At 39.9% G+C, this 115343-nt stretch carries 115 protein-coding genes and 2 tRNA genes (2 of these 117 cut by a window edge); 66 read left to right on the forward strand and 51 right to left on the reverse strand.

Annotation, left to right across the window (positions count from 1 at the left end):
- Positions 1–544, reverse strand: the 5' portion of a protein-coding gene (locus ACPPVU_RS00835; RefSeq protein WP_426669791.1) for a class I SAM-dependent methyltransferase. It extends 269 nt beyond the left edge of the window; 544 of the gene's 813 nt are visible here — the first part of the coding sequence; the start codon lies at positions 542–544; its stop codon lies off the left edge, out of view.
- Between the two features lie 215 nt (positions 545–759).
- Between ACPPVU_RS00835 and ACPPVU_RS00840 the strand changes: the two genes are divergently transcribed.
- On the forward strand, positions 760–999 hold the full coding sequence (locus tag ACPPVU_RS00840; protein ID WP_426669792.1) for a hypothetical protein: 240 nt from the start codon (positions 760–762) through the stop codon (positions 997–999).
- A gap of 110 nt (positions 1000–1109) precedes the next feature.
- Here the strand turns inward: ACPPVU_RS00840 and ACPPVU_RS00845 are convergent, their stop codons facing one another.
- Both ACPPVU_RS00845 and ACPPVU_RS00850 read right to left on the reverse strand, forming a co-directional pair.
- On the reverse strand, positions 1110–1604 hold the full coding sequence (locus ACPPVU_RS00845; RefSeq protein WP_426669793.1) for a hypothetical protein: 495 nt from the start codon (positions 1602–1604) through the stop codon (positions 1110–1112).
- An 81-nt stretch (positions 1605–1685) separates the two neighbouring features.
- Entirely contained in the window at positions 1686–2882 is a 1197-nt protein-coding gene (locus ACPPVU_RS00850) for an aminotransferase class V-fold PLP-dependent enzyme (protein WP_426669794.1), read from the reverse strand.
- 95 nt (positions 2883–2977) lie between these two features.
- On the opposite strand from ACPPVU_RS00850, the gene ACPPVU_RS00855 reads away from it, so the two are divergent.
- On the forward strand, positions 2978–4429 hold the full coding sequence (locus ACPPVU_RS00855; RefSeq protein ID WP_426669795.1) for a PLP-dependent aminotransferase family protein: 1452 nt from the start codon (positions 2978–2980) through the stop codon (positions 4427–4429).
- 4 nt (positions 4430–4433) lie between these two features.
- On the opposite strand, the gene ACPPVU_RS00860 is transcribed toward ACPPVU_RS00855, so the two are convergent.
- From ACPPVU_RS00860 to ACPPVU_RS00890, 7 genes are all read right to left on the reverse strand, one after another.
- Positions 4434–4670 (reverse strand): hypothetical protein, encoded by a 237-nt coding sequence (locus ACPPVU_RS00860; RefSeq protein ID WP_426669796.1) that lies wholly within the window; start codon positions 4668–4670, stop codon positions 4434–4436.
- A 167-nt stretch (positions 4671–4837) separates the two neighbouring features.
- Positions 4838–5479, reverse strand: a complete 642-nt coding sequence (locus ACPPVU_RS00865; protein ID WP_426669797.1) for a dihydrofolate reductase family protein — start codon at positions 5477–5479, stop codon at positions 4838–4840.
- A gap of 89 nt (positions 5480–5568) precedes the next feature.
- Positions 5569–6417: a 3-keto-disaccharide hydrolase gene (locus ACPPVU_RS00870; RefSeq protein ID WP_426669798.1), complete on the reverse strand. Its 849-nt coding sequence runs from the start codon at positions 6415–6417 to the stop codon at positions 5569–5571.
- Between the two features lie 29 nt (positions 6418–6446).
- Complete coding sequence (locus ACPPVU_RS00875; protein WP_426669799.1) at positions 6447–7001, reverse strand: hypothetical protein; 555 nt, start codon at positions 6999–7001, stop codon at positions 6447–6449.
- Positions 7002–7169: 168 nt separating this feature from the next.
- On the reverse strand, positions 7170–7370 hold the full coding sequence (locus ACPPVU_RS00880; protein WP_426669800.1) for a hypothetical protein: 201 nt from the start codon (positions 7368–7370) through the stop codon (positions 7170–7172).
- A 131-nt stretch (positions 7371–7501) separates the two neighbouring features.
- Complete coding sequence (locus ACPPVU_RS00885; RefSeq protein WP_426669801.1) at positions 7502–7690, reverse strand: hypothetical protein; 189 nt, start codon at positions 7688–7690, stop codon at positions 7502–7504.
- Between the two features lie 245 nt (positions 7691–7935).
- The gene (locus tag ACPPVU_RS00890; protein WP_426669802.1) at positions 7936–8826 is read right to left on the reverse strand and encodes a LamG domain-containing protein; all 891 of its coding nucleotides are present in this window, start codon (positions 8824–8826) and stop codon (positions 7936–7938) included.
- Between the two features lie 472 nt (positions 8827–9298).
- Between ACPPVU_RS00890 and ACPPVU_RS00895 the strand changes: the two genes are divergently transcribed.
- Both ACPPVU_RS00895 and ACPPVU_RS00900 read left to right on the forward strand, forming a co-directional pair.
- On the forward strand, positions 9299–10654 hold the full coding sequence (locus ACPPVU_RS00895; RefSeq protein WP_426669803.1) for an MBOAT family O-acyltransferase: 1356 nt from the start codon (positions 9299–9301) through the stop codon (positions 10652–10654).
- A 4-nt stretch (positions 10655–10658) separates the two neighbouring features.
- On the forward strand, positions 10659–11744 hold the full coding sequence (locus ACPPVU_RS00900; RefSeq protein ID WP_426669804.1) for a hypothetical protein: 1086 nt from the start codon (positions 10659–10661) through the stop codon (positions 11742–11744).
- A 344-nt stretch (positions 11745–12088) separates the two neighbouring features.
- On the opposite strand, the gene ACPPVU_RS00905 is transcribed toward ACPPVU_RS00900, so the two are convergent.
- The 3 genes from ACPPVU_RS00905 to ACPPVU_RS00915 form a co-directional block, all read right to left on the reverse strand.
- Positions 12089–12670: a TetR/AcrR family transcriptional regulator gene (locus ACPPVU_RS00905; RefSeq protein ID WP_426669805.1), complete on the reverse strand. Its 582-nt coding sequence runs from the start codon at positions 12668–12670 to the stop codon at positions 12089–12091.
- A 184-nt stretch (positions 12671–12854) separates the two neighbouring features.
- Positions 12855–13601: an SDR family NAD(P)-dependent oxidoreductase gene (locus ACPPVU_RS00910; RefSeq protein WP_426669806.1), complete on the reverse strand. Its 747-nt coding sequence runs from the start codon at positions 13599–13601 to the stop codon at positions 12855–12857.
- 195 nt (positions 13602–13796) lie between these two features.
- Positions 13797–13870, reverse strand: a tRNA-Pro gene (locus ACPPVU_RS00915).
- Between the two features lie 211 nt (positions 13871–14081).
- On the opposite strand from ACPPVU_RS00915, the gene ACPPVU_RS00920 reads away from it, so the two are divergent.
- On the forward strand, positions 14082–15227 hold the full coding sequence (locus ACPPVU_RS00920; RefSeq protein WP_426669807.1) for a DUF4249 domain-containing protein: 1146 nt from the start codon (positions 14082–14084) through the stop codon (positions 15225–15227).
- 47 nt (positions 15228–15274) lie between these two features.
- Positions 15275–16372, forward strand: a complete 1098-nt coding sequence (locus tag ACPPVU_RS00925; protein WP_426669808.1) for an endo-1,4-beta-xylanase — start codon at positions 15275–15277, stop codon at positions 16370–16372.
- Here ACPPVU_RS00925 and ACPPVU_RS00930 read toward each other — a convergent pair.
- On the reverse strand, positions 16369–17628 hold the full coding sequence (locus ACPPVU_RS00930) for an MFS transporter (RefSeq protein WP_426669809.1): 1260 nt from the start codon (positions 17626–17628) through the stop codon (positions 16369–16371). The genes ACPPVU_RS00925 and ACPPVU_RS00930 overlap by 4 nt on opposite strands.
- A 33-nt stretch (positions 17629–17661) precedes the next feature.
- Positions 17662–18099: a MarR family winged helix-turn-helix transcriptional regulator gene (locus ACPPVU_RS00935; protein WP_426669810.1), complete on the reverse strand. Its 438-nt coding sequence runs from the start codon at positions 18097–18099 to the stop codon at positions 17662–17664.
- Between the two features lie 148 nt (positions 18100–18247).
- Here ACPPVU_RS00935 and ACPPVU_RS00940 point away from each other — a divergent pair, with 148 nt between their 5' ends.
- From ACPPVU_RS00940 to ACPPVU_RS00955, 4 genes are all read left to right on the forward strand, one after another.
- On the forward strand, positions 18248–21574 hold the full coding sequence (locus ACPPVU_RS00940; RefSeq protein WP_426669811.1) for a DUF4175 family protein: 3327 nt from the start codon (positions 18248–18250) through the stop codon (positions 21572–21574).
- Between the two features lies 1 nt (position 21575).
- The gene (locus ACPPVU_RS00945) at positions 21576–21998 is read left to right on the forward strand and encodes an ATP-binding protein (RefSeq protein ID WP_426669812.1); all 423 of its coding nucleotides are present in this window, start codon (positions 21576–21578) and stop codon (positions 21996–21998) included.
- Positions 21998–22426 (forward strand): rRNA maturation RNase YbeY, encoded by a 429-nt coding sequence (gene ybeY, locus ACPPVU_RS00950; protein ID WP_426669813.1) that lies wholly within the window; start codon positions 21998–22000, stop codon positions 22424–22426. The genes ACPPVU_RS00945 and ybeY overlap by 1 nt, the downstream gene beginning before the upstream one ends.
- An 83-nt stretch (positions 22427–22509) precedes the next feature.
- Positions 22510–23019 carry a glutathione peroxidase gene (locus tag ACPPVU_RS00955; RefSeq protein ID WP_426669814.1) on the forward strand — a complete coding sequence of 170 codons (510 nt, stop codon included), beginning with the start codon at positions 22510–22512 and terminating at the stop codon, positions 23017–23019.
- A gap of 60 nt (positions 23020–23079) precedes the next feature.
- On the opposite strand, the gene ACPPVU_RS00960 is transcribed toward ACPPVU_RS00955, so the two are convergent.
- From ACPPVU_RS00960 to ACPPVU_RS00975, 4 genes are all read right to left on the reverse strand, one after another.
- The gene (locus ACPPVU_RS00960; RefSeq protein WP_426669815.1) at positions 23080–23844 is read right to left on the reverse strand and encodes an MlaD family protein; all 765 of its coding nucleotides are present in this window, start codon (positions 23842–23844) and stop codon (positions 23080–23082) included.
- Positions 23845–23852: 8 nt separating this feature from the next.
- A complete protein-coding gene (locus tag ACPPVU_RS00965; protein ID WP_426669816.1) occupies positions 23853–24626 on the reverse strand; it encodes an ABC transporter ATP-binding protein in 774 nt (257 codons plus the stop codon).
- A gap of 1 nt (position 24627) precedes the next feature.
- A complete protein-coding gene (locus tag ACPPVU_RS00970) occupies positions 24628–25404 on the reverse strand; it encodes an MlaE family ABC transporter permease (RefSeq protein WP_426669817.1) in 777 nt (258 codons plus the stop codon).
- Between the two features lie 87 nt (positions 25405–25491).
- Entirely contained in the window at positions 25492–26202 is a 711-nt protein-coding gene (locus ACPPVU_RS00975; RefSeq protein WP_426669818.1) for a pirin family protein, read from the reverse strand.
- An 87-nt stretch (positions 26203–26289) separates the two neighbouring features.
- Between ACPPVU_RS00975 and ACPPVU_RS00980 the strand changes: the two genes are divergently transcribed.
- The 5 genes from ACPPVU_RS00980 to ACPPVU_RS01000 all read left to right on the forward strand — a co-directional run bounded on the left by ACPPVU_RS00980 (position 26290) and on the right by ACPPVU_RS01000 (position 32787).
- A complete protein-coding gene (locus ACPPVU_RS00980) occupies positions 26290–26946 on the forward strand; it encodes an oxidoreductase (protein ID WP_426669819.1) in 657 nt (218 codons plus the stop codon).
- Positions 26943–28811 (forward strand): ABC-F family ATP-binding cassette domain-containing protein, encoded by a 1869-nt coding sequence (locus ACPPVU_RS00985; protein ID WP_426669820.1) that lies wholly within the window; start codon positions 26943–26945, stop codon positions 28809–28811. Before ACPPVU_RS00980 ends, ACPPVU_RS00985 begins: the two co-directional genes overlap by 4 nt.
- 1 nt (position 28812) lies before the next feature.
- A complete protein-coding gene (locus ACPPVU_RS00990; protein ID WP_426669821.1) occupies positions 28813–29061 on the forward strand; it encodes a CBU_0592 family membrane protein in 249 nt (82 codons plus the stop codon).
- A 92-nt stretch (positions 29062–29153) separates the two neighbouring features.
- Entirely contained in the window at positions 29154–31016 is a 1863-nt protein-coding gene (gene mnmG, locus ACPPVU_RS00995) for a tRNA uridine-5-carboxymethylaminomethyl(34) synthesis enzyme MnmG (protein WP_426672235.1), read from the forward strand.
- A 109-nt stretch (positions 31017–31125) separates the two neighbouring features.
- Positions 31126–32787, forward strand: coding sequence for an Ig-like domain-containing protein (locus ACPPVU_RS01000; RefSeq protein ID WP_426669822.1), 1662 nt, complete (start codon positions 31126–31128; stop codon positions 32785–32787).
- On the opposite strand, the gene ACPPVU_RS01005 is transcribed toward ACPPVU_RS01000, so the two are convergent.
- The 3 genes from ACPPVU_RS01005 to ACPPVU_RS01015 are packed head-to-tail and all read right to left on the reverse strand — an operon-like array spanning position 32777 to position 33877.
- The gene (locus tag ACPPVU_RS01005) at positions 32777–33289 is read right to left on the reverse strand and encodes a gamma carbonic anhydrase family protein (protein WP_426669823.1); all 513 of its coding nucleotides are present in this window, start codon (positions 33287–33289) and stop codon (positions 32777–32779) included. The genes ACPPVU_RS01000 and ACPPVU_RS01005 overlap by 11 nt on opposite strands.
- A gap of 4 nt (positions 33290–33293) precedes the next feature.
- Complete coding sequence (locus tag ACPPVU_RS01010) at positions 33294–33671, reverse strand: type II toxin-antitoxin system VapC family toxin (RefSeq protein ID WP_426669824.1); 378 nt, start codon at positions 33669–33671, stop codon at positions 33294–33296.
- The gene (locus tag ACPPVU_RS01015) at positions 33653–33877 is read right to left on the reverse strand and encodes a hypothetical protein (protein WP_426669825.1); all 225 of its coding nucleotides are present in this window, start codon (positions 33875–33877) and stop codon (positions 33653–33655) included. The genes ACPPVU_RS01010 and ACPPVU_RS01015 overlap by 19 nt, the downstream gene beginning before the upstream one ends.
- A 61-nt stretch (positions 33878–33938) precedes the next feature.
- Between ACPPVU_RS01015 and ACPPVU_RS01020 the strand changes: the two genes are divergently transcribed.
- A tRNA-Gly gene (locus tag ACPPVU_RS01020) sits at positions 33939–34011 on the forward strand.
- Positions 34012–34585: 574 nt separating this feature from the next.
- Here ACPPVU_RS01020 and nadB read toward each other — a convergent pair.
- Positions 34586–36178 (reverse strand): L-aspartate oxidase, encoded by a 1593-nt coding sequence (gene nadB / locus ACPPVU_RS01025; protein WP_426669826.1) that lies wholly within the window; start codon positions 36176–36178, stop codon positions 34586–34588.
- Between the two features lie 407 nt (positions 36179–36585).
- On the opposite strand from nadB, the gene nadA reads away from it, so the two are divergent.
- A complete protein-coding gene (gene nadA / locus ACPPVU_RS01030) occupies positions 36586–37578 on the forward strand; it encodes a quinolinate synthase NadA (RefSeq protein ID WP_426669827.1) in 993 nt (330 codons plus the stop codon).
- Positions 37579–37658: 80 nt separating this feature from the next.
- Here the strand turns inward: nadA and ACPPVU_RS01035 are convergent, their stop codons facing one another.
- The gene (locus ACPPVU_RS01035) at positions 37659–39281 is read right to left on the reverse strand and encodes a hypothetical protein (RefSeq protein WP_426669828.1); all 1623 of its coding nucleotides are present in this window, start codon (positions 39279–39281) and stop codon (positions 37659–37661) included.
- A gap of 200 nt (positions 39282–39481) precedes the next feature.
- Here ACPPVU_RS01035 and thiL point away from each other — a divergent pair, with 200 nt between their 5' ends.
- Positions 39482–40528, forward strand: a complete 1047-nt coding sequence (gene thiL / locus ACPPVU_RS01040) for a thiamine-phosphate kinase (RefSeq protein WP_426669829.1) — start codon at positions 39482–39484, stop codon at positions 40526–40528.
- Between the two features lie 100 nt (positions 40529–40628).
- Complete coding sequence (locus ACPPVU_RS01045) at positions 40629–41480, forward strand: hypothetical protein (RefSeq protein ID WP_426669830.1); 852 nt, start codon at positions 40629–40631, stop codon at positions 41478–41480.
- A gap of 94 nt (positions 41481–41574) precedes the next feature.
- On the opposite strand, the gene rmuC is transcribed toward ACPPVU_RS01045, so the two are convergent.
- The 6 genes from rmuC to ACPPVU_RS01075 form a co-directional block, all read right to left on the reverse strand.
- Entirely contained in the window at positions 41575–42951 is a 1377-nt protein-coding gene (gene rmuC / locus ACPPVU_RS01050; RefSeq protein ID WP_426669831.1) for a DNA recombination protein RmuC, read from the reverse strand.
- Positions 42952–43017: 66 nt separating this feature from the next.
- Positions 43018–43410: a type II toxin-antitoxin system VapC family toxin gene (locus ACPPVU_RS01055; protein ID WP_426669832.1), complete on the reverse strand. Its 393-nt coding sequence runs from the start codon at positions 43408–43410 to the stop codon at positions 43018–43020.
- Positions 43397–43624, reverse strand: a complete 228-nt coding sequence (locus ACPPVU_RS01060; protein ID WP_426669833.1) for a hypothetical protein — start codon at positions 43622–43624, stop codon at positions 43397–43399. Before ACPPVU_RS01060 ends, ACPPVU_RS01055 begins: the two co-directional genes overlap by 14 nt.
- Before the next feature lie 107 nt (positions 43625–43731).
- Complete coding sequence (locus ACPPVU_RS01065) at positions 43732–44184, reverse strand: gliding motility lipoprotein GldH (RefSeq protein WP_426669834.1); 453 nt, start codon at positions 44182–44184, stop codon at positions 43732–43734.
- A 10-nt stretch (positions 44185–44194) separates the two neighbouring features.
- Positions 44195–45490: a PSP1 domain-containing protein gene (locus ACPPVU_RS01070; protein WP_426669835.1), complete on the reverse strand. Its 1296-nt coding sequence runs from the start codon at positions 45488–45490 to the stop codon at positions 44195–44197.
- 3 nt (positions 45491–45493) lie between these two features.
- On the reverse strand, positions 45494–46639 hold the full coding sequence (locus ACPPVU_RS01075) for an ATP-binding protein (RefSeq protein WP_426669836.1): 1146 nt from the start codon (positions 46637–46639) through the stop codon (positions 45494–45496).
- Between the two features lie 165 nt (positions 46640–46804).
- Here ACPPVU_RS01075 and ruvX point away from each other — a divergent pair, with 165 nt between their 5' ends.
- From ruvX to ACPPVU_RS01140, 13 genes are all read left to right on the forward strand, one after another.
- Entirely contained in the window at positions 46805–47218 is a 414-nt protein-coding gene (gene ruvX, locus ACPPVU_RS01080) for a Holliday junction resolvase RuvX (RefSeq protein ID WP_426669837.1), read from the forward strand.
- Between the two features lie 73 nt (positions 47219–47291).
- Entirely contained in the window at positions 47292–47714 is a 423-nt protein-coding gene (locus tag ACPPVU_RS01085) for a GxxExxY protein (RefSeq protein WP_426669838.1), read from the forward strand.
- Between the two features lie 91 nt (positions 47715–47805).
- Entirely contained in the window at positions 47806–48444 is a 639-nt protein-coding gene (locus ACPPVU_RS01090; protein WP_426669839.1) for an O-methyltransferase, read from the forward strand.
- A gap of 2 nt (positions 48445–48446) precedes the next feature.
- Positions 48447–48977, forward strand: a complete 531-nt coding sequence (locus tag ACPPVU_RS01095; protein WP_426669840.1) for a glucosaminidase domain-containing protein — start codon at positions 48447–48449, stop codon at positions 48975–48977.
- Positions 48978–49039: 62 nt separating this feature from the next.
- Positions 49040–49879 carry a glucosaminidase domain-containing protein gene (locus ACPPVU_RS01100; RefSeq protein WP_426669841.1) on the forward strand — a complete coding sequence of 280 codons (840 nt, stop codon included), beginning with the start codon at positions 49040–49042 and terminating at the stop codon, positions 49877–49879.
- Between the two features lie 96 nt (positions 49880–49975).
- Positions 49976–50719 carry a hypothetical protein gene (locus ACPPVU_RS01105; RefSeq protein ID WP_426669842.1) on the forward strand — a complete coding sequence of 248 codons (744 nt, stop codon included), beginning with the start codon at positions 49976–49978 and terminating at the stop codon, positions 50717–50719.
- A 68-nt stretch (positions 50720–50787) separates the two neighbouring features.
- Positions 50788–51792: a DUF3078 domain-containing protein gene (locus ACPPVU_RS01110; RefSeq protein WP_426669843.1), complete on the forward strand. Its 1005-nt coding sequence runs from the start codon at positions 50788–50790 to the stop codon at positions 51790–51792.
- A 253-nt stretch (positions 51793–52045) separates the two neighbouring features.
- A complete protein-coding gene (ffh, locus tag ACPPVU_RS01115; RefSeq protein ID WP_426669844.1) occupies positions 52046–53371 on the forward strand; it encodes a signal recognition particle protein in 1326 nt (441 codons plus the stop codon).
- Positions 53372–53461: 90 nt separating this feature from the next.
- The gene (locus ACPPVU_RS01120) at positions 53462–54136 is read left to right on the forward strand and encodes an energy transducer TonB (protein WP_426669845.1); all 675 of its coding nucleotides are present in this window, start codon (positions 53462–53464) and stop codon (positions 54134–54136) included.
- Positions 54137–54140: 4 nt separating this feature from the next.
- A complete protein-coding gene (locus tag ACPPVU_RS01125) occupies positions 54141–55730 on the forward strand; it encodes a M1 family metallopeptidase (RefSeq protein WP_426669846.1) in 1590 nt (529 codons plus the stop codon).
- Positions 55731–55903: 173 nt separating this feature from the next.
- Complete coding sequence (locus ACPPVU_RS01130) at positions 55904–56287, forward strand: hypothetical protein (protein ID WP_426669847.1); 384 nt, start codon at positions 55904–55906, stop codon at positions 56285–56287.
- Between the two features lie 141 nt (positions 56288–56428).
- Complete coding sequence (locus tag ACPPVU_RS01135) at positions 56429–56770, forward strand: DHCW motif cupin fold protein (protein ID WP_426669848.1); 342 nt, start codon at positions 56429–56431, stop codon at positions 56768–56770.
- Positions 56771–56862: 92 nt separating this feature from the next.
- Positions 56863–59151: an ABC transporter permease gene (locus tag ACPPVU_RS01140; protein ID WP_426672236.1), complete on the forward strand. Its 2289-nt coding sequence runs from the start codon at positions 56863–56865 to the stop codon at positions 59149–59151.
- Positions 59152–59213: 62 nt separating this feature from the next.
- On the opposite strand, the gene ACPPVU_RS01145 is transcribed toward ACPPVU_RS01140, so the two are convergent.
- Together ACPPVU_RS01145 and ACPPVU_RS01150 are read right to left on the reverse strand one after the other, a co-directional pair.
- Positions 59214–59945, reverse strand: a complete 732-nt coding sequence (locus ACPPVU_RS01145) for a hypothetical protein (RefSeq protein WP_426669849.1) — start codon at positions 59943–59945, stop codon at positions 59214–59216.
- Between the two features lie 81 nt (positions 59946–60026).
- Positions 60027–60608 carry a Crp/Fnr family transcriptional regulator gene (locus ACPPVU_RS01150; RefSeq protein ID WP_426669850.1) on the reverse strand — a complete coding sequence of 194 codons (582 nt, stop codon included), beginning with the start codon at positions 60606–60608 and terminating at the stop codon, positions 60027–60029.
- Between the two features lie 179 nt (positions 60609–60787).
- On the opposite strand from ACPPVU_RS01150, the gene ACPPVU_RS01155 reads away from it, so the two are divergent.
- The 7 genes from ACPPVU_RS01155 (at position 60788) to ACPPVU_RS01185 (ending at position 68032) form a co-directional block, all read left to right on the forward strand.
- On the forward strand, positions 60788–62332 hold the full coding sequence (locus ACPPVU_RS01155) for a YifB family Mg chelatase-like AAA ATPase (protein ID WP_426669851.1): 1545 nt from the start codon (positions 60788–60790) through the stop codon (positions 62330–62332).
- Positions 62333–62430: 98 nt separating this feature from the next.
- Positions 62431–63138 (forward strand): hypothetical protein, encoded by a 708-nt coding sequence (locus ACPPVU_RS01160; protein WP_426669852.1) that lies wholly within the window; start codon positions 62431–62433, stop codon positions 63136–63138.
- 239 nt (positions 63139–63377) lie between these two features.
- The gene (locus ACPPVU_RS01165) at positions 63378–63788 is read left to right on the forward strand and encodes a peroxiredoxin family protein (protein WP_426669853.1); all 411 of its coding nucleotides are present in this window, start codon (positions 63378–63380) and stop codon (positions 63786–63788) included.
- Between the two features lie 294 nt (positions 63789–64082).
- Positions 64083–64805 (forward strand): SDR family oxidoreductase, encoded by a 723-nt coding sequence (locus tag ACPPVU_RS01170; RefSeq protein ID WP_426669854.1) that lies wholly within the window; start codon positions 64083–64085, stop codon positions 64803–64805.
- 129 nt (positions 64806–64934) lie between these two features.
- Positions 64935–65921 (forward strand): 3-keto-disaccharide hydrolase, encoded by a 987-nt coding sequence (locus ACPPVU_RS01175; protein ID WP_426669855.1) that lies wholly within the window; start codon positions 64935–64937, stop codon positions 65919–65921.
- A 143-nt stretch (positions 65922–66064) separates the two neighbouring features.
- Positions 66065–66301 carry a hypothetical protein gene (locus ACPPVU_RS01180; RefSeq protein WP_426669856.1) on the forward strand — a complete coding sequence of 79 codons (237 nt, stop codon included), beginning with the start codon at positions 66065–66067 and terminating at the stop codon, positions 66299–66301.
- A gap of 138 nt (positions 66302–66439) precedes the next feature.
- Positions 66440–68032, forward strand: coding sequence for an NAD(P)/FAD-dependent oxidoreductase (locus ACPPVU_RS01185; protein WP_426669857.1), 1593 nt, complete (start codon positions 66440–66442; stop codon positions 68030–68032).
- Between the two features lie 55 nt (positions 68033–68087).
- On the opposite strand, the gene ACPPVU_RS01190 is transcribed toward ACPPVU_RS01185, so the two are convergent.
- Complete coding sequence (locus tag ACPPVU_RS01190) at positions 68088–69593, reverse strand: hypothetical protein (RefSeq protein WP_426669858.1); 1506 nt, start codon at positions 69591–69593, stop codon at positions 68088–68090.
- Positions 69594–70007: 414 nt separating this feature from the next.
- On the opposite strand from ACPPVU_RS01190, the gene ACPPVU_RS01195 reads away from it, so the two are divergent.
- Positions 70008–70391, forward strand: coding sequence for a response regulator (locus ACPPVU_RS01195; protein ID WP_426669859.1), 384 nt, complete (start codon positions 70008–70010; stop codon positions 70389–70391).
- 78 nt (positions 70392–70469) lie between these two features.
- Here ACPPVU_RS01195 and ACPPVU_RS01200 read toward each other — a convergent pair whose 3' ends face one another.
- Positions 70470–73379 carry an outer membrane beta-barrel protein gene (locus ACPPVU_RS01200; protein WP_426669860.1) on the reverse strand — a complete coding sequence of 970 codons (2910 nt, stop codon included), beginning with the start codon at positions 73377–73379 and terminating at the stop codon, positions 70470–70472.
- 170 nt (positions 73380–73549) lie between these two features.
- Complete coding sequence (locus ACPPVU_RS01205; protein ID WP_426669861.1) at positions 73550–74356, reverse strand: collagen-like triple helix repeat-containing protein; 807 nt, start codon at positions 74354–74356, stop codon at positions 73550–73552.
- Positions 74357–74568: 212 nt separating this feature from the next.
- Here ACPPVU_RS01205 and ACPPVU_RS01210 point away from each other — a divergent pair, with 212 nt between their 5' ends.
- A complete protein-coding gene (locus tag ACPPVU_RS01210; protein WP_426669862.1) occupies positions 74569–74841 on the forward strand; it encodes a hypothetical protein in 273 nt (90 codons plus the stop codon).
- Between the two features lie 15 nt (positions 74842–74856).
- Here ACPPVU_RS01210 and ACPPVU_RS01215 read toward each other — a convergent pair whose 3' ends face one another.
- On the reverse strand, positions 74857–75984 hold the full coding sequence (locus ACPPVU_RS01215; RefSeq protein WP_426669863.1) for an aspartyl protease family protein: 1128 nt from the start codon (positions 75982–75984) through the stop codon (positions 74857–74859).
- Between the two features lie 179 nt (positions 75985–76163).
- Here ACPPVU_RS01215 and ACPPVU_RS01220 point away from each other — a divergent pair, with 179 nt between their 5' ends.
- Positions 76164–77489: a D-alanyl-D-alanine carboxypeptidase/D-alanyl-D-alanine-endopeptidase gene (locus ACPPVU_RS01220; protein ID WP_426669864.1), complete on the forward strand. Its 1326-nt coding sequence runs from the start codon at positions 76164–76166 to the stop codon at positions 77487–77489.
- Here ACPPVU_RS01220 and ACPPVU_RS01225 read toward each other — a convergent pair.
- The 5 genes from ACPPVU_RS01225 to ACPPVU_RS01245 all read right to left on the reverse strand — a co-directional run bounded on the left by ACPPVU_RS01225 (position 77483) and on the right by ACPPVU_RS01245 (position 83470).
- Positions 77483–78472: a YihY/virulence factor BrkB family protein gene (locus tag ACPPVU_RS01225; RefSeq protein WP_426669865.1), complete on the reverse strand. Its 990-nt coding sequence runs from the start codon at positions 78470–78472 to the stop codon at positions 77483–77485. The genes ACPPVU_RS01220 and ACPPVU_RS01225 overlap by 7 nt on opposite strands.
- 352 nt (positions 78473–78824) lie before the next feature.
- Entirely contained in the window at positions 78825–80375 is a 1551-nt protein-coding gene (locus tag ACPPVU_RS01230; protein WP_426669866.1) for a DHA2 family efflux MFS transporter permease subunit, read from the reverse strand.
- Between the two features lie 4 nt (positions 80376–80379).
- Positions 80380–81429: an HlyD family secretion protein gene (locus ACPPVU_RS01235; RefSeq protein ID WP_426669867.1), complete on the reverse strand. Its 1050-nt coding sequence runs from the start codon at positions 81427–81429 to the stop codon at positions 80380–80382.
- A gap of 21 nt (positions 81430–81450) precedes the next feature.
- Positions 81451–82776 (reverse strand): TolC family protein, encoded by a 1326-nt coding sequence (locus ACPPVU_RS01240; RefSeq protein WP_426669868.1) that lies wholly within the window; start codon positions 82774–82776, stop codon positions 81451–81453.
- A 49-nt stretch (positions 82777–82825) separates the two neighbouring features.
- Complete coding sequence (locus tag ACPPVU_RS01245; protein WP_426669869.1) at positions 82826–83470, reverse strand: TetR/AcrR family transcriptional regulator; 645 nt, start codon at positions 83468–83470, stop codon at positions 82826–82828.
- Positions 83471–83651: 181 nt separating this feature from the next.
- Between ACPPVU_RS01245 and ACPPVU_RS01250 the strand changes: the two genes are divergently transcribed.
- The 3 genes from ACPPVU_RS01250 (at position 83652) to ACPPVU_RS01260 (ending at position 88319) form a co-directional block, all read left to right on the forward strand.
- Entirely contained in the window at positions 83652–86114 is a 2463-nt protein-coding gene (locus ACPPVU_RS01250) for a PIG-L family deacetylase (RefSeq protein WP_426669870.1), read from the forward strand.
- Between the two features lie 195 nt (positions 86115–86309).
- On the forward strand, positions 86310–86507 hold the full coding sequence (locus ACPPVU_RS01255; RefSeq protein ID WP_426669871.1) for a hypothetical protein: 198 nt from the start codon (positions 86310–86312) through the stop codon (positions 86505–86507).
- 108 nt (positions 86508–86615) lie between these two features.
- Positions 86616–88319 carry a sodium:solute symporter gene (locus ACPPVU_RS01260; RefSeq protein ID WP_426669872.1) on the forward strand — a complete coding sequence of 568 codons (1704 nt, stop codon included), beginning with the start codon at positions 86616–86618 and terminating at the stop codon, positions 88317–88319.
- Between the two features lie 266 nt (positions 88320–88585).
- On the opposite strand, the gene ACPPVU_RS01265 is transcribed toward ACPPVU_RS01260, so the two are convergent.
- A complete protein-coding gene (locus ACPPVU_RS01265; protein WP_426669873.1) occupies positions 88586–89428 on the reverse strand; it encodes a DUF2911 domain-containing protein in 843 nt (280 codons plus the stop codon).
- A 96-nt stretch (positions 89429–89524) separates the two neighbouring features.
- Between ACPPVU_RS01265 and ACPPVU_RS01270 the strand changes: the two genes are divergently transcribed.
- The 3 genes from ACPPVU_RS01270 to ACPPVU_RS01280 all read left to right on the forward strand — a co-directional run bounded on the left by ACPPVU_RS01270 (position 89525) and on the right by ACPPVU_RS01280 (position 91409).
- Positions 89525–89911, forward strand: coding sequence for an HYC_CC_PP family protein (locus ACPPVU_RS01270; RefSeq protein ID WP_426669874.1), 387 nt, complete (start codon positions 89525–89527; stop codon positions 89909–89911).
- A 189-nt stretch (positions 89912–90100) separates the two neighbouring features.
- A complete protein-coding gene (locus ACPPVU_RS01275; protein WP_426669875.1) occupies positions 90101–90595 on the forward strand; it encodes a heavy-metal-associated domain-containing protein in 495 nt (164 codons plus the stop codon).
- 10 nt (positions 90596–90605) lie between these two features.
- Positions 90606–91409, forward strand: a complete 804-nt coding sequence (locus tag ACPPVU_RS01280) for a hypothetical protein (protein ID WP_426669876.1) — start codon at positions 90606–90608, stop codon at positions 91407–91409.
- Between the two features lie 41 nt (positions 91410–91450).
- On the opposite strand, the gene ACPPVU_RS01285 is transcribed toward ACPPVU_RS01280, so the two are convergent.
- Together ACPPVU_RS01285 and ACPPVU_RS01290 are read right to left on the reverse strand one after the other, a co-directional pair.
- Entirely contained in the window at positions 91451–92512 is a 1062-nt protein-coding gene (locus tag ACPPVU_RS01285; RefSeq protein WP_426669877.1) for a Gfo/Idh/MocA family oxidoreductase, read from the reverse strand.
- Positions 92513–92561: 49 nt separating this feature from the next.
- Entirely contained in the window at positions 92562–93320 is a 759-nt protein-coding gene (locus tag ACPPVU_RS01290) for a hypothetical protein (protein WP_426669878.1), read from the reverse strand.
- Positions 93321–93351: 31 nt separating this feature from the next.
- Here ACPPVU_RS01290 and ACPPVU_RS01295 point away from each other — a divergent pair, with 31 nt between their 5' ends.
- Positions 93352–94335, forward strand: coding sequence for an aldo/keto reductase (locus tag ACPPVU_RS01295; protein ID WP_426669879.1), 984 nt, complete (start codon positions 93352–93354; stop codon positions 94333–94335).
- 63 nt (positions 94336–94398) lie between these two features.
- On the opposite strand, the gene ACPPVU_RS01300 is transcribed toward ACPPVU_RS01295, so the two are convergent.
- Positions 94399–94941, reverse strand: coding sequence for a hypothetical protein (locus tag ACPPVU_RS01300; protein ID WP_426669880.1), 543 nt, complete (start codon positions 94939–94941; stop codon positions 94399–94401).
- A 174-nt stretch (positions 94942–95115) separates the two neighbouring features.
- The gene (locus ACPPVU_RS01305; protein ID WP_426669881.1) at positions 95116–96774 is read right to left on the reverse strand and encodes a glutamine--tRNA ligase/YqeY domain fusion protein; all 1659 of its coding nucleotides are present in this window, start codon (positions 96772–96774) and stop codon (positions 95116–95118) included.
- A gap of 296 nt (positions 96775–97070) precedes the next feature.
- Here ACPPVU_RS01305 and ACPPVU_RS01310 point away from each other — a divergent pair, with 296 nt between their 5' ends.
- The 11 genes from ACPPVU_RS01310 (at position 97071) to ACPPVU_RS01360 (ending at position 104278) form a co-directional block, all read left to right on the forward strand.
- Positions 97071–97490, forward strand: coding sequence for a cobalamin B12-binding domain-containing protein (locus ACPPVU_RS01310; RefSeq protein WP_426669882.1), 420 nt, complete (start codon positions 97071–97073; stop codon positions 97488–97490).
- A gap of 12 nt (positions 97491–97502) precedes the next feature.
- Positions 97503–98282 (forward strand): enoyl-CoA hydratase/isomerase family protein, encoded by a 780-nt coding sequence (locus ACPPVU_RS01315; protein ID WP_426669883.1) that lies wholly within the window; start codon positions 97503–97505, stop codon positions 98280–98282.
- A gap of 170 nt (positions 98283–98452) precedes the next feature.
- Entirely contained in the window at positions 98453–99055 is a 603-nt protein-coding gene (locus ACPPVU_RS01320; RefSeq protein WP_426669884.1) for an outer membrane beta-barrel protein, read from the forward strand.
- Between the two features lie 174 nt (positions 99056–99229).
- Positions 99230–100639: a sigma-54-dependent transcriptional regulator gene (locus tag ACPPVU_RS01325; RefSeq protein ID WP_426669885.1), complete on the forward strand. Its 1410-nt coding sequence runs from the start codon at positions 99230–99232 to the stop codon at positions 100637–100639.
- Between the two features lie 5 nt (positions 100640–100644).
- Entirely contained in the window at positions 100645–100857 is a 213-nt protein-coding gene (locus ACPPVU_RS01330; protein ID WP_426669886.1) for a hypothetical protein, read from the forward strand.
- Positions 100858–100944: 87 nt separating this feature from the next.
- Positions 100945–101988: an AI-2E family transporter gene (locus ACPPVU_RS01335; RefSeq protein ID WP_426669887.1), complete on the forward strand. Its 1044-nt coding sequence runs from the start codon at positions 100945–100947 to the stop codon at positions 101986–101988.
- A gap of 154 nt (positions 101989–102142) precedes the next feature.
- Positions 102143–102409 (forward strand): YtxH domain-containing protein, encoded by a 267-nt coding sequence (locus ACPPVU_RS01340; protein WP_426669888.1) that lies wholly within the window; start codon positions 102143–102145, stop codon positions 102407–102409.
- Positions 102410–102456: 47 nt separating this feature from the next.
- Positions 102457–102795: a phage holin family protein gene (locus tag ACPPVU_RS01345; protein ID WP_426669889.1), complete on the forward strand. Its 339-nt coding sequence runs from the start codon at positions 102457–102459 to the stop codon at positions 102793–102795.
- 1 nt (position 102796) lies between these two features.
- Positions 102797–103207: a hypothetical protein gene (locus tag ACPPVU_RS01350; protein WP_426669890.1), complete on the forward strand. Its 411-nt coding sequence runs from the start codon at positions 102797–102799 to the stop codon at positions 103205–103207.
- Between the two features lie 84 nt (positions 103208–103291).
- On the forward strand, positions 103292–103939 hold the full coding sequence (trmB, locus tag ACPPVU_RS01355) for a tRNA (guanosine(46)-N7)-methyltransferase TrmB (RefSeq protein ID WP_426669891.1): 648 nt from the start codon (positions 103292–103294) through the stop codon (positions 103937–103939).
- 6 nt (positions 103940–103945) lie between these two features.
- Positions 103946–104278, forward strand: coding sequence for an MGMT family protein (locus ACPPVU_RS01360; protein ID WP_426669892.1), 333 nt, complete (start codon positions 103946–103948; stop codon positions 104276–104278).
- A gap of 46 nt (positions 104279–104324) precedes the next feature.
- On the opposite strand, the gene ACPPVU_RS01365 is transcribed toward ACPPVU_RS01360, so the two are convergent.
- The 3 genes from ACPPVU_RS01365 to ACPPVU_RS01375 form a co-directional block, all read right to left on the reverse strand.
- A complete protein-coding gene (locus ACPPVU_RS01365; RefSeq protein WP_426669893.1) occupies positions 104325–105518 on the reverse strand; it encodes a DUF1624 domain-containing protein in 1194 nt (397 codons plus the stop codon).
- 61 nt (positions 105519–105579) lie between these two features.
- Positions 105580–105951, reverse strand: a complete 372-nt coding sequence (locus ACPPVU_RS01370; RefSeq protein WP_426669894.1) for a VOC family protein — start codon at positions 105949–105951, stop codon at positions 105580–105582.
- Positions 105948–106325 (reverse strand): VOC family protein, encoded by a 378-nt coding sequence (locus tag ACPPVU_RS01375; RefSeq protein WP_426669895.1) that lies wholly within the window; start codon positions 106323–106325, stop codon positions 105948–105950. Before ACPPVU_RS01375 ends, ACPPVU_RS01370 begins: the two co-directional genes overlap by 4 nt.
- Positions 106326–106494: 169 nt before the next feature.
- On the opposite strand from ACPPVU_RS01375, the gene ACPPVU_RS01380 reads away from it, so the two are divergent.
- Both ACPPVU_RS01380 and ACPPVU_RS01385 read left to right on the forward strand, forming a co-directional pair.
- A complete protein-coding gene (locus ACPPVU_RS01380; RefSeq protein WP_426669896.1) occupies positions 106495–106839 on the forward strand; it encodes a carboxymuconolactone decarboxylase family protein in 345 nt (114 codons plus the stop codon).
- Between the two features lie 60 nt (positions 106840–106899).
- Positions 106900–107457, forward strand: a complete 558-nt coding sequence (locus ACPPVU_RS01385) for a DNA-3-methyladenine glycosylase I (protein ID WP_426669897.1) — start codon at positions 106900–106902, stop codon at positions 107455–107457.
- 22 nt (positions 107458–107479) lie between these two features.
- On the opposite strand, the gene ACPPVU_RS01390 is transcribed toward ACPPVU_RS01385, so the two are convergent.
- A complete protein-coding gene (locus tag ACPPVU_RS01390; RefSeq protein WP_426669898.1) occupies positions 107480–108514 on the reverse strand; it encodes an MAC/perforin domain-containing protein in 1035 nt (344 codons plus the stop codon).
- Positions 108515–108718: 204 nt separating this feature from the next.
- On the opposite strand from ACPPVU_RS01390, the gene polA reads away from it, so the two are divergent.
- The 4 genes from polA to ACPPVU_RS01410 all read left to right on the forward strand — a co-directional run bounded on the left by polA (position 108719) and on the right by ACPPVU_RS01410 (position 114670).
- Positions 108719–111529 (forward strand): DNA polymerase I, encoded by a 2811-nt coding sequence (gene polA, locus ACPPVU_RS01395; protein WP_426669899.1) that lies wholly within the window; start codon positions 108719–108721, stop codon positions 111527–111529.
- A 239-nt stretch (positions 111530–111768) separates the two neighbouring features.
- Positions 111769–113193 (forward strand): glycogen synthase, encoded by a 1425-nt coding sequence (locus ACPPVU_RS01400; protein ID WP_426669900.1) that lies wholly within the window; start codon positions 111769–111771, stop codon positions 113191–113193.
- Positions 113190–114452 (forward strand): glucose-1-phosphate adenylyltransferase, encoded by a 1263-nt coding sequence (locus ACPPVU_RS01405; RefSeq protein WP_426669901.1) that lies wholly within the window; start codon positions 113190–113192, stop codon positions 114450–114452. Before ACPPVU_RS01400 ends, ACPPVU_RS01405 begins: the two co-directional genes overlap by 4 nt.
- A gap of 65 nt (positions 114453–114517) precedes the next feature.
- Entirely contained in the window at positions 114518–114670 is a 153-nt protein-coding gene (locus ACPPVU_RS01410; RefSeq protein ID WP_426669902.1) for a hypothetical protein, read from the forward strand.
- A gap of 71 nt (positions 114671–114741) precedes the next feature.
- Here ACPPVU_RS01410 and ACPPVU_RS01415 read toward each other — a convergent pair whose 3' ends face one another.
- On the reverse strand, positions 114742–115343 hold the 3' portion of the coding sequence (locus ACPPVU_RS01415) for a metal-dependent hydrolase (RefSeq protein WP_426669903.1). The gene runs 76 nt beyond the window's last position; 602 of the gene's 678 nt are visible here — the last part of the coding sequence; the start codon falls outside the window, past its right edge — the gene reads right to left on this strand; its stop codon occupies positions 114742–114744.

Raw genomic sequence — 115343 nt, forward strand, 5'->3', positions numbered from 1 at the left:
GATGAAGGGAAAATGGCACAAAAAAGCGGGTGGTATCTTCATCTTCAAAATGAGGCACTACAAGATCATTTACCAATAGCCTAAATAAAGGCATACTCAGCGTATTGTCCCAGGTAAAGAACATAAATTTGCCACCAGGTGTTAATACTCTGTATATTTCCTCAAAGCCTTTCTTTTTATCCGGTAAAAACATCATCCCAAATTGGCAGATCACCAGGTCAAATGAATTATCAGGAAATGAAAGATTTTGAGCATCTTCAGTCTGAAAATCTATCTGTTTATTGTCCAGTTCGCGTTTGGCAACATTCAGCATATCATTGCTTATATCCGTTGCCGTAAACTTTATATCTGCAGGAAGAGTTTTGCGTATATGCCGTGTTACTCTACCAGTTCCGCAAGCTATCTCCAATACTGACTTTACATTGGCTGTATCAATTTTAGATGACAAATACCTGGCATAAGGTTCAAACAGAATAGGGCCAAGGTAAAAATCGTAGTTTTCAGCGTCTTCGCCGGTAAATTTGAAAGCTTCTTTCTTTTCCATAGGATAATTGCTGAGAATAAAATTAGCTGAATTTTATTTATTCTGAGCTGGTTGAAAAACAATATTTACTTAACTTGCAATATGAAAAAGCAGCCCTAAAGCAGGCTATTCATATTGTCTGTTATTAACTTTTGAATTAAAATTTTTCTTATTTCTCAAAAATACAAATTTTTCTCATCTTCGTATATCGTGATATATATACTATTGATTTAACTATGAATACCGCCCCGAGAAAATTTGTGATCGATTATGATGGCACCTCTTACCAGGTAGAGCGTTCCATGTCAGATGAAAATATTTATAAACTCAACAGTCCGCATGGAACCTACCTTATCTCCAGGGATTTTTATGGTTATTGGATAGAACTAACAAGAAGATCAGGATCTGCAGACCTTCCTATTACCCTCATTGGTGAGCAAATAGAAGATCATTGCAGCAAAGTTGATTCTATTTAAATACTAGTGTCAAGTCAATAGTCTTTAGTCGTAAGTCTCAAGTCAATTTTGTGCTTTTAACTCCAGACTTTCGACTCAGGGCTAAACGTCAATTCATAATTGACACGATGCTAATTAGATTTTACCCTAACGTATTTTTCGATATTAATACGGTTTACACCCAGGCTGTCAATTTTTTCGATGCCTTGTTGAGTCAGGGTGTCATTTTTTATGGTGATGGTAAAATCGAATTTATTGTTTTCCCATTGACGGTCATTACAGAACTCCAGGTACTCAGTGTACTTATCTCCTACCAAAGTATACTTGCCGCCACCTGAACTAAAATTCGGTTTTGCGCCTTTTCCTTTGGTCAAATCGTGTATCAAGAAACAAAAATGGTCGCCATTAATGATCTTTATCGCTTTTTGATCTTTTGTATAATCCGTTACCACAGTATTTTTCTTCTCGGTCAGCGTTCCCGAAATAAGTTGCCATGTTCCTTCGATCGGCGGTTTGTCTTCTTTTGTTTCTGTTTTGGTTGTTGCGTTGTTTCCACATGAGGTTAATAATGCAGCGGCTACAATAAATGGAGTTACAATTTTCATCAGGTTTGTGTGCAGGTTCATTTGATTTAGTGTATTGGTTCTCAAATATAATTGAATTCTTTTCTCTTTAAAACAAAATTAAACAGTGCACTATATCACGATCTACCTTATTATTGTTATCAATACATCACACATCGCTTTTATCTCTTCCTCTGTATTATAATAATGTATGGATGCCCTTACAACACTACTAAGATGATTTTTATTCATGTAGAAAAGCGTTGATATGGCCTTGCCAATAGATACATTAATTTGCTTTGCCGCTAACTCACTTTTTACTAATACACTATCTATCCCATTTATAGAAAAGGTTACAATACCACATTTCTGATCACCCTGATCATGAACAGTTACTCCGTCTATGTCTTTAAGTTGTTTACGCATGGTATCAGCTAAGTTTTGTATGCGTTGCCACATCCTGTCTACTCCGATATTTAGTGCGTATTCAATAGCTTTCCCTAAACCAAGCGTAAGCGCGCGGTTCTTTTCATAAACTTCAAATCGCCGCGCATCGTCCCTTATTTTGAAATCGTTTTCGCTAACCCACTCTGCTGTATGGCTATCCATTAATATCAATTTCAGTTTGTGCTGCACTTCTTTTCTTACATACAGAAAACCTGTCCCTCTTGGCGCACGCAGGTATTTTCGTCCGGTTACTGCCAGTATATCACAATCGATCTCCTTTACGTCTATCGGCACCTGACCCGCACTCTGGCAGGCATCCAACAGGTATAAGATACCGTGCTTACGTGCTATTTTTCCTATTTCAATAACGGGTATCATACTGCCGGAAGTCGAAGGAATATGTGTGATGGCGATCAATTTGGTTTGAGGCGAAATAGCGTTTTCCAATACAGATAATGAGAAGTTGCCTTGCTCATCATTCGGTATTACCTTAATTTCTATACCATAGGATTTTTTAGCATTCAGAAATCCCATTACGTTAGTTACATACTCCATTTCAGAAGTGATAATTACATCCCCTTTCTCAAAAGCAATTCCATTAAATGCCAGTCCCCAGGCAGTGCTTGCGTTTTCTACAATAGCTACCTCATCCTTATCCGCATTGATCAGTTTAGCAATGAGGGCATAGGTATTTTCCAATTCTTCCCTGTATTTATATTCAGTTTCATATCCGCCATAAACGGCTTCCTCCTTTAAATAATTAACAACCGTTTCAACCACCACATCCGGGGGCAACGCAGCACCGGCGTTATTAAAGTGCTTGACAATGGAAGTTCCTTTGGTTTCGTTTCGTATTTGTTGTATTTCTTGTTCGCTTAATGTGATTGTTTTCATTGTGGATCTACTTGATATTATCTATTACAAATTAAAAGCGTTTGCAAATAACAAAACAGATTCAGTTTTATTAATTTTGACCATAACAGATTCTCATGGAAAGACCTCAAACTGTTGATAATGATTTTCTTTACGCGCAGATTGCATCGCGCATTGAAGAACAGATCAAACAAAATCTATTAAGATCAGGTGATAAACTGCCTTCGGTAAGGGCGTTAAGCCAGGAACAAGGTATCAGCATAAACACAGCCTACAAAGCTTATGTGGAACTGGAAAATATGGGGCTGATTGAGGCAAGGCCGAAATCGGGTTATTACGTAAAGTTTTCGTCAGCCCGGTTTGCCAAAGCACCGGAAACTAAGCCTCCGTTAAAAAATATTGAGCAAACCAGTGTTGGACAGATGATAGCTATGGTCTATCAAAATATGTCAGAAGATAGTGTGTTAAGTTTATCGCGCTCGGCCCCGCCATTAAGTTTGATACCGATGGCTAAGCTTAGTAAATCAATGGTGGCTGCGATGCGTAACAGCCCGTCGGCCAATGTTAATTATGAAAATCTGCAGGGTAACGTTTCCTTACGAAAGCAGATCGCTAAAAATGCTTTCAACTGGGGAGGCCGCATTACCGAAAACGATGTAGTAACCACCCAGGGTTGTATGGAAGCCCTGATATTTTGCTTGCGTGCCCTAACCAAACCCGGCGATACAGTTGCTATAGAAAGTCCAACCTATTTCGGGATATTTAATGTTATGCTGAGCCTCGACTTAAAGGTATTAGAAATCCCCGTTGACCCGGATACAGGAATTGATATTGACTACCTGGCACAGGCAATAGACAAAGTAGATATAAAAGCCTGTTTGTTTGTACCCAATTTTAGCAATCCAATTGGCTGCTGTATGCCAGATGAGCGAAAGCAGCAATTGGTTACTCTTTTAACCGATAAAAAGATCCCATTGATTGAGGATGATATTTATGGCGAAATCTATTTTGGTAAAAGCCGGCCACGCACCTGCAAAAGCTTTGATACGGAAGGCTGGGTAATGCTATGCTCATCGGTTTCAAAATCGCTAGCCCCGGGTTATCGCGTGGGTTGGTGTATACCAGGCAGATTCAAAGATCAGATCATTAATATCAAAATGATGCATACCATTAGTTCGGCCACTCCTACCCAGGCCGCCATTGCTCATTTTTTCGAAACCGGGCGTTATGATCTGCACATGCGAAATCTTCGCAGAACTTTATATACGCAATGTCTCAGGTATACCCAGGCTATAGCTACCCATTTTCCTGAGAATACCAAAATAAGCAGGCCACAGGGTGGTTATGCTTTATGGATCGAGCTGGATAAAAGCGTTAATGCTTTTGAGCTTTACCAAGCAGCAATGACACGCCATATCAGCATTGCACCAGGGCAAATTTTTAGTACGGATGCCCGGTTCACTAATTTTATACGCATTAGTTTTGGTATACCCTACGACAATATGGTAGAGCAAAGCTTTAAGATTTTGGGCGAATTGATCAAAACCCTGGATAACATCAAAGCCTAAAGCCTTATTCTTTTTTCTTGACGCCTCCCTTAGGGGCAATATCTCTGCCTAAATCCAATGTGAAAGAAGCTTCGGATGCATCTGATGCCTGTTGCAATAGATCAATCGGCGCAGAACTGTCCGGAGAATTCGGATCGAATTGTTCGTCCAAACCGTTTGAGTGGATATCCTGCTGGCTTACTTGATCTTCTGCTCCTGAATCGTCAGAATCATCAACTGGAATTTTATCCGGAGTAATCATGGTCTTATTATTTTAATGTATTATAAAATTACAACAGTTAAAGGAGTTTGTTTCCTTTTTTAGAAATTAATTAGAGCGGCATAATTCGCTTTACCAGCTTCGGACAAATAAAAAAAATAGTTTTACTAACAACAAATATTAAAAATGATAAGCCTCAATAATTCTTTTTATTTTTCAGTAGACCGGTATACATGGGCCACTGCCCCACCTTTAAATGCCACTGTATCTATCAATTGAAGATAAAGTGGTTTTTCCAATGCGGAAAACAAAGGTAAACCGGTACCCAAAGCTACAGGGTGAACCAAAAGCCTGTATTCATCAATAAGGCCTGTTTTGACAAGGCTTTGAGCGAAACTTGCCCCGCCATGCGCTATAATATCCTTACCCGGCTGTTGTTTAAGGCGGATGATCTCATCTCTCAGATCACCAGTTAAAATTGGGGTTTTTGCCCATTCTGCTAAAACAGCGTCTGCTGCCGGCGCTTGTTTATTGCCTTGCAAAAGTTTGGCATCTCTTAGTGCCATTGTGGTTAAAGCCTCGTCTCCGGGTTTGATCCCTTTTTTAGAAAAAGCAATTTTGGGGATCTCGTTCATCGGTGCCGCAAAGGGCTCAGTAGTATATGGCCAGTAAGCCATCATATCGTGGAATGTACGACTGCCCATAATGTGCACACCTGCTTGCCATATGGTATCCGAAGTCCACTTAGCACTTTCGTCGTCCATGCTTTTCAGCAGCCAGTCGATCTCTCCATTGGGACCACCTACAAATCCATCAACAGATACCGACATTTTCAATATCAGCTTTCTCATAACACTTATTTTATCACAAAGTTATATCCTGAAAATTTAACCAGGAAGATGCAAATGCGACAATAATGGCGGGAGTTTATGACGATATACTATTGTTTGATCAATTCCGCCGGTAAATGGTCGATCGGTTGTATTTTTATCTGTTTGTAAAAAACCTCAGCTCCCTCGGATTGTACCTGGATCTTTCCCTTGGTAAGAGGCAATTCCTTGCCGTTATCCAACTGTCTGTTGTGATACAGCACCATCATTACTTTGCCGTTCACCACGTGAATACTAGTATCGCCGTGGCAATACAGGTCTACTGTATTCCATTGGCCGGTTGGGTTTTCACCATCCCCCTGTTTAATGCAATGACGGCTTTGTGGACTATCCTGGCTAAATACCATCAGTGTTCCCTGCGGACTGTATATATATTCAGTCCCTGATTTTTTAATTGCCGGCATATCAGCAATTCCACCTGCTACTCCCCAGTAATCGCCGCAATTGCCTTCTTCTATCTGAAATTCCTGCGACCGCATCCAGGCGCCATAGTCTGCACCGTATTTACCAACGGAATGGTATAACAAACCGCTGTCTTTCTTTTTGCCCTTCTTTTGCCCCCATGAAAGTGCGCCCCATTTAAACTGTAATTGCAGGTGATAATTTTCGTATTCGGCTTTGGTAGATATAGCCCCCCAATTCTCGCCCGAAATACGGATGATGTTTTCACCATTATCCTTCACGATAGTAAAAACGTGGCGGGGATCATTATTCAAACCGATAGGTGTGCTGCTTATTGGTTTCCCGGTGTCATCCAGATCGGGGCCGATATAGGTATCCCAACCGGTGAGGTCTTTCCCGTTAAATAGTTGTTTCCAATGATCTTTTTTTAAGAAGGTTGTAAAGCCAAATAAAATGGCACAAAGGATCGGCAGTAATAATAGTTTGGCAGGCTTCATAATTGTAGAGGTTTAAACGAAGATAGGAATTAATCAGGTTGTTCAATTGCGATCAATAAATTATAAAACGCTTTATACAAACTTTTCAATACTAATAGATCCTCTACGTTTTCATCTACATAAAGTTCCAGAAAATGTTGTTGTGCGCCATCATCGTTGTGCGTATGTATTCCGCAGTGAAAACTATCCAATGCAATGAAAATGTTCCTCACAGTATCACTTGCAAATATTCTGCGAACCTTATTTTCATCATTGGTTTTGATGACGAGGTGCTTATCTAACTCCTCATAACCTGTTTCAACATCCTGCATACCAAAAAATTTGCCAACCTCATCAATAAAACCTTCATTGTGAATAGCAAATTTGAAATTACTATTCACCAATACAGGAGATCTCAGCATAGCGTATTGTGATCCGCCTTCAAACCCACCACCCAGGTCAATATCTACTATAAATTCGATGTCTTTATTCCCTTGTTTAATCAATACCTCGTAATGCTCGATCTCATCTATGTTCAGGTCCTGTTCGATCTGGCTCCATACGTCCTGTTCGGTATTGCCTTTGATGATTTTTGTCGTTTCCATATCAGATTGATTGTTAATGAATAACAAAGGAAACACATTTGAGTTTGCAAAGAGATTTTAAGCTTATTCTATATGAAATAGCTTTTTAAAGCCGGCTCCAGAAACAATTTCAGTAAATAGTTTACTCCTGAATTATAGAAACAAGAATGTGATAATGGATACTTTAGCCTATGCGACATTTGTGCCAGAACGTCTCAGTCTTATTTCATGAAGAATATTATTAAGCTTTTGGTGCATGGAAGTTATTTGAGCAAGTAGTGACAGTCTTGAGTCGAGCGGGTTATCAAGATTGTTGCTCTCCGATATCAAAATATTAATCTCTAATTTGATGTCGGTTGATTCCTTGTAAAGGTCTATTAGTGATTTCATAGCTTCATTACTTAAATCTATTGAAAAATATAAATATAAAGCAAGAAAGTTTACAGACAGATAGGATAAGGGGGTTACTATTTTGACTTAATTTTATTTAGCACTGAAAAGAAAAAAGAAATGCCGCCTGGTTAAGCGGCTTGTCTCTCTCTTAATTCACGCTGTAACATAGCTAATTCTTCACGTAAGTTTGTCACCTTGGATAATACGTTTAAGCGGGCATCTAAACTTTCGTCATAACGGTAATTGTCTAACAGCAGGGTCTTTATATCCTCCTGAATTTTTGTAGCTTTTTTCCTTAGCACTGATATCGATTTCATAATATGTAAATAAATTATATATCTGTTAAACGGCTGATAACAAAAAAAGGTTTATCTTATAACGTTAAATTATTGAAATAAATTTGTTACATTGGTTTATTTAGTGTAATGTATAAGTCATAATTTGTTGCGTTAGGAGAGTCTAAAGCAAACAAATCAAAAAAAGGCAGGCCGGATTCGTTTACCGAAAAACGCACTGAACTGCCTTAATTAATCCCTTTATACAGGGATTAAGATTTTATTTTCTAATGATTTAATAAGTAATTTATTTCGTTATTAGTTAATGATCGGTCATATACCCTTACCTCGTCAACAGATCCTTTTAAATAGTTTTGTGGGAAAGTAGCATCCTGGGCTCCGATATACATCTGGCCACCTATGAACCCATCTGAAAAAGTCGATGGTTGTGTTACGGCTAACCTTCCATTTACATATATGCTTAAGTTAGAATTGCTATAGTTCACTACAAGATCAGTCCATGAATTCGTGGGCGCACAAGTTGGTCCGGTGGTTGCAAAAACACTTTCTCCGGTAAGTGTACCTACTCCAGAGACATAAAATGACCAAATGGCCATGACCTTCTTTGCTGAATCAATTGTCAAAGCAATGGACGGTGAGCCGAGACCAAAATGACCGATTTGTAATAAAGTTGCGGGGGTATTTGTTTTGAACCTCATATAAATGCTGAATTTATTAATGTGTTCCTGTCCAGGCTGACTTGAGTCTATCGTTGTACCATAAGACATCGGATCATTAGGTACCTGGATGAAGTTTGATATACCGTTGAGTTTATAAGCAGAATTTGGGTGCCAGTATTTATCATAGGTTAAAGTTGGTAAGCCGATCAGATTGTTTCCGGCATCGGTAAAATCCCTCAAAATTCCATTATTATTATTACCACTTTCATCGTTTGCATTACCTAAAAAAGGGTAATAGCCTACAAGTCCATTTTTTATGGTCTTCACTGCATTGCCGGATCCAAAACAATTTGCATTTGCAGTAAAATTGAGGCTGTTTGTTTTAAGATCGGGACTGGTGCCTGATGTGGCTGCCGGGGCGGGACTGCTTTCTTTTTGACAAGAGTTTAGTAAAAGCGCAAACGCGATTGCACCAATAAGAAAAGTAAAATTTTTCATGGCTTTTGATTTTAGAGAAAAGGTTAAATTTTAAATAGATGAGCTATAAAAATATAAACTATAACAGCCTTTAAGCCACAGTGTTTTAACGGTATTTAACGGGGTGTTTTAACGGGTTTTGTAGGCGAGGGAATTGATTGAACTGTTCTTGAAGTCGCCTTCACAATATTAATATTATAGTGGAATTATAAATAAGAAAGCCGGAAATATTTCCTTGGCTTTCTTATTCAATGTCGGGATGACGGGACGATTATCCGGCTATTTAAATCTATAATTTTCAGTATGTTATATCGAAAATAAACAAGGACGGGCACCGAATAGGGCACATATAATGTGCTTTCATTTGGTGGCTTTTGCGGTCTGCTTATTCGAAAAATATTATTACATTCTATGTTAAATAAGGCAACTCTTAATACTTTTCGACGTAATATCATCGATGCTATTCAACTCGCTGCAATTCCTTATCTTTTTCATGGTAGTAACGCTTATGTACTACCGGCTATCCAGCCAGAAAGCCAGAACATTTCTCCTTTTGATAGCCAGCTGTTATTTCTACATGTCATTTGTTCCCAAGTATATCCTTATTTTGGGAGGAACAATCGTGATCGATTATTTTGCAGGTTTGCAGATAGCACGCAACAAAGGCCATCTGCGTAAAACATGGCTCATCATAAGTTTAGCAGCTAATATCGGCATCCTGGCTTATTTCAAGTATTTCAATTTTATACTGGGCAATCTGGAGCCTTTCCTACAGATGGTCTTCCCCCGGAAACATGTGCCCATATTTGATATTCTTCTCCCTATCGGTCTGTCCTTTCATACTTTTCAGGCCATGAGCTATACCATTGAAGTGTACCGGGGAAAACAAGCTCCGGAACGCGATTTTTTTACTTATGCATTGTATGTGATGTTTTATCCACAGCTGGTGGCCGGCCCAATAGAGCGGCCCCAGAATATGCTTCCCCAGCTCCGTACCCGCCAGGAATACAAGTGGGACAATGTAAAGGAAGGGCTTACCAGGATGCTGTGGGGATTGTTTAAAAAAGTGGTCATTGCTGATCGTATTGCTGCTGTGGTGGACTATTCTTTTGATCATATCAATACACAGTCTTCTCTGCACTTGCTGCTGGGGGCCGCTTTATATTCTTTTCAGATATATTGCGATTTTTCAGGTTATTCTGATATCGGCATAGGCGCTGCTAAAGTAATGGGAATTGGCCTAATGGAGAATTTTAATGAGCCTTATCGGGCGCATACAATGCCCCAGTTCTGGAGCCGGTGGCACATTTCATTGTCCACCTGGTTTAGGGATTACGTCTATATTCCGTTGGGCGGCAATCGTTTGGGTAACAGGCGGAGAAAACTGAATATAATGATCGTTTTTTTGTTGAGTGGCCTGTGGCATGGCGCTAACTGGACATTTGTTGTTTGGGGTGGCTTGCATGGCATTCTGACCGCTTTTTCCCCGGGCAGCAGAAAGAGCAAGGATACAGCCCTTTCTGCAGGAAAGATCGCTTTTATAAGTATTAATTTTCTATTGGTGACTTTGCTGTGGATTTTCTTCCGCGCCCCTAACCTGCACGATGCATTACATTATCTGTATGGCATTTTTAGTTTCCGACACGGATTATCCAAAACCGGTGTCAATAATATGGAACTGGCATTGTCAATGATCCTGATTGGTATTATGCTTGTAAGGGAGTATAAATACAGAGGGCATTATATAAAAGACAACCGCCTTTTTGCCTGTTATACAGGTGTAATCGTTATTGCGTGTTACTTTCTGGGCGTATTTAATGAAAACCAATTTATCTACTTCCAATTTTAGTGTTATGAAAAGGGTATTCTCCTGGCTATTTATCATCATCGGGATGGCTGTTCTTGTAATGTCAACTTCCAGGGGCATGATGAAATATGTTTCCGATAAACGATACGGCTGGACTGGTGCTTTTGGGATACACCGGGCTGATGGGGGCGACCTGGTCAATATGGCATTTCTTGATAAGGAACCGAAGTTCCTGCAGCATACCAATTTTGTTTTTAAACGGTCGCCGGATACCGTCAACAGGAATATAAATCTGTATGTATGGGCCGATAGTTATGTGATACATATTCCTGATTATTCATATGCACATGTAAATAAGTTTCAGCTTGGCAGAAGGGATTTTACAGATTTACACTATAAACTCGATCCAAATAAAAAGAACATCCTTATTATTGAAAACGGAGAGCGGTTTGTACGCATTTATTTCAAATACCTGGTGATTTTTGATCATGTTCAGAAGGATAAAAGCGCCCTCTCCTTTTTGTATTCCTATAGCAACTCCCCTGCACATTATGCTTCCCTGGGCCTGGGTGGTGTTCATGTAACGGATCTGTTTAACCCGGATATCAATCAAAACATTGAATACAACCTGTTCAATTACAATTGTATTAACTGGATACGGGAATTAAAAGCTGAAATGAATTACCAGTATTTCAATCGGGTTTCCGGCGATGTTGCCTTGTCGGAGAATGGAAAACATCTCTTTTTAAGACAAACCATTGCTGCTCATGACATATTGAGTTGTTACGAGGCTATGAAGTCTACAGAAATAAACACGCTTTGTAGTAATATAGATACCATTTATAAACACTATAAAAAGGAGGGCTTTGACGAGGTCTATTTCTCCATCATTCCTAATCCTGCTACTATTTTACAACCAGTCTATTATAATGGATTGATTCCTGTACTGGAAAAAAGAGCGGACTCGATGGGCGTTCCTTTTATTGATATATTTAAGGCTTTCTCTCATTATCCGAACCCATCTGAATTATATACAAATGGAGATACCCACTGGAATAATAAGGGTTGGGAAATATGGCTGGATGCTGTTAACACGGAATTAAACAAACAGAGCGGCCAGTTAAAAAAATAAAAGAAGCTGTGTCAGCTTGTATACGGGCAGCATTAATTAAGCATAAAAAAACACGTGTTTGGACCAGATTTTGTTTTGCACCCGGTAAGCTAAAATTGAATGAATAAGTGCTTTTTATGAGCTCTCCACTACCTGTTAAACAACTTGTATTCCTTATCAATAACAATCCAAACTTCTTAAATGAGGGATTAAAATCGCTGCTAAAGGTGGTCTTAATATCTCTTTACAAAGCAGTATTACCTGTTACAGGGCCGTTCATTGTTATAATTGTAAATGCTTGTTTAAGGTATACTAGCAAATCAGCGTATGCATAAACCTTTTTGCGGTCATTCAGCTTTGTCAAACTATTTTAATACCGATAAAGTCTGTTCTGCCAGGCGCCTGCATGCGGCTTCATCCATTCCCACTTTTGCAGATACAACCATTCCGGAAATAGCATTTATTAAATAGTCAGTAGTAGTTTCAACATTCAATTTTTTGAATGTTGGTTTACTTTTCTTTCCCATCTTGACGAAATGAAGCAAGGCATTCCTACAATCTTCATAACTGTCTTTTACTATTTGAAGGGCATCACCGTCTTCTGGACCGAACTCAATGATTGAATTCACCATAAAGCAGCCGCTGGGTAATCCAGGGTGATAGCAACCTGTGACAGAAATATCAAAAATTCGTTCAATACCTTCAACACCGTCCTTGCTTTCCAAGGTTATCTTCTCAAGCGAATCAGCGGTAAGCTTCCGATATCGGTTAAGTGCTTTGAGTAAAAGGCCCCGCTTGTCTCCAAATGTGGCATACAAGCTAGATCTGCTAATACCCAAAAACTTCACAATTTCTTCTGGTGATGTTGTACGATAACCTTGAAGCTGAAACAGTTCAATGGCTTTGTCGAGTGTTTCCTCCTCAATGAAATTCTTAATACGCCCCATATATATTTTTAAATATTATGTGTTCTTTGCAGAACAGATTAACACGTAAAATAGCAAAATAATTACAGCTCAATTATTATGAAAAAAGCGAGGTTGATTTCCTCGCCTTTAATTCAGCACATTTTGGACTGGATAATATTTGCAGGGTTTGAACCCAGCTATTGATGATCGTCGCTGAAAGTTTTTATGCTGTGATACCACCATCAACTTTAAAGCTGGTACCAGTGATATAAGCAGATTCTGGTCCTGCCAGGAAATTCACCATAGCTGCTATTTCTTCTGGCTTGCCTAAACGCCTGAGAGGTATTACATTCATATATGCTTCGCGTGTAGCCGGATCAGCCGGCATCATATCAGTATCAATTGCACCCGGCTCTACTGTATTTGCCGTAATGTTTCTCGGCGCAAGATCCCATGCCAACCCGCGGGTATAAGCCGAGATAGCAGCTTTAGTAGCAATATAGTCCGTCATTTGAGGGCCGCCGATCCGACTGCCACCTACCGAGCCAATATTGATGATGCGTCCACCATCGGGCATATATTTTTGCGCCGTTCTTACCGCCTCTGCGACGGAACGGATGTTCACGTCTATCTGGCGGTCATAATCCGCACTTCGGTCGGCTGCAGTATGTAAAGGTCCGGCTACGGATACAGCCGCGTTGTTGACCAATATATCGATCTTCCCGAATATTGTTGCAGCTTGATCTATTGCCTTTTCAACTGATCCCCGGACTCCGCCATCAGCCTTAATTCCCAGGGCCGTTCCTCCGGCTTGCTCAATTTGTGAAACTAAAGCTTGCGCCTTTTCATCTGAATTTACATAAGTGAACGCAACTGTAGCACCTTCAGATGCAAAACGGTTAACAATTGCTCGTCCCATGCCGCGTGTACCACCGGTTACAAAAGCGATTTTATCTTTTAATGTTATCATTTTAATTTATTGGAATTTTTATTCCCAAAAGTAGACGCTTTGTTTTCATTTTGGAACTTTTATTCCGTTTTTTTATCTATAGGAATGTCATATTTTGGAAAATTGTTTAACGCTTTCACGCAAAAATGTTTGACCTATGTTTGACCCAATAAAAAAGGACTTATGATTTTAATTCATAAGTCCTTGATTTTAAAGTCGGGATGAGAAGATTCGAACTTCCGACCTCCAGCACCCCATGCTGGCGCGATACCGGGCTACGCTACATCCCGAAAAAACCCTTGTGGGCAACAAATATAGGTAAGTTGACATTAAGTGAAAAGCTAATTTATCACAATAAGATTTGCCCCGATTGTATTTTGAAAATAACTTCTGCATTAATTACACTGATAAATCCGAAAAATAAATTTTTAGTTATAGGTATGTAATTTAAAAACACAAAGTTATATTTGGATACTGCCCTTAAACCAAGTACCTATTCCGATGAGAGAATTTCGTGTTTTTTTTTATGTATTAATATTGACTTTGTTTTGCTGCCGGAAACCTTATAATCCTCCTGCAACATCTACCTCAGCAAGTTACCTTGTGGTAGATGGCGTAATTAATTTAGCGGTGGATTCAACCGTTATAAAAATAAGCCGGACTGTTAAACTTACTGATAAAACAGCCACCAACCCGGTATTAAATGCTACTGTAACCATTGAGGGTGAACAAAATGGCTCCGTACCTTTATTTGATATCAATGGCAATGGTCATTATTTTAATTATGATATAGGCGTCTCACCTACCCAACGATACAGGTTAAGGATTATTGATGGTTCTAAGCAATACCTGTCAGATTTTGTCGAAGTAAAACAAACCCCGCCTATTGATAGCATTGGTTATAACATACAAAATGGCATCATCAATTTATATGTAAATGCACATGATGCGACAAACAAGACCCGTTTTTATCTTTGGAATTATGATGAAAACTGGGCGTTTCATTCAAAATACGGATCAGATTTTGTTTTGGAACCCAGTACTAATACAATAATATCCAGACCTGCCAGCCAACAGATATTTAACTGCTTTGCAAGTGACGTATCATCGCATATCGTTTTAAATTCAACAGAAAAATTGAGTAAGGATATAGTTTACCAGGGGCCAATAACCCAAATTCCTTTAACATCAGAAAAAGTAGAAAAAAGGTATTCTATGTTGTTAAGGCAATATGCACTAACACAAGATGCTTTTAATTTTTTTCAAAACATTCAAAAAAACACCGAGCAGCTTGGTAGCATTTTTGATGCCCAGCCTTCACAGATCAGCGGAAATATACATAACGTTAATAACCCCAGCGAACCTGTTGTTGGTTATGTGGTTGCTACAAATGTTCAATCAAAAAGAATTTACATCTCCCATGATGATCTTCCCGGCAACGTATTGCCAATTTATCCATATGATTGTAAAGAGGATACTGCAAAACTCTCAGACGTTCAAAATATCCTGATTAACCCACCTATTGATTTTATTCCTACCCAGGGCCTTTATTCCGGAGGGTCATTAATAGGCTATTTATATAGTAACATACAGTGTACTGATTGTACCATCAGAGGAACCCGGCAGGCGCCATATTGGTGGCAATGAGTAATCCCTAAAAATTCAATTTAAGCATAAGACACTTTTTATAACTGATGATCATTCCCTTAAGAAATTGCTGTTGTTTTGTGCTATTAATAAACGTGCTGTTATTTGCAGGAGCTTGTAAAAAGAAATCCAATCCTGCCCCAACCGCTGATCCAACACTACAATCAACCGCACCCTTCCTTATGGGTTCTGCTGTTGGATCTGATGCCATAAAAGGCAGTTATAATTACCAGGGGACGCTAATAAATGAATACAACAGCGTTACTTCTGATTATCAATTAAAGTTTGACTGGGTAGAACCGCAACAGGGGGTGTTTAATTATGCTGACGGGGATTATATCGTTGCTTTTGCAACGCAACACCACATGCGGGTGCATGCACATAATTTTATATGGCACCAGGCACTGCCAAACTGGGTAATCAATTTCCAGGGGGATTCGCTTGCCTGGGAAAATCTTTTTAAAACACACATTGAAAGCGAGGCGACACATTATAAAGGACAGGTAGCGTCATGGGATGTAGTGAACGAAGCCATCAGGGATGATGATGGGACTTTGCGTAACAAAGATGTAAATCCGGGTGATGGCAGTATCTGGCGGCAGCACCTGGGAGCTGACTATATTGCCCGTGCCTTTCAATATGCACATGAAGCTGACCCTAATGCTCTTTTATTTTATAATGATTATGGCCAGGAATGGGGCGGCGTAAAGCTCGACTCGATCATAGCGCTTGTAACCAGTTTGAAAAATCGTGGAATTCCTATATCCGGCGTTGGAATGCAGATGCATATTGACATTAATGCCAGTAATGCCGGCATTACAGCGGCTTTAAAAAGACTTGCCGCAACCGGGTTAAAAGTTCATATTTCTGAACTGGATATTTCAGTAAACCCTAACAATGATCCAAACATTGTTTTTACCAGCGATCTGCAAACTACACAAGCAGCCAAATACCGGTTTATTGCGGAAACCTATCGGGCCACGGTCCCCGCTGCACAGCAATATGGAATAACTACCTGGGAGTTTTGTGATGCAGACAGTTGGATACCTGCCTTTTTTCACCGGAAAGACTGGCCATTGCTGTTTGATAGCGATTATAAAAAGAAAGCCGCTTATTTTGGTTTGCTAAAAGGATTAAAAGATTAAACAACCTGCACATTTTGCTCACCAAGCGCAGGTACCGGCTGTTGTTTTTTCAATGCCTGCTTGCGTAAATAACGAAAATGAAGCAAACCTATAAGTAAAGCAAATATTCCCTCGGCCAGCATCGTATCAGGTGTGCCTATCCATTTTGATAGGGAACCGATCAGGAGTCCGCCAAGCGGTTGCATCCCGAAAAAGGCCATCGCATAAAAGCTGATCACTCTACCTCGCATATTGGGTTCAACGGTGGTTTGGATCAACGTGTTGCTCACCGTGACTTGTGACATCATACCAAACCCTGCAACCGTAGCAAATACCAGTGCCAGCGGATAATTGCCCTCGTGCGAAAACAGCACAAGCCCAGCTCCGAATATCAGTGTATTAATAGCCAGTATCTTTTTCAAATTACTTCCGGGTTTTAATGAGGCTAAAAATATAGCGCCACTAAATGCACCCAAACCGATCACGCTGTCAATAATACCAAAAGTGGATGCCGTTCCTTTAAAAATGTCCTTTGCATACACTGGCAACAGTGTACTAAAAGGCAGTACAAATAAACTGATCAAACCCAGCATCACAATCACAAAGGCGAGTGATGGGGTCTTTTTCAAATAACTTAAACCTTCGCGCATTTCGCCAAAGGCATTTTTTGTATGCACCTGTTTTATATATGCAGGGAGCCGCATCAATAATAAGGAACCGATCACCGCGAGAAAGCTTAGGGCGTTCAACAAAAAGCAAGTGCCGTCGCCAAATTTCTCCAGTACAAATCCGGCTATTGCAGGGCCAATCAATCTTGACAAATTCACCATGGATGAGTTGAGGGCTAGTGCATTAGGCAAATCTTTTTTGTCTTCAATCATCTCATAAACCAGTGATTGCCTTGCGGGCACATCAAAAGCATTGATTAAACCGAGCATTACACTTAGCGACAGTATCTCCCACACCGCGTAATGTCCCGCCAATATCAGTATAGCCAAAATTGAAGCCTGAACCATGGAGGCGATTTGCGTACCCAACAAAACCCTGAAACGGTTATACCTGTCGGATACCACACCACCGAGCAATGAAAACAAAAATGATGGGAACTGGCTGGCAAACAATGTCAAACCCAGCATAAAAGTGGAATGGGTAAGGTCGTATATCACCCAGCTTACCGCGGTCTTTTGCATCCACGTCCCGACCAAAGAAATTGATTGCCCTGTAAAATATAGCCGGTAGTTACGGCCTCTAAATGCACTGAATGTTGTAATTTTCATCTATAGTCTTTCACACAGTTAATATTAAACCAATTACTCAAAGTCAACCAGCCTGGTCAATGGCGCTATTAATTTTCTGAGTAATGCTTCTTCATCATCATTAAAATTTTCCTTAATCGCATTAGCCAGCCACTCATCACGCTCGCTCCTTACCTGCAGCAATATGCGCTCTCCTTCTTCGGTTAACGAAATGATCACCTTGCGTTTGTCTGTTTCAGATGCGGTTCTGGTAATAAATCCCAGCTCAAGCAAATGATTCAGTACTTGCGACATCGATTGATTGGTAATTTTTTCCATAGATGCCAGCTCGCTTGGCAGCAATTGTTTATGCTGATAAAGTGCTGATATAGTTGAACGTTCTGTAAGCGAAAGCATTTGCCCTGTAACAGAAGTTTTGCGTAATTTTTTTGTTAAGCGGGCTACTACTGTACGCAGATTGGATGCGAGTTGGAGGTCATTATTCTGAGTCATGGCAAAAGTAGTTAGTTAAACTTATAAGTTTACCTTACAAATATAAGCCAATTCTCCTGACGGCTCAAGGCTCAATTATCATTTAAAAGTTATAATTTTGATAGTTAGGCTACGTTAACTTTATTATTACTGTTTTTCATTGGTGAATATGCGAGCGTCAGAAAATTACGAGTTGTTAATCGGCAAGATCGATACTTTCATCCGCAAGTATTATTTCAACAATTTATTAAGGGGACTGATCTTCCTGGGAGCTGGGATTTTTTCTGCCTATGTGATTATTACGGTAAGCGAATATTACGGCAACTTTAATACAGCATTCCGCACCTTTCTTTTTTACTTTTTTATATTTCTTAATCTCGGGTTGATCCTTTGGCTGATCATTCCTTCGCTTTTAGCCTGGCTCAGATTAGGCAAGACAATTACGCACGACCAGGCTGCCGAGATCATCGGCAAGCATTTTACCGATGTGAGCGATAAGCTGCTCAATACTCTTCAGCTTAAAAAACTGGCGGATTCTAACCAGCAGCAAAGGGAACTGATAGAAGCCAGCATCGACCAAAAAATTGAAACATTAAAACCGGTTAGCTTTCCTTCAGCCATTAATATCCGTGAAAACAGAAAATATTTAAAGTGGATCGTATTCCCGGTAGCGTTGATCTGCATTATTGCACTTGCCGCGCCATCTATTTTAACCGAAAGTACCAAAAGGCTTATCAGACATAACGAATACTTTGCACCGGTAGCCCCCTTCAAATTTGTGGTGCTCAATCAGTCGCTTTCAGTAGTTCAAGGTGATGATTTGAAATTAGATCTGAAATTAGAAGGTGACAAATTACCCTCGGATGTGTATATCGAAACGGCTAATAACACCTTTAAATTGGATAAAGAAAACATCAGTCGTTTTCATTACCTGTTTAGCAACCTGCAAAAGAATACGGTTTTCCGGGTAAGCGGCAATGGCTTTACATCTGTACCTTATGAGATAAAAGTTAATCTTAAGCCATCACTGCTGCATTTTGATGTGGAGTTGAACTACCCTGCTTATCTGCATAAAAAAAATGAGCAATTGCTTAATGCGGGTGATCTTACGATTCCGGCCGGTACATCAGTTAAATGGGAACTGCATACTCAAAACGCGACCGGAATTGTATTCGATATGAATAACAAACGGTACGATGCTGTTCAATCTGCCCAGGATATTTTTGAGCATACCGAAAGGATCTATAAAAACTCTGAATATAAAATCAGTCCGCAAAATGCATCGGTTAGCCGTGGCGACTCAGCATCGTATCACATTAATGTGGTAGCCGATGAACCACCTGCCATCACAGTTGAAGAAAAATCAGACTCGGTAAGCAGTAAGGCCCTTTATTTTAACGGCAAAATACAGGACGACCATGGATTTTCGTCACTTACATTCAATTATAAAACAGGCGCTCCCGGTAATAAAGGAACAGAACATACCATAACTAAGACTGTGAAGGCCGATCTGAGTAAACCACAGGCGGATTTTTTCTATTTCTGGGATATGAAACAACTGGGTGTAAAACCGGGTGACCAGGTCTCTTATTATTTTGAAGTTGCAGATAATGACGAAGTATCAGGCCCTAAGAAAGTCCGCTCGCCCGTGCATATTTTAAATGTTCCCAACCAAAAGGAGCTGAACGATCAATTGAACAATGGCACCCAGGTGGTTAAACAAAAAATGCAGGATGCTATTAAGCTGGCAGGCCAGGTTGAAAAGGATGCACAAAAGCTAAATCAGCTTCTGCTGAATAAAAACTCATTATCATTTGATGAAAAAAAGCAGATAGACGACTTGTTGCAAAAGAAAAAAGACCTGGACGACCTGATGAAGGATATACAAACCGAGAATAAAAAGAACATGTATAACCGCCAGGAAAATGAACAACAGAACAAAGACCTGATCGAGAAGCAAAAGGAGATCGAAAACCTGTTCAATAATGTGCTGGATCAGAAAACACAGGATCTGTTAAAGAAGTTGCAGGCTTTAATGGACCAGGAGCAAAAAGATGCTACGCGTGACGAACTGTCAAAAATGCAGGTAGATAATAAGTCCCTTAAAAAAGAACTCGACCGTATACTGGAATTGTATAAAAAACTGGAATTTGACCAGAAATTGAATCAAAATATCAATGAGTTAAATCAACTGGCAGATAAGCAGCAAAAATTATCTGAGCAGACCAAGCAACAAAATTCGGACCCGCAGGCTCTGCAACAAGAGCAGCAAAAGTTGCAGCAGAATTTCCAGGATGTAAAGCAATCACTGGATAACCTGCAAAAAATAAATGATAGCGCCGAGCATAAAAATGATTTTGAAAATCCGAAAAGCGACGAGCAAAAGGTAGACCAGCAAATGAGCCAGAGCGCAGAGAACCTGCAAAAGAATAACAAACAAAAAGCAGCACAATCTCAGCAGGAAGCCGCAAAGCAAATGCAGCAAATGGCCAGCAAAATGGAGCAGAAGAACGAAGAAGGGGAAGATGCACAAAACAATGTTGATGCACAACAGCTGCGCGAATTATTAAAAAATTTAATTAATAGCTCCTTCGACCAGGAAAAAGTGATGGAAACATTAAAAAATACTAACCCAACTGACCCAAATTATGGTATATTAGCACAAAAACAAAAAGACATAAAAGACAATTTAAAAACAGCAGAAGACAGCCTTTATGCGCTAAGTAAGCGGGTTCCTCAAATACAATCAACTGTAAATCAGGAGATCAGCAGCATAAATAGCCATATCGATGAGTCGTTGGGAAATCTGGGAGAACGCCGTACAGCAGAAGCTTCAAGAAATCAGCAATATGCAATGACATCGATGAACAACCTGGCACTGATGCTGAACGAAGCACTTGAACAATTACAAAACTCGATGAAGAATGGTAAAAGCGGGAAAGGAAAATCAAAACAACCCTCTTTATCGCAACTAAATAAGATGCAGCAGCAGCTGAACCAGAATATGCAGGGGATGCGTGACCAATTGCAAAAGCAAGGAAATATGTCACAAAGCCAGCGTAGCGGGATGAGTGAACAATTGGCAAAAATGGCCCGCCAACAGCAAATTATAAGGCAAGCACTACAGGAAATTAACAAAGAAGAGAATAAAAATGGTGCCGGTGGCTTGGGGAATTTGGATAAAATTTCAAAAGAAATGGAACAAACTGAAAACGATATCGTAAACAGGCGCATAACTGACGAGGTGCTAAAGAGGCAACAACAAATTCAAACCCGACTGCTAGAGGCAGAAAAAGCAGAGCAACAACGGGATCAGGACCAGCAACGCGAAAGCAATGTTGGAAAGGATATGCCTCCGGGATACATAAAAGCGTTACAGGACTACCAGAAAACAAAAGAAAAACAAACCGAACAGATTAAGACTGTATCTCCGGCACTTAATTTGTATTACAAACAAAAAATTAAATCTTACTTTGATCAACTTAATGCTAAATAGTATGCCAGAAGCGAATGTACAAACCAGCGAGCTTTATACTTTACAGCTTCCCTCAAAACCGGAAAGCATAACGCAACTGGAAACTTTAATAGAACAAATAGCTGACAAACACCAGGTAAGCGAAGATACCTTTGCCAATATGATGACTTGTCTGAATGAGATTGCTATAAACGCTATTGTACATGGTAATAAATTGGACGAAAGCAAAAAAGTTATTGTAAACGCCGATGTGGATGCAAAACGCGTAGTATGGACCATTACCGATGAGGGTGAGGGTTTTGATTATGATCATTTGCCAGATCCAACTGCCGAGGAAAACCTTGAAAATTTAACAGGGAGAGGCGTTTTTATAGTAAAACAGCTTGCTGACCAATGCATATTCAACACAAAAGGAAATGAAGTTGAACTTCATTTTAAAATATAATGCCTTCAATAAACTTTTTTGAAGAAGATATCAGCTTTAAATTAAAGAAGAAAACCGGGGTAAAACATTGGATAAAGGCCACTGTTGAAACTGAAGGTTATAAGCTTAAAGAACTCAATTACATTTTCTGTTCTGACCAGTATTTGCTGCAGATAAACCAGCAATATCTTGATCATGATACCTATACAGATATTATCACCTTTGACAATTCAGAAAAAAAAGGAATTATTGAAGGTGATATTTTTATTTCTATAGATCGCATTCGTGAAAATGCCCTGAAATTTAACTCTGGTGAGGCAAACGAGTTACATCGTGTGGTCATTCATGGTGCACTGCATTTATTAGGATATCAAGACAAAACGGCAGAAAAAAAGAAAATTATGACAGGTAAAGAAGATCATTATCTGAGTGTCAGAAATTTTACATAAAGCAGATGGTGTTTTTAGGTTAATTACGCTTTTATACTTTAATTTTACGTTGCCACTTTAAAGCGAAACTAAATTTAAAAACTATGAAAATATTAGCAATTTTTTTCACACTGTTATTTGTTGCCCCAGCCTCGGTTTATGATTTTAAACTAAAAACCATTGATGGCGACCCTTTCTCTTTGGCCAAATACAAAGGCAAAAAAGTACTGATCGTAAACACCGCCTCAAAATGCGGGTTCACCCCTCAGTATGCTGAATTGCAAAAATTGGCAGACACTTACAAAGACAAACTCGTAATTGTAGGCTTCCCTGCTAACAACTTTGGCCAGCAGGAACCCGGTACTGCAACAGAGATTAAATCATTTTGCCAGAAAAACTATGGCGTTACTTTTCCTTTAAGTGAAAAAATAAGCGTTAAAGGTGATGACATTGATCCGTTGTTTAAATATTTAACAACAACACCAAACCCTGATTTTACCGGCGATATTCAGTGGAATTTTGAGAAATTCCTTATTGATGAGAATGGAAAATTGATCCACCGTTTCAGATCAAAGGTTACCCCAATGTCTGAAGAATTGACTAAGTATTTATAATTCTTAAGAAACTTCTAACTAAAAAGGCTCACCATTAACCGGTGAGCCTTTTTAGTTCATTTATTGTTTGGCGGCCTTATCCTGCGCTTTCTTGGTAGAATCCTGTTTAAGTTTTTTTAGCGAGTCATCTTTTACCTTTTGTTTTTTCTTGAAAAACCCTTTCAGCAGAAAATTATGCTGGGCAGCTGTCAGGTCTTCATTTAATGTATTGGAGGTTTTGTGTACATTGGCCATGGTTGTTTGCGCCTGTTTAACGGTACTTTCCATATTTCTGGCCATTTTATCGTTGTTTAGTAACCTGCCTATACTACCCTGCCCGCTGTTTACTTTATTTACGATATCCGCAAGCCCCTCCACCAGGTCCCCGGCATTATCAGCCATTTTAGTGAATTTATTCATAATCTTATCTACATCCAGAGGGTTAATTGTTGCTAACTGCCCGCCATCATCAACCTGTTCATTACTTGTGACGCCTCCCGGAGCAATTACAACTAACTTATCGCCCATCAAACCGTCACTCCCAATAGTAAGCTTTGCATCCTTTTTAATGAATTTTCTTACATCTGAATTCAGTGTAAGTACCACATTTACAGAACTATCTGTTTTTATCTGTATATCCTGAACGACACCAACATTTATGCCTGCAAAACGTGCATTATTGCCTACCTGTAAACCGCTCACGTTTTTAAACATCCCATGCACGTTAAATGTAGAGCTGAAAAGGTTCTTTTTATTGCCTATAAAAAATATCGCCAGCACCAGTACGGCCAATCCCGCCAAAGCAAATACACCGATCTTTATTTTTTGTCTCGAAGTGGTTTTCATATCAGTTGTTAATTAAAAAATGATCTCACAAATTGTTCTTTTGAGCTTTTAAGCTTTTCATACGAGCCTTCGGCTATATATTCGCCGTCGTTCATTACCACTATCCTGTCGGCTGTAATGCTTGCACATTCCATATCGTGAGTAATGATGATAGAGGTGGTTTTATATTTTTTTTGCATCTCCAGGATCAGTTCGCTTATTTCCCTGGATGTAACCGGATCGAGCCCGGTGGTAGGCTCATCATAAAGCATGATCTCGGGCTTAACAATTAGCGTGCGGGCCAAACCAACCCGTTTACGCATACCACCCGACAAGTCAGACGGCATTTTATCGATTGCATCAGATAGGCCCACATTATCCAATACTTCCTCAACCCGCTGATCTATTTCACTTTGATCTTTTAATTTTAATACACGGGTTAACGGAAATTCAAGATTTTCACGCACAGTCATGGAGTCATACAATGCACCGCTCTGGAACAGGAAACCTATTTTAGTGCGGAGTTCCTTTAGCTCCTTCTCTTTCAATTCAGCAACCTCTTCACCAAAAACAGATACTTCGCCACCATCAGGCAGCAGCATGCCTACTATACATTGTATGGTAACAGATTTACCTGTACCGGATTTACCCAGTATAACCACGTTTTCGCCGCGTTTTACATCAAGGTTTATATTTTTCAAAACCTCTTTTGAACCGAATGACTTTTTGAGACCTTTAATGTGAATCACAGTTTCAACAGCCTGCTTACTTTTTTTCTCAATAATTTTTTCTTGCGTTTCCATATTAATGATAAAAAAGTAAACTGCTGATTTGCACCACAATAGCATCAACAACAAAGATCCAAAGTGAGGCTGTGACCACTGCCGAATTAGCCGCAAGACCTACGCTTTCCGTTCCCCGGTTTGAATTGTAGCCCTTATAGCATCCCACAAAGCCAATGATGAACCCAAAAAATATCGTTTTAATAAAGGCGGGCAAAAAATCGGTGAAGTCCAGGGAAGCTATACATTTATTAAAGTAAAGCAATGCGCTTACGTTGCTGGAGATATTTATGGCAAGAAACCCTCCTATGAGTCCTAACACATCGCCCAGGAGTGTTAAAATGGGCACCATGAAGGTTGTAGCCAGTATACGGGTAACTACAAGATACTGAACAGGATTAGCGCCGGAAACCTCCATGGCATCAATTTGTTCGGTCACTTTCATGCTGCCCAGCTCTGCACCTATGCCCGAGCCTATCTTACCGGCACATATGATAGCGGTAATTACCGGGCCAATTTCACGAACAATAGAAACTGCCAATGTTTTTGGCAGCATGCTTAGTGCTCCAAAATCAACAAGGGTTGGCCTTAGCTGTAATGCTAAAACCAACCCCATTATAAATGCTGTAGTGCCAACAAGCATAAAAGACTTATAGCCTATCTCGTAGCATTGACGTACAAACTCTGACCACTCAAAGCCGCCTCTGAATGCATTTCTGAAAAATCCTCTTAGAAATAGTACCTGGTCGCCGCTTCCTTCAAACCATTTTTTCCAAACGGGTATTGCCTCTTCTGCCATTGGTTATAATTGATTGCCTGTTATAAACAACTAATATTCAAATTGTTTTACCAGCTCAAAAACCCTTGGCCCAGGGAAATGCCCTGTTTATCGCATTGGTACTTCCATTATCAATATACGTGACTGATCTAGGGTTTCAATGGTGAATGAACTCATATCTTCAACACCCAAAGCGTCCCTTTTGTTTAGAACTGTTTCATCCACAGCTATTTTACCTTCCATCAGGAAGGTGTATGCGCCATTACCTGGTATCTTTACGTCATACTTTACCTGTTGACCGGCTTCAAAATCTCCCATAGAAAATATAGCATCCTGGTTGATCCATATCGCATCGCCATCTTTATATGGTGAAACCAATGTGACGAACTGGTTAGGTATTAATTTATCTGTAAAGCTTTTCTGATCATATCTTGGTTCGATGTTCATTTCTTTTGGAAATAACCATATCTGCAAAGTATTGGCGTCTTCAGTTTTAGAGTGATTATATTCTGAATGCTGGATACCTGTTCCGGCCGACATTACCTGTACCTCGCCGGCTGTAATCACACCGATGTTTCCCATGCTGTCGCGATGCTCTAATGCACCTGAAATAGGGATGGTAATAATTTCCATATTGTCATGCGGGTGGGTACCAAAGCCTGTTCCGCCGGCAATAATATCATCGTTTAATACGCGCAACGCACCAAAATGTACTTTTGCAGGATTGTAATAAGGGCCAAAGCTAAATGAGAAATTTGCTTTTAACCATCCTATGTCATTGTGTCCCCGTTCGTTAGCGGGATGTATTGTTTTCTTCATGATATAATCTCTAATTGTATGTTTAAACATACAATTTTTATTCCACAATTTAATTATGCGTATTTTTGCGGAAAAATATACCTTATAATGTCAAAGAAGGTGATCATAGCGGGTGCAAGCGGACTAATTGGCAGTAAATTGCTGAATATCCTGCTGAGTAAAGCTGACTATGATGAGGTTTTGATATTAGTAAGGAAAAAACTGCCTATTGAACATAAGAAACTGGTTCAATTAGTAATTGATTTTGATAAGCTGGATGATCATGCTGCGGCTATAACCGGTCACGCTGTTTTTTGCTGTTTGGGATCTACCCAAAAGAAAACACCTGACCTGGCTGTTTATCGTGAGATAGATCATGATTATCCTGTTAAGCTGGCGCAATTAGCGAAGCAAAACGGCGTTAATCAGTATCACCTGATTTCTGCGATTGGAGCCAATAGTAAATCCTCAAATTTCTATACAAAAATGAAAGGCGAAACCGAGGATGACTTGCAAAAGGTCGGTCTAAAATGTCTTCATATCTATCAGCCATCTTTGTTGACTGGCGACAGGAAAGAATCAAGACCAATGGAGCGAGTATTCACAGTTATAATGAAAGTGATCGATCCACTGTTAATTGGAGGACTTAAGAAATACAGGAGCATACCTGCACAAACCGTTGCTTTGGCAATGTTTAATGAATCTTTAAAAAACGATGAGGGTGTATTTATCCATGCCTCTGATAAAATAAAACTACTAGCGTGAGCACTTATATCTCGGCCGAAAATTTAGGTCATTCATTTCATGATCATTGGTTATTTAAAAATTTAACCATTGGCATTAATCGCGGGCGCAGGGTTGCGCTGGTTGGCATCAATGGCGCGGGTAAATCTACTTTATTAAAATTATTGGCTGGGAAATTCCTGCCTGTTGAAGGTAAAGTGGTGCAAAGCCGCGACCTGCGAATGGGTTATCTGGAACAAGATCCATCTTTTGACAAGGCTTATACCATCAGCGATTATATCTTTCATTCGGATAATAAGCAGCAGCAGCTGATCAGGCAGTATGAAGAATTACTGGAAAATGATCCTGAAAATACTAAAGCGATCGATAAAGTAACCGAAGAAATTAGTGATAGTGATGCCTGGGAATATGAATATAAGATAAAAACCATCTTAGGCAGGTTAGATATTCATCATTTGAACCAAAAGATAGATACATTATCAGGTGGACAAAAGAAGCGTTTGGCTTTGGCCCGTTTACTTATTGAAGATCCGGATGTATACCTATTGGATGAGCCTACCAACCATTTGGATATCGATACTATTGAATGGTTAGAGAAATTATTGACCGAAGGCGCCAAAACTATCCTGATGATTACGCACGACAGGTATTTCCTGGATAATGTTTGTAACGAGATATTGGAGATAGATAATGGTAAGATTATCCCCTATTTTGGTAATTATGGCTATTATCTGGAGAAAAAGGCCGAAAGAGAGAGCACATTAGAGCTACAATTCCAAAAAAATAGCAATCTACTGAAAAAGGAGCTGGAGTGGATGCGCAGGCAACCACAAGCACGTGGCACCAAATCAAAGGCGAGAATAGATGCTTATTATGACCTGGAAGAGAAGACCAAGAATGGCGGTCCTAAAGGAAAAGTAGAACTGAGCGTAAAAACAGCACGCCAGGGGAACAAGATAATGGAGCTGCATCACCTAAATAAGGGCTTCAATGGCCAACGATTGGTAGAAGATTTCAATTATGTATTCAAAAAGGGTGATCGTATTGGTCTTGCGGGAAAGAATGGAAGTGGCAAATCAACGTTGCTTAATATGATCACAGGCGGTTTAAACCCCGATAAAGGACAGGTTGAAACGGGTGAAACTACTGTAATGGGCTATTTTCATCAATCGGGTATAGTATTTAAAGAGGATGATAGAGTAATAGATGTAGTGAAAAACGTTGCTGAGTTTATTACAATGGCTGATGGGAAAACTATTTCGGCCTCTGCCCTGCTTACTTTGTTCTTATTCCCACCTAAAAAACAATATGGATTTATAGCTAATTTAAGTGGTGGCGAGAAAAAAAGGCTTCAATTAATGAGCCTTTTGATGAAGAACCCTAACTTCCTGATCCTGGATGAGCCCACGAATGATCTGGATATTGATACCTTAAACGTACTGGAAGAGTTTTTAACCAACTATACAGGTGTATTAATGTTAGTATCGCATGATCGTTATTTACTGGATAAACTAACCGATCAACTATTCATCATGGAGGGCGAAGGCCATGTGAAGATATTTAATGGCAACTATTCATCTTATCGTTATGAGCAGGAAATAGCTAAACAACAAGCTAAGAATGCACCAGTAGTAGAAAAGATCGAGCAAAAGCCCCAACCTAAGAAGAGCAAACTTAGCTTTAAGGAGATAAAGGAGCTGGAAAACCTGGATAAAGAGATAGCCCAAATAGAAAAGAAGATCGCTTCTTTGACCCAAGAGCTTAATTCAGGAGTTCGTGATCATTCTCAATTAATAGATTTAGCACGACAAATTGCAGGCTTAAACGATGAATTGGACACAAAAAGCATTCGCTGGATTGAATTAACAGAACTAAACGAGGCATAATATGAAACTTTCAGACATCATAGCATCCACTGGGGTTATCATATTATTGATTGCATTCCTACTCAATCTATATAAAAGGTTACCTGCTGATACCAAAACCTATAGTTTATTGAACTTTATAGGTGCGGGTATGTGTGGATTTGCTTCTTATATGATCAAATTCTATCCTTTTATCATACTGGAAGGCATTTGGGCATTTGTAGCGTTAGTATCATTATTTAAAGTTCCACGTGGAACATCTGATAAATGAGTGTAATTTTGAACGTTCCACGTGGAACATTGGAGTTGAGCTTGAGATATTTTAAGAAGAATTGAATGTTCCACGTGGAACATGGAGGTAAAATGTTTAAGAAATATAATGTAATTGTAGTAGGTGCCGGCCATGCCGGTTGTGAGGCAGCGGCGGCAGCGGCTAACCTTGGCTCCTCTGTTCTATTGATCACCATGAACATGGGGACTATAGCACAAATGAGCTGTAATCCTGCTATGGGCGGTGTGGCTAAAGGACAAATCGTGCGTGAAATAGATGCCATGGGTGGCTATTCAGGTATAATAGCAGATAAAACCACGATACAATTCCGCATGCTGAACCTATCCAAAGGTCCGGCAATGTGGAGCCCGCGTGCACAAAACGACCGTATGCGCTTTGCAGAAGAATGGCGTTTAGCTTTAGAAAGAACCCCTAATGTGGACTTTTGGCAGGATACGGTTACTTCATTAATAGTAAAGAACAACACTATTAAAGGAGTTCGTACGTCTCTCGGCGTAGAAATAGAATGCGATGCTGTAGTACTAACAAATGGCACTTTCCTTAATGGCGTAATACATATTGGTGAGAAGAAATTTGGTGGTGGCCGTACAGGTGAGAAAGCTGCTACAGGATTGACTGAGCAATTAGTGGAACTTGGCTTTGATTCGGGTAGAATGAAAACAGGTACTCCTCCCCGTGTTGATGGTCGCTCATTAAACTATAGTGTGATGGAAGAGCAATGGGGTGATGAAAATCCTGGTCGTTTTTCCTTTACTGATGTGGAGCGTTCAACCGATCAACGATGCTGTTGGATCACTTATACCAATACACAGGTGCATGAAACCTTGAAAGAAGGCTTTGAAAAATCACCAATGTTTACTGGTCGTATTAAAGGTTTAGGGCCAAGATATTGTCCATCTATAGAAGATAAGATCAATCGCTTTGCTGAACGTGAACGTCATCAAATCTTTGTTGAACCAGAGGGATGGAATACTGTTGAGATTTATGTAAACGGATTCTCTACCTCATTACCGGAAGATGTACAGTATAAAGCACTGACCCAAATCCCCGGCTTTGAAAATGCTAAAATGTTCAGACCCGGGTATGCAATAGAATATGACTACTTCCCGCCTATTCAGCTTGGCCTTACTTTAGAAACTAAGCTAGTAAGTAACCTATTCTTTGCAGGACAGATTAATGGTACCACCGGATACGAAGAAGCCGCATCACAAGGATTTATTGCAGGTATCAATGCTCACCAAAAGATCAATGATTTGCACGAACTGATTATGAAGCGTTCTGAATCTTATATTGGTGTATTGATAGATGACCTGGTAACTAAGGGAACTGAAGAGCCTTATCGTATGTTTACCTCACGTGCTGAACATCGCTTGTTGCTACGCCAGGATAACGCCGACATTCGTCTTACTCCGATCGGATACGAACTTGGTTTGATCAATGACGGGCGAATGGATAAGGTAAATCAAAAGGTTAAAAACTCCGATGATATCGTGGCTCATACTAAAAACGTTTCGATAGAAGCTTCGGGTATCAATCCACTTTTGGAAGAATTAGGTACCTCACCCCTTTCTCAAAATGTAAAGCTCTTCAATTTATTGAGCCGACCTCAGGTCGCATTTTCAGATTTGAGAAAGGCCAATTCTGCCCTCGATGAATTGCTCAATAATTATGATAAAGAAACAATTGAACAGGCTGAAATAAAAATCAAATATGAGAGTTATTTTGAGAAGGAATTAGAAATTGTAGAAAAGATGCGGAAGATGGAAGATAAAGAGATCAATCCGGAATTCAATTATCAAGGCTTGGTATCGTTGTCAAAAGAAGCGCGCGAAAAATTGATGAAAATAAAACCACGTACTTTAGGCCAGGCATCCAGAATTTCGGGGGTGTCACCGTCGGATATTTCGGTTTTGATGGTTCACATTTCAAGGTAGATATAAATTATTGATTATCAACACGTTAAAAATATCGCTTTAAATTAATTATTTTTAATTCTGAATGGTAATCTTCATAAAACTATAAAAATCGATTATAAGGCTTAAAATGAGGCAAAATAAAAGGATTGCTTTTTTACGGAGAAAAATACTGCCATTTTTTACCGCATTACTATTATTTGGCTGCGCAAGCATGCAAAAACCCCAGGGCGGACCAAGAGATCGTACCCCACCAAAATTATTGAAGGCAACTCCGCCAAACATGACAAGGAATTTTAAAGAGAAACAAATCAAACTCGAGTTTGATGAATACTTCACTTTAAAAAATCAATCTCAGGAAATTAGTATAAGTCCGGCGATGGATAAGCTCCCGACTTATAAGGTCAAGAAAAAAGTTCTGATTGTAGATTTCAAAGATACACTGCAAAAAAATACGACCTACGTTATCAACTTCGGTAAATCGATAGCCGATGTGAATGAAGGAAACATTGTACCAAATTTCACTTACGTTTTTTCAACCGGCAGTCACATCGATTCACTAAGCGTATCGGGTAATGTCCAAAATTTGATGACACAGGAAAAGGAAACTAAAGATGTAACCGTAATGCTTTTCCCCGTTAAAAGGGACACACTGTTCGGAAAGAAGAAACCAACCATTTACGCGAGTATAGATTCGGCCGGAAATTTTTCACTTAACAATCTACATGAAGGCGATTATTACATCTACGCGTTAAAGGAAGTTGCGGCCAACAGGATATATGATAATGACAACGAACTGATCGCTTTTCAAACAAAACCAGTACACTTGAAAAAAGATACGGCCAATATTCATTTGTTCCTATTTAAACAGGAGCCCGACAAGTTCAGAATGACAGACCATCGTTTTGATGTAGACGGAAAAATTTTATTCACTTTCAACAAAAGTCTTGACAACCCATCTGTAAAAATATTACAGCCTGCCACATTAGACCGACAAAAAATTGTTGACTTTAATAAGACCAGGGATACGGCCATGGTTTATATGCGCAGTCTCGACTTTGATTCGCTCCGGGTATCATTTCTACAAAACAATAAACCGCTTGATACAGTAACTATCAGAAAAGGCCGAAAAGAGACCTATGACCATACGATCAATTTGCAATACAATACAAGTGCTGACGGCAGGCTTAAACCAGGCAGCAATCTTGTAGTTACTTCTAATTTACCGATCGAAAACATTGACAAGTCAATAGTAACGCTTAATGAGGATTCAATTAATATATCCAACTTTACGCTAACCAAGGATACGACCACCTTGAAGAGACTGACATTTGTATATAACTGGAAAGCGAACAGCCGTTATCAGCTGATATTTAATGAGGGCTCACTGACGGACATCTATGGTGATAAAAACAAAAAATCATTAAAAATATTCCAACTGGATAAAGCTGATAATTATGGTGAACTTACTCTTAAAGTGACCATTCCTGATACGAGTAAAGGTTACATTGTTGAACTATTAAGCGGTACAGGTCCAGGTACGGATAAGACAGTTATACACCGGGACCCTATAACTAAAAGTATGAATGTGGTGTATAAAAACTATCCTATAGGCAAATACACAATACGTGTAATTTACGATGACAACAAAAACGGCAAATGGGATAGCGGTAATGTAAAAAAACGCATACAGCCTGAGAATGTATGGCTATACAGCAAAGAGATAACCCTAAGATCAAACTGGGAAGCGGAAGAACCTATTGATATACCCAAAGAACCGACTACTCATTAAACCAGCCGGCGTACATAATGTAATTGTGCGGTAGCTGACGCAGCATGTCCTTTTGTTCCTGGCTCAAAGGTTTTATCTTTTTGGCCGGGGTGCCCGCATATAGATACCCGGACTCGCAGATTGTCTTCTCTAATACAACAGAGCCGGCGCCTATGATCACAAACTCCTCTACAACGGCATGATCCATTACAATGGCTCCCATGCCTACCAGTACGTTATCCTTTAGCGTACAACCATGTACAAGGGCATTGTGACCGATTGATACATTATTACCTATCTCCGTAGCAGCACGCAGGTAAGTGGCATGTATCACCGCACCATCCTGTATATTGGTATTATTACCTATACGGATATAGTGCACATCTCCCCTGATAACGGCGTTGAACCAAACCGAGCAGTTATCGCCCATGGTTACATCACCTACAATAGTTGCATTTTCTGCAATAAAACAATCTGCACCCCAAGCGGGTACTTTGTCTTTTACAGGCAGAATTAAAGCCATAATATTAAATTTTGTAAGGATTAATAATATCCAGGTTCTTCAATTTAAAGTCAGAAACATTTCTTGTTACCAGCTTTAAATCATAATGTATCGCCGTAGCAGCTATCAGTGCATCAGGGAGCTTAATACTGTATTGTAATCTCAAATCTATTGTAGCCAAAGCTACCCCCTCATCAATAGGATAAATAGTTGCTATATCAATAAATCGTTTGAGTTTATCGTATTCTTCAGGAGTAATATGTTTGCTTCCGAATATCTCTATCTGTGTGATGATAGATATTACAGGTTTTATCGCACTTAAAAATTTGCGCCCTGCTTCTGGTAGTGAACCGTTGAAAAAATCAATAATAACATTTGAGTCAATCAGATGTTCCTGTCCCATTCTGCGCGTGATTTTTCTATTTCCTTATGCAATTCAGAACTGGTCTTGTCAGATAATATCCCCCAAAATTCAGACATAGTTTTAGGCGGCTTTTCATTAAGTTCGTCTAAAGCAAGATATGTAATCTCAATTTTTTTTCCTACATATTCAGCAGGTATATCCAACTCGATATGTGTATCCCGGGGAGTTAAAATTGTGCGTACCATCTATCAAATTTACAGAAATATTTATTTACAAAGAAAAGTACTACTTTAGCGCTGTACATTAGCGGAAATAGCTCAGCTGGTAGAGCATCAGTTTCCCAAACTGAAGGCCGCGGGTTCGAATCCCGTTTTCCGCTCTTTTTATTACAGCCACCATCCCATTTCCAGATGCACTTTCTTCCGATCTTTATAGAAAAGATTTAAGGAAATCTTCACAGCTTTTACTTTCCATTCTAAAGCTATATCCCCTTGTTTAACATCTTCTTCTTTTTTTGCTTCGCCGAAAAGCTTTGTTAGGTACTTTTTAATCTCCTCAAAAGTAATTTCTGATCCACTATCTTCTGATGAAAAATCTATTGTCTCAAACGATTTGATACCACCATGTTGTTTATGGTTCCAGCAAATCGTTTTAAAATATAAAGTCAGACCATTTAGTATAAATCGTTCACCCCAATGATAAATTATCCGGTCAGCCCGATACTCTTTATATATAACTTATCAGCTTCAATGTCTGAACCCCATTTGATAAAAACTTGTTCATCAAATAATATTCCATCCATGATTTCCTTTGTTCCATTAGTCGAACCCGTTTCTGAGTCCGGCTTCTTTTTAAAAATTGAAAAAAATGTCATTAATATCTATTCAAAAACTAAAGCGTTCATAAGACGCTGTAACAAGTACAAACGTGAACAATATTCACCATTTCTTATATTAAAACACCGTATCATGCACATTTTCTGCATGTACCTTATAATCAGTAGTATAATGCAAACCCCTGCTCTCCTTTCTTAACATGGCTGATTTTACCACAATATAAGATACCTGTATCAGATTACGCAACTCGCATAATTTAACAGATAATTTGGTACGCTTGTAAAATTCTTCTGTTTCTTCATATAATAGATGCAAACGACGCATTGCCCGGTCAAGCCTGAAATCAGATCTAACGATACCTACATAATCGCTCATCAGCTTTTGCATCTCGCGTACGTTGTGCGTAACCAGGATATCTTCGTTTGATAATTTTACGCCATGTTCGTTCCAATCGGGTATATTCTCAGGAATAACATTCTTATTAAACTTATCAACAGCATCCTGGTAAATACGGTGTGCAAATACTAAAGCCTCAAGTAATGAGTTGGATGCCAAACGATTAGCCCCATGTAAGCCTGTTGATGAACATTCACCGCAGGCATATAAACGCATAATAGAAGATCTGCCTGAATGATCAACCTGTACACCACCGCACATATAATGGCATGCAGGAGCAACAGGTATCATATCCTTGGTCATATCAATACCTATCTCTAAACACTTGGCATAAATATTAGGGAAATGCGCCAATATATCTTTTTTACTGCGGTGACGAATATCCAGGTAAACATAATCCTCACCTGATTTTTTTATCTCGGCATCAATAGCGCGCGCCACTATATCTCTTGGTGCTAAGGATTTACGTTCGTCGTATTCCTGCATAAACTCTTCACCATTTGTACGCCTCAATATCCCGCCAAAACCGCGCACTGCTTCTGAAATTAAAAATGATGGATATTCACCCGGATTATATAATGCCGTAGGATGGAACTGGATAAATTCCATATTTCTTACTTTTCCTTTAGCGCGGTAAACCATGGCCACACCATCACCGGTAGCTATAGTGGGATTAGTTGTTATAGAATAAATATGCCCCGCACCACCAGATGCCATTATAGTTACCTTAGAAAGTATCTTTTCCACATGGCCGTTTAATGTATTCAACACATAAACTCCATAGCAGGTATTATCATTACTTGATTTATCCACAAATTCTCCCATATGGTGCTGGGTTATCAGATCCACAGCAAAATAATGGGTTAAAATAGTGATATTAGGGTTCAAGTGAATCTGGTCTAATAAAGACCTTTCAATCTCCCAGCCTGTAATATCCTTATAATGCAGTACCCTGAATTCGGAATGCCCGCCTTCTTTTGCCAGGTCATACATACCTTCGTTGGTCTTATCAAAGTTGGTTCCGTAATCAATAATTTCACGAACTCTCTCCGGTCCTTCCTTAATTACGATTTCAACAACTTCTCTATCACACAATTCGTCACCGGCTACCAACGTATCTTCGATATGTTTTTCAAAAGAATCTTCCTTTTTATCCACAACCACGGCTACGCCGCCCTGTGCATACTTAGTGTTTGATTCGTCTTCATTTGATTTTGTAACTATCAGAACCTTACCATGCTTTGCGGCCTTAAGTGCAAAACTCAATCCGGCTATCCCCGAACCTATCACCAAAAAATCAGCTGTTCTCGTCATATAGATGTATTATATTGTGTAAAAGTAGTACTTGTGTTAGAAAGACCTTAAAACGTGTTAATTTTGTGTAGGTAAAAAACTAATAAGTAAATTATAGGTGGATAACCTGCATTTTAGTCTCATTTATAAATAATCTTTACAGTAATTTTGAGATCAATTATCAGGTTAATTAACATTTTATAAGGCAAGAAAATATTAACAAAAAAGGTTTAAAATAAATATTGGCTTATATCAGCCATCTTTAAATCAAACTAATACGCTACAAAGTTGTGTCTTTTTATGTTAATAAAAATGTAAAACTTGTTTTTTATACCACCTGCAATAATACTTTTAAACAAAACTAACACACCAATAACAATAGGTTCTTTTTATATATAAAACTAATTGTTATTAATTGAATTGTTGAAATGGATACCTTAGAGGAAATAAATGTGAAGGGATTTGTGGAGGAAGAAATAGATCCGACACTCGACCTTTTTGAAGAAATTGAAAAATTAAAGAAGGAAAAAAATGCCGTCATTTTGGCCCATTATTACCAGGAACCCGATATACAGGATATTGCTGATTACATTGGCGACAGCCTGGGATTATCCCAGCAAGCCGCCAAAACTGATGCGGATATCATCGTATTTGCCGGTGTCCATTTTATGGCCGAGACTGCAAAGATCCTTTCTCCAAACAAGAAGGTCCTTTTACCCGACTTGAAAGCAGGCTGCTCACTGGCCGACAGCTGCCCACCACATTTGTTCAGGAAGTTTAAAGAAGCTTATCCTGACCACCTGGTTATCACCTATGTGAATTGTACGGCAGAATTGAAAGCAATGAGCGATATCGTTTGCACATCAAGCAATGCGGTGGGGATAGTGGAAAGTTTGCCGAAAGATCAGAAGATCATTTTCGGACCGGATAAAAATCTGGGGGCTTATGTGGCAAAAAAAACAGGGAGAGATTTGGTTTTATGGAATGGTGCCTGTATGGTACACGAAATATTCTCGAGAGAGAAAATTACCAAACTGAAAGAACGCTATCCGAAAGCTAAACTACTGGCACACCCTGAATGTGAAGATGTCATTTTGAAAATGGCTGATTATATTGGTTCAACAACAGGTTTGTTGAAATATGCAACTAAAAGTCCTGAACAGGAATTTATAGTGGCGACAGAGTCGGGTATTATTCATCAAATGCAGAAAGAGAACCCCGATAAAAAATTTTTCCCGGCTCCGCCGAATAATACTTGCGCTTGTAATGATTGTCCGCATATGAAAAGGAACACGCTGGAGAAGCTTTATTTGTGCATGAAAAATGAAATGCCAGAAATAACTGTTCCGGAGCATATTATAAAACTGGCGGTAAAACCGATTGAGAGGATGCTGGAAATATCAGCAAGATTGGGTTTGTGATTACACTGATTAAGAAAAATAGATTACACCGATTAGTTTAAATATTAACCGGTGTAATCATAAATAAGTCTGTGAAATCCCTATTGGGCTTTAGCTAACCACAATGATGCATTTAAATGGAATGCAGGATGTGATGTAAATCCTGATGGTGAGTCTCCAGACCAGCCATTGATCAGGTTATCATTTGTGTCGCCTGTGCCATCATCGGCAGGTGAGCTATCGCCAATAAATACAATCCGCCCCGATCCATAGCTTGCTAATAAGGCCATTACACCTGTATTACCGCCATTTGTACTGCTGCTTCTCCAGAACAAACCCTGTACGGTTGAGTTATTTGCAGGATATAATGTAGCAGTGGTTCCGTCATAAAATGAAAGTTTTGAAGCTGTACCTTCAGCACCATGTAATACTTTCTGGGCATCAGTATTGGTGCCGGCGTAAACATTACTTGTTGGCTGTTCATTAATGTCTATATAATCGATATTAAAACCAAACGGCTTGTTATTATTGATACCATTATTAGTCATAAGGTCGTTCCATACTCTCGGAGAATCATAACCATCGCCGTCTCTGTCTGATGGATTATAACCATTGGAATCGGTACCTCCTGTTGTAGCAGCGGTATGATCGGCAACCATCATCAATCCACCTCCATTAGAAACAAAGTTCATGATAGCCGTTTTTTCTGACGCTGTAAATAACCTGTTCGGCTCGATCACTACATAAACATCATAATTGCTCAGGTCCTGTGGGTTTGAACTATTGCCATAAGTGATTGCTGTTCCTTCCGGCAAAGTTTCAACCAGTTCGCCTAATTTTACCAGGGAAACTGCCCATGCAGATGAAGCGCCTTTCCAATAGGTTTCGGATGTAGTTGATGTAATGCCGGTATAGGATGGAGTTGGTGTACGCTGTGCCTTATCTTCAACAGTTGTACCACCAGTATAAATAGGCACACTTTCCGTACCATCCGCATCTATTTGCCAATCGGCGCTGCCCGCATTTTCATATTTAGTGGCGTCGAAAAGGAATTTTTTCCCGGTTAATACTGTGCCGCCACCACCTCCGCCACCACCGGTATTGTCATTTATAGTAATATCATCAATGTTTATACGGTTAGTTGAGCCCGTGAGCTTCCTTATTTCCAAACGGGCAGTGCCGGTAATATTTAAAGTGAATGTTTGGGTTTGAAGGGTGGATGTGGTAGTTATATTGGCGCCGCTTTGTGTCCAGGTGCTGCCGCCATTTGTTGAATACCATAAACCCCACTGGCTTGCTGCATCAGAACCATAAGTACCATATTTAACAGTAACCGTGCTTATACCGGTGGTAACATCAAACAACATGGTTATTTTGCCGGTATTGCGCATACGAGCCGACCATGTGCCGTCTTTCAGGTCACCGCTCAAATTACCAATCAGTGCATCATACATGTTCCACTGGTTACCTTGTAAAGTAACGTTGTCGCCACTGCTTGATCCGGTTGGTGATACATCGTAAGCTGTTTTTGGACTTGTGGTCCCTACTTCAAAATCTTCTGCTTCAGAAACGGAAGAAAGATTAAGGTTGCTTACCATTTTGTTAGCCGAAGGAATGGCAGAAACCTGTGGATTAAGATTGCTGTTTTTACTGCATGAAACCAGCAAAGCTGTGATTATGGCGCAGGCCATAAGCGGTTTTAGATGAGTTTTGATATTTTTCATAAAATATGGTTTAAGTACTAAAAATCAATATAATAATTAATTATATTGTTTATTAATCATTATTATACTATTAATAAATCGTAATATAAACTAAAGATTAAATTTAATATATAATAACAAGGCGTAAAATAAAACCCTGGTAACAGTTATTTGAAAATAAGCTTTCGTATTTTTGCAAACTAAGTTTTAAATAGCAGGAAATGTTTGAGAACCAGGAAAGGACTAATATTGAACAGTTGGGTGAATTTGGTTTAATAGATCATCTGACCAAACAGATCAAAATAAAAAATGCAAGCACATTAAAAGGTATTGGCGATGATGCCGCGGTGATCGATTTTGCCGGAAAAAAGGCATTGATATCAACAGATATGCTACTGGAAGGCATACATTTTGACCTCGCTTATACTCCGCTTAAGCATTTAGGATATAAAGCAGTGCAGGTGAACCTGAGTGATATTTGTGCGATGAATGGCACAGCAACTCAAGTGACTGTATCGATAGGCATATCCAGTAAATTTCCACTCGAAGCTGTTGAGGAATTTTATGAAGGTATTTACCTGGCCTGCGAAAAATTTAATGTGGATCTGGTTGGTGGTGATACAACTTCATCTCGCCAGGGACTGGTGATTAGTGTTACATCAATAGGTTATGCGGATGAAAAAGACATTACTTACCGCAATACAGCCAACGAAGGCGATCTGATATGTGTATCCGGCGACCTGGGTGGTGCATATGTGGGTTTACAATTATTAGAGCGTGAGAAGCAGATATATATAGAGAATCCGAGCATTCAGCCCGATCTGGAGGGGAAAGATTATATCATAGAACGCCAGCTTAAGCCGGAAGCGAGGAAAGATATTGTTGAATTACTGAAAGATATCGACATAAAGCCAACGGCGATGATAGATATTTCGGATGGTTTGGCTTCTGAAATATTGCACATATGCAAACAAAGCAATAAGGGTTGTAATTTGTATGAGGATAAAATACCGCTTGATCCGATGACCTATGAAACGGCAAGGGAGTTTAACCTGGACCCAACTGTTTGTGCGCTGAGTGGTGGCGAAGACTACGAACTACTGTTCACTATTAAGCAGACAGATTACGAAAAAATAAAATTGCAGATGGATATTTCTATCATCGGGCATATAACGGATGCTTCTGCAGGATGCAACCTGATCACAAAATCTGGAGTTGTACATGCCTTGAAGGCACAGGGATGGAATGCTTTTCCCCCAACCCCCTAAAGGGGGCTTTCTTTACTCATATGATAGAATACTTTTATAAGATTATGTAACTTATAGTTTATTGGCAAGTCAAATAGCTCATATATAATAAAGTCGTCCTATGAAAAAGATATGTTTTTTGGCACTGATGTGCTTTTCATTAACACAGGTAAAGGCACAAAAAGGTGTCGTATTAAAAGTAAAATATCTGCCTAACCACGATTACAAAATATCAGTTAATAGTGATGTAAAATTCAATGTTAATCTGACCGGTGATCAGGAATTATTAGATAAACTCAATTCGCAGGGTATAACAAACCCGGTTGATGCTATCCTGTCGGTAAGTTTGAACGGAGATACAAAGACAGGTGCTATGAGCGCTGATAAAACCTTTCCTTTAAACATGGATTATAAGATCAGCAATATTTCAGTTACTGCTAATGGAAAGCAAATGCCTATTCCGCCAAAGGTTACTGAAAAGGATCTTAAGATGGTAGGACATATAAGCGAGGATTGGAAATTAAAAATAGATTCGGCTGACGGAAAAGTGGTTGTTGATAGCACCGAAAAGAAAATGCAGCAGATGATGGACTTGTTTCAAAAGCAAATACAATTTCCTGATAAGGCATTAAAACCAGGTGATACATTTACCCAGGGTTCCCCAATGGATATACCCATGACGCAAGGTCAACCTATACATATTGATGCCGGTATAACTTATAAACTGGTTAGCATTTCGGGTGGGAAAGCCTACTTTGATATGATACCTAATTTCGGTATGAATTTTCAAATCAAAGCGGTATCCATTAATGTTTCGGGAACCGGAACAGGTAAGATGGTTTATGATATAAAGAATAATTTTCCAATATCAAAAGAAGGTACTATTAACATGAAAATTAAGGTAACTTCTGATAAGCTGAATGTGGATGGTACTGCTGTTATTAATACAAAATATAGCTGCACTATAAATTAATTATAGATTCTGCCATAGCAACTAAAAGGGGTATTCTCAATATTGAGAATACCCCTTTTAGTTTTAATAGAAAAGACAGCCTTTTTTAAGAATATTATTCTTCTTCAATAAATTTCTGATCGATCTGCTTGGTTGCTTTAGCGCCAAGTTTACGTAAGACTTCAACTCTACCAATCATATTGCCGCTGCCTGTAGACAGTTTACCGAAAGCATCATTATAGGCATCTTTTGAGCGGTCAATATTGTCACCTATTTTCTTAAGGTCAGCTATGAATCCGACGAATTTATCATACAAAGTGCCGGCTTTAGTAGCAATATCTATAGCGTTACGGCTTTGTTGTTCCTGTTTCCATATGGACGCTACTGTTTTTAAAGTGGCCAGCAATGTAGAAGGGGTTACCAGCACCACCTTTTTATTCCAGGCAAATTCAAATAATTCCAGATCCGTTTGTATTGCTATCACGAATGAGGATTCGATGGGTACAAAAAGCAATACAAAATCCGGTGAATTAATGCCATATAGATCCTGGTAGTTTTTGCTGCCCAAACCGATAATATGGCTTTTTATAGAATTTATATGTTGTTTGATATAGGATTCACGCTCTTCTTCTGTCTCACAATTGACTAATCTTTCATAGGCTATCAGAGATACCTTAGAGTCAATAACTATATGTTTATTATCAGGCAGATTAATGATCACATCGGGTTGAAACCGGTTGCCATTTTCATCAGTAAGATTTAATCCTTTACCTTGCTTAGTATAGCTTTCATCTTCAATAAGACCAGATGCTTCAAGTATACGGTCGAGTATTACTTCGCCCCAGTTGCCTTGTTTTTTGGTGTCTGCTTTTAAAGCCTTTGTCAGATTGCTTGCTTCTTCGCTGATCTGCTTGTTAAGCTCCATCAACTTCGATATCTCCCCTTTTAAGATATTTCTTTCATCCGATTCGGCTTTGTAAACCTTTTCAACCTTTTCTTCGAACAATTTTATATTTTCCTTTAAGGGAGTTAGTAAAAGATCAAGACTGCTTTTATTGGTTTCATTGAATTTTAACGATTTTTCTTCAAGCAGTTTATTAGCAATGTTCTCAAACTCGCGTTGGAAATTCTGCCTTATCTGTTCAACTTCAGCTTTTTGCTCTTGTATTTTTTCTTGCTGTGCTTTATAATAAGAACGTGCACTTTCAAGCGACTGGTTCGCCTGTCCTAATTTTTCACGCTCCTGGATAAGGTCATTTTTGAGTATCTCTTTTTCTTCCCTTAAAAGTGCTGTTACGGATTCTTTTTCTGAAATCAATCCATTTAATTTCTCATCAGCTATGGCTAATGTAATTTTAAGTTGATCATTATCTTTTTTAAGCTGCAACATCTCCTCTTCAGAAATACCACCGGGATTCTTTGGCCTTTTTAGAAAAAGCACAAAAGCAATTAAAAGGATAACTACGGAAACAATTAGACTAACCGAACTCATTTTGATAAAAATATTAGCAAAACGAAGGTAGGAAATTTTGGTAGAGAAAGGAATTAGGGACGAAAATTACCAGCTTTCCAAGAGCATATCATCAATCTCAGTAAAATGTTTATCGCGGGAAATTAATTTTAAATTATGTTGTTTAACCGTTGCAGCTATCCATATATCATTCGTAGGTATCGGTTTACCTTTCTTATATAAAGCTGCGGTAATCTCACCAAAAAACTGGGCCGTTGTTTGATCAACTTCTAATATTGTACATAATTCTAAAAATTCGGTGAGTTTGTTTAGGTGCTTATTTTTATTGAGAACCCTGTTAATGCCTACGTAAAGTTCTCCGAGAACTATAGAGGAAATATAAAAAGTCGGCAGTCCATTCAGTTTGTCAGCAATTTCTTTATTGCCTGCAAAAACTTCTATTATAATATTAGAATCAAGAAATATTTTATTTCCAGTCATTCTCATCGATGCTTTCGCAAGTTTCAGCTATTGCCTGTTTCATTTCAACTCCTTCATTTTTTGAAATGATGCCCACAAAATCATAAACGCTGGTTTTCTTTTTTCTTTTATTATTATAGCTGTTCAAAATTGTTTCAATTTCAAGTAAAACAGCATCATTTTTAACTTTCAAAACCTCTTCAATTAAATGTATTTTCCTGGCTTCTGAATACATAATAATCCTTATTTTAATTATGAATATATAAAGTTACAAAAATAAGCATCCATTTTTACATCGATGGCTTAATATGAGCAAGTTAAAACTCCTATGGGCTTGTATGATTATTTTGCTTTTTCTACCCTTATGCCCACATCATTTACCTCGTGCAGGGGATTATCGCGCATGTTTTGTTCCATTTCAAAGGTGTAAGTTCCTTTTTCGGGGAATTTAAAATTGGTGAGGAAAGGTACCTGGTAGCTATATAAATTGCCTGACCCCTGCCCCAGCCACTCGCCGAACGGATTGGCCAGTTTAACTTCGTATCGGGTTATTCCTGTTAATTTCGGGCCGCTTTTACGTATCAGTATAAAAATATTGGAGTACTTATATTCACCCGTAACCCGCAGATTAATATAAAGGTTGTACGGAATAGAAGCGTCATCAATTTTAAAAGTGTTTTTTACACTGTTGGCATACGACCAATTATGATTATCAACAGGTATATTCTGATCAAAAACTGCACCGGGATCGGTGCATCCGCTCATATAAAGCATCGCCGATCCTAAGAGTAACATAAAAAATAGCTTATGAGCCGCCTTCATTCCCTTTGTTCTGATCGTTCCGGTTGTTTCTGTTCGGCCTGAAACGGCGGTTGTTACGGTTTTTATTATTAGGGACATTGCTTTTAATAGCTTCTGCTGGTTTATTTTCTGTTGCTTGTGGTATAACTACGCCTTGTGGTTTATTACCCTGGGGCTTATTACGATTTTTGTTCTTCTTTTTGTTGCGATTACGCTCATCAAGCCTGGTTAAACTGTCCTGCCCTACAACATTTTCATAATCCAGTGCTTTTACCGGTTTGCTTTCCTCTTCCTTGCTCTCGCCAAGGTCGGCAGGAATAATGCCTTCTTTATTTTGCTGCTGAATTTCTTTTACGCGATCTATCTCCAAAGGAATCCAGTTATCTTCCCGGGGATAGCTAAACCACATCAACTTTTTAAAGATATCCGTTTTTTGTAAACGGGCATCACCTTTTTCAGTTCTAAGCACATTCACATTATCTGGGATATATTTTAAAGCATCCATGTAAGTGTCAAGCTCATAGTTTAAACAACATTTCAACTTACCGCATTGGCCGGCCAGTTTTAATGTGTTTAAAGAAAGATTTTGATAACGTGCCGCTGACGTGGAAACCGTTTTAAAATCTGTTAACCAGGTTGAGCAGCATAATTCGCGCCCGCATGAGCCGATACCGCCTAAACGGCTGGCTTCCTGCCGCATTCCGATCTGTCTCATTTCGATCCTGATCCTGAAGGATTCGGCCATTTTTTTGATCAATTCGCGAAAGTCCACGCGGCCTTCGGCCGTATAATAGAAAGTTGCCTTGCTTTTATCGCCCTGGTAATCCACATCGCTTATTTTCATCGACAAGCCAAGTTCCAAAGCCAGCTTACGCGTTTTGTGCATGGTTTCCCATTCAAGTTCTTTGGCGGCTTTCCACTTGTCTACATCCGTAGGGCTTGCCTTGCGGTAAACTTTTTTGGTTACGTCTGCCTCGGTTACACGGTGTTTTACCATCTGCATCCGCACCAATTCGCCGGTTACAGATACGTGTCCCACATCAAAACCACCGGTAGCGGTTTCTACCACAACCAGTTCGCCTGCCTCCAGGTAAATATTGTCAGTATTGATAAAAAAGTCCTTACGCGAACCTTTAAATTTCACTTCAATAATAGAAAAAGGCTTATAATTTGCCGGCATATCCATATTAGACAGCCAGTCGTAAACATCTAATTTGCTGCAGCCATTAGTAAGGCATGAGCCGTTACTTTTGCAGCCGGCGGGTGAACAACCACCCGATGAGCAACTTCCACATCCCATAATTTAATCCGGTATATAAAGAGTCCCTTGCGGGAGCGTTTTAAAATTTAGAATTTTAATAATTTGTAAAGATACATCTAAAAATAAGATTTTCGGATTTGCATTTCGCTCAATATGATAATGCGCTTTTTCAAGCTCCGTACTTATTGCCTGGGCCATCGCTGTGTTCATTACATTGGTCATTTTTTGGGCGGTTTCCAGTTCCTGCGCAGGCAGGTGTACCAGTGAGCCAGCACCCGACATCAGCAAGCAGCACTCGCGTATGAAACTGATGCCATAGCGCAAAAAATTCTTTTGATTTTCGCGCCCCATTTTTGAAGCCTGATCCACAAAAGCCATTACTTCAGGTCCTTTATTGCCAAAACACAGGCGCAACCATTGAACGAACAATGTATGATAACTCTTGTTTTCCTGTTGCAGCATAGCCAGGGCTTCGGTCAGGTTACCATTGCTCAGGTATGCAATTTCAGCAGCGGAAAATTCGGTTTGATGGTGATTTTGGATCAGCTCTTCCTTTATTTCATCATAGCTTAAAGCAGGTATTTTTACCAGTTGCGTGCGCGAGAGTATAGTATTTAATATCTGATCCTGGTTTTGTGCGACCAATAGGAACAAAGTATTGGGTTGCGGTTCTTCAATTATTTTGAGCAGCGAGTTACCTTCTTTGTCCAAATATTCGGGCAGCCAAAGGATCAATATTTTGTAAACAGATTCAAAAGGCTTAAAGCTTAATTTTTTAATGATCTGGTGGCACTCGGCAATGTTGATATTGGCCTGCTTATTTTCGGCATCCAAATAACTGCGCCAGATATCAAGGCTCAGGTAAGTATTTGCCAACAGGGCCTCGCGCCATTGTTCGATAAAACTTAAAGCCGTATCATTTTTATCCTTTGCAAAAAAAGGATAGGAAAAATGCAGATCCGGATGCATCAGCTTTTGATATTTGCGACAGGATGAGCAAACACCGCATGAATCATCAGGTTGTTTATCCTCGCAGCACAGATATTGGGCATAAGCAATAGCCAGCGCCAGGCTTCCGGAACCCTCGGGCCCCAAAAACAATTGCGCATGACTGACACGGTTTTCATTAACCATATTGATAAGCCTTTGCTTAACAGCCCCTTGTCCCGCTATGTGTTTAAACTGCATTTGGTGCAAAATAAGAATTAGATTTGAGAAGTTAGATATGAGATTTGAGACAGCCTTTCAAATGGCATATTTTTTACACTAAGTCGCCAATTTTAATCAATACTAATAACTATTACCTTTGATAATTATGGTCTCACATCTCACATCTCATATCTCATATCTACCATGAGAGTAATGGCCTTCGATTACGGTACCAAGCGCATCGGCATAGCCGTCACTGACCCGATGCAGATCATCGCGACGGGGTTGGATACCATACACCCGAAAGATATTCTCGACTACCTCAAAAAATATATGCTGACTGAACAGGTAGAACGCTTTATTGTGGGTGAACCCAAACAGATGGATAATACCCCATCGCAATCAGCTATGCATGTAAAAGGGTTTGTGACCCTATTAAAGAAAACTTTCCCTGAAATTCCCATTGAAATGCTGGATGAACGCTTTACTTCCAAAATGGCATCAGCCGCCATCGCCCAAAGCGGAATCGGTAAAAAAGCAAGACAAAATAAGGAGCTGGTAGATACGGTTTCCGCGGTGATATTGCTGCAATCCTGGATGGACCGCAGATTAGGGTGATTTATGGATTTCGTTGATTACATGTTGTGAATGTTATCTTTAATATTGATTTTAGATAACTAAACCTTATTCAATGAAAGATATAGTTAATAATAATTATAAGCACTCTGATTTAACTGCCAAAATAATCGGCTGCGCTATGAAAGTTCATAATACGCTTGGCAATGGATTTCAAGAAGTAATTTATCAGAAATGTTTGGCAATTGAATTTGAAAAACAAGGATTGATATTTGCGAGAGAATTAGAAATTCCTATTTATTATGAATCAATCAAAGTAGGAACAAGACGAGTGGATTTTTTAGTCGCAGATGTAATAGTCGTAGAGTTAAAAGCTCTTAATAAATTGGAAGAAATCCATCTTGCACAAGGCTTAAATTATTTGGAAGCATACAAATTGGAAACCGGATTATTGATAAACTTTGGCTCGAAAAGTCTTGAATTTAAAAGGATATCAAACGAGCATAAGCTCTCTAAACAGCAAAATCAATCGATTTAATTAGTTCAAATAAATCTGTTAATCAGTTATTTAGATAAAAAAATCAACGAAATCCATAAATCATTCGAATCAACGGTGTATCTTTGGCGCCATGGAGATTCTACCCCATGACCTTCAGCTGTACCTGGAAGATCATTGCGATCCGGAACCACCAGCGTTGAAAAAGATCAATAGGGAGACCTATTTAAAGGTACTTCAGCCTCATATGCTATCGGGTCATTACCAGGGCCGGTTGCTGAGTATGCTGAGCAAAATGATGCAGCCAAAAAGCATACTGGAGATAGGTACTTTTACCGGCTACTCTACTATTTGCCTTGCCGAAGGGTTAGCTGCTGACGGTATTATCCATACCATTGAGATAAACCGCGAGATGGAAGAAATGCTTTCCCAGCACTATAAGTCCACAAATGTGGAGAAAAAAGTGAAGCAATATTTCGGTCCTGCAGCACAAATTATCGTAGAAATAGAAGAAAATAATTTCGATCTTGCATTTATTGATGCTGACAAAAGAAATAATTTGCATTATTTTCAGTTAGTAATTGAGAAAATAAGGTCAGGTGGGCTTATTATAATTGATAATGTTTTGTGGAAAGGGAAAGTATACGGCGCAGAAAACGATACCGATACCCGACTAATCCGTGAACTTAATGACCATATTACCCAGGACACACGGGTTGAAAAACTAGTCCTCCCGGTTCGTGACGGTGTTATGCTCATTAGAAAAAAATGATTATGAAAAAACTCTTATTGATTTTAACACTGTTGATTTCATCATTAGCTGTTTCAGCTCAAAACACATCCCAATCCTACATAGAGAAATTTAAAGACAACGCCGTTCGCATTATGCACGAAAGCGGTGTACCTGCCAGTATTATTTTGGCAGTGGCTATGCATGAGTCGGCAAATGGGAACAGCCATATTGCAAAAACACTGAACAATCAGTTTGGTGTTAAGGGGTATAGTACCCATGTTTACTATGAGAACAACAAAAAGATAAGGACATCTTATAAAAAATATAATTCGGTGATGGACTCTTTCCAGGATTTTGCCCGCATCATGACCGAGCGTGAGCAATTCAGCCACCTGGCGGAAACGCTTACTCATTATGATTACACGGCCTGGGCAAAAGGCATACAACGCAGCGGCTATTGCAGCAGCCATAAATGGTCATCGCAGGTATTGGCCATTATCCGTAAATATCAGCTGAATACGCTTGATGAAAATCCTGCAGATCAAAAGCAATTAGCAGCAAACCAACAATAATTTGTATATAAATCTTAAGTTTGGCGCATAATACTATACTGTCAATTAAGATTTTACTGTTCATGCGAAAATCAATTTACTTCTCTCTTCTGTTTTCATCTGCTTTACTTTTAAGTTCGTGTGCTGTACATAATGGATTGATCAGCAATCGGGAAGCACATAAGAATAACCAGTCGATACAGAAAGCCAATAGCGAAAGCATCGCCGGTTATACGCCCTATACTTCATTAACCTATATAGATCGTTTTAAAGGAATTGCTATACAGGAAATGAATCTTTACGGTATACCGGCAAGTATAACATTAGCACAAGGATTATTTGAATCCGGTAGTGGCAATGGTGAGCTGGCAAGGGTGGCAAATAATCATTTCGGCATTAAATGCAACAATGAATGGAAAGGCAAGGGTTATTATAAAGACGATGACAATCATAACGACTGTTTCAGAGTATACGACCGCCCTGAGGATTCTTTCCGCGATCATTCTGAGTTTTTGAAACGACCCCGTTATGCCAAACTCTTTCAACTGGATAAAAACGACTATGTGGGCTGGGCTAATGGTTTAAAGGCCGCAGGATACGCTACTAATCCAAATTATCCGCAATTACTGATCAATGTTATACAGAAATATAATCTTGATCAATACGATCGCCCTGAAACTGAGGTTCAAAAAGAAAAGCGCGAGGACAAAGTGCTCACCCAGATCAACGATAATGGACTAATGGCTGGTAAAGATTCGGTTACACAGGGCACTACAGTAAATAAAAGCTATACGGTAACAACTGGTGATACACTATACTCCATTTCCCGGCGTTTTGGCATAACAGTTGATGATCTTAAAACATTAAATAATCTTCCTGATAATAATATCAGGATCGGGCAAAAGCTGACTGTGGTAAAATAGGGATGTTAATTTTTGTTAAATAGCGTGATGAAGCCCGGCCGAAAGCTTAGTTTTAATTTTAGAATGAGATTATGGCTGCTTTTATTGTTATGTGGATTGTCTTTTAGATCAATTGCACAGGATAAACCAAGTCCCAAACGAGACGGGCAGTTAGAGGGTGTAGTTTACGATAAAGATACCAGGGACCGGGTAGCCCGCACAAATATCATCAACAACACTACAGGCGAATCCTTTTACAATAATTTAAAAGGAGAATTTAAGATCGATGCCAAACCGGGCGATCAGCTGATATTTATAAAGCAGGATTATTTGCCGGATACATTATTGGTAAAAGACAAGGAGAACCTTGTTGTTTCCTTACAGCGTTCGGCTATCCCCCTTAAAGAAGTAACCATACATGATTCGTTGGCTACTCCACTGCAACGGTTCCAGGCTACACGAAAATCTTTTAGTAAGGCATACGGATCAAACGCTTACAGTGATATTTTAAGCACTGCGCCGGCTGGTGGTGCGGGTTTAAGTATCGACGCCTTATGGAACTCATTGAGCCGGAGCGGGCGCAATGCACAGCATTTACAGGGGATAATTCAAAGCGATTACCAGCAAAATGTGATAGATTACCGTTTTAACCGTACTTATGTGGGCAATATCACCAAGTTAAAGGGTCAGGACCTGACAAATTTTATGGTCAGATACAGGCCGGGGTATTATACCGTAACTACGGCAACGGAGTATGAGTTTATAACTTATATCCGTAATAATTTGAGAAGATACCTGCATAATAAGAGAATTTATTCGCAGCAGCCTTTAAACACTAATAAAATTCAAAGTCCGGATTAAAGTGTTTCAGATGGCTGATGTTCGATTTGATTTTAAAACAAATTTGATTTTACGTTAATTTGCGAACTATGTCAAAAATAGGTCTAGGGTTAATTCTGCTTGTATTATCCGTTACTTCTGCCTCCGCACAAAATACCGACAGCCTTAAAGTAGATACTAACTTACTCAACAAATACCGTATTGAGCCCCGAAAAAATGCTTTGCCTATCCGTATCAGACCAGTGCAGATCACCGAACAATTAATACCAATAGAGCTGCTTGATTATAAAGTGAGCTACTGGCACAAAACACTTGTTTTTGGTTTAAACTTTAACCAATCGGCATTTACCAGTAACTGGAGCGCCGGTGGTATCAGTTCGGTAGCTTTGGGTAGTACTTTTGATTTTAAAGCTGAATACAACAAAACGCCATTTAGTTATACTTCGGAAACCAACTTCATCTATGGCATAGCCGCTAATAAGGGACAGGGTGCACGAAAAACTAATGACCGTATATTCCTGGATAATAAAGTGGCCTCTCAGCTATCAAAACGCTGGTTTCTGTTTGGATCATTAAGTTTTGAGTCGCAATTTTCTCAAGGGTTTACCTATACTGATGCTAATGGGAATGAAATCAACCAGGGGCTGCTGATCTCTAATTTCATGTCGCCGGGATATTTGACAGAATCATTGGGGTTTGAGTTTAAACCAAATAAATTCTATGATATTCGTTTTGGTACAGGCACGGCAAAGCAAACGTTTGTTTTAGATACAACCATCTATCACAATCAGCCTGATAATTACGGCGTAAAGCCGGGTCATACTTTTTATAATCAGCTTGCCGTGCAGATAGTGGCTGCTGTTGATAAGGATATAATGAAGAATCTGCACCTTAACGCCCGCTATGCTTTGTTTGTGCCTTACCAGCAACCACTGGCCTATACAACCCATCGTTTGGATGCAACACTAACAGCAAAGGTAAACCGGTTGATCAATGTGACCATGAATGGTACCTTCCTGTATGATAAAAACACCTCTCCCCGACCGCAGGCTACTGAAGGGTTGGCTATGGGTGTGAATTATACATTCCCGTAAGATGATTATTCCATTTTATTTGGCTAAAGCCATTTAACCCATTAACTTATCCGCCCCATAAATGGGACGGCAATGAATAAAGTGTATTGCTGTATTATTTATTGTCATTAGTTCAGCCGACGGACAAAGAATTATCCAAAATAAGGCTTTATCCAAATTCGGTTTATGCCATTTTTCACTTATACAGAGCATAGTATGTTTCAAAATCATACCTTTGTATCCTCAAATTAAGGATTAAAAGTATTTTATTATAATGTTTGAAAATCTTTCGGATAAACTCGACAGGGCGTTTAAGGTCCTGAAGGGACAAGGAACCATTACAGAGATCAACGTGGCAGAGACCATGAAGGAGATACGCAAAGCCCTTCTGGATGCCGACGTTAACTATAAAACTGCTAAAGCTTTTACCGATGAGGTAAGGCAAAAAGCCATGGGTCAGAATGTACTGACCTCCATCTCTCCGGGCCAGTTGCTCACCAAGATCATGAGTGATGAGCTGACCGAACTGATGGGCGGCAGCACAGCCGAACTGAATTTCCCGGCCACTCCTACTGTAATATTGATAGCAGGTTTGAACGGTGCGGGTAAAACTACTTTCAGCGGTAAGCTGGCTAATTTTTTAAAGACGCAGAAGAATAAAAAACCACTGCTGGTGGCCGGCGACGTCTACCGCCCTGCAGCTATTGAACAGTTAAAGGTTTTGGGTGAGCAGATTGGCATACCCGTTTATGCTAACCTGGAATCAAAAGATCCGATTGCAATTGCAAGGGAAGGTGTGGCTTTGGCTAAACAGAACGGCAATAATGTGGTGATCATAGATACCGCCGGTCGTTTATCTATTGATGAAGCCATGATGGTGGAAATTGAGCAGGTAAAAGATGCGGTAAAACCACACGAAATATTGTTCGTGGTGGATTCCATGACCGGCCAGGATGCAGTGAATACTGCGAAAGTATTTAACGACCGCCTTGACTTTACCGGTGTGGTGTTGACCAAATTGGATGGTGATACCCGTGGCGGTGCAGCATTATCCATCAAATCGGTAGTGAACAAGCCGATCAAATTTATCGGTACAGGCGAGAAGATGGAAGCGCTGGATGTTTTCCACCCGGATCGTATGTCATCGAGGATATTGGGCATGGGCGACGTGATCTCGCTGGTTGAACGTGCACAACAGCAGTTTGATGAGAAAGAAGCTGCCGAGCTGCAAAAGAAGATCCGCAAGAATAAATTCGACTTTAACGATTTCTACAGCCAGATACAGCAGATCAAAAAGATGGGTAACATGAAAGATCTGATGGGCATGATACCCGGCGTTGGCAAAATGATGAAGAATGTAGAGGTGGATGATGATGCGTTTAAAAATATCGAATCTATCATACTTTCCATGACCCCGTATGAAAAAGAAAACCCGGATTCCATCAACCAAAGCCGCCGTAACCGTATCGCAAAAGGTTCGGGAACTGATATGCAGGAAGTAAACCGCCTGATAAAACAGTTTGAGGATATGCGCAAGGTGATGAAACAAATGAGCAATCCTGCGGCAATGGCGAGTATGATGCGGAGAATGCCACGTTGAGATTATTTCGAATTTCGGATGTTCGATTTCGGATTTACTTATGAGCGGCTCTGGCCGCTTTTTTGTTTACAAACTATTTATATTTAAAGCATGAAATTACCCTTATTACTTTGCGCATTAATCTTTTCGACAAATCTTTTCGCACAAACTGTAAAAATAACAAATGATAAAACTGACAAGGGTATAAAAGAGAGGTTTTATGTTTTAAAATCTGATAACAGCATTAAGGATGGACCATATGCTGCTTATTCACTTCATGGCGGCCACTTACTTTGTGAAGGGTTCTACAAAAATAATAATAGAGATAGTGTTTGGAACGGTTATGATCATAATGGCGAGATCGAGGTTAAATATGATTATACTCACAAAAAATTACTGCTGTTTAATCCACCTAAGTCCGTTAAAAGTATCGAAAAATATAATTTAATAAACGGCCCGGATACCACAAACGTAACTTTGGATCAGCCACCTATATTTGTGGATGGAGATAATAAAATACTTCAATTATATATTGCTAATATTCGGTATCCTGCTGTGGCAAAAGAAGACAATATACAGGGGAAAGTAATAGTAGCATTTACAATAGATGCTCATGGCAATATTTCAAATTATCGGGTTAAAAAACCAATAGGTGGTGGCTGTGATGAAGAAGCATTGCGTGTTGTTAAATTAATTGAAGGAGATTGGTTGCCGGGTATATTTAATGAGATGCCTGTTACTGTTGAATATGAATTACCCTTTACTTTCACACTTGCTAGAGACTAATTTTATGTTAAAACGAATTTTTATTTTTCTACCAGGATTGTTTGTTGTTTGTTTTTCTGCAAATGCCCAATCACCCGGTGCCATCATCGATGTACAGCATTACACCTTTTCCATACAGCTGACTGATGCAGATAATGTGATCAACGGACAGGCAGATGTTTCTGTTAAATTCTTGAAGAAAGCCCAATCGTTCAAGATCGACCTGGTTAAAAAAAATAGTTCGGGCAAAGGAATGCTTGTGGGCATGGTGACAGAAGATAAGCAGGAACTGAAATTTAAGCAGGATAGTGATGCGATCAATATAAATGCAACTGCTGAGGTTGGCAGTGAGCATACCTATCATATAGTTTATCAAGGTGTGCCCGTTGATGGGTTGATCATCTCGACCAATAAATTCGGTCACCGTACTTTTTTTGGGGATAATTGGCCCAATCGTGCACACAATTGGTTGCCTTGCGTGGACGAACCCGCAGATAAAGCCACTGTGGATTTTATAATAACCACACCAGATCATTACCAGGTAATTGCAAACGGATCAATGGTGAGTGAGACGCCGTTGCCGGATAATCAAAAAATAACTCACTGGAAAGAAACCGCACCTCTGCCTACCAAAGTGATGGTAATAGGTGTGGCGGATTTCGCGGTTGACCATACCGGAGATGTGAAGAATATTCCTGTTTACACGTATGTTTTCCCGGAAAATAAAGATGTTGGTTTTAATAGTTACGCTGTTGCAAAAGAAATACTGGCCTATTATATAGATAAGGTTGGTCCGTATGCATATGAGAAACTAGCGAACGTCCAATCCAAAACTATATTTGGTGGTATGGAGAATGCCAGCTGCATTTTCTATTTTGAAAACTCGGTTGGTGATAAAGGGATTGAAGAATTAATGGCACATGAAATTGCGCACCAATGGTTTGGCGATGCTGCGAGCGAGAAAAATTTTAGTCATTTATGGCTGAGCGAAGGTTTTGCCACTTATATGACCAATGTTTACCTGGAACATAAATACGGTATCGACACCTTAAAAAAGCGCGAGATAACTGATAGGAAAACGGTACTTGATTTTGAGAAGAGCAGGAAAACTGCCGTTGTGGATACCACCGTGCATGCTAATTACATGGTGCTATTGAACGCAAACAGCTACCAAAAAGGCGGCTGGATATTGCACATGCTAAGACGCAAGCTTGGCGATACAGCTTATTGGAAAGGGATACGCTCTTATTATGCTAAATACGAGAATGGTAACGCGAACACAAATGATCTGCGGACAGAACTGGAAAAGGCAAGCGGGCAAAATCTGGAACAATTTTTTAAACAATGGCTGTATAGCCCCGGCACGCCACATTTAAATATTACCTATCTGTATAATAAAGTAAAGAATACAGTCGACCTGACCATTACACAGAAACAGGCTGCACTATTTAATTTCCCACTGGAAATTTCAGTGGGTGGTGAGGTGCATACGGTAACAATAAAAGATAAAGCGACCCATGTTCAATTTGCTGTTAAACAAGCATCTGCGCCGCTTGTCATCGATCCAAACGTGAATTTACTGGCTGATTTTGAGGTGAAGGAACAAATACAATAGTGTAATTTAGTTTTGTTTGATAGGCATTTTTTCGTATATTGTTTTGTAAAATAAAAATATTCGAAACAATATACTTTGGATAATCGTTTTACGTTATATGTTTAAACAATAAATCACTTGATGCTTTCCCCCTAAAAGTATCATCAACCGTTAACCTTTAAACACTTACAGCCATGTTTAAATCCTATCAATCCATTTATGTAACGTCATACAGGTGGATGTTCAGAAACTTCGGTCAGGGTAAATTGCCCCAATTTAAATCATTATTTAATGTGAGTTTCCTGCTTATTATCGTACTGACTACGGCATTGCTTTTAGCACAATTTATGCTGCGTTCGCAACGATTTACAGCAAGTGCGGGTATGGATACGGCTATTTTGCTGGGTGCGGTGGGTTTCCTCCTGTTCAATTACCTTATTCTTTTAAATAACAGGTGGCTTAAGGGCCTTAACTACAAGCTTGCAACTTTGAGCCGGCACAACCCTAACAAATGGTCGGTAGTGGTGCTGGTTAATGTGATCATTATTTGCGGGTTCGTGTTTTTTACCGCGATTTAATTAAGAATTGTCATCCTGAGGAACGAAGGATCTTCTCTAATATGCATAGTGAAGAGGCAGGTCGAAGAAGATTCTTCACTATGAATGACAACGTAATTTCTATAACTTAGGCTTGGTTAAACTCTATGTTAATCAGGCTAAATGTCAAGCAACATAAATTTTCAAACTATAGATTGGTCAGCGATAGCCTCATCTGTTCACCTTGGTGAAACGGGTGAGGCTTTTTGGCAAACAATACAATTTCCGGGATTACGTATTAGGATAGTTGAATACTCGGCAGGCTATCTTGCTGATCATTGGTGCCAGAAAGGCCATATTGTTCACTGCCTCGAAGGTGAATTTGTTAGTGAGCTGCAAAGTGGCGAAGCATTCACCCTGACGAAGGGAATGACTTATGTGGTATCGGATGAATTAAGCAGTCATAGATCGATCTCAAAGGATGGGGTTAAGCTATTGATCATCGATGGTGATTTTTTAAAGTAACACGATTTATCAAGACAAATATGTTCAAGCACAACCTACTCCTTACTTAAAGAAACTTTAAAAGACACAAAAGCACTTTCTTAATTAACCTCATTGGTCTTTCCAGCGGACTTGCCTGCGTAATGGTTATTTACTTATGGGTAAATGATGAATTAAGCTTTGATAAATATCATGTGAATGATAGTCGGCTTTATCAGGTAATGACCAACATTAAAAGCGAAAAAGGTATTGATACTAGAAAAGATACTCCACATACTTTGGCGGAGGTTCTTCCCTTAGAGATGCCTGAGGTAGAATATGCTGTTATTGCTACCCCTGATTTATTTTTGCCAGAATTTACATTGTCAGGGAATAACAAAAAAATAAAGGGAGCCGGAAAATTTGCCAGCAAAGATTTTTTTAAAATTTTCTCTTATCACCTGGTTCAAGGTACTGAATCAAATGTGCTGTCAAATAAAGATGCGATTGTTATTTCTGAAAGTCAGGCACGCAATTTATTCAGATCGACTGATAACGTCATTGGAAAAACGATTGGTTGGGATGTGGCTGGAATGAAAAAAGAATGCATAGTTACCGGCATTTTTAAAGATGTACCTGTAAATAGCTCCGGGCATTTTGACTTCGTACTGTCCTTCGACGCCCTTAAAGATATAATGGGAATGGGAACAGGAAGTGCAATTGGACTATCAGAGCCTTTTAATACGTATTTAGCGGTAAAGAATGGGACTAACATTGATAATTTCAATGATAAATTAACCCGATATGTAAGAGATCAAAGTAAGGATGGGAATCGGAGTTTCTTTCTTAAACGCTTTTCCGATAATTATCTATACAGCAAATATGAAAATGGGAAACAGACCGGAGGAAGAATTGAGTACGTGAAACTTTTTTCACTGATTGCTTTGTTCATACTCATTATTTCAGCTATAAATTTCATGAACCTGTCTACTGCTAAGGCAGCAAAAAGGGTAAAAGAGATAGGCATAAAAAAGGCTATGGGTGTTGGAAGAAAGGTGCTGATACTGCAATACATGCTTGAATCCCTTTTAATGAGCTCTCTGTCTGTAATAGTTGCAGTGTTTATTGTTTTTCTCTTATTGCCACAATTTAATGAGATCACACAAAAAAGTCTTCATTTACAATTCACTACGGAACTTTGTTTAGCCCTTATTGGTATCACCTTATTTACCGGACTTTTATCAGGCAGTTACCCCGCTTTATATCTGTCGGGATTTAAACCCGCTATGATATTAAAAGGGAAGTTTAATAATTCAATAGCAGAGCAATTGACCAGGAAAGGATTGGTAGTTTTTCAATTTAGCCTGTCCGTAATATTTATTGTTTCGGTTCTTGTAGTCTATAAACAAATAGATTATGTACAGAATAAGAACCTGGGTTTTGATAAGAACAATGTTATCTATTTTGAATCAGATGGGAAAGCCCCTGAGGCCTACCTCAATGAAATACAAAAATTACCGAGTATAGAAAGCGCTTCCAGCATGATCGGAAACCTGATAGGCGATGATTTTGGAGGCACGGCAACTATAGACTTTAATGGGAAAAAAATACCTTTTCGTTCATTTGGGGTAAATTATGGGTTTATCGAAACATTGGGAATAAAGATCAAAGAGGGAAGATTTTTTTCTAAAAATTTTGGTTCAGATAATTCTCAAATAATTTTAAATGAAGCGGCTGTTGAGGCGATGGGGCTTAAAAACCCTGTCGGGACGATAAGTAAAGGACCGGGGTACAATACTGAAATTATTGGGGTGGTAAAGAACTTCCACTTTCAATCGCTGCATGAGAAAATAGAACCGATGAAATTCCGGATTGATAATTACACAGCATCAACGATACTCGCCAAAATTAAGCCAGGCAAAGAAAAAGAGGCGTTGAGTAACCTGGCAAATCTTTACAAAAAGTTTAACCCCGGTCTTACTTTTAATTACAAATTTTTGGACCAGGATTACCAGGCTTTATATGTTTCTGAAAAGCAGGTTTCAGTTTTATCACGATATTTTGCGGGCTTATCCATTTTGATATCCTGCCTGGGCCTCTTTGGCTTATCTGCATTCACTGCCGAAATGAAGATTAAAGAGATTGGCATCAGGAAAGTATTAGGCTCAAGTGTGTTTGGTATAGTCCGTTTATTATCCGGGGAGTTTACTAAAATGATATTGATTGCCATTTGTATAGCCTTACCATTAAGCTATCTTATCGCCAAAAACTGGCTTGATGATTTTGCTTACCGGATAAATTTGGAATGGTGGTATTTCTATGGCGCAGCTATTTGCACTTTGGCGATTGCATTATGTACAGTGAGCTATCAATCCATTAAAGCGGCGGTGATTAATCCCGCAAAATCTCTAAGATCTGAATAAACCATGGGATGGTTAGGGGGATTATCTTCGCCAATCCCCCCCTTGCGCTGCGATTAACCACTTTATTTAACCTTCATTAGCTGTAGCTTTCTGAAAATAGCAGTGTGCAGGAACAATATTGTTGCCGGGGCAAATGCAGGGAACCACACAAATGGGAATATCGTCATTTCCAAATCACCGCGTTCACCGGTGATGATGGAGTTTCTAGTAGTGATAGCCACAATCACGAGCAATACAAGAATGTCCAATATCCCAAAAATGTTCCACGCATAAACTGCTTTTATACGCCAGGATTTGCCTTTTGCAGCCATTTTTGCTACAGGAAAAGCCAATAGCGCCGTAATGATGTCGCCCATTCCTGCTGAAAAAGCAAGGTCGGCAGGAAGCAAATGATAGCAATAAATAATGATGAAGAAAACACCGAGCAGACGGAATATATGCATAGTGATTAGGGATTCTAACGTAATTGACCTGAGTAAATTTTTGAATAATTTAGTGTTTCCGACAATTGCAAATAGTATAATGGTTAATGGGATAGCAGCATAGACCATTATTTTAGGGGGCAGTGAAAAGATGTAAAACGCGCCCTTTAAAGCAAATATTGAAACATAAGCGAGATAAATAATATAAAAACCCACAATGCCGAATTGAATATTTCTCGCTTTTTCCGAAGTTATGCCGGCATTGAGGGCCGCCTCTTTTGCCGGGTTTGCGATTAAAAAAAGCGAATAAAGAAAACTTGCGATGAATAGAACTATAATCCAAACGGGGATAATTGATATGTAGCTTGCCATTTTATTTTGATTAAGTTAATAAGGCAAAGGAAAATCAAATATCCTGGCTTACACTTGGCATATGGCAAGAAATGAGATGGACTATTTTTTTACAAATTCTTTTCTTATTCTGCTCAATGACGTGTCGGTTATGCCCAGGTAAGAGGCAATGTGTTTTAAAGGAGCATTTTGAAGTACTTCAGGGTTCGAATTGATGAGGTTGCTATAACGCTGCTCTGCCGTTTCCTGCAACATTGATAACATTCGTTGTTTCAATGTACTGTAATGGTTAATGATATTTAGCCGTCCAAATTCACGAAACTCAGGGAATGTATGGAAGTTTGTCTGCATATCCTCGTAAGTAAGATACCACGTTTCGCAATCAGTTAATGCCTGGATATATTCTTTCGATGGTGTCCTTTTAAAAAATGAAACAAGGTCACTGGAGAACATTTTTTTTGAATAAAATGCGGTGGTTACCTCATTGCCTTCAAGGTCATAAGTGTATGACCTTGTTATACCCTCTTCGATAAAATGAGACTCGTTACAAATGGCTCCTTCTTTTAATAAATACTCGTTCCTGCTAATTTTCTTTGTCTTATATTTCTCCACTAACTGCTCGGCCTTGCTGGTACTCATCGGCAATACACTTTGAAAAAGCTGAATCAGACTATCCTTATTCATGGTCAATTTAAAGTACTTACAATATGATAAAAGTAATAAACCCTGTCAAACTTCCAAATTAAAGCCGGGTCTGATGTTATAGGTTAAAGTCATTATCCCTGTGTATGAGGATTGGCTCCTTAACATGCTTTCGTCCATCACAAAAATTCTCTATCTTTCGCTTAATAAACTTTATCACAGTGTTAGTTAAAACTTTTGGAAGCGCGGTCTATGGTATAGAGGCCATTACAATAACCATTGAAGTAAATATAAGTGGCGGGGCCAAACCATTCTATTTAATTGTTGGCCTGCCGGATAACGCCGTGCGTGAATCTATGCAGCGTATTGAAGCCGCCCTGCAAACCAATAATTTCCGTATGCCCCGGCAAAAAATAATCGTAAATATGGCCCCGGCAGACATCCGCAAGGAAGGCTCGGCATATGATCTTCCCATAGCCCTCGGCATACTCGCCGGCTCCGGGCAGGTAGATAATGAAAACCTGGAGAAATACATTATCATGGGCGAACTTTCGCTGGATGGCGGATTGCAGCCTATTAAAGGTGCTTTACCTATTGCTATTCAGGCCCGTAAGGATGGTTTCAAAGGCTTTATCCTCCCAAAACAAAATGCACGTGAGGCAGCCATAGTAAATGACCTGGAAGTGTATGGCGTAGAGAACATTAAAGAGGTAGCCGGATTTTTTAATGGCGATATTCAGTTAGAACCCGTAGTAGTAAATACCCGCGATGAGTTTTATAACAGCCTTTGCAATTACGATAGTGATTTCAGCGAAGTTAAGGGGCAGGAAAATATTAAACGTGCTTTGGAGATAGCTGCTGCAGGCGGTCATAATGTGATCCTGATCGGTCCGCCGGGGGCAGGTAAAACTATGCTTGCGCGAAGGTTGCCATCCATATTGCCGCCGCTGAGTTTGTACGAATCATTAGAAACCACCAAGATACATTCCGTAGCCGGGAAGCTTTCAACAGCAGATGCGCTGGTAACTATCAGGCCGTTCCGGTCACCGCACCATACTATTAGTGATGTGGCGCTCGTAGGCGGGGGCAGTAACCCGCAGCCGGGTGAAATTTCATTGGCGCATAATGGTGTGTTATTTTTAGATGAATTGCCGGAGTTTAAACGCAGTGCCCTTGAGGTGATGCGCCAGCCGCTGGAAGAACGCCGCGTAACGATATCAAGGGCGAAGTTTACGGTGGACTATCCTAGCAGCTTTATGCTGATCGCGAGTATGAACCCCTGCCCTTGCGGCTATTATAATCACCCGGAGAAGGAATGCATTTGTCCGCCAGGGACGGTGCAGAAGTATTTGAGTAAGATATCAGGGCCTCTATTAGATCGTATCGATCTGCATGTGGAGGTTACTCCGGTTAATTTTTCGGAACTATCCTCCGACCGGCTTGCCGAAAAAAGCGAAAACATACGCGAACGTGTGATCCAGGCGAGGGAAAAGCAAATAGAACGTTTTGGCGAAAAACCCGATCTGCACGCCAACGCCCAGATGAGTCCGCAAATGGTAAGGGATATTTGTAAAATCGATCTCGCCGGGCAAACCCTGTTAAAAAAGGCCATGGAAAAACTAGGCCTCAGCGCCCGGGCTTATGACCGGATACTGAAAGTATCCCGTACCATAGCTGACCTCGCCGGAAGCGAGGATATTAAACTGGAGCACCTGGCCGAAGCGATACATTTTAGAAGTTTGGATCGAGAGGGATGGGCGGGGTAAGTATGACTGATGATAAAATAACCAAATCGTCGGATTGAAAGCCTAAATATTTTTATTATATTTTAAATATAGGATGACTGAAGAATTAAATCGGATATATGAAATACAAAATAAGAATTAGTAAATGGCAACTAGCGGGTTTAATAATTTTATTGTTTTTTATAACGCTTTTAATATACAATAGAGGCAATAATCCCAACTATGAATTCAAATCTGGAAAGAAGGCGCCGGATGAATATTGGAGTTTGTTCAGGACAGATATAAAACCAAAACTTTCTGTTATTCAAAGCCTTACTTTAAAATATCAGAACCCAATAGTTGAGTTTTCTTATAATCATGGAGAAAATTTTGTCGAGGTTTTAAAACTGGATTTGAAAGGAAATTATTCTCTTGATTCATTAGTCACATTATCAAATTTAAAAAAGTTAAATACAAATGGCTTAACCTATTATCCCGTAGGTCCTCTATTCGGCGTGTTTTATAAAACAGGTAAGAATACCGTATCCCATATAGATTTAAATCTTTCTGGAGAAAGTACCAAAACACTTATTAGAAACAAGTCATTGGTATATTTTTATTCCCGATTTGACGAGTTTTCTATTAATTATAATTATTCGGATATAACCGTAGTGTATTCGAACTCAAATAAGGCTGCTGAGTCTGCGCTCGATAATGGCTCATTGCCAATTGATATTATGTTTTTGAAAAAAGGCAAAGATGTGTTTATTGTTCTTATGTCGGTTACGAATGCTAAATACCAATTAACCTCTAATCAACTATATGATTTAATTGATGTCGAGAAGTGATTGATAAAAAGCAAAGACAGCGATTTGTCAGTACTTATAAATTTGGATTTTGCAAACAACAGATTAATATTCGCAAACTACTCCAATCTGGTGCGAGTATCCAGTTGGGGAAATGCGTTAGGCTACCCGTTGCTATCCTGAATATACAAGTAGTGGATAAAAATCAAAATCCGACGTAAGGTTTTGTTACTAGTATCGACTAAGAAGTAAATATTAAAACTCCTATAATCATTTAAATCATGAAAAAATATTTACTTATAACCGCCGGGATAATTTTCTCATTACAAGTTTTGGCGCAAAGCGGTTTGAAAGAAGGCGCCATTGCTCCGGGATTTTCTGCTAAAGATAATGCAGGCAAAACGATCGATCTGAAAACCCTGCTTAAATCACACAAAGCGGTAGTCCTATTTTTTTACCGGGGAGAGTGGTGTCCTTATTGCAATAAGCAAATCAGTCAGTTACAAGATTCATTGCAATTACTAACCGGTAAAGGTGCATATGTTATTGGTGTAACACCGGAAACCGGAGAAAATATTAAGCAGACCGTCAATAAAACTCATGCCTCATTTTCAATTATCCAGGACCATGACTATAGGATAATGAAAGCATATGATGTTAATTATACCGTAAACGACGAAACCCTATCGTAACTAAAAAAATATGGAGTCGATCTGGAAAAGAACAACGGTAACAAAGATCATGTACTCCCGGTCCCCGCAACTTATGTAATCAATCCTTCAGGGAAAATCATCTATGTGCATTTTGACAAAGATTATACCCGAAGGTCATCTGTAAGTTCATTATTAAAAGTTTTAAATTAAGTAGGCCGGGTAGTTTGTGTCAGTATCCACAACATTTGAATTTTGCAAACAACAGATTGATATTCGCAAACTACCCTACCCCTTTTCGTTGCATCTTTGTTATACTATAAAAACATAATAGAGATGAAATTATCTAACAACAAAATTTTGATCACCGGTGGGGCAAGTGGCATTGGCCTGGGGCTTACCGAAAGATTTATACAGGAAAACAATACCGTTATTATTTGCGGCAGGCGCGAATCTGTTTTAAAAGATGTTGCCGCTCAGTTTCCTTCGCTAATTACTAAAGTGTGCGATCTGTCTAATGAAGCAGAGCGTATCGAGCTTTTTACCTGGGTTGCTAAAAATCACAGCGATCTGAATGTGCTCGTAAACAATGCAGGTGTACAGCAATGGATGGGATTTGATGATGCGGACTTTTTTCAGCGTGCAAAAGCGGAGATCATAACCAATATAGAAGCGCCAATCCATTTAATGTCGCTTTTTATAAATCTGAAATCGTTAGATACCATTATTAACGTGACCTCGGGTTTGTCTTTTGCGCCTTTTGCAAAAATACCTGTGTATTCAGCTACCAAAGCATTTTTCCGTTCGTTCACGCTTTCGGCACGTCACCTTTTGAAGTCAAAAAATATTGAAGTGATAGAAATGATCCCACCTGCATTGAATACCGATCTGGGTGGCAAGGGTTTGCACAATGCCGCACCTCCGGTAAGTGATTTTGTCGAGTCGATATTTGAGCAATTAAAAGAAGGAAAAAAAGAACTCACTTTCGGAACCAGCGAAACAAGGGCCAATGCCAGCCAGGAAGAGTTAAGAAATTATTTTAACATGACGAACCAGTAATTGTGAGTCTTAAGTTCTGAGTCGGAAGTCTTAAGTAAAAAATCAAAAATTCAACTCAGGACTTATGAATCAAGACTTTGGACTTAACACAGTTAGTTTGTAGATTTAGCTCTTACAAAAAATAGAAATATGAAAAATCTACCGCTTTCCGGCATCAAACGTATCTGCCGCGTTATCTGTGTGCCAGTTATTTTATCATTAGGTTTCTTAACGGCAGCTAAAATAACCCACGCCCAGGCTAAAATGATTAAAGATCCTGACGTTATTGGCAGATGGGATATTACGATGGATAAAGGCGGCAAGAGTTTGCCGTCATGGCTGGAGGTGCAGAAATCGGGCACACATACTCTGATAGGCCGTTTTACTTATGCTTTCGGCAGTGCGCGCCCAATTTCGGAAGTTAAGCCGCATGATGGCAAATACAGCTTTTCGATTCCTCCGCAATGGGAGGAAGGAACCCGCAATATGGATTTTGAATTTGACGTGAACGGCGACGTGATAAAAGGCACCATGGTTTATACAGATGGGGTGACTTATAATTTTACAGGTGTTCGCGCACCGTTACTGGCAAGGTCCAAGACACCTGTTTGGGGACAGCCTATTAAATTGTTCAATGGAAAAGATATGAAAGGCTGGCATACTGATGGCACCAATCAATGGGTAGTTGAATCAGGTATTTTAAGCAGCAAACATTCAGGCGCTAATCTGATAAGCGACCAAACATTTACCGATTTTAAGCTGCATGTCGAATTCCGTTATCAGCAGGGCAGCAACAGTGGTATTTATCTGCGCGGGCGTTATGAAGTGCAGGTGATAGATACCAAAAGCGGCGAACCGGAGCCTATCAATAATCAGTTCAGTGCCGTGTACGGTTTTCTTCCGCCTAACAAAATGATGGCGAAAGATCCGGGCGAATGGCAATCATACGATATCACCCTTGTTGGTCGTCTGGTAACCATAGTTGCAAATGGCACTACAGTTATCAGCCGGCAGGAGATACCGGGTATTACCGGCGGTGCGATCAACAGCAAAGAAGGAGAGCCTGGCCCCATCCTGTTCCAGGGTGACCATGGTCCTATCGACTACCGGAATATTGTGATCACTCCGGCGAAATAAGGAGACCTAAAGTATAATAACGGTATTTAACTCAAATTCATTGGGTTAAATACCGTTAAAACACGGTATGGAATAAGTAAAACCACTATTGCTTAATGGATTGGCCTCCAGGTATATTTAATAATTAAAAAAAGGAGGTCAAGATGGCATGGAAGCGGGTTTCAAATTATAATCTTGGATATAGTATTCCCAAAAAGCAGTTCTATTTTTACTATACATTCGTAGGGGAAAATGTGACTTACCAGATATTTCCGGACCCACAAGAATTTCTGGCCCTTGCTGATATGTTCAGGAACGAAGGTCCGATGAACTTCAACACCAATGGGAATTACTTTGTATCTGCTGCTGAACAAGTTGGTGAAGAGGAAACTCATCCGTAACGTTCAGTTTTCCGTTTCGGTTTAAGAGACTGCCACGCTCTTAAACCAGTACGGGAACCAACAAGGCAAATAAAGCTTAATTCTACTATCCCACGCAACCAATTGCCAATATCAGCCGTAACTAATTTATATGTTGACATGGGCAAAATCGCTATAATTATTGGTGCTGGTCCTGCGGGGCTAACTGCGGCTTATGAGCTGGTTACCAAAACGAATATTAAACCCATCATCATTGAAAAAACAAATGATATTGGAGGCCTCTCTAAAACTGTTGTCCACAATGGCAACAGGATGGATATAGGCGGGCATCGGTTTTTTTCAAAATCAGATGTAGTAATGCAATGGTGGCAAAATATTTTGCCCTTGCAGGGATCCGGATCAAAGGATGATATCCTGAGGGACATTTATTATCACCATAAAAAAAACTCGATAAAACTTTCAGCAAACGGCCCCGATCCTGAAAAAACAGATAGAGTGATGCTGATCAGGAAAAGGTTATCACGGATATTTTTTCTCAGGAAATTTTTCGATTACCCGGTTACTTTAAACAGTAAAACAATAGCTAATCTCGGTTTTGCCCGGATAGCTAAAATTGGCTTTACTTATTTATGGGCGAGAACGTTCCCTTTTAAGAAAATCAAATCGCTCGAAGATTTTTTCATAAGCAGGTTTGGTACGGAGCTTTATAAAACATTTTTCAGAGACTACACTCAGAAAGTTTGGGGTGTGCCCTGCAGCGAAATTGCAGCCGATTGGGGAGCACAGCGGATTAAAAAATTATCTGTTTCCAGAGCGATAAAGCATGCTGTAAGATCAATTTTCCGAAAGGATAAGACGATCAATCGTAAAGATGTTGATACCAGCTTAATTGAACAATTTATGTACCCTAAGCTGGGGCCTGGACAAATGTGGGAAACCGTAGCTAAGCTTGTGGAGGAAAAAGGAGCTGTAATTATTAAAAACAGTGATGTTATTGGGTTGGATATTTCTGAAAACCAGGTTTGTGAAATAAGTTATTTTGATCATACTACTAATCTGAAAAATGTGGTCAAAGGAGATTATTATTTTTCGACCATGCCAGTTAAAGACCTGATAGCCGCAATGGGGAATAAGGTGCCTGAATGTGTTAGAAATGTTGGGTTGAACTTGCAATACCGCGATTTTATTACTGTCGGATTGCTTCTTAATCAGCTTAAAATAAAAAATGACACAGGTAACTATACTGTAGGCGGGTTGGTGCCTGATAACTGGATCTACATACAGGAAAAAGATGTGAAGATCGGGAGGTTGCAGATATATAATAACTGGTCGCCTTATATGGTTGCTGATACCGGGAAAATATGGATTGGCCTTGAATATTTTTGCAATGAAGGGGATGAGTTATGGCAAATGACAGACGCCGACTTTATCCGGTTTGCGATTAATGAACTGCATCAGATCGATATTATTGACCGGGATGAGGTGATAGACCAAACGGTAATCCGGGTTCCCAAAACCTATCCTGCTTACTTCGGTACTTATTCCCAATTTGATGTGGTAAGTGATTTCACCGACGGATTAGAAAACCTGTTTTTGATAGGCCGTAATGGTATGCATAAATACAATAACCAGGACCACTCCATGCTGACGGCTATTACCGCAGTGAATAATATCATCACAGGCGAAAAATCAAAAAAGAATATCTGGGAGATAAATACGGAAGAAAACTTTCATGAGGTTAAGAAAAACTAGTATTTAAGTCAATAGTCTTGAGTCGAAAGTCTTAAGTTGGATTTTGCCCGTTTCGTTAGTTTTTAGTCACCCTGTATATGTAATAATCTTCGCCATCTATTACTGCGCCTTCAAAGCTTGCTAATTTATTGAAACTGTAAGTCGAATTGTTGCTGACCTCGTTGTCCCGGTTGGTGATTAATATAAATTCTTTAGAGATGTTGATATGGCTGGATGATGAAATTTCGTCCATTAATGATCTGCGTGGGTAAGGAAGATAGGCGCGTTTCCAAATACAGAAACTGCCGTACTGGTCAAAATCAAGGTAGAGGATCTTTCTTCCTAAATAAGCGCTGAGCGGCGGCCCGGCATTATATCCATCAAATGCCAGAGGTTGGGTATCCAGATGGTTTGCCTTTAAGTAATCGATCGTATTTTTAGCTTGAGAAAAGGGTTGTTTAAAATCAACGGCATACATGTACATCCCTGTAAAAAGCTGGTTGATAAGAATAACATAGATAAATAACTGTGGCGCCCATTTTTTTATGAGGCTTGCATTTCCTTTCGGAAAAATGTTTACGCCATCGTAGTAAGCCAGCCAAAGGGCAGCTATAAAGTAGATAAAGAATAATCCAAAGTACCTGCTGCCACCGAGGCCCGACATCGCGAAGAAAGCTGTTAATAATGCTACAGGCGGGACATAAAACAATAAAGCCTTTCTGCTTTTATAAATGAATAGTATGGTGATGGCAAACAGTAACACAGCCGCAGTTATTGTGAATGTGCCGGATAAATATTGAATAGACTGTTTATCCCAAAAGTATGGCTGATGAAGAGGCGGAATAGTTATGTACCCACGAGCGAAACAAATGATGCCGAAGGATAGATCATGAAAGTTAAGCCACGACAAACCCGGCTTTACCCCTACAATACTATCGCTGGGAATGCGTCGGGTTTGTAAGAGCGCGCATATCAAACCAAAAAGAAAAAGACCGGTAAAGATGGCGAAGGGCCCATATAAATCCTTTTTGCCGATGGTGTAATAAAGCAGGTAAACAAAAATGCCAATAGCCGCAAATACATAAAACAGATGTGTAAAGCACATCAGAACGACTGCGAAGCCAATACCCACCATTTTTTTTGCTGGATTAGCCAGTAAGATGCAACAGATAAATAGCAACAGTATGCCCAATGCATAATTGCGACTGATAAGGCTGTACACAAATAGAAAGTAGCAACCAAAAATTATGAGGGTTTTTACAGAGAGATCAAAAGGAGCGTAGCGTAAAAAGATAAACACAGTTGCATTAATAACCAACAAATGGAACAACTGCATATAGATTGGTCGTGGTGAAATATAATGCGTAATAAAATACAGGAATGAGTTCCATAAGGTGACATGCCCCTCGTAGAGCATGTTTTTAAAAACATCGGCAATAGAATTGCTATCACGACCAATGGTTAGCTGCTGAGCCTCTTCTAAAAATATCTCGTGGTGAAACATGCCAACAAGCGAAACCACGCTGTATAAAAGCATTATGGGCAAAACATACTTAAGCGGTGCTGCCTGTAATTTTATCATGCTATCGTATTAGTAACCAATAGGTAATTGTTTTTTTAGGATTCAAGTGTAGAGGGTGTAGCGTAGTACTACACTTATACTTGCTTCTGATTTTTTAAGATTTTCTTCAGCCGTTTTTCTTTCGGTAACATCCTGTTCGCCGTTCATTGCTTAATTTAATTGTTTGATATTTTACCGCGTTAAAATAGTGCCATTTATTTGATTGCGGAGGGTAAAAACGATCGACTTTTAGGACAAAAATCAGTAAAATAAAAATCAAGATGACCATTTCACCAAATTTTAACATAAATGATTAAATAATAGCACTTTATGTAAAAAAATTGCAATTATAAATGTACATATTTGATTTATTTTAAAAAATTAAAACATTTGTGCTTTAAATGGGTATAATTAGATTACAACCCAAATTCTGAAATGGATAAAACTTCTACCAGGAAAATTGTCATTTTTGATGATGACGAGGATATACTTTCTATTTGCAGCTACGTTTTAGAAGAACAGGGCTGGGAAGTCCACACATTTACTGATTGCAATAATGTAACCGAAAAAGTTTCCGGAATACATCCGGACGTTATTTTGATGGATAACTGGATACCAGATGCCGGGGGTATTATTGCTACTCAAACACTAAAAAAGACCGACGCATTAAGAAATATACCGGTGATCTATTTTTCAGCAAACAGCGATATCCAACTATTAGCCAGCAATGCGGGCGCTGAAAGTTATCTGGCTAAACCTTTTGATCTCCATCAGCTGGAACAGGTAATAAATAAAGTGCTGATAAATAATAATAATTAAAGCTTACACTTATATATTATAAAAAAATCGCCCATGCTTTTGCATAGGCGATTTTTTTGTGAGCAATAAGTCTGACCCCTATTCAGGTCCTCCTCCCGGTGGGCCGCCGGGACCGCCACCGTTATCTCTTCTTCTAAATCCTCTGTCAGGATTTTGTGCAGGTGCTTTACCTGCAAATTTTTGTAAACGGAGCGTAAATGTTGCCAGGTAATAACGGGCAAGCCTGTTAACATTTGTGGTGGTAAATGAACTTGGCGATGAAGTGGTAGTATATCCGGTATTTTGATTAAATAAGTCAAACGCCGACAGTCGAATCGTTGCCCGGTTATCTTTTAGGAACCTGCGTTCAAGATATAAGTTTAATATGTTAGGGTTAGCTACCTTGCCTAAGTCAGTGCTATACCCATAATTGATAGCTTTACTATAGTCATAGCTGAAAGTCCAGTCTTTTAAGATATATTCTTTCCCATTCAATCCGATGTTCCAGGTACGGGTATACAAGCCGCTATTCACCGGACTGGATACGGAGTTGACAGTATGGTTAATAGCATAGTTGGTCAAAACTTGCGCGTCGATCACATCGGTTATGTCAACCCTAAAACGCACACCCGGTGTAAATTGTAAATTTTTAGAAATATTTTTTTGAGCTACAGAATCGCCTGGCGCACTTCCTACGTTGGTAAGGTAACTTATGCCATTAGTATAATTAACTGTACCGTTAAATGTCAGCGTGTACTTGCGGTTTTCCCAGGGCTTGGCATAGGTAACGCCTCCCGAAACATTGTAATAACCATCCGCATTAAGATATTGGGTCAGTATGGTGTTTTTATCGGAATAAGTAATGGTATTGGTTACTATTTGATCATCAATTTTCTGCGCCGCGAAATTGATAAACAAGATATTGCCGGTAGCAAAGCTGAACTGGTTATAACGTAAAGATAAATTGTTGGTAAACTGCGGTTTCAGGAAAGGGTTACCCTGTACCGGGTAAAATGCGTTTGACAGGTCGATAGTTGGTTGCAATTGCGTAAAAGTAGGCGAACTGCTTGATCCGTTATAATTTAAGCTGAATGCCTGGCTTCTTGAAAAATTATATACATACCTGGCTGTGGGTATAATGTTAAATGTACTTTCATGAGTGTTGATGCCGGTAAGCGGAGAATATCCGTCTAAAACGGCAGGCTGAGCTGCGATACCGAGAGTAAAGTTATATTTCTTTTCAACAAAGCGGTAGTTTAACCCAAAACGATTGGTGGTAAAATTATAGTTATACCTCGTGCTCAATGTATCAATGGGAATGAGCATTTGGCTCGCTGTATCAAGTCCATCCGTCAGCTTATCATTGGTTGTATGCGAGTGACTAAACGCATAATTAAACTCCAGGTAATCGTGTTTGCCTAATGGTTCCAGGTAAGATAAGGTTGTGCCTATAGTGGTGGTCAGGCTGTTGGTATTGATCACCTCGTTCAGGGGTGCATTTGGTGTAGTACCAGGAGCGAAAGTGTTAGTTATGTTTTGGTATTGGTCGCTCTTTCCCGAACTTAAATTGACATTAATACTTAAGTTTCGGCCACGTTTATGAAAGCGGTGATTAAACAGGGCCGTGATACCATAAGTCGGCGCATCTGAATTACCGAATGAATTGGTTGTATAAACAGAGTTTTGCTTAGGGTTGTTAGTAAAATTAAGATTATTATCATCTTGTTCGTTTGACCGCGTGCCGCCATACGAAAATGTAGGCGTCACCTTCAGGTAATTGACCGTGTCCGGCTTGTACTCCATGTTCCAGGTAAAGCGGTGGTTGATGTTCCTGTTAACCTCGTTGCTGGTTTGGTTATTAGTGCTGGGGTTTGTTGAACTGTTATTTCGCTGGTTATTGGTGCTGATGGTGTTTACGGTGTTATCAGCAAAGCTGTAGCTGCCATAAACTGATAGACTTTTTCCCCACTGATCGCGGAAATTTGCGCCTATAGAATGGGCATCGGTTATACCGTTCTGGGTGGTTGTGAGGCTACCGCTATTCTGCATACCGCGTGCTGCATTGCCACGGCCGCCACCGCCACCGCCATTACCGAAGCCGCCCCCACCGCCCCCTCCTCCGCTTGTGGGGTTAAAAGAAAAGGTGTTCACATTAGTGTTGTTTACGCTTCCTAAAAGAGCCATCTGTTGATCGCCATTGAATCGGAAAGAGTTTAGTGTCGCCAAATAACGGGTTTGATCGGGTGTACCCTGGCTTGCAGGTAACACATCGTCACCGGCACCACCTGTGGCCTGGCCAAAGTAGCCATAGTTTTTATCCTTCCTGATGGTGATATTCATTATTTTATCAGGCTCGCCTGTTTTAACGCCTGTTAAATTTGCCTGGTCTCCATAATCATCTATCATCTGTATATTTTCAACAACATCAGCCGGAAGGTTTTTGGTAGCACTTTGTACGTCGCCTCCCATAAAGTCCTTGCCGTTTATCCTAACTTTGGTAACCTGTTTGCCCTGGGTGGTAACGTTGCCGTTCACATCCACATCAACTCCGGGCAGTTTTTTTATCAGATCTTCAACAGGTGCGTTCTCACGAACTTTATAAGCACTGGCTTTATATTCTACCGTATCCTCCTTTAAAGTAACCGGGTTTACTCCCACAATAGTTACGCCTGTCAATGAGGTTGATTCTGTTTTTAATATGATAGCATCCAGAACAGCTGGCTTGGTATCATTATCAAGCCCATAATGCCTGATAAGGGTTTGATAGCCTATGGAAGCCATGGTAAGGGTAAATTTTGTTCCGTTAACTGAAGGGAAAACAAATTTGCCTGTGGCATCAGTAACGGTTACTGTGCTATCTCCTTTATCTGATTTTAGTGTAACACTGGCTCCGGGCACGCCAAGCTTTGTCGTATCGATCACTTTCCCATCTACTTCACGCCCGGTTTGGGCTTGAGCATAAGTAATAGTCAGCAAGAAAAAATAAAGGATTAGCAATAGGGGTTTCATCGTTTGTTATGCGTGTAAGGGTTTAAATCATTAAGACAGCAAAAAAACACAAAAGTTCAAACTGTATTCGCTAAACTGCTTAAAATCATAGGATTGTTACACAAGGAAACAAAAAAAGCCCGCGGATTTTAACCCGCGGACTTTGCTTTAAATTAATTAGGAGAAATATTTTAGTTCCTCAGATGTAATGCAGAGGCTACCTGGCTGTAATTTTTGAAATTAAGGCCCGGATTAGTTACATTCAATAGTGTAACCGAATTGCCCGGTATTACAACAACCTTGAAGAAAAGGTTAGTTTGGTTAGTGTTTGCCGTTATTGTTACGGCACCAACACTTAAGCTTGTCATATTGATTGTTGTGCCTGCATTGTTATAAGGTAATGAGTACCATGGCCCGGTTGTTCCGGTAGCGCTAAGGTATACAACTACAAGCCCCTGGTCAAGAATGCTTTGGGTAATAGCAGGAACAGATAAAGTCTGTCCGGTTAGCGGTACGTTGATGTTTCTAAGAATATAGGTCTGTACATTTGCACTTCCTGTTGCACCTGTACTTCCGGTAGCTCCAGTATTTCCGGTCGCGCCAGTATTTCCAGTAGCACCTGTGTTTCCAGTAGCACCTGTACCTCCAGTTCCAGTAGCACCAGTATTTCCGGTCGCGCCAGTATTTCCAGTAGCACCTGTGTTTCCAGTAGCACCTGTGTTTCCAGTAGCACCTGTACCTCCAGTTCCGGTAGCACCAGTATTTCCGGTCGCACCAGTATTTCCGGTCGCGCCAGTCGCGCCGGTAGAACCCGTTGGTCCGATTGGCCCTCCTGAAGGTCCTTGCGGCCCTTGCGGCCCTGTTGCACCAATGCCACCCTGCGCACCGGTTGCACCAGTTGACCCGGTAGGCCCCGGTGTTTTGTCTTTTTTACAACTATTCATACTAACAAAGCATATCAGTAGGATTAGTGGTAATATGTGTCTCATTCGTCTCATATAGGGTATGTTAAATACATTAATTAAAGCTTTTTACGTTAAGGATTATAATATGTTACATTACATCCCGAGAAAAATAATTACCTGGTATTTCACAGCAATTCAAACACGAGGTTTTTGATAAGTTTTGTAAATCATGGTTATTAAAATATATATATATAAATTAAAACACAACGTCTAAATTTTCGTTACACTTAAAAATAGATTAACTTATGAAAAATATTGCTTCTTCACTTCATTCGAAAATACATGAATGGATCGATGCTTTTGGGTTCAGATTAAATGCTTCTCAAACCAACCGGAAAAGAAATATTGTTACAAAGCACTATTTTTTCAAAACATTTAATTTTTTTGAAAAAGCAGATTTGAAACACCCCGAACGTGTGGAGTTCCTTTGTTTTGATGCCTATGGCGAAAGAATAAAAGTAAATTCGCTTTTAGATCTGCAGGCAGCTTTTTTTGAAAATATAAGCCAATTGAAATAAGTTTTATCCTTATTCCTAGATGCGGCGTTTTAGTGTGAGGATCACCCTGTCAAATTTATGATCGTGATAAACCTCAAGTAATAAGCTGCGCTGATCCTTGGATTTAAGTATATCATCAATTTGTTCAATGGTCATGTCGCCAACCGGCTTAAAATTGATAGCGGTAATTTCATCATCTTTTTCAAGTCCTACTTCATCAGCAGCAGATCCGGGTTCAACGCGGCTGATAATAAGATGTTTAAATCCCTCGCCAGCACCATAATATTCTATGCCGCTCATATCGTGTTCAAATGCCTCACCATAGTAGGTATTGGGTTTCAGATATAAAGCATTATCCTGGTAATCAAAGATGACCATAAATCTTTTGAGTATTCCCACACCCAAATTCCCATCCCGCTTTACAGATAAATATTTTAAGGTTTCCGCATCATAATCATTCGGAAAAGAGGTAATAACTTTTTTAATTCTGTATTTTCCAATGTCAATCTCATCTATGCGGCTAAGAAAGCCACTTATGGGACCAGATAATCCAACGCCAAGGTTAGCCGCAATAAACTTTTGCGGCAGGCCATTTTTTTTGATCATGTTTTCAAGCGAAACAGGGTGACCTGCGCCCAGGTCAATAACCAGTTTACACATCTGTTCGGTACCATTGGGTAATTTTACATTTGCCTGGAGGTATGGTTTATGAGCCTCTATTGATATAAGTATTTTTGTCCCTTTTCTGAAAGAGCGTACGTCTTTTGGCCTATATACAGTTAATGTACTATCTGTGAAATTTAGTTTTACAGCCAGGTTATTAAAAAATTCATAGCCTAATAACCCATGGATAGGCATCCCGGCAAAGTTTGAGAGATTGAAATGATCGGTCTTAAGAATTGCCGCAGCGACATCATAGCTGTTTAAGCCGGGTATTTCAATTTTTAGCGGAGGAGTGATGTAAGCCTCATAGGCATCACCTTCGCCAAGGCCCGGCATTTTTATAGTACGTTTATTTTGCAGGTCTATCGAATCAACCAACTTTGGTTCGGTGATTATCATCAGACCTACCCCTGTATCTAAGATAAAGTTAAAAGGGCCACGATTATTAATTTTTAACTGTATCACCACCAGGTTTCTGATCAGTTTAAAGGGCAACCTCATTGATTTTCTGCCATTTTCCAGATCAAAATACTGCGCTTTTGCAGGTAAAAAACTAAAGGATATTAAACATATAAGCCCCAACGCAGGCAGAAGCTTGGTTTTATGAAATATATTGAATAACAATTTGTTTATAATTGGACTATTAAATTTACAATAAAAAGTCCACTTATAAAATTAATATGGTACGAAGAGCATTGTCTGGTCTATTAATAGCGGTAATTATAGTATCAATGACCAAAACAGCCGACGCGGGTGGTATACGAAAAAGAAGGATCAAAAAGCTCTTTAAACATTCCTTGATTGCTAATGATCATTTTACAGGCTTTGCCCTTTATGATATGGATGCCAGGAAGATGATATATAAATTGAATGACGATAAATACTTTACTCCGGCATCAAACACCAAGCTTTTTACCTTTTATACCTGCCTTAAAATGCTGGGTGATTCAATTCCGGCTTTAAGATATATTACACGTAATGATTCATTGATATTTTGGGGAACAGGCGATCCTTCTTTTTTGCACAGCGATTTAAAAGGAACGAAAGGATTTGATCTTTTAAAAAATTCAGATAAGAAATTATTCTTCTCGTCCGGTCAGTATAAGAACGATTTTTATGGCTCTGGATGGGCATGGGATGATTATAATGACTATTACCAGGCCGAAATAACAGAATTGCCTATGGAGGATAACGTAGCTGTTTTGTATGCGGATAGAAATGGCCAACTGCAAATCACTCCATCAGGCTTAAAGCAATATTTAAAATGTGACAGTAATTTTAAACCAACCTCATTTAAGGTGCAGCGTGAGTTTTTAACAAACAGTTTTGTGTACCCGGTCATGAAGATCCCGGCAAACTACCGTAAGGAAATACCCTGGAAAACAAGTACAGCAATGACTATATCTTTATTAGAGGACACGTTAAAAAAAGGAGTTTGGGAAATACAGATGCCATTGCCGGATAACGCCAAAACCATTTTTGATGCCAATGCCGATACAGTATATAAACACATGCTGCAACCCAGTGATAATTTTATTGCTGAGCAACTATTGCTGGTTTGTTCTGCAGTAAAATTTAAAACCCTCAATTCAGATTCGGTCATTACCTATTCCAAGGCACATTATCTGAATGATCTGCCCGATGTACCGCAATGGGTTGACGGATCGGGCCTTTCCCGTTTTAATCTTTTTACTCCACGAAGCATTATCAAGCTACTTTGTAAAATTTCGGATGAGATGAAAAATGATAGCCTGCTGCATAGTTTGATGCCGGCTGGTGGTGTTGCCGGCACTATTAAAAGCGCGTATAAAACCGATAACGGACAACCTTTTGTTTGGGCAAAGACCGGCTCGTTATCAAACAATCATAACCAAAGCGGTTACCTGATTACCCGAAAAGGCAAACGCCTGGCCTTTTCATTCATGAATAATAATTTTACGAGGTCAAGTCGAGAGGTACGTGATGAAATGGTGCGGATAATGACTTATATACACGAAAACTATTGACCCTGTCTTTTTTTTAAGGCCTGCAGATGGCCTTGGAGGTTAGGATTTTGTGGAGGTAAATTAGTGACCTCTTCCTCCACTTCAGTTTGCTCTACGTGTACTGCATACTCTGCAGGTTCAATACTTCTGCCCATTGCCTCTGCATATACCTGGGTAAATTCGGCACCTATGTATAATATGGCCGAGGTATAATAGATCCATACTAAAATTACGATGATAGAACCTGCCGCCCCATAAGCCGATGTCTGTGCAGCATATTGTATGTACAAACCGATAAGGTATTGACCAAACATAAACAACAAGGCAGTAAATATTGCACCGGCCCTGACATCTTTCCATTTGATCTTAACATCGGGGAGAAACTTAAATATGATACCGAATAACACAGCTATTACCAGTAAGGTGATCGCCACGTTAATCAGTTCAAAAATTGTAACAGTGATGTTGTGTAAAAAGTGTTCTAACTTTGTGCTTAGTGCTTTTACTGCAATATTGATAATTAGTGATACCAGCAATAAAAAACCAAGACTTATAATCAGCGAAAACGATAAAAAGCGGTTCTCTAATAGTTTAACCCAGCCCTTTTTGGGTTTTGCTTTTACGCGCCATATGATATTAAGCGAATCCTGTATCTCAACAAACATGCTGCTGGCACCCAATAATAGAATTGCAATCCCTGATATTAAAGCGGTGCCTGTTTTACCTGATAGTTGTAAATTCTTTACAACCTCCTGAATTTGGGCTGTTGCCTGATTGCCTATAAATTCTTTCATTTGGGCGTATAAAGTATCATTAAAAGAATAATGCCTGAGTACTAAACTTGTTATTGAGATAACTAATATAAGTAACGGTGCAATAGAAAAAACTGTGTAATAAGCCAATGAGGCGCTTAATTTTAGTCCGTTATCATTTATAAAGCCCATGAAGGTGGCTACTATAACTTTCCAGAATTCTTTAAGATATTGGTTGCTAAAAGTCTTCATATCACCTTAATAAGCTCTTTATAAGCAATTTGTTTACAAAAAATTTATTGTAATATGTTATAATGCGGTGTATTTAGCGGTACGATTATTTTGCTAATATGCTAGAGATGAAATTGATATGCAATTAGTTTCCTGAGTTTTACAGGTTAACCAGAGAAAGATATTTTGTTAGTAAAATGTTGTCAAACCCTTGGGATTATAAATTTAAAACCTATAATTTTATCCCATAAGATTATACAATCCCGACAACTGACTAGTAGAATAGCGGAATATGGGAGAAGATGCTAAACTTTAATTGTTAAATTTTTTTGGGGAAAGCCGTTCAATTGAAAAACTGAACGGCTTTTATCTTTTAATGTGCATCCGTAGGCACGGTCACTTTGCCCTTTTTAAATGGCTGCAAGTATAGTAATGGTATAGAAAATAACATGATCAACCCTGATATCAGGTAAGCATCGTTATAAGTTAACAATAATGATTGTCTCACCACCATCCCTTCAATAGCTGAATAGGCCATATGCGTAGCATCAATAGCTGATTTTCCCTTAGCCATAAATGCCTGTTCGAGAAAGTGCATACGTTGCGTAAACGCATTATTATACGGATTAATATTAGTTATCAGGTGGCTCCGGTGTACTCCCTGACGGATATGAATGATAGTAGTAAGCGCAGCTATCCCGAATGAACCGCCCAATTGGCGCATCATGTTGTTCAAACCTGTACCCTGTCCCATTTCAGGTCCTTTTAAATCGGATATAGCGAGGGTGGTTAATGGTACAAACAGTAAGGCCATACCTACACCCCTGATGAGCAAGGGTATTAACACATTAACCTCACCGGTTTCCAGAGTTGAATTACTCAGCATAAAAGTAAACACAAAGAACAGGAACATGCCAATAGTGGCCATAAACTGTGCCGGGATTCCTTTATTGAGCATTTTACCTATAAAGGGCATCATCACGATAGTACACAAACCGCCGGGGAATAATAGCTCTCCCGTTTGCTGTGCTGTGAAACCGAGCAGATTCTGACAAAATACCGGGAATACGAATACCGAGCCGTACAAACCAAAACCCAATATAAATGAAGTAAACATACCCACTGCGAAACTTCGATGACGCATAATGCTGAAATTTACTATCGGGAATTCGTAGGTGGTTTCTCGCCAGATAAATAAAATGGTGCCTAATATAGCGGTAATGGTAAGTGCTAATATGTAGGTTTTTGAAAACCAATCTTCAGATTCACCTTTTTCAAGTATTACCTGCAAGCTGCCTACGGCAATTGCTAATAAAGCTATACCCCACCAGTCGATGGGTTTTCCTTTGGCATCCTTGGGCGTTTTATGAATAAATGTATAAGCACAGAATGCAGCAACGGCCCCTACCGGTATATTTACGTAAAATATCCAATTCCATGAGGCATGATCGGTGATGTAACCACCTATAGTTGGTCCTACGGTTGGTCCCACTACCGCACCTAAACCAAATAAGGCTGTAGCTGTTCCAATCTGTTCGCGCGGCCAGGTTTCAACCAAAATGGCCTGTGAAGTTGATATTAAACCACCTCCTGCAACCCCCTGTATTATACGGAACACAACCAGCTCGCTTAAACTGTGCGCATTGCCGCAAAGAAATGATGCAATGGTAAATAATATGATAGAACCCAGAAAATAATTCTTGCGGCCAAAGAAGCTGCCCAGCCATCCTGACATCGGTAATATGATTACGTTTGCCACGGCATAACCGGTAACCACCCAGGCCACATCCTCGAGGGTTGCCCCGAGGTTACCTTGTATTTGCGGTAAGGATACGTTCACGATCGTGGTATCGATCAGCTCCAAAAGGGAAGCTGTGATCACAGTGATCGTGATGATCCATTTTTTAAAACCTACTTCGGCCATTATATCAGTTTTTATAAATTACAGAAACATTCACACTCATACCCGGACGCAATGTTGCCAGCGTATCTTTTCCTGCATTGATCTTTATTTTTACAGGTACACGTTGTACCACTTTTACGAAGTTGCCGGTTGCGTTATCCGGCGGTAACAAAGAGAATTTGGCACCTGTAGCAGGTGAGAAATTGTAAACTTCGCCATGCAATTTATAATCAGGGAAAGCGTCTACTTCAATATCTACCTTTTGGCCATTTTTCAGGTTGGTCAGCTGGGTTTCTTTAAAGTTGGCGGTGATGTATAAACTGTTGTCATTAACAATAGAAAATAAAGTTTGACCAGCCTGAACTAACTGTCCTATCTGGATATTCTTTTTAGAAGTAATACCTGCTGAAGGGGAAGTAATTGTAGTATATGATAATTGCAGTTTTGCAAAGTCAACATCAGCCTGGCGTTGTGTAACGCCAACATTAGTTACGTTTAACTGGTTGCGACTTGTACCAACTTGTTCTAAGGCACCTTTATATTGATCCTGTGCGGCACGGTAATTAGCTTCAGCAACATCACGGTCTGATTTTGCCTGGTCAAATTGTTGTTGTGTAATTGACCCGTCTTTAACAAGGTTAGCATAACGGGCGTAATCCTTGTCAGCTTTTTCAAGCCGTGCAGCTGCAGATTCTACCTGTGCACGTGCACTTGATGAACTGGCCGCAATAGCAATTATTTGCGACTGGCCTACACCTACGCCTGCACTGGCGCCTTTTTGTGCTGCTAATGCCTGCTCTAATTTTACTTTATAGTCACGGTCGTCCAGTTTTACTAAAACCTGGTCTTTTCCAACGTGGCCGTTCTCTTCAAAAAATATGCTGTCCACATAGCCGCCTACACGGGCAACTACCGGGCTTACATCGCCATCTATCTGAGCATCATCTGTATCAATATGTTTGCCGTAGTATATATATTCCTTTATACCGAAAATGATACCACCTATCAATATTATTCCGAGTATAATAGGTATAACTCTATTCGGTTTCTTTTTTGGTTCTTGTTCTTGTGCCATTGTATGGGGAGTTTTATATTTTTATTGTTTGTTAAGTTTTCCGGTTGATTTTAATAATGTGTAATACGCAAGTCCTGCATCAGCCTTAGCCAGTTCCAGATTAATTTGCGCCTGGAATAGCAGCGTTTGGGCATCTGCCCTGTCTGTAGCCGAGGCAATATTGCTCTTGTATTTCGACTCGAGTATATTATTGTTTTCAGCTGCCTGGTCTATAGAAGTTTGCAATAACTTGATCTTGGTCAAAGCTTCCTGATAGTCCTGATAGCTTCTGTTTACATCTTTGCGGATGTTATCAGCTGTGATTCCCTGGTTAATGGTAACCTCTTCACGCTGAATTTTTGCTTCTGAAACTTTGTTCTTGTTGGTCCACAGTGATGAGAAATTCCACGAAAAAGTTAAGCCTAATGTTATCGGTGTAATATAATTACCGGATTTTGGCAGCGGATCAGCAGCTACATTTATATAATAGCCTGCCAAAGAACCTGAAAGTGTTGGAAGCTGGTTAGCATGTATACTTTTGATATTCGTTTCAGCAACTTTTGATTGCAGTACCAATTGCTGTACTTCCTGGCGGCTCATCATAGCAGTATCCAGATAGTTGCTTAATGGGCCAACCTGGCGATCAGCTTCATTGATCTGGTCAATATTGATCAGGGTTGTTTCAGGCAATCCTAACAAAATATCCAGGTTATAAGTGACGATCTTACGGTTACTTTCCAGGTCTATGCCGCTTAGTTCGACATTAGAACGCTGCAATTGAAAACGCAATACATCATTTTTGGTTACTAAACCCTGTTCAAAAAAGCGTTGCGACTGGTGTATCTGCTCATCTATTGATTTCAGATTTTGTTTTACAACTTTTTGACTCTGTATTACCTTATATAGGGTGTAAAAAGAGTTGATCACATCGTAAGTAATCTCATCCTTGTCCTTATCAGCGTCAAGTTTGGATACTTTGGTTAAAAGGTCTGTCGATTCGCGGGCATACCTGAGCTTTCCGCCGGCATAGATGGTTTCGCTTGTTGAAACAATACCTAAATAAGCATTGGCGCCTGTTGGAAGATAGATATCTTGTCCACCAAAGGCAAGGTGGTTAGCAGGAATTTGTGCGCGGTCATAAGTAAAACTTGCACTGCCTGTCGGCAAAGCCTCATCTTTAGCCTGGTTGTATTTGGAAACAGCCTGATCGATTTTTGCTTGCGACAGCTTTAATACCTTACTGTTCTGGACACCCAGCTTAACAGCCTCATTAAGGGTAAGTGTCCTTTCCTGTGCAAAAGCCGGTACCGCTGCAAGGTAACCTAACGCCACAAACGTTAGTGCAAAAAGGCATAAGGTTTTGGCCATTTTTTTAAACGGCCCGGTGATTAGGGGGTTATTTATTTGTGTTATCATGTTAATTCACTAAGTATGCTCTTAATAGTTTTTTTAAATAAGTTGCAATACGGGGTTTTAACCTTTCTTCAAGCAACTTGTCGTTTTGTATATCGTAGCCCAGCATAGTTGAGGTTAACTGGGGTGCATTAATGATAAAGTTTTTGGTACCGTAAATGGTGGCAATCACCATCTCTATGTCAACGTCCTTGTTAAACTCGCCCTTATCAATACCATCCTGAATTATTTTAGTCAGTTCCAATACATTTTTCATCAATATATCGGCAATGTTATCTGCAAGGTCACCTCTGCGCTGCATAGCCAGTTCCTGGTAAAGCATTTTCTGGAAACAGTTGTTGTTAACTACGCGCTCGGCATATAGTTCAATATATCTTTCAATTTTGTGCCATGAACTAATGCTATCATCGCTACCAAGATTTTGCAGCAGATTTTGGAACGATGTGATCTTGCGGTTAAATACAGCTACGAATAATCCTTCTTTTGAACCGAAGTAATAATTCAGCATGGCCATATTCACGCCTGCTTCGCCCGAAATTGTCCGGGTGGAAGCGCCATCAAATCCGAGCTCTGAAAACACTTTTTCAGCTACATCGAGGATATGATCTTTCTTATCTATTTTGTCCTTGTCCATTTCTTTCTCCGGCACAAAATTAATCAATCGATTGATTATACAAAAATATTTTTTGTTATCTTATTGTAAGGTTTTGATTATCACTATGTAAAATACAATCAATCGACCGATTATTTGTAAATATTTGATGTAACAGTTTTGTTTTACATTTGACGCATTAAAAATACCTGCCTATCTTTCAACCTATTTTATAAATATGAAGCGTATTCTTTTACTACCGATATTTTTACTGACCAGCAGAATTGTTTTTGCACAGACGGCCCCGCCAACGGACATAGCCACCATTGAACAGAATTTTAAAAAATTGGATGTACTGGGCAGTGTACTGTATGTGGCCGCCCACCCTGATGATGAGAACACAAGGCTATTGGCTTACCTGGCACAGGAAAAGCATTACCGTACCGGTTATCTGTCAATGACGCGCGGTGATGGCGGGCAAAACCTGATCGGTAATGAGCAAGGCGAATTGCTTGGTCTGATACGTACACAAGAACTTTTAGCTGCACGCAAGATTGACGGGGCCGAACAATTTTTTACACGGACCGTAGATTTTGGCTTCTCGAAAGGGCCAAAAGAAACGCTGGATTTTTGGAACGAAGAAAAAGCCTTGGGTGATGTGGTTTGGGTGATACGCAAGTTCAGGCCGGATGTGATTATTTGCCGTTTTCCTACCACGGGTGAAGGCGGTCATGGTAACCACACCGCTTCAGCTATACTCGCTCAAGAGGCATTCACAGCAGCAGCTGATCCGAAACGTTTCCCTGAACAATTGAAATATGTGCAAACATGGCAAGCCAAACGCCTGCTATGGAATACTTTCAATTTTGGTAATACCAATACTACGGCGCCCGATCAGTTTAAAATAAATGTGGGTGTTTACAACCCTTTGCTCGGAAAAGGCTATGGTGAAATGGCTGCCGAAAGTCGCTCAAACCATAAAACACAAGGGTTTGGATCTGCAAGACAAAGGGGTAATGCTTACGAATATTTTAAAACAATATTGGGTGATGCACCGAAGGATGATCTGATGGATGGGGTGAATACGAGCTGGGAACGGGTTAAAGGTGGTGAATCAGTTGGGAATGATGTTGATCAGATCGCAAAGAATTTTGTACCGGAAACGCCTTATAAATCTGTCCCTGCGATGGTACAATTATTAAATAAGGTTGAAAAGATTAGCGATACCTATTGGAAAACTCAAAAAACCAAAGAATTGAGTGATCTGATTGCTGCCTGCGCAGGTTTATGGTTTGAAAGTTATGCTACTGAAGAAGCTATTGCTTTGCATGATAGTATTGAAATTCGTTCACAGGTTTTGGACAGGTATAACGACAAGATAAAAGTATCTCAAATTGATGGGTTGCATTTTGAAGGTGGCAAAGTTGTGCCTGCTAATGAAGTGCAGAATTTTAGCAGCCGGATAGATGCCGATAAGATCAGTCAGCCCTACTGGCTCGAAAAGCCACATAGTATTGGCTCATATGCTATAGTAGATGAACGCCTGGTAGGTAATCCTGAAAATCCTGATCTGCCAAAAATAAGCTACGAGTTTATTATTGAAGGCAAGCCTATCCGTTTTGAGCGGCAGCTGGTTTACAAATATGTCGATCCCGCTAAAGGAGAGATCTATCAGCCGGTGGAGATTGCTCCACCCGTTACCGCCAACATCCAGGGCCAGGTATATATTTTTAATTCGCAGCAACCGCAAACTGTACAGATCAAATTAAAAAGCTTTAAAAATGGAGCTACCGGAAATATCCATCTGAACGCACCGGCTGGTTTTAAGGTAAGTCCTGAAAGTGCTGCATTTACTAATAAGGCAAAGGGCGATGAATGGGAACAGGATTTTACAATTACACCATCGAATAATCAGTCTCAAACAGGTGTTTTGGAAGCCCAGGTAACATTTGGAATGGATCCCAAAGTTTATAATTACGGTATTTTATCTATTCATTATAACCATATACCTAATATTACCATCTTCCCTACCGCACAGGCTAAATTGATCCAGCTGGATATGAAAATTGCCGGAAAGAAGATTGGCTACATCAATGGTGCAGGTGACCTGGTGCCTGATGCACTTCGGCAAGTTGGCTACGAGGTTCATCAGCTATCAGAAAATGAAATACTGAATGGCGATCTTTCAGTTTATGATGCCATTGTAGTCGGCGTACGTGCTTATAACGTTGATCCGCGTTTGGTAATTGAGCAGCCTAAACTGATGGAATATGTGAAAAATGGCGGTAACATGCTGGTGCAGTACAACAATAACAACGGCTTGGTGACCAAAGAGATCGGGCCATATCCTTTTAAAGTAGTAAACGAGCGTGTGACTGACGAGAACGCTAAAATAACCATCATCGACCCTAATAATTCGATCCTGAATTATCCGAACAAGATTAGCCAGTCTGATTTTGATGGCTGGGTACAGGAACGTGGACTGTATTTTACCAAAGATGCTGACGGGCAGTATCAGAAAGTACTGCAAATGAATGATCCGGGTGAAGCGACTAAAGATGGCTCGTTGATTACCACGCAATATGGTAAAGGAAGGTTTATTTATACATCGCTGGCATTCTTCAGGCAGTTGCCCGCGGGTGTGCCGGGGGCGTATCGTTTGTTCATTAATATGTTGAGTAAACCGAAGGCGAATCCGTGAAAATAAAATTGTCATTGCGAGGAACGAAGCAATCGCATGCTATACAGATCGGATATGCATAGTTCGCGATTGCTTCGTTGCACCTCAACACCACCCGACTTGCTCCTCGCAATGACATGAAGTAGAATACCCACAAAAAAATATTGATTTCAATATAGAAACAATTACTTTTGCACTGTTGTAAATAAGCATACTATGGAACATCATCACGAAGAAAAGAAAGAAGAAATAAACTTTAACGCTTTATATTACCTGGTTGGGTTAATTTTCGGTTTGTTTACCGGCGCAATTTTAGACGTAGGTTATACCTGGATATTTGTTGGTGGGGTTTTAGGTTTATTGACGGCAGCATTATTTGTATCTGTATTTGTCAGGGGCCGTGGTCAAAACTGATCCGGAGCTTCCCTCATTCATAAAAAACTGGAACCAGTTTTACGGTATCGTTATCGTATGGCTGGTTTTTTTAATTTTTGTATTTTGGCTCATCACCATATTCTTTAAATGAGCTTAACCGACTGGATTGTTTTAGGTGTTACCCTGCTGGCCATTGTCATTTATGGTGTATGGAAAAGCGGTAAAAACCAAAATATAGATCAGTTTTTAATGGGCAACCGCTCTATGCCCTGGTACACAGTCGGTTTATCTGTAATGGCTACACAGGCCAGCGCCATCACCTTTTTATCAGCACCGGGCCAGGCATATTCAGACGGGATGCGGTTCGTGCAGTTTTATTTCGGTCTGCCGCTGGCGATGATCGTACTATGCGTAACCTTCGTCCCTATTTTCAGCAGGCTAAAGGTTTATACCGCTTACGAATTTTTAGAGCAGCGTTTCGATCTGAAAACAAGGGCGCTTACCTCCTTCCTGTTTCTTATTCAGCGGGGGCTATCAACAGGTATTACCATTTATGCGCCATCTATTATCCTATCGACCATATTAAATATCAACACAGTTTATACCACACTCTTTATAGGCGGACTGGTAATATTTTATACCGTTTACGGTGGTACCAAAGCCGTAAGCTATACGCAGTTGCTACAGATGAGCATTATTTTTTTAGGGATGTTTCTGGCGGGAGTGGTAGTGGTAAGCTTATTGCCCCAAGGCGTTGGTTTTACCAAAGCATTGCATCTGGCTGGCAAACTGGGCAGGATGAACGTGATAGACTGGAAATTTGATATTAATAACCGCTATACCATCTGGAGCGGATTGATCGGCGGGTTCTTTTTGCAGTTATCCTATTTTGGTACAGATCAAAGCCAGGTCGGCAGATATTTGACGGGCAGCTCAGTTGGCCAAAGCCGCATGGGACTGATCATGAATGGATTGATCAAGGTACCTATGCAATTTTTGATCTTACTGATTGGCGTATTGGTTTTTGCTTTTTACCAGTTTAACAAGCCACCTATGTTCTTTAACCGGTATGAGGTAGAGCAGGTAAAGAGTGGTAAATATTCGGCAGACTACAAACAACTTGAAAATCAATATAACGCTGCATTTCAACAGAAAAAAATTAAGGCTGATGAATTGTCTCAGGCTTTGGAAAGTAAGGATGCGGGTAAGATCAGCCAGGCAAGCAGCGATTTGAAACAGGCTGACGCGCAACAATTAGTTATCAGAAAAGACGCTATTGCGCTGATGAAGAAGAACAACAGTAAAGCCAATGGGGATGATACCAATTATGTTTTCCTGAATTTTGTGACGCATAATTTACCCCGTGGATTAATAGGCTTGCTGATAGCGATCGTATTCCTGGCATCCATGGGATCTACTGCGAGTGCACTCAATTCGCTGGCCTCAACCAGCGTGGTGGATATTTATAAACGCATTATCAATCCAAATGCGTCAGACAAAAACTATTTGGATGCCTCCAGGCTGGCAACTGTATTTTGGGGCATAGTATGTGTGATGATGGCTTTATATGCCAGCAAAGTCGGCAATTTATTGGAGTATGTAAATGAACTAGGCTCCTACGTTTATGGAACTGTATTAGGTGTATTTGTGGTTGCTTTTTATTTAAAGAAGATCAGGGGCACATCCGTATTTATTGCAGCTATTATCACTGAGATAACCATTTGCTTTATGGGCTATTTTAAGGTGATCGCCTATTTATGGCTGAATGGTATAGGGTGTGTTTTGCTGGTACTTATAGCTTTGGTAATCAATTTATTGATCACTGATGAAGTGCAAGTTGACAAAGCGTAAATGGGAGGACAACGATAAATAGGGAACTTAAATATATTTACGATGTAACATTTTAGTTACATTATTTTAATAATTAATTTTTGATTTATCTTTAGTTAAATAATAGCATTAAAAATTAATTAGGGAGATAGCCGGACGCGAGGTTCGGCTGTTTTGTTTTATACCCGTCTGTAAACCAGAATTGTCTGATCAACTAAAAGATAAGATTTTTTTACTGTAGCAGGGTGTAGCAAGTGTAGCGATATGCTACACCTGCCCCCCATTAATTATTTTGCCTGGTCAACCACACCCTGGTTAAGGGTTTCGTATTCCTTATCATTTTGGGCGTGTGCTAATTTTACGCCTTCCTGCGCAGTTGCCAAAGCCGCTGCCTTATCACCCATTTTTAACTGGATGCGTGCTTTCCAAACTTTATAAAATGGTGAAGTTGGTTCAGCTTTTTCAGCAGTACTTATCCATTCCAAAGCTTTTTTCAAATCTTTATTATTTTCATAGTAATAAAGTGCCGATTCAAAATATGGACGTTTGTCGGTATTCATTACTTCATCGATATTGGCCATTACTTTAGAGTCGACATCTGTACTGATGTGGAACGAGAAAGAAACATTTTCCCATTTTAATTCCAGTTCGCATTTGGTCTGGTCCACATTGTTAAACTGTATCGTCAGCGTTTCGAGCGGATTGGCGAGACTTACATTTTTTACTTTAAAACGCAAAAAGTCATCAGATTGCTTGTAGGTGTAAGCACCCCATTGATGCGCGGTTTTGTTCAAAATTATGGTCCACTCATCTTTACCAGGAATAGAAAACAGGCCATATTCACCCGCAGGTACTTTATTGCCTTCAATAGTTACATCATCAGTAAATTTGATGAGCGTAGCTGCGTTAGCACCCGTGCGCCATACTGTACCATAAGTTATGAGATTTCCGAATATCTTACGTCCCCGCAGATTTGGACGAGAATAGGTTAATGTGATTTTACCCAGGCCAAGTTCCTGTTCAATGGTTTGCGTAGAGCTTAACTGCGGAACTTTAAGCATTTGGGCGTAGCTGTTTGGTGATGCACATGCAATTAGCATGGCAGCCAGATAATAGTAAAGACGTTTCATTCGTTTTTTGGTTTTATGGCAATAAAGGTATTAATTATTGCTTATATGTGATTTAAACAATTGGTAATGACATTGTAAACACTTAGTTTTGTGTTAATGCTTAAAAAATCAGTCGCCATAACGTTAATGATGCTGTACGTAGTTACGGTATCCGGCTTTGCGCTGAACATGCATTATTGCTTTAACCGGCTCCGTTCCGTTAATATCGATGCACCTGCCAATGCCTGCGTAAAGGTTTTGGAAAGCAGTAAAATGAAATGCTGCAAGGACAGGCATATCGAGGTTAAAGTTAAAGATGCCCACCACCAGGCCGGTTCGCCGACATTTTGGGGGAAGTTTTTCTTTTTGGGCCTGCCTGTTGTAACTTTTGCAGACTTTTCTTTATCACCCCAAAACCCACCGACAGAAAGATTGCAGGATCGTGGTCCGCCATTATCCCCAGGTACCCCTATCTTTTTGAAAAACTGCAATTTCAGGATCTGATCCTAATTGATCTTATTTAATTATCTGCGGCAATGCGCCGCCGTCTTAAACGCTAAATTCTAATTTCTAAACACTAATCAAAATTTAATCATAATAGGAATATATAATCTTCTTAGATAATGGTTTAACGAGGTTTTAGAACTTAGAGATTAGGATTTAGAAATTAATTTCAATTAACTTTTGATCAACATGAAAACTCTTAAAATATTTATAGTACTTCTTATTACTACTATCAGTGCAAAAGCACAATTTACCAAAGCCGAATTACAAGTAAGTGGCCTAACCTGCTCCATGTGCTCTAAAGCAACGGAAAAATCATTGCGCACACTTGAATTTATAGGCGATATTAAAGTAGATCTTAACCGCAACATTTTTCTGATCACTTTCAAAAAGGATGCCCCGGTAAACCTCGATCAGATCAGCAAAAAAGTTCAAAATGCCGGATTCTTTGTCAACAGTCTAAAAGCCACTTTCAATTTTGATGGCGTGAAAGTAAGTGATAATACCTTTAGCTATGCCGGTGATAATTATCGTTTGGTTAATGGTGGCGATAAAACACTTTCCGGTCCGGTTATGATTACGGTTGTGGATAAAGGGTTTGCGCCTGCGGCTGTTTATAAGAAATACAGCAGTGCTTCTGCAGATAAAACCGAGTCGGGCCGCACCTATCATATCGCTATATAATTTTCAGATCATGAAAGTTATATTTTTGGCTATCATCCTGTCGGGGATGATATGCCCTGCCTTTTCGCAGGAATTATATGTAAATACCGAACCGGCCAGTAATATGGCTACCCATTCTATCGGCATCAGGTTAGAGAACCAGGGATATTTTAACCCGGTTTATAAAAACCGCACAAGTCTTGAAGTGATGTATGGCGCCAGCAAAGACCTGATGGTGCATGGCAGTTTATACATGTCGGATTACTATCACACCGATCAGCACTTTGAAGGCGGGAGCGTGTACGCCAAATACCGTTTCTTATCGATTGACTCTGTGCAGAAGCATTTCAGAGGGGCGGTATTCGCAAAAGTTTCGGATATCAATAACCCTTTGGTAAACCAGGAAATAGGTCTTGAAGGAGATAACAGCGGCTTTCAAACCGGTGTAGTATTTACTAAATTATTGCATAAACTGGCTTTATCTGCCTCGACAAGCTATCTGCGCGCTTTTGATAATAGCGGCGGCTACAAATTGCCTGTTACTAATGCTCGCGATGAAGTGGGTTATACCCTATCGGCAGGTTACCTGCTCTTGCCAAAATCCTATGAAAATTATAACCAGGTTAATCTGAATGTTTATGCTGAATTACTGGGGAAAACCAATCCGGGTTACGGGCAAAGCTATTTGGACGTCGCACCTGCTGTTCAGCTTATATTTAATAGTGTTTTCAGGGTTGATTTTTCTTATCGGACACCATTATACAACGATATGGTACGGACAAGTCAGAACACTTACCTCGTAAGGTTGGAATATAATTTATTCAACGTTTTTTAATGCAAGTCTGAACCATGAGCTGCTAATTTACAGCTCATAGTTCAGTTACTATATCCGATTGTCCGTTTTTCCCGGTTACTCTGAAAAGCCAGTTCAATAATGCGGATGGTTTGACGTGCTTGCTCAGGTTTTACGATGAGCTCCTTGCCTTCGGCTATGGCATCATATACATTCTGGAATAGGTCCTGGTAACGACCAGACTCACTTTCAACGGTGTGGGTTACATCTTTACAATTTTCTTCCGTAGTTAGTTTGCCCCATATTGATTCTGGTTCGCGGCCCCAATCTCGTGTACCAGGTTTCATACCTTTTTTTAGGTCTTCTTCCTGCACGTCCATTCCGTATTTAATAAAAGTACCATGATCGCCATAAAGCACGTACACTGGTCCGGGTACTTTTACCAGCATGCCGGCTTTCAGTGTTACTTTTAATCCCGGATAACTCAGGATGATCTCGAAATTATCTTCAACTTCTAGTCCCGGCCTTTGTGTAAGCATCATGCAGGTAACAGCTTCCGGTGTGCCAAACAGCTCAAGTGCACCATCGATCAGGTGCGCACCCAAGTCATATAATATTCCTGATCCCGGCAATGGTTTCTCCCGCCATGCACCGGGACGCAATTCGCGACGGAAACGGTCGTAATGCACCTCATACTCTATCAATGCACCTAATGCTTTACTTGCTATTACTTTCTTTGTAGTATTATGCCCGCTATCAAAACGACGGTTATGGTGCACAGTAAGTATTCTGTCGTGTTTTTTTGCTAACGCGATCAATTCATCAGCATCCACAGAAGTAATAGTAAATGGTTTTTCTACCAATACATGTTTACCAGCCAGCAAAGCCTGTTTGGCCAGGCTTAAATGCGAGGTATTTGGTGTGCCGATAACTACTAATTCTATTTCAGAATCATTAATAATATCATCAGCATGCTTTACTATTTCGGTATTTGGATAGATGGTTTTGGCTTTATCTGCCTTTGCCGGATCTGATGTACTGATCTTTTTCAGATCGAACCCGGGATTGGCATTGATGAACGGCGCCAGGAACGTTTGTCCTGCATTGCCAAAGCCGATAATACCGGTGTTAATTATTTTCTTCATAAGCTCTTTAATTGAATGGTGCAGGGCGCGAGGCGGTTGGTGAACATTGTCATTCCACAATCGATCCCATTTTTATCTGTTGTAATTTGGTATCTTTAAATATGTAAATACTTTCAAATGTTAACTCTTCATTTTTAACTGTAATGGTATCGCACCTTATGTTTTTCACCTTCAATAAATCCAGAAAAACATCTTTTTTCATGCCGATTGAAATCTTTTTATTTAATCGTATTCTGTCATTTACTATCTCAGCATCTTCAATATAATAACTGGTGTCATTACTCAGTAAAATAATTTTGTTTGTTCCATCTGTAAAGTCATATGGATAATACGGCAAGCCCTCTTCAGTTACTTCTTTTTCATTTTTTATAATTACCCTGTCAAGGAACAAGGACTTAATTTCATTGGTATCTGCTTTAGCGATGTCAAATGCCAGGGCCTCATAACTAAATTCCTGAGAGACTATTGGCTCGCCACAGCTCATACCCAGAATGGTTTTTTCAGATATCGTTTTATATGCTGGCTTTGCTGTGCTTGCAGACTTTATTGTATCCTGCTGATCCTGTTTCTTTTTTTGATTGGAATCGGTTTGGCATCCAATATTGATCAGCATTAACATTGTTAGAATAAGAATTATGTATTGACGATTTTTTCTCATGTTAGGTAAATTTCTCTTTGCCTTTGTCAATGATTTTTGGTTCTGTAAGGCAGAATATAATATCCGCCAACCGCCTCGCCCCAGGCTCAAAACGTTTAATTTTACAAACCAATTAAGTGCAATCCTTCTTTTATCAGGATATTGCGCCATCAAATACCTGATAAAAATATACATTACCATTATGAAATACAGAACTTTTGCAAATAAGGAGCAATTATCAGCCATAGGGCTGGGTTGCATGAGTATGAGCCATGGCTACGGTGTGCCCGACGACCCCGAGTCGATCGAAACATTGCACCTGGCGCTTGACCTCGGGATTAATTTTTGGGACACTGCTGATGTTTACGGAAGCGGCAAAAACGAGGAACTGATATCCAATGTGCTGCGTACTAACCGTGATAAAATATTTATTGCTACCAAGTTCGGCTTCAGGGCCACTGCCGATGGGAAGTTAAGCACTTTTGACGGCAGCCCGGCTTATATCAAACAAGCAGTAGAGGATAGTCTAAAACGATTGAAGATTGATGCGATAGACCTATATTATGCCCACCGAATTGACCCCAATGTCCCTGTTGAAGAAATGGTTGGTGCTATGGCTGAACTGGTGAGGGAAGGCAAAGTAAGGTATTTAGGATTATCAGAAGCCTCTGCCAATTCCATTCGCAGGGCCAACGCTGTGCATCCGATTAGTGCTTTGCAAAGCGAATATTCCCTGCTGACAAGGGATGTAGAAAAAGAGATATTGAAGGTATGCAAAGAACTGGGTATTACGTTTGTTCCATTTAGCCCGTTGGCAAGAGGATTGATGACGAATACCTTAAACCTAAGCGGACTGGCAGATAATGATTTTCGAAAAGGATTGCCACGTTACCAGCAGCAGCACCAGGCAAATAACCAAAACCTGGCAGCTGGTTTTGCTGAAATTGCCAAAGAAAAAGGATGTTCACCGGCACAACTGGCATTAGCCTGGGTGTTAGCCCAGGGTGATAATATTATTCCTATCCCTGGAACCAAAAAGCGTGAAAAATTAAAAGATAACGCAGGCAGTGTAGATGTTACTTTGTATGCAGATGATTTTAAAAAGATCGAAGCAGTACTGGCGAAATACCCTGATACTGGCGACAGGTATAGCGAGGCTAACTGGAAGTTTGTGGATAAGAACTGATAATGTTAAAATTTGCAGTTGGTTGGTTTTAAAACCAACTGCAAACTCATAACTGCCGAATGATTATTTATCAATTTTCGCGGTAAATGAACCGTTTGTTATAGTATAAACCACAGTATTTCCGGCAGTATCATCCCAGGCAAATAGCTTACCCGAAAAAGTTCCCGAAATGGTTGTTGCTGTAACTTCTGTAATGGTCACGGTAGCTTGAGGATTTCCTATTTGAGTAGTAAAAATATCGGTATCATTAGGATAATAGGTAATATCAGCCGTTTCTTTTTGTGCATATGAACTGGCTGCCGGGTAGGTTTGGCCTGCCTTTAATGTTGCCGGATCATGAATGATATCAACTTCAAATTCATCATCGCTAAGTTTACCATTAGTAAAGTTTTTGGCAATAAATTCAGTCTGAACAAGCCCGTTTGCCGATACTGTGAATTGTTGACATTGATTAAAGCTAAGGGCAGTTCCGTTTGAAGTAAGTTTCATAGAAGTTGCAACTTCTGCAGGTGTAGGCGTCGGTGCTGGAGTCGAGTCCTTTTTACAGGAGCTGAAAGTGACAGAAGCAAATGTTGCCACCATCAAAAAATACGATAAGGTTTTCATGGACACTTATACGTTGATTGGTCCTTTTCGTTCCCTTGAAAATAGAACTTTCTGATTAAAAATGCCCCTGACGCAAGAATGCGTGGGATGTTGCTGAAAGTGAACGGGTTGTAAATTTGGTAGCAGTTGCAGTTTGGGCTATCCATAACTTTAACTGCTACTAAAAACTGCCACTTATTTCTTCACCCAGCCATCTTTCAAAGTCACCGTTCTGTTGAACACTAACTTATCAGGTGTGGAGTGTTTATCCAGCGTAAAATATCCTTTGCGCATAAACTGGTATCCTTTGCCAACTTCAGCATTAGCAAGGTCAGGTTCGATATATGTTTTTGGTAGGATATGCAGGCTATTAGGATTAAGATATTCTTTAAAATCGCCATCCTCGTTAGATGGATCATCTACCTGGAACAAGCGGTCGTATAAACGAACTTCAGCGGTTTTAGCATGCGCCACACTTACCCAATGGATGGTGCCCTTAACATTTATCCCGCTGGTATCATTACCCGATCTTGATTCAGGGATATAAGTACAATAGATCGCAGTTACATTACCATCGGCATCTTTGTCAAAGCTTTCGCATTTCACAATATAGGCGCTTTTTAAACGCACCATGAGTCCGACACCAAGGCGGAAGAATTTCTTCGGTGGCTCTTCCATAAAGTCTTCGCGTTCAATCCAAAGCTCACGTCCGAACGGAATATTACGACCACCGTCACCTCCTTCGGCTTCAGGGTTATTTTCGCTGTACATCTCTTCAAACTGTCCTTCAGGGTAATTTGTGATAACCATTTTTATAGGGTCGAGCACAGCCATACGACGCCATGCAGTTTTATTCAGATCCTCGCGGATGCAGAATTCTAACAGACTAAGGTCGATCATGTTTTCGCGTTTGGCAACACCGATGCGCTCGCAAAATTCACGTATGGATGCTGGTGTATAACCTCTACGACGTAAGCCACTGATGGTTGGCATACGCGGATCATCCCAGTCTTCTACATAGCCCTCTTCAACCAGTTGCAGCAGCTTGCGCTTGCTCATCACGGTATAGTTCATGTTCAGTCGCGCAAACTCGTACTGTTTGGACGGAAACAGCTCCAGTTTTTCAATAAACCAGTCATACAAAGGTCTGTGCGGAACAAACTCCAGCGTACAAATAGAATGGGTGACCTCTTCGATCGCATCCGACTGTCCGTGTGCAAAATCATACATCGGGTAAATGCACCATTTATCGCCAGTACGGTGATGGTGCGCATGCTTGATGCGGTACATGATCGGATCGCGCATATGCATATTTGGCGATGCCAGGTCGCCTTTTGCCCGAAGTACTTTTGCCCCATCAGGATATTTTCCTGCTTTCATTTCTTCAAACAGGCGAAGGTTTTCCTCAATACTGCGGTTGCGGTATTCGTTGCCGATGCCCGGTTCAGTAGGCGTACCTTTCTGGGCAGCGATCTCTTCTGGCGTACTGTCATCCACATAAGCCAAACCCTTGCGGATCAGCGTTAAGGCAAACGCATAGATCAGGTCGAAATAATCTGAAGCGTATAGCTCATTAGCCCATTCGAATCCCAGCCAGCGAACATCTTCTTTAATACTGTCCACATATTCCACATCCTCTTTAACAGGGTTGGTATCATCAAAACGTAGATTGGTTTGGCCTCCGTATTCTTTAGCCAATCCAAAATTTAAGCAAATGGATTTGGCGTGACCGATGTGTAGATAACCGTTAGGCTCAGGCGGGAAACGGGTAAGTACCCTGCCTCCGTTTTTGCCTTCGCGTATATCTTCTTCAACTATTTCTTCTAAAAAATTTAATGATCTTTCTTCGCTCATGGTGTAATAGAATAGGGCAAAAATAGCAATTTAGGATGGGTTTTACACTGGCTTTATGCAGGCAAGCATTCTAAATTTAGGACAACATGCACCATAGGTGCAAAAGCTTGGTAGAATCATTTAATTATACAGATTAGCGTGCCGTTAGATACGCAACCTCATGTTCCGTACCTAACGGCACGGGATTTATTTATATTTTATTTTCTACCGAGCTTTAGCCCCATAAGCGTTTGTTGGCGCACTATCATCCATCCTCACATTTTCTTCTTACTTTTACACTAACCAATCCGGTTTACATGAGTGATACCTTTAACCGCCCTATTCGTGTTTTAGTTGCTAAAGTAGGCCTTGACGGGCATGACCGTGGGGCGCGTATTATTGCTACTTCGCTGCGTGATGCGGGCATGGAAGTGATCTATACCGGTTTACGCCAAACGCCTGAGATGGTGGTTAATACTGCCCTGCAGGAGGATGTGGATGCTATTGGCATTTCTATTCTTTCAGGTGCACATATGACCGTTTTTCCGAAGATCATCCAGTTGATCAAAGAAAAGCAAATGGATGATGTGCTGGTTACCGGTGGAGGTATCATCCCCGAGAGTGATATGCAGGCGCTTAAAAAAATAGGCGTTGGTGAGCTTTTTCCTCCGGGAACTACCACGAAGGATATTGTAAAATACATTACCGATTGGGTGCACCAGAACCGCAACTTTTAAATATTATCTGTTATGTTTCAAAATCTTCTGATCGACTACAACGGCGCTATTCAGCATATTATCATCAATCGCGAAAGCAAGCTGAATGCTCTTAACAAAGAAACCCTTGCCGAACTTCATACTGCCATCTATGATGCTTTGAATAATGAGCGTGTAGGAGGCATTATTATTACAGGTGCCGGACAGAAAGCCTTTGTGGCGGGCGCCGATATTGCTGAATTTTCATCTTTCGATTCCGTTAAAGGAGAGAAACTGGCTCGCGATGGCCATAGATTAGTTTTTAACCAGATAGAGAATAGCAAGAAGCCCGTGATAGCTGCCATTAATGGTTTTGCTTTAGGCGGGGGGTTGGAACTGGCACTTGCCTGCCATATCCGTATTGCATCAGATAATGCCAAGATGGGATTGCCTGAAGTAAGTTTAGGATTGATACCGGGTTATGGTGGTACACAACGTTTAAGCCACCTGGTTGGTAAAGGCAAAGCATTGGAAATCATTCTGACTGCCGATATGATCACTGCAGACGAGGCTCTTAAAATCGGATTGGTAAACCATGTAGTGAGCCAGGACGAACTGCTAACTAAAGCCGAAGAGATCATGAACAAGATATTAACGCGGTCGCCTTTGGCCATCGAAACCGCCATTACCGCTGTCAATGCATCAACCCAAACAGGCGTTGACGGATACGAAATTGAGATAGCAGGATTTGCAAAATCTTTCGGCACTGATGATTTTAAAGAGGGCGTAAGTGCTTTCCTGGAAAAGAGGAAACCGCATTTTAAGGGCCTATAAGCTGGTTTTATGACATAATCCTGACTAAATATAAAAATTGGTCAATTTTATTTAACTGTCAATCAATCGATTGAATAATCGTGACATTCAAATGAAACGCTGAGGTATTTTTCATGCTTTACTTTGTTCCGTGTTTAAACAAACACATTAACAAAATAATACATAATACAATGAAAACTACATTCAAAATTTCAGCCCTGGTTTTAGCTTTTGCCGGATTTGCATTGGGCGCAAAAGCACAAACAACAACAACTTCTTCTTCTAAAACTTCAACTGGACCCAATGGCATAGTTTTAAGCGTTGGCGTTGATGCCGGTATCCCGACAGGAAACTTAAACAACTCTTATAACTGGAACATAGGTGGTTCTGTACAAGCAGATATCCCGGTTATCCCACACCAGTTATTTGTAACTGTTAATGCTGGTTACAACAGCTTCCAGGGTAAAAACAATATCGGCGGGGTACAGGGATTAGATGCAACAAACATTCAATTGCTGCCTGTTAAAGCCGGTTTAAAATACTTCCCTATAAGTCATTTCTATATCCAGGGTGACGCAGGTGCAGCATTTGCATTGAACAAATCTAACGCAGGTTTTGACAAAAGCGCAGCATTCGTTTACGCTCCACAAGTAGGTGTACAATTCCCACTTGCCGGCAAAAGCTATATTGATGCCGGTGTACGTTATGAAGCTACTACCAAATTTAACACCGCTGCCGATGAAAAGATTAACTTCTTTGGCTTACGTGTAGCTTATGCCTTTGATACCAAGTAATTTTTCTACACACTAATTAAAATAACGGGTAGCACGACAGTGCTACCCGTTATTTTTTTTAAAGAAAATATTTAAAAATTAGCCTCATAATTAAATTTACGTAAAAAATTAGCAAATTTGTTTGTAACTTGATATGTCACAAATACGTTTACCTGTCAAAAGTAAATCCCGGTTATGAAGAAAATACTCATCATTGATGATGAAGTTAATGTTTCCCTCTTGCTTTCGAAGTTTTTAACTCGGAATGGTTTTGACGTAACTACCGCTGCTACCGGTACAAGCGGTATGGAGTTTCTTAAAGATGGCTCTTTCGACTTAGTTTTATGTGATTTTCGCCTTGAAGATACCGATGGACGCGAAATGCTGAAAAATATCAAGACACAATATCCCAAAACAGGTGTTATTATTATTACAGGATATTCTGATATAAAAATGGCTGTCGAACTGATAAAGATGGGTGCTTATGATTATATCACCAAGCCGCTTTATCCTGATGAAATATTAAATACGATAAATAAGGCTTTTGAGACTCATCACGCCCTGGTTGAAGAACCGGAAACGACTTCTGTTAACAAGCCAATTAACGGCAAAAGACCTCAATTGCCTAACAACGAATTTGTAGTAGGTACAAGCAAGGCATCAAAAGAACTGGCACGACAGATAGAACTGGTAGCGCCAACAAATTACAGCGTAATTATTTTGGGCGAAAGTGGTACAGGAAAAGAGTCGGCTGCAAAAAATATACACTTAAATAGCCAGCGTGCAAACATGCCTTTTATTGCGATGGACTGCGGATCGTTAACCAAAGAGCTTGCTGCAAGCGAGTTTTTCGGTCACGAGAAAGGTTCATTTACTGGTGCATTGTATACCAAAATAGGTCACTTTGAAATGGCTAACGGTGGTACCCTATTTTTGGATGAAGTTGGAAACCTCTCTTACGATATACAGGCAGCTTTATTGAGAACAGTACAGGAAAGAAAAGTGAAAAGGATAGGAAGTACAAAAGAGATCGATCTGGATGTGCGTATCATTATCGCCACCAATGAAAGCCTGCAGGAGGGTATTCAAAAGGGGCGGTTCAGGGAAGATTTGTATCACCGTTTTAATGAATTTACCATCTACATGCCTGCCTTGCGTGAGTTAGGTAGTGATATTTTAATGCTGGCCGAGCATTTTTTGAAGATGGCTAATCAGGAGCTTGGCCGTAATGTGACTTCCTTTTCGCCGGAGGTGATAGAATGCTTTATGAATTACCGATGGACAGGTAATATACGCGAGTTGAAAAACGTAGTACGCAGGGCAACACTGCTTACCGAGGGTGAGATGATACAAATGAAAGCCATACCTTTGGAGATATCAAATTATAGAATGCCTTCAATTGAACCTGTTGTTAATGCACCCGAACCAGTTATGGTTAAAGAGAGCAGAAACGATCTTAAGAACGCGGCTCAGGAGGCAGAATATGATACCATTTTAAAAGTGCTGCGCGAGGTAAACTTTAACAAAACAAAAGCTGCAGAAATATTAAATATAGATCGTAAAACCCTTTATAATAAAATGAAGGCAATTAACCTGGGTAAATAACAATTATGCAAAAATCACCGGATGACACAAAGCCCGAAGAAGACAAGGTACGCAGGTTAAGGCATGACATCAGGAACCAGCTGTCAAACATAAATTTGGCTGTTGAACAGTTAAAGTATGAAATACCTGACGACGCAGGCTCAGACAGCGAGTTTTATATTAATACAATTGCAATGAGCTGTGCAAAGATCAATGTGCTGCTCGACGATCTGGGTTAACTATTTGATTAAATATTATTTAAATGCAGCGCTAAAACTTTTTGGCGCTTTTTTGTTTATATTAAATACTTATTACAATTAGTTCTCATGTCAATTTTTAACTATAAACAGCGAAACAATATAATATTAGTCAGTATCATCGTACTGGGCTGTTTCTTAGTATATGCTTTAAGCGGACTATTCAGCTCCATATTGGGGGCTATTGTACTTTTTACCATTTTCAGGCCGGTATTTCTTTACCTGACTCATAAAAAGCATTGGAATAAATCATTGGTAGCGCTACTTATAATCTTTGGGTCACTTATCGTTATTGTTATTCCCTTTTTGTCATTAAGCATCCTGGTTATCAACAAGATCGGTAGTATTAACCGTGATACTTTCCCTATACAAGAATGGGTACAAAAAGTAGATGGCTTTGCCGCTTCGCATTTAGGTCAGCCTAAACTGGCTGAAACCAGTCTGAGTAAACTGGGAGGATATATCACTGAGCTTTTTCCATCCATTATAAGCAGTGCGGTGAGTATTATTTTAACACTGTTAGGATTGTATTTCTTATTATATTTTATGCTGGTGCAGATGAAGGAATTTGAGGCCGGGTTATTAAAATATGCCCCTTTTCGCGAACAGCACGCTTTGAAATTTGCTACCGAACTACGCAATTCAACCTATTCTAATGTTTTGGGCCAGGGTATTATTGCTATTACACAAGGTGCTTTACTGACAATGGGCTTTTATGCGGTGGGCATTCCGGATGCTGTATTTTGGGGTGTTATTGGCTGTTTCATTTCTTTTTTACCTGTTGTGGGCGCTCCAACTTTATGTATCCCTGCAAGTATCATATTATTTGCTACTGATCATACAGTAAAAGGCGTGCTATTGCTGGTTTATGGCCTGCTATTTATTGGCAATATTGACAATGTATTACGGATGATGATCAATAAACGTATAGGCAATACACATCCTATTATCTCAGTGATTGGAGTATTTATTGGCTTACCATTGTTTGGAATTTTAGGTTTGGTTTTCGGACCGTTATTATTGTCATATTTCTTATTATTGCTGGAGATATATGAAACGAACCGGTTAGCTGCCGACCGGTTGGAACGGATACGGACCGGGACAGATATTTAATAGTAAAACGAATATTTTTTGCCCGTAAAAAACTAAATCCCGATACTAAGGGAAATATTTTGTTTAATGAAGCGACAAAAAGTCTGTTTATATATAATTGGCAGGATATTTAACCGTTAATGAAACAAAACTTCAACTTTAAAATTATACTAATATGAATGACAATACGAAGGTGGTAGTTGCATTGCTTGCAGGGCTAGCGGCAGGAGCAGCATTAGGGATATTATTTGCACCCGAAAAAGGGACTGAGACACGCGATAAACTTACCGAATCATTAAAAAAGCTGGGTGACTCGATAAGGGAAACTGCAGCAAATGAAATTGATAATCTTGTAGGGCTTAAAGATAAAGTGGTTGATAACCTTAAGAGCAAAATAAAAACTACAGAAGAAGAGTTGCAGGACGACTTAGAACACGCATAAACTAAACTGGTCCCGGTAAACCTATCCGGGACTTTTATTATAAACCTATGGAAGAGCAGAAAGAGACGCCTCCCCCTATTATTGACCAGCTAAAAGAATACGCCGAGACGCAAATAAAACTGGCAAAATATGAAGCGATAGATCGCAGTGCAAAGTTTTTGGCCAGCTTTATTACGGATATGGTCGTAGCCTTGGCCTTTGTGCTTACTTTTCTGTTTTTAAGTTTCGCTTTAGCTTTCATTTTATCGAGGTGGTTAGGGTCTAACTGGGCAGGTTTTGGTTGCATGGCCGGTATATACCTGATCATTGCGATAATTATCATATTGCTTAAGGATAAGATGCAGCAACCACTGATTAACCTATTCATCAGAAAATTTTTCCAATAATATGGCAGACGTATCTATAACTAATGTGGGTGATCTGAAGGCCGAGATAATTCGTCTGAGGCAGTTGAAGAGTGAACAGGGAGCAGCAATACAAGCCCGTTTTAGCAGTCCTTCTGCAATATTTCACACCTTTGGTTCTTTGTTCCCTAAATCAGCTGGTGGGAAAAACGGGATTTTTAACCAGGATATTTTTGGTTTGTTATCAAGAATATTGTTGCCTTTAACACTAAACAAGACCATTTTCCGCAATTCAAATTTCATCGTAAAAGCCCTGGTTGGCTATCTTTCTCAAAAAGCTTCCCACTTTGTAAACGAAGATAAAGTAATGGGTATATGGGATAAGGTAATGTCGGTTTTTGAAAAGAAAAAGCCTGTCGATTACGGTATTCCACCTGAAAGCGAAGCTTCCTGACAATTCGATCATATTTTCTTAAAAATTATTTTCCTGTACTGATGCACAGGTAGAAACCTTATTTTTGCCTGTTAATTTTTATAAGTGGGAAAAGATAAGTTAAGAAGATTTGCTGAAATAGATACATTCAACAATGTATTACAGCTGGATGCAGGTAAGCCATTTAAAGGTAAATGGGCCAAAGATTTTTTCAAGAATGATAAGCCGGTGGTATTGGAACTAGCCTGCGGAAAGGGTGAATACACCGTGAATTTAGGTCAATTGTTCCCTCAAAAAAACTTTATAGGGATTGATTATAAAGGCAACCGGATATGGCGCGGAGCAAAAACCGCTTTAGAAGATGGGGTTGCTAATGTTGGCTTTTTGCGCATACAGATCGAAATGTTACTGGATTATTTTGGTGATGGTGAAGTAGATGAAATATGGATCACCTTCCCCGATCCGCAGCCGCAAGTAAGCCGCGAAAAGAAACGCCTTACCTCTCCCCGCTTTCTTGATAAATACAAACAGATACTGAAGCCGAACGGTTGTGTTAATTTGAAAACCGATAACGATGATTTTTATACCTACACTGTAGAAAAAGTAAATGAGTTTGGTTTAAAAGCACATATCAAAACGGAGAATCTTTATATCTCTGAATATACAGACGATGTGCTATCAATAAAAACCTATTACGAAAAGAAGTACTTGCAGCATAATAAGAATATCAACTATATTAAGTTCTCTTTTTAAAACACCATGCCCGATCTGAATTTTTACGATATGGTATACCAGGTTGTACGGCTGATCCCACCGGGCAGGGTAACTTCCTATGGGGCTATTGCAAATTATTTAGGTACAAAAGGCTCATCGCGAATGGTAGGCTATGCTATGCAAGCCTGTGGAAGAGCAAATCCTCCTGTACCCGCGCACAGGGTGGTGAACAGTGCGGGCTTATTAACGGGCAAATTCCATTTCGGCGGCGATCTGATGGAGCAGTTATTAGAAAGCGAAGGCATAAAAGTGGCCGATAATAAAGTAGTTGACTTCAAAAAAGTGTTCTGGGACCCGTCGATAGAATTGGAGATGTGACCCTTGAAAATCTTTCTAACTATCCTGTCAATCTATTAAATCGTGTCTACAAATAACTCAACCACCATTTGTCCTTGTTACTCTGTTTATAAGCATCATACTGCTTGCATAATGGGTATAATCCTGCAACAATAGCTATCCAGATGAGGTAAGCTACAGGCAACGAGAATCCGTAACCTTTCAGATCTGTGGTAAACCATATAGGCTTTTGCAACAGCCATATGTGCCAGTTCTGTCCGTGTTTTAGTGCGGAGGAGATCATTGCAATTAAGTGGATAATATAAATATGGATGAGGTAATAAAACATAGGTACCCTGCCGTAAACCGAAACAACTTTTACCACCCCGTTTTGCAACCGCTCTGTAAAACCTAAAAACAAAAGTGCAAATCCCAATGTCAGTAAAAGGTACAATAACGAAGGCGGGTATTTGTTCACTTTAATGAATGACAGGAAAGTAAAAAATGCATCTTTCTGTTCACCCCACTTTACGGGATCTCCGTAAATATTGCTAAACCTGAGTAAAATAAACAATACAAGCGCTGAACCTCCCGCTATTATCAATATTCTTTTTCGTTTTTCAGCATCATAACCAGACCCGTACAATTCACCCACACAATAACCTAAAGACATCACAGCAAACAGCGGAACAAGCGGATAGCCTACAAGAAGGACCTCATGGTGCCAGGTAAAAAATTGTTGATCGTGAAGTAATGACCAGCCAAACGCAGGCAAAGTATTGCCGGGGACATGTATGCCATCAAAAAGATTATGACCGCAGATAACAATAAGACTTAGTGCCAGGATTAATTTCATTGGCAGATGTATTAATGCAGCCAGTATGATCATGCTTACGCCCAATGCCCATATGGTAATGAAAAAGAGCATAGGGAAGGTAAGGTTGAAATTCCAGCCTAAATTAACTACCAGCATCTCAAGCAATACAAGCCAAAGCCCGCGCTTCACCAGGAAAATTGACAGTTCGCTTTTGGTCTTTTTCTGGCCGATAAGATATGCTGAAGTACCGGCGAGCAGCAGAAATATGGGAGCGCAAAAATGGGTGATCCATCGCGTGAAAAATAGTATACCGCTTGTTTTTGTTAAGTCGAGCGGATCATAATAGAACGATCCTGAATATAAGTAATCGCGCACATGGTCCAGCGCCATAATGATCATAATGGCACCACGAAGAAAGTCGATAGATGTTATTCTGGTTTTTGTGATGATTTGAGTTGGATTCATTCCTGAAGATAGAATTATTTGAAACCGGGTTCAACCCGATACTTGCTGAAATATTTTTTGTTTATGTAAGCGGAACCACTTGTATCAACTCCACCCTGTTTCCAAACGGGTCAAAAAAAGCAAAACGATCCCATCCGGGTACAACAGGTTCTTGCATTATCTCAACACCATATTTTTCAAGCTGCTCCCTGGCAGCAGCAACATCTTTAACCTCAAATGCGATGTGCCGGTTGGAACGGGGCAAAGCATGTTCCGTGCTGATGTGTAATTGAATATCGCCGATATCAAACCAGTACCCTTTACTGTTAAATATATGATCGGGTCTTGGAATTTGCTTAAGTCCGATCACTTCGGTATAAAATTGCTTTGCTTCTTCCAGCCTTTCCGGGGGCACGCAAAAGTTGATGTGATTGGCACGTGTAAAGGTGATCATTCGTGTTCGGCAAAGGTTAATACATAATTGTTGTTGTCCAATATAGAAAATTCCGTAGCGCCGTAAAAAGTTTTCTCTAAACCTTTCAGCACTTTTACTTTATCCTTTATCGATTCAAAAAAACCCTGGATATTTTTCAGGTTGATGTAGAGCAGCAGCGAACCGCCATCTTTCCGGCTGATCTCAGGCAGCTCATCTTCAAGACTCGCATAAGTCTGAAACATAATAGTGACACCGCCATTTACCATCATCACCCACACCAGTTCGTCACCCTGCTCGGGTACCGACATGGTTACTTTGAAACCAAGCAGCGTGTAAAGTGCTACGGTTTCTTGAATGTTGTTCGTAAAAATATTGGGCGCTAAACTTTCCATAGACATGGTAATTAAGTAAAAAAGTAACTTTGCTGAACCGTTATAAAGATAAAAATTTATATTCGTAAAAAAACTAATTATTTTAGTATTTGACGGTGTCAAAGAACAAATCAATAACCTGCCTACCGGCAGGCAGGTTCAATAAATCACTCATTCACTAATTATAACTATGGGAAAATTAGAAGAAGATTTCAACGCCTATCGTACCAAAATGAACGACAGGATAATGGAATCGGCCAATACCAATATCAAACGTTTTTTCGCACTTGATACCACTACATATGCCGATGGTGCACTCGACGTAAAAACCAAAGAAATGCTCGGCCTGGTAGCCTCCATGGTTTTGCGTTGCGATGATTGTATTAAATATCATTTGGGCAAGTGCCACGAAGCGGGTGTGAACTATGACGAAATGAATGAAGTATTTATGATCGCGAATTTAGTGGGTGGATCTATTGTAATTCCTCACTACAGGAGAGCTTTGGAGTATTGGGATGAGTTGAATGCGAGATGATTGTAGTGCAATTGTCATTGCTGACATTAGTTTTTATATTTACTTTTAAAAATAAACATAATGCCGACTGAAAACTTAAAACGTTGTTCATGGGCGGGTAATGACCCCCTATATATGGATTACCACGATAATGAGTGGGGGAAAGAAGTACATGACGATAAAACGCTATTCGAGTTTCTTGTGCTCGAATCTGCTCAAGCAGGTTTAAGTTGGATAACCATTTTGCGCAGACGCGAAGGTTATCGTAAAGCTTTTGCTGATTTTGATGTATACAAAGTGGCTGCTTTTACTGATAAAGATGTAGAGAGATTGATGCAGGATACGGGTATCATCCGAAATCGTTTCAAGATATTGGCAGCTATCAATAATGCCAAACTATTTATTGAAGTGCAAAAAGAGTTTGGCTCGTTTGACAAATACCTATACAGCTTTATGCCTAATGGTAAGCCGATCATCAATCACTCTAACAGTATACCGGCCAGTACACCTATTTCTGACACCATCAGCAAGGATATGAAGAAACGCGGTTTCAAGTTTTTTGGAACCACCATTTGCTATGCCCATATGCAGGCCACCGGTATGGTGAACGATCATGTACCAGACTGCAGTTTCAAGTAATGGGGAATTTCACCGATGTGTATTAGTCAGTCACTTTAACCGAATTTGCACTAATAAAGGTCGCAATATAGCTTTTCACCGCAGCTTGTTTTACCGGGTCGCTGATGAATTGGTCAAGTGGTAATAAGGGATCGTTGCCAAAACTCATAAATGCGGCATTGTCGGCAGTTACAGTTTTGGCCCAGTCTACTGCACTAAGGAAAGTAAATTTAGGATATTTAACCACCTGGAATTTGCTTAAGTCGCCGCCTACCACGTGGTAAGCAATTGCAGGCGAATGAACAGATGCTAATATTGTGCTGTCAACGGGATCCAATTGGCCGGTTGAAAAACCGAAAATTCTTTTTACGGCAAACCGTAAACCCTCGATGGCTGGTTTGCGACGATCGGTCAAACTGGTTTCGGCACGATACAGGGCCTGCATATTGCCGCCAAACTCTATTGAAGTTAATACGTGCGTGCCGTATTTATTTACCAGCGCTTCGGCACTTAGCGTGGCAACATCCTGTTTAAAGGCAGCCGTAAGATAATTTTTTACCAAATCGGGATAAATATTTAACGCAAGCCTTTTCATGACAATGGTGATAGAAATGCTACTGTAAAAATACTTTGCAGAAAGCGCATCAGCATTCGTGAAATAATCGGTAATAGATCCTTTGAAAACTTTTAATCCGTTTGTTTCGGTCAACCCGGATGACAGATTCGATGAAAAATCTTCAGCATCATTAGCATACACAATCGGATCAGATCCCGAAGTGGCACGCGACAAATCAAACCGGTACGGATTATCGTGAAGGAAGGCATCGACATCGATTACTTTTGCCCGCACGGAGCTACTATCGGCATATGCGCCATTTACATCGTAACCAAAGCCCAACAAACTGTAATCCGGACTGCCGTCGGCGGCAGATATAGTTGTTTTGATGTGTGTTTGGGTTATTGAAACGCCGGTATCTATTTTAATAGCAGATGATGATTTAACTATCGAATGGTCGGTTTTTTTACAAGAGAATGCAGCAATGGTAATAATTGGAATTAGCAAGAAGAAGTTTTTCATAAATGATAAGAGTTTAGATTTCGACGCAAAAGTAAACCAGTGGTTTAATTACAACAATAAGAAATAAAAAAATCTTCATCATAATAATTAGACCAGGAAGACAAAATGAGTATAGAAGCCTTAATTTTGCCTACTTTTATTTTCTAAACTTTTAAAGCTGATATCACTTGTGAATCACAAAAACATCAGTGCAATCATTATAATATGAAAAAACTATTTCTTTTGGATGGTATGGCCCTTATTTACCGGGCACATTTTGCGTTGAGCAAAAGTCCGCGCTTTACCTCGGGCGGTCTTAATACTTCGGCGGTAATGGGTTTTACCAATACTTTGCTTGATGTACTTAAAAAAGAAAAGCCAACCCACATGGCCGTGGTTTTTGATACCGAAGCACCTACCGAACGCCATACTGATTTTGAGGCTTACAAAGCACACCGTGAAGCTATGCCCGAGGATTTGGCAAAAGCATTACCTTATATTTTTAAAGTGGTTTTAGGATTTAATATCCCGTTAATCACGTCTGATGGTTATGAGGCTGATGATATCATTGGCACACTCGCAAAAAAAGCGGAAGCAAAAGGATACCAGGTTTATTGTATGACGCCTGATAAGGATTTTGCACAATTGGTGTCTGAAAACATCCGCATTTATAAACCTGCACGTATGGGTAATGAAATGGAGATATTGGGCGTAAAAGAGGTGCTGGAGAAATGGGAAGTAGAACGTGTGGAACAGGTAATTGATATTTTGGGTTTGTGGGGTGATGCGGTGGATAATATCCCCGGTATTCCGGGAATCGGTGAGAAAACAGCCAAGACGTTGATCAAACAATATGGTTCGATGGAAAATATTATTAGCCATAGCCACGAACTAAAGGGCAAGCAGCGTGAAAATGTAGAGCAGTTTGCTGAACAGGGGTTAATGTCAAAAAAGCTGGCGACTATCATATTAGATGTTCCGGTTGAACTGGATGAAGCAGGATTAGAAATGTGTGCGCCAAGCAAAGATCTGTTGGAGCCTTTGTTTGCCGAATTAGAATTCAGAACATTAGGCCGACGTGTATTTGGGGATGATTTCAGTATAACAGAAACCAAAGCAGTTAGTATCCAAACCGATCTGTTTGGTGATCCGGTAGCAACCAACCGCACCACAATGACGGTTGACCTGACCGACATAAAAGAAGTTGAAAGTACCATCGCTGCTAAAAACATAAATAACGTTCCGCACGAGTACCACCTAGCGGATACAGCTGAAAAGCGCAGTGAACTGATAGCTTTATTGAAACAGCAAAAAAGTATTTGTTTTGATACGGAAACCACAGGCACGGATGCAAACGATTGCGAACTGGTAGGCTTATCATTTGCCATAAAGCATGGCCAGGCATGGTATGTGCCGGTACCCGCAGATCAGCGGGTAGCACAATCAATAGTTGAAGAGTTTAAACCTGTTCTGGAAGATGCTTCTATTGGCAAAACCGGGCAGAATATAAAGTATGATGTACTGATGCTGAAATGGTATGGTGTAGATGTACAGGGCGAACTATTTGATACCATGCTGGCGCACTATATTATCGACCCGGATACCCGCCATAATATGGATATCCTGTCTGAAAATTATTTGGGTTACAAACCGGTATCCATAACTGAGTTGATCGGCGCCAAAGGCAAAAACCAGGGCAGTATGCGCGATGTGGAGTTTGAAAAGATCAAAGAATATGCTGCCGAGGATGCCGATATCACTCTTCAACTGAGATCAGTATTTGAGCCCAAACTGAAAGAGGTGGAAGGCGAGAAATTGGTGCATGAGATTGAGCACCCGCTGATCTATGTGCTGGCGGACATGGAGTATGAAGGTGTGCGAATTGACCATAACACACTCAATGAATTTTCAAAAGAATTGGAAACCGATATCGCCAAACTGGAAAAAACAGTATATGAAAAAGCTGGTGTACGATTCAATATCGCATCGCCAAAGCAATTAGGCGAAGTGTTGTTTGAAAAACTGATGCTTGATCCTAAGGCTAAAAAAACAAAGACAGGCCAATATCAAACCGGGGAAGATGTATTACTTTCCCTCGCTGCAAAAAGTGATATTGTAAGGGACATATTGGATTATCGTCAGTTGCAAAAACTTAAATCGACCTATGTGGATGCGTTACCGCAAATGGTGAATAAAAAAACCGGGCGCGTGCACACATCCTACAACCAGGCCATTGCGGCTACCGGGCGTTTAAGCTCTACCAATCCTAATCTGCAGAATATTCCTATCCGTACGGAGCGTGGCCGTGAAGTGCGCAAAGCTTTTATACCCCGCGATGCTGATCATACCATAGTATCTGCCGATTACTCGCAGATAGAACTACGCATTATAGCCGAGATCAGCAAGGACGCCAATATGATGGACGCCTTTGCCAAAAATCTGGATATCCACACTGCAACCGCAGCCAAAGTTTACGGTATCGAACTGCACGAAGTGGATAGCAATCAGCGTCGTAATGCCAAGGCGGTTAACTTCGGGATTATTTACGGACAGTCGGCTTTTGGTTTATCACAAAGCCTGGGTATTCCGCGTAAGGAAGCTGCCGAGATTATCGAAAACTACTTCGCTCAATATCCGGGTATCAAACAGTACATGAATGATACTATGAACTTCGCCCGCGAAAATGGCTATGTGTGCACACTCATGGGCCGCAGACGTTATCTGCGTGATATTAATTCGGCCAATATGACCGTACGGGGATTCGCAGAACGAAATGCGATTAACGCCCCTATCCAGGGTTCGGCAGCCGATATGATTAAGATCGCAATGATCAATATCCACCGTGAGTTTAAAGCGCAAAAACTAGATGCCAGAATGACTATGCAGGTGCATGACGAGTTGGTATTTGATGTACCTAATCACGAAGTAGAGAAGGTAAAACCGATCATCATGGAAAACATGAAGAACGCTATTAAAACCAAAGTGCCTATTATGGTTGAGATCGGAATAGGGTTAAATTGGCTGGAAGCACATTAATTCCTGTCAATTTTTCTAAAAATGTATTAATAAATTGTCAATTTATTAATACTGATAGTTTAATTGGCATTAAAAATGCCGATTTGTTAAAAAAATGAACCTAAATCCTGTATTTTAAAAACGAATTGCCTTATAGGATAAACAAATAATAAAAATTAATTTTTTAAACAGATTATAGCTATTGGGGTTGATCAATTAAGTAATTCTTTGCTTAAATTGAGCCGTTTATCTGCCACAAAATGAGAGTTTTCCATCTGAGTGCCGAATGTTATCCAGTTGCTAAAGTTGGCGGGCTGGCTGATGTTGTCGGCGCATTGCCTAAATATCAGAATCAACTCGGTTTGCAAGCCGCAGTGGTGATGCCTTTTTACGACCGGAAATTTACTAAAGAAAATGAATTTGAGGTCGTTTTCCAGGCTACAGAGTTGCTGGGAATGCAGCGCTTTTACTTCGAGATATTAAAAGAGAAGACGGATAAGCTGGGTTTTGAACTATACCTGGTAAAAATACCTGGTTTGCTCGACAGGGAAAATGTCTATAGTTACCCCGATGAAACGCAGCAATTCATCGCTTTTCAAATCGCATTTTTAGACTGGATAACATGGTCGCAACAAACACCTGATCTGATCCATTGCCATGACCATCATTCGGGATTGGTTCCATTTTTATTACAACACTCTAAATTATATTCCCGGCTGGCTAATACGCCTACTGTATTTACCATACACAACGGGCAATACCACGGTGCTTTTGGCTGGGACAAGCTTTCGTTATTACCGGAAATAGACCTGACTAAAACAGGTTTACTGGATTGGAACGGAGCGATCAACCCATTGGCTGCTGCTGTAAAATGCTGCTGGAAATATACTACAGTATCGCCAAACTATCTGGAAGAACTCACTTATAGCTCAAACGGGCTGGAATATTTGTTTTATATAGAGCGGGCAAAAGGCGTCGGGATTGTTAACGGTATTGATACGGATATATGGAATCCCCAAACAGATCCAATGATCCCGCAAAAATATCCTGTAAGTAAATTAGCTTCGGGTAAACAAAAAAATAAAGCCATCCTGTGCGAAAGATTTGAATTATCATCAGATAAACCCCTGATCTCATTTATTGGTCGTTTGGTTGTTGAGAAGGGGGCTGACCTGTTAGCAGGAGCTATAAAAAGTACTATCCAGGCACATCCTGGTGAGATCAACTTTTTTATACTGGGTGCCGGGGATGTGAAAACGCAGGAAGAATTGCTGGTATTGAAAAAACAATTCCCAAAACAATGCAATGTATTTATAGGCTATGACGAAAGTCTTGCTCACCTGGTTTATGCAGGTTCTGATTTTTTGCTGATGCCATCACGGGTTGAACCTTGTGGTCTTAATCAGCTTTACGCACTTCGTTATGGGACCGTTCCTGTAGTTAGAACTACGGGAGGATTAAAAGATACAGTAATTGATTTTGGTGATGAAGGAGGCTATGGCATTCGTTTTTTAAATGCCAGCGTTAGTGATATGATACATGCCATTGGCCGCTCTGCTGAATTGTATGCTAACACTTCTCAGTTACAGTTGTTACGTAAACGAATGATGGCGCTCGATTTCTCATGGGATCGCTCGGCAAAAGAATATGTTAATCTTTATGAAAGTTTAAAACCTGCTATATGACCTCAAAAGTAATTTGCATCGTATTAGGTGGTGGCCAGGGAAGCCGCTTGTCGCCACTTACCGCAACCCGATCAAAGCCCGCAGTACCCATTGCCGGCAAGTATCGTTTGGTTGACATTCCGATCTCTAACTGCCTGCATTCAGGCATAGACCGGATTTTTGTATTAACGCAATTCAATTCGGCGTCATTAAACAAGCACATCAAAAACACGTACCATTTCAGCAGCTTTAGTGAGGCTTTTGTTGATATTTTGGCGGCGGAGCAAACGCCTTCGAGCGTATCCTGGTTCCAGGGTACTGCGGATGCGGTACGACAAAGCCTGCATCACTTGGCCGTACATGACTTTGAGTATGTATTGATCCTGTCTGGCGACCAGTTGTATCAAATGGATTTCCTGGATATGATCAATAGTCATATCGATAAGAAAGCGGATATATCTATAGCTACTATACCGGTACATGCGAATGATGTGCCCGGTTTTGGTATATTAAAAACAGATACAAACAGTCTCATCACTGAATTTGTTGAAAAACCTAAAAAGGATTTTGAGCCTCTTAAATCGGATGTAAGTGATGAGATGGTTAAGCAGGGAAGATTTTACCTGGCATCAATGGGTATCTATATGTTTAACAAGCAGGTATTATATGATCTGTTAGAAGGTAACGATCGTACTGATTTTGGCAAGGAAATAATACCGCAATCTATAGCCAGCCATGTGGTTACGAGTTATCAATATGAAGGTTATTGGACCGATATAGGTACCATTCCTTCGTTTTTTGAGGCCAATTTGGGATTGACGGATGATATACCTCAATTTAATCTTTTTGATAAAAATTACATCTTCACAAGGGCACGTATGCTGCCTCCGTCAAAGGTTTCGGGTACACACCTGGAACGCACCATTGTATCGGATGGATGTATCATTAATGCCAGCCGTATATTCCGTTCGGTAATAGGTATCCGTACCCGTATTGGCACTGATACTATTATTGAGAGTTGCTATGTAATGGGTAGTGATAATTATCAAACCCTTGAACAAATTCAGGAATCAAAAATAAGTGATTCACCCATTATGGGAATTGGCGACAGATGTGTTATCAAAAATGCTATTATTGATAAGAACACCTACATTGGTAATGATGTAAAGATCAATTGCGGTAAAAAATTAGAGGATGGCGATTATGGAACCCATACCGTTCAGGATGGAATTGTAGTAATAAAGAAAAGGGCTGTTATACCTAACGGTACAACTATTTAATTACTTTTTTAAAAACAATTTGGATTCAGATTGTTAGAAGTATTAATAAACAAATCTTTAAAACTATGAAAAAGGCAATTGCTATGATCGCGTTAGCTGCGATATGTTTAGGTACTACTGCTTATGCTGCTACTCCGGTAAAAGCTAAGCAAGACACCACAAAAAAGAAGACAAAAGAAGAGAAAAAGAAATCAAAGAAAGACACTACAAAAATGTAATGCCTTCAAAACAAAAAAGCTCTCCGGAATACGGGGAGCTTTTTTGTTTTATAGATAGATAGGGATTAAAATTATAAAGTTAAACTTCCACCTATAGCAGGTAATTGCAAATTAACTCCCGCCTTTTTAAACTTCTCGGCTGTTTCTGCTTTATTGATCTTTATTGCAGGGAAAGTGTCATAATGTATACCGATCACATTTTTACAATTGATAAATTCTGTAGCCTTTATTGCATCATCTCCGCTCATAGTATAATTATCACCGATAGGTAAAATGGCCCAATCGAGGTTTTCATCGGCTAATAGCTTCATATCATAAGTAAGTGCGGTATCGCCTGCAAAATAGATCTTCTTCCCTTCTGCATAGATAACATAGCCTGCCGGGTTGCCACCGTAAGAACCATCAGGCATGCTGCTTGAGTGAATGGCGTTTACCATTTTTACACGGCCGAAATCAAAGTTAAATCCACCTCCGATATTCATGCCATGTGCATCAGGAATGCCTTTGCCGCTCAGCCATCCGGCTATTTCGGCAATGCAGATCACTTTGGCGCCGCTGTTTTTCTGTATAGTGAACAGATCGGCAATATGATCGCCATGCCCGTGCGAAAGGAGGATATAATCAGGCTTAAGGCTGTTTACATCAATGTGTTTTGCCAGTTCGTTTGGCGAAA

This window comes from Mucilaginibacter sp. McL0603, assembly GCF_049992945.1.
In the GTDB taxonomy this organism is placed as follows: Bacteria; Bacteroidota; Bacteroidia; order Sphingobacteriales; family Sphingobacteriaceae; genus Mucilaginibacter.

Excerpts from the sequence above, each read along its gene's own strand:
- ACPPVU_RS01410 (WP_426669902.1), top strand. The coding sequence starts at position 114,518 with ATGAAAAAGGCAATTGCTATGATCGCGTTAGCTGCGATATGTTTAGGT.
- ACPPVU_RS01000 (WP_426669822.1), top strand. The coding sequence starts at position 31,126 with ATGAGGCAAAATAAAAGGATTGCTTTTTTACGGAGAAAAATACTGCCA.
- ACPPVU_RS01350 (WP_426669890.1), top strand. The coding sequence starts at position 102,797 with ATGGCAGACGTATCTATAACTAATGTGGGTGATCTGAAGGCCGAGATA.
- ACPPVU_RS01035 (WP_426669828.1), bottom strand. The coding sequence starts at position 39,281 with ATGAAAAATATCAAAACTCATCTAAAACCGCTTATGGCCTGCGCCATA.
- ACPPVU_RS00965 (WP_426669816.1), bottom strand. The coding sequence starts at position 24,626 with ATGGAAACGCAAGAAAAAATTATTGAGAAAAAAAGTAAGCAGGCTGTT.
- ACPPVU_RS01240 (WP_426669868.1), bottom strand. The coding sequence starts at position 82,776 with ATGGCCAAAACCTTATGCCTTTTTGCACTAACGTTTGTGGCGTTAGGT.
- ACPPVU_RS01055 (WP_426669832.1), bottom strand. The coding sequence starts at position 43,410 with ATGACTGGAAATAAAATATTTCTTGATTCTAATATTATAATAGAAGTT.
- ACPPVU_RS01270 (WP_426669874.1), top strand. The coding sequence starts at position 89,525 with ATGCTTAAAAAATCAGTCGCCATAACGTTAATGATGCTGTACGTAGTT.
- ACPPVU_RS01165 (WP_426669853.1), top strand. The coding sequence starts at position 63,378 with ATGAAAAAATATTTACTTATAACCGCCGGGATAATTTTCTCATTACAA.
- ACPPVU_RS00925 (WP_426669808.1), top strand. The coding sequence starts at position 15,275 with ATGATCATTCCCTTAAGAAATTGCTGTTGTTTTGTGCTATTAATAAAC.
- ACPPVU_RS01345 (WP_426669889.1), top strand. The coding sequence starts at position 102,457 with ATGGAAGAGCAGAAAGAGACGCCTCCCCCTATTATTGACCAGCTAAAA.
- ACPPVU_RS01100 (WP_426669841.1), top strand. The coding sequence starts at position 49,040 with ATGCGAAAATCAATTTACTTCTCTCTTCTGTTTTCATCTGCTTTACTT.
- ACPPVU_RS00865 (WP_426669797.1), bottom strand. The coding sequence starts at position 5,479 with ATGAGAAAGCTGATATTGAAAATGTCGGTATCTGTTGATGGATTTGTA.
- ACPPVU_RS01005 (WP_426669823.1), bottom strand. The coding sequence starts at position 33,289 with ATGGCTTTAATTCTGCCTGTAAAAGACAAAGTACCCGCTTGGGGTGCA.
- ACPPVU_RS01205 (WP_426669861.1), bottom strand. The coding sequence starts at position 74,356 with ATGAGACGAATGAGACACATATTACCACTAATCCTACTGATATGCTTT.
- ybeY (WP_426669813.1), top strand. The coding sequence starts at position 21,998 with ATGCCTTCAATAAACTTTTTTGAAGAAGATATCAGCTTTAAATTAAAG.
- ACPPVU_RS01380 (WP_426669896.1), top strand. The coding sequence starts at position 106,495 with ATGGGAAAATTAGAAGAAGATTTCAACGCCTATCGTACCAAAATGAAC.
- ACPPVU_RS01110 (WP_426669843.1), top strand. The coding sequence starts at position 50,788 with ATGTCAAAAATAGGTCTAGGGTTAATTCTGCTTGTATTATCCGTTACT.
- ACPPVU_RS01090 (WP_426669839.1), top strand. The coding sequence starts at position 47,806 with ATGGAGATTCTACCCCATGACCTTCAGCTGTACCTGGAAGATCATTGC.
- ACPPVU_RS01160 (WP_426669852.1), top strand. The coding sequence starts at position 62,431 with ATGAAATACAAAATAAGAATTAGTAAATGGCAACTAGCGGGTTTAATA.
- thiL (WP_426669829.1), top strand. The coding sequence starts at position 39,482 with ATGTTTGAGAACCAGGAAAGGACTAATATTGAACAGTTGGGTGAATTT.
- ACPPVU_RS00935 (WP_426669810.1), bottom strand. The coding sequence starts at position 18,099 with ATGACTCAGAATAATGACCTCCAACTCGCATCCAATCTGCGTACAGTA.
- ACPPVU_RS01405 (WP_426669901.1), top strand. The coding sequence starts at position 113,190 with ATGACCTCAAAAGTAATTTGCATCGTATTAGGTGGTGGCCAGGGAAGC.
- ACPPVU_RS01095 (WP_426669840.1), top strand. The coding sequence starts at position 48,447 with ATGAAAAAACTCTTATTGATTTTAACACTGTTGATTTCATCATTAGCT.
- ACPPVU_RS01045 (WP_426669830.1), top strand. The coding sequence starts at position 40,629 with ATGAAAAAGATATGTTTTTTGGCACTGATGTGCTTTTCATTAACACAG.
- ACPPVU_RS00920 (WP_426669807.1), top strand. The coding sequence starts at position 14,082 with ATGAGAGAATTTCGTGTTTTTTTTTATGTATTAATATTGACTTTGTTT.
- mnmG (WP_426672235.1), top strand. The coding sequence starts at position 29,154 with ATGTTTAAGAAATATAATGTAATTGTAGTAGGTGCCGGCCATGCCGGT.
- ruvX (WP_426669837.1), top strand. The coding sequence starts at position 46,805 with ATGAGAGTAATGGCCTTCGATTACGGTACCAAGCGCATCGGCATAGCC.
- ACPPVU_RS01325 (WP_426669885.1), top strand. The coding sequence starts at position 99,230 with ATGAAGAAAATACTCATCATTGATGATGAAGTTAATGTTTCCCTCTTG.
- ACPPVU_RS01195 (WP_426669859.1), top strand. The coding sequence starts at position 70,008 with ATGGATAAAACTTCTACCAGGAAAATTGTCATTTTTGATGATGACGAG.
- ACPPVU_RS00945 (WP_426669812.1), top strand. The coding sequence starts at position 21,576 with ATGCCAGAAGCGAATGTACAAACCAGCGAGCTTTATACTTTACAGCTT.
- ACPPVU_RS00870 (WP_426669798.1), bottom strand. The coding sequence starts at position 6,417 with ATGAAGCCTGCCAAACTATTATTACTGCCGATCCTTTGTGCCATTTTA.
- ACPPVU_RS01330 (WP_426669886.1), top strand. The coding sequence starts at position 100,645 with ATGCAAAAATCACCGGATGACACAAAGCCCGAAGAAGACAAGGTACGC.
- ACPPVU_RS01290 (WP_426669878.1), bottom strand. The coding sequence starts at position 93,320 with ATGGCGCAATATCCTGATAAAAGAAGGATTGCACTTAATTGGTTTGTA.
- ACPPVU_RS01280 (WP_426669876.1), top strand. The coding sequence starts at position 90,606 with ATGAAAGTTATATTTTTGGCTATCATCCTGTCGGGGATGATATGCCCT.
- ACPPVU_RS01235 (WP_426669867.1), bottom strand. The coding sequence starts at position 81,429 with ATGGCACAAGAACAAGAACCAAAAAAGAAACCGAATAGAGTTATACCT.
- rmuC (WP_426669831.1), bottom strand. The coding sequence starts at position 42,951 with ATGAGTTCGGTTAGTCTAATTGTTTCCGTAGTTATCCTTTTAATTGCT.
- ACPPVU_RS01260 (WP_426669872.1), top strand. The coding sequence starts at position 86,616 with ATGAGCTTAACCGACTGGATTGTTTTAGGTGTTACCCTGCTGGCCATT.
- ACPPVU_RS01230 (WP_426669866.1), bottom strand. The coding sequence starts at position 80,375 with ATGGCCGAAGTAGGTTTTAAAAAATGGATCATCACGATCACTGTGATC.
- ACPPVU_RS01370 (WP_426669894.1), bottom strand. The coding sequence starts at position 105,951 with ATGATCACCTTTACACGTGCCAATCACATCAACTTTTGCGTGCCCCCG.
- ACPPVU_RS00905 (WP_426669805.1), bottom strand. The coding sequence starts at position 12,670 with ATGGGGCGTATTAAGAATTTCATTGAGGAGGAAACACTCGACAAAGCC.
- ACPPVU_RS01135 (WP_426669848.1), top strand. The coding sequence starts at position 56,429 with ATGTCAAGCAACATAAATTTTCAAACTATAGATTGGTCAGCGATAGCC.
- ACPPVU_RS01250 (WP_426669870.1), top strand. The coding sequence starts at position 83,652 with ATGAAGCGTATTCTTTTACTACCGATATTTTTACTGACCAGCAGAATT.
- ACPPVU_RS00840 (WP_426669792.1), top strand. The coding sequence starts at position 760 with ATGAATACCGCCCCGAGAAAATTTGTGATCGATTATGATGGCACCTCT.
- ACPPVU_RS00900 (WP_426669804.1), top strand. The coding sequence starts at position 10,659 with ATGAAAAGGGTATTCTCCTGGCTATTTATCATCATCGGGATGGCTGTT.
- ACPPVU_RS01265 (WP_426669873.1), bottom strand. The coding sequence starts at position 89,428 with ATGAAACGTCTTTACTATTATCTGGCTGCCATGCTAATTGCATGTGCA.
- ACPPVU_RS01075 (WP_426669836.1), bottom strand. The coding sequence starts at position 46,639 with ATGCAGTTTAAACACATAGCGGGACAAGGGGCTGTTAAGCAAAGGCTT.
- ACPPVU_RS01180 (WP_426669856.1), top strand. The coding sequence starts at position 66,065 with ATGGCATGGAAGCGGGTTTCAAATTATAATCTTGGATATAGTATTCCC.
- ACPPVU_RS01365 (WP_426669893.1), bottom strand. The coding sequence starts at position 105,518 with ATGAATCCAACTCAAATCATCACAAAAACCAGAATAACATCTATCGAC.
- ACPPVU_RS01015 (WP_426669825.1), bottom strand. The coding sequence starts at position 33,877 with ATGGTACGCACAATTTTAACTCCCCGGGATACACATATCGAGTTGGAT.
- ACPPVU_RS01215 (WP_426669863.1), bottom strand. The coding sequence starts at position 75,984 with ATGAGGTTGCCCTTTAAACTGATCAGAAACCTGGTGGTGATACAGTTA.
- ACPPVU_RS01185 (WP_426669857.1), top strand. The coding sequence starts at position 66,440 with ATGGGCAAAATCGCTATAATTATTGGTGCTGGTCCTGCGGGGCTAACT.
- ACPPVU_RS01305 (WP_426669881.1), bottom strand. The coding sequence starts at position 96,774 with ATGAGCGAAGAAAGATCATTAAATTTTTTAGAAGAAATAGTTGAAGAA.
- ACPPVU_RS00910 (WP_426669806.1), bottom strand. The coding sequence starts at position 13,601 with ATGATAACATTAAAAGATAAAATCGCTTTTGTAACCGGTGGTACACGC.
- ACPPVU_RS01300 (WP_426669880.1), bottom strand. The coding sequence starts at position 94,941 with ATGAAAACCTTATCGTATTTTTTGATGGTGGCAACATTTGCTTCTGTC.
- ACPPVU_RS00880 (WP_426669800.1), bottom strand. The coding sequence starts at position 7,370 with ATGAAATCACTAATAGACCTTTACAAGGAATCAACCGACATCAAATTA.
- ACPPVU_RS00970 (WP_426669817.1), bottom strand. The coding sequence starts at position 25,404 with ATGGCAGAAGAGGCAATACCCGTTTGGAAAAAATGGTTTGAAGGAAGC.
- ACPPVU_RS01310 (WP_426669882.1), top strand. The coding sequence starts at position 97,071 with ATGAGTGATACCTTTAACCGCCCTATTCGTGTTTTAGTTGCTAAAGTA.
- ACPPVU_RS00960 (WP_426669815.1), bottom strand. The coding sequence starts at position 23,844 with ATGAAAACCACTTCGAGACAAAAAATAAAGATCGGTGTATTTGCTTTG.
- ACPPVU_RS01375 (WP_426669895.1), bottom strand. The coding sequence starts at position 106,325 with ATGGAAAGTTTAGCGCCCAATATTTTTACGAACAACATTCAAGAAACC.
- ACPPVU_RS00955 (WP_426669814.1), top strand. The coding sequence starts at position 22,510 with ATGAAAATATTAGCAATTTTTTTCACACTGTTATTTGTTGCCCCAGCC.
- ACPPVU_RS01385 (WP_426669897.1), top strand. The coding sequence starts at position 106,900 with ATGCCGACTGAAAACTTAAAACGTTGTTCATGGGCGGGTAATGACCCC.
- nadA (WP_426669827.1), top strand. The coding sequence starts at position 36,586 with ATGGATACCTTAGAGGAAATAAATGTGAAGGGATTTGTGGAGGAAGAA.
- ACPPVU_RS01400 (WP_426669900.1), top strand. The coding sequence starts at position 111,769 with ATGAGAGTTTTCCATCTGAGTGCCGAATGTTATCCAGTTGCTAAAGTT.
- ACPPVU_RS00890 (WP_426669802.1), bottom strand. The coding sequence starts at position 8,826 with ATGAAAAATTTTACTTTTCTTATTGGTGCAATCGCGTTTGCGCTTTTA.
- ACPPVU_RS00855 (WP_426669795.1), top strand. The coding sequence starts at position 2,978 with ATGGAAAGACCTCAAACTGTTGATAATGATTTTCTTTACGCGCAGATT.
- ACPPVU_RS00885 (WP_426669801.1), bottom strand. The coding sequence starts at position 7,690 with ATGAAATCGATATCAGTGCTAAGGAAAAAAGCTACAAAAATTCAGGAG.
- ACPPVU_RS01320 (WP_426669884.1), top strand. The coding sequence starts at position 98,453 with ATGAAAACTACATTCAAAATTTCAGCCCTGGTTTTAGCTTTTGCCGGA.
- ACPPVU_RS01065 (WP_426669834.1), bottom strand. The coding sequence starts at position 44,184 with ATGTTACTCTTAGGATCGGCGATGCTTTATATGAGCGGATGCACCGAT.
- polA (WP_426669899.1), top strand. The coding sequence starts at position 108,719 with ATGAAAAAACTATTTCTTTTGGATGGTATGGCCCTTATTTACCGGGCA.
- ACPPVU_RS01275 (WP_426669875.1), top strand. The coding sequence starts at position 90,101 with ATGAAAACTCTTAAAATATTTATAGTACTTCTTATTACTACTATCAGT.
- ACPPVU_RS01170 (WP_426669854.1), top strand. The coding sequence starts at position 64,083 with ATGAAATTATCTAACAACAAAATTTTGATCACCGGTGGGGCAAGTGGC.
- ACPPVU_RS01145 (WP_426669849.1), bottom strand. The coding sequence starts at position 59,945 with ATGGCAAGCTACATATCAATTATCCCCGTTTGGATTATAGTTCTATTC.
- ACPPVU_RS01010 (WP_426669824.1), bottom strand. The coding sequence starts at position 33,671 with ATGGGACAGGAACATCTGATTGACTCAAATGTTATTATTGATTTTTTC.
- ACPPVU_RS01060 (WP_426669833.1), bottom strand. The coding sequence starts at position 43,624 with ATGTATTCAGAAGCCAGGAAAATACATTTAATTGAAGAGGTTTTGAAA.
- ACPPVU_RS01285 (WP_426669877.1), bottom strand. The coding sequence starts at position 92,512 with ATGAAGAAAATAATTAACACCGGTATTATCGGCTTTGGCAATGCAGGA.
- ACPPVU_RS01125 (WP_426669846.1), top strand. The coding sequence starts at position 54,141 with ATGTTAAAACGAATTTTTATTTTTCTACCAGGATTGTTTGTTGTTTGT.
- ACPPVU_RS00875 (WP_426669799.1), bottom strand. The coding sequence starts at position 7,001 with ATGGAAACGACAAAAATCATCAAAGGCAATACCGAACAGGACGTATGG.
- ACPPVU_RS01200 (WP_426669860.1), bottom strand. The coding sequence starts at position 73,379 with ATGAAACCCCTATTGCTAATCCTTTATTTTTTCTTGCTGACTATTACT.
- ACPPVU_RS01070 (WP_426669835.1), bottom strand. The coding sequence starts at position 45,490 with ATGGGATGTGGAAGTTGCTCATCGGGTGGTTGTTCACCCGCCGGCTGC.
- ACPPVU_RS01255 (WP_426669871.1), top strand. The coding sequence starts at position 86,310 with ATGGAACATCATCACGAAGAAAAGAAAGAAGAAATAAACTTTAACGCT.
- ACPPVU_RS01335 (WP_426669887.1), top strand. The coding sequence starts at position 100,945 with ATGTCAATTTTTAACTATAAACAGCGAAACAATATAATATTAGTCAGT.
- ACPPVU_RS00850 (WP_426669794.1), bottom strand. The coding sequence starts at position 2,882 with ATGAAAACAATCACATTAAGCGAACAAGAAATACAACAAATACGAAAC.
- ACPPVU_RS01120 (WP_426669845.1), top strand. The coding sequence starts at position 53,462 with ATGAAATTACCCTTATTACTTTGCGCATTAATCTTTTCGACAAATCTT.
- ACPPVU_RS00990 (WP_426669821.1), top strand. The coding sequence starts at position 28,813 with ATGAAACTTTCAGACATCATAGCATCCACTGGGGTTATCATATTATTG.
- nadB (WP_426669826.1), bottom strand. The coding sequence starts at position 36,178 with ATGACGAGAACAGCTGATTTTTTGGTGATAGGTTCGGGGATAGCCGGA.
- ACPPVU_RS00845 (WP_426669793.1), bottom strand. The coding sequence starts at position 1,604 with ATGAACCTGCACACAAACCTGATGAAAATTGTAACTCCATTTATTGTA.
- ACPPVU_RS01340 (WP_426669888.1), top strand. The coding sequence starts at position 102,143 with ATGAATGACAATACGAAGGTGGTAGTTGCATTGCTTGCAGGGCTAGCG.
- ACPPVU_RS00975 (WP_426669818.1), bottom strand. The coding sequence starts at position 26,202 with ATGAAGAAAACAATACATCCCGCTAACGAACGGGGACACAATGACATA.
- ACPPVU_RS01085 (WP_426669838.1), top strand. The coding sequence starts at position 47,292 with ATGAAAGATATAGTTAATAATAATTATAAGCACTCTGATTTAACTGCC.
- ACPPVU_RS01220 (WP_426669864.1), top strand. The coding sequence starts at position 76,164 with ATGGTACGAAGAGCATTGTCTGGTCTATTAATAGCGGTAATTATAGTA.
- ACPPVU_RS01225 (WP_426669865.1), bottom strand. The coding sequence starts at position 78,472 with ATGAAGACTTTTAGCAACCAATATCTTAAAGAATTCTGGAAAGTTATA.
- ACPPVU_RS00940 (WP_426669811.1), top strand. The coding sequence starts at position 18,248 with ATGCGAGCGTCAGAAAATTACGAGTTGTTAATCGGCAAGATCGATACT.
- ACPPVU_RS00980 (WP_426669819.1), top strand. The coding sequence starts at position 26,290 with ATGTCAAAGAAGGTGATCATAGCGGGTGCAAGCGGACTAATTGGCAGT.
- ACPPVU_RS01190 (WP_426669858.1), bottom strand. The coding sequence starts at position 69,593 with ATGATAAAATTACAGGCAGCACCGCTTAAGTATGTTTTGCCCATAATG.
- ffh (WP_426669844.1), top strand. The coding sequence starts at position 52,046 with ATGTTTGAAAATCTTTCGGATAAACTCGACAGGGCGTTTAAGGTCCTG.
- ACPPVU_RS01175 (WP_426669855.1), top strand. The coding sequence starts at position 64,935 with ATGAAAAATCTACCGCTTTCCGGCATCAAACGTATCTGCCGCGTTATC.
- ACPPVU_RS01295 (WP_426669879.1), top strand. The coding sequence starts at position 93,352 with ATGAAATACAGAACTTTTGCAAATAAGGAGCAATTATCAGCCATAGGG.
- ACPPVU_RS00860 (WP_426669796.1), bottom strand. The coding sequence starts at position 4,670 with ATGATTACTCCGGATAAAATTCCAGTTGATGATTCTGACGATTCAGGA.
- ACPPVU_RS01315 (WP_426669883.1), top strand. The coding sequence starts at position 97,503 with ATGTTTCAAAATCTTCTGATCGACTACAACGGCGCTATTCAGCATATT.
- ACPPVU_RS00895 (WP_426669803.1), top strand. The coding sequence starts at position 9,299 with ATGGTAGTAACGCTTATGTACTACCGGCTATCCAGCCAGAAAGCCAGA.
- ACPPVU_RS01390 (WP_426669898.1), bottom strand. The coding sequence starts at position 108,514 with ATGAAAAACTTCTTCTTGCTAATTCCAATTATTACCATTGCTGCATTC.
- ACPPVU_RS01130 (WP_426669847.1), top strand. The coding sequence starts at position 55,904 with ATGTTTAAATCCTATCAATCCATTTATGTAACGTCATACAGGTGGATG.
- ACPPVU_RS01210 (WP_426669862.1), top strand. The coding sequence starts at position 74,569 with ATGAAAAATATTGCTTCTTCACTTCATTCGAAAATACATGAATGGATC.
- ACPPVU_RS00930 (WP_426669809.1), bottom strand. The coding sequence starts at position 17,628 with ATGAAAATTACAACATTCAGTGCATTTAGAGGCCGTAACTACCGGCTA.
- ACPPVU_RS01360 (WP_426669892.1), top strand. The coding sequence starts at position 103,946 with ATGCCCGATCTGAATTTTTACGATATGGTATACCAGGTTGTACGGCTG.
- ACPPVU_RS01150 (WP_426669850.1), bottom strand. The coding sequence starts at position 60,608 with ATGAATAAGGATAGTCTGATTCAGCTTTTTCAAAGTGTATTGCCGATG.